Below are 115,343 nucleotides of genomic sequence, written 5' to 3'. Positions count from 1 at the left end.
TCCCTATTTAGTGGCAATTTTAGTGGCCATCGGGATGTTTCGGGCTTCAGGGGCTTTAGATTTATTTTTAAATGCGATCGAGCCTGTTTTAAATTTAATTGGTTTTCCTAAAGAAAATTTATTTTTAGGGATCATGAGATCCTTTTCAGGAAGCGGGTCTTTAGGCTTATTAACTGATATTATAAATGAACATGGGGCTGATTCTATTTTTGCAAAAATAGGAGCAACAATGTACGGCTCAAGCGAAACAACTTTTTATGTTTTAGCGGTTTATTTTGGCTCAGTTGGTATTAAAAAAGTGCGTCATTCTTTATTAGCCGGCCTGATAGCTGATGCTGTTAGTATTTTTAGTTCAGTTTATATTTGTAAACTATTTTTTGGGTGGTAATAAGTTAAGTAATAAGTAATAAGTAAGTTAAATTTAATTAAATATATGATTAATTATACCTAATATTGGGTTAATTAATCTCTGTGTCAAAAAAATTAAAATCTGTTCAAGAAATATAGTAATATTTTAATATTAATTTTAAGATAAAATGCAATCAAAAGAAAAATATAATTTATTAAAATTACCTTCAATTTTTAATCGTTTTTCTGTTAATATCTGGACAGGTTTAGTTATCATAATTGCTTTAATTATTTCTATTCCTGTTTTATTTGTTTTAAGTAGTGTTTTTTCTGATTCTGGTGATGCTTGGAGTCATCTTGCTTCTACAGTTTTACCTGATTATTTAATTAATTCTTTTTGGTTAATGATCGGGGTAGGAATAGGTACAACTATTTTAGGAGTTGGCACGGCTTGGGTTGTGACAATGTGTAAGTTTAAAGGTAGTGGAATTTTTGAATGGGCTTTATTATTACCCATGGCCGCCCCCGCCTATTTATTAGCATATACCTATACTGATTTATTTAACTATTATGGTTTTATTCAAACTACTTTAAGGAATACTTTTGGATGGCAAAGTATTAATGATTATTGGTTTCCTAATATTCGCTCGTTAGGTGGGGCGATCGCCATGTTTATCTTAGTATTATATCCTTATGTGTATCTATTAACAAGAGTTTCCTTTTTAGAACAGTCAGATAAAACTTTAGAAGCATCCAGAAGTCTTGGTAGTAGTGCTTTAAGAAGTTTTTTTACTATTGCTTTACCCCTAGCCAGACCAGCCATTATTTCAGGAGTTTCTTTAGCTTTAATGGAAACTTTAAGCGATTTTGGCACAGTAGAATATTTTAGTGTCAGAACATTTACAACGGGCATTTATCGCACATGGTTTGGACGGGATCAAAGGGTAGCCGCCGCACAGTTGGCCGCTGTCTTAATGTTATTTATTTTTATTTTAATTTTACTGGAAAAATGGTCAAGAAAACAATCAAAATATTATCAAAATACCAGCCGTTATCAACATCAATATCAATATAAATTAACTAGAATTAAAGAAATTTTAGCGATATTATTTTGTTTAATACCTGTTACCTTAGGATTTTTAATCCCAGCAGGTTTACTCTTAAATATGACGATTCAAAATGCTCAAACTACCCTCAATAATAACTTTTGGCAACTAGCAACTAATAGCCTAATTCTAGCCATTATCACCGGAGTTTTAGCGGTCATTTTAGCGGTTATTATTGCCTATGGACAACGCTTATTTCCCTCTTTATTAATGAGTTTAGGAGTGCGTATTTCAGCCATGGGTTACGCTATCCCAGGCTCCGTGATTGCCGTAGGCATTTTAATACCAATGGGATGGTTAGATAATACAATTGATACTTGGATGAAAACCCATTTTAATATTTCCACAGGTTTAATTTTTAGTGGTACAATTACTGCTTTAGTTTTTGCCTATTTGGTGCGATTTTTAGCGGTTTCTTTCGGAGCGATCGAGTCAAGTTTAAGTAAAATTAAACCCAGTTTAGACGATGCTTCCCGCAGTTTAGGCAATAGCCCCACTAACACCTTAATTAAAATTCATGCCCCCTTAATGTGGGGAGGAGTTTTAACCGCCGGAATGTTAGTATTCGTAGATGTGATGAAAGAATTACCCGCCACTTTAGTGATCCGCCCCTTTAACTTTGATACTTTAGCAGTAAGAGTGTATCAATATGCGTCAGATGAAAGATTAATTGAAGCCTCAGCCCCCGCCTTAGCCATTATTTTAGTGGGCATCATTCCGGTAATTTTCTTAAGTTTGAAAATTGCCCATTCTCGCCAACACAATTAAATCGGTTTAACTTAGAAGATGAGCTATTCTGACTAAGAAAAATGGGGGGGGGTTAAGTATTTGTGAAAAAATTTTCACAAATTGTGATTTTCAATTACTATAAAAATAGTTAAATTGTCAGATGACTAAATTTTAGTAAACTGGTAATTTAATCAACAAATCAACAGACCAAAGGCTATTTTTGAAAAATTCTTATGCAAAAAATCAAAACTTTTGTTAACATCTGTAGCTCTAGCTTAATGATTGGGGCTACCTTGGTGGGTTTAGAGTTAGTCGTACCCCTTCAAGCACAAGCTCAAATGTATAATCCAGTTGAGATTAATTCTAGTGAAGAAATTAAAGACTCTTTATCAAATCAAGATATTCCTACGGGAATGGGAGGCTTTGCTAGAGATTATAAAATTAATCTTCAGGCTGGGGATCAAGTGGCAATTGATTTAACTTCCGATGAATTTGATACAGTGATTACTTTAATTGGCGCTGATGGCATGACTGTGGCGGAAAACGATGATGCTCTTGATGGCTCAACTAACTCTTTATTATTTATGCGAATTAAAGAAGAACAAGCAGGAGATTATATTATCCGAGTTCACGCCTTTGGTGAAACTGGTAGTGGTAATTTTACCCTCAAAGTTTCTAAATTATGTGAATGTGGAGAGTAAATAATAAGTAATAAGTAATAAGTGACAAATAATAAGTAATAGGTAATAAGAAATAAGTTGATATTCTACAAAGAACAAATAACGAATAATTATGCAAAATGTTATCAGTTATTGTCTAAATCCTTCCTGTAATTCACCTCAAAATCAAAGTAATAATAATTATTGCCATAGTTGCGGTAAATCTTTAATTTTGGCTCAACGCTATCGCAGTATTAAACCTTTAGGTAAAGGGGGTTTTGGTAGAACTTTTTTAGGCATTGATTATCAACTTCCTTCCCATCCCTATTGTGTCATTAAACAGCTTTATTTTCAAGAGCAAAATCAAGCAATTCAACAAAAAATAATTCAACTTTTTGAACAGGAAGCACAACAATTAGAACAGTTAGGAAAACATCCTCAAATTCCTAGTTTTTTAGCTCATTTTGAACAGGAAAATCAACTTTATTTAGTACAAGAATATATTAAAGGTCAATCTTTAAGTGAAGAAAAATTTGGCAAAGGTAAAGAGCCAGAAACTAAAATTTGGCAACTTTTAAAAGAACTTTTACCCGTTTTACAATATATCCATGATCATCATATTATTCATCGGGATCTTAAACCTGATAATATTATGCGCCCTCAAGGTGATCAAAAATTATTTTTAATTGATTTTGGGGCATCTCGTTTGTTTACAGAAACAGCGATCAGGGGGGGGGCAACTATTATTGGCACACCTGAATTTATGTCTCCTGAAGCAACTAAAGGAAAGGTATTTCCGGCTAGTGATCTCTATAGTTTAGGGGTAACTTGTCTTAGTTTATTGACTCAAAAATCTACCACAGAATTATTTGATTTTATTGAGGAAAAATGGCATTGGCACGAGGCTATTCCTAGCGGAATTTATATTAGTTATCGTCTGGGTAAAATTATAGATAAATTAATTAATCCTTCTTTACGTTTACGTTATCAATCTGCTAATGAAGTATTGCAAGATATTGATCCCCTATTGCTCAAAACATCTACTCATATTTCTTCCGTTTCCCCTCCTCAAATCAACCCGACTCCTCAACAACAATTACAGCGACTTAGTTTAGAGTCTACCATATTAACTAATAATAATTCAGTTAATAATCAAGGTACTTTAGTTGAAGAAAAATCTGAAGTAAATTTATTAAATTTCGAGATTAATTTAGACAAGTTAACTAAATATTTAAAAAGTCATAATTGGAAAAAAGCTGATGAGGAAACGGCGGAATTATTAAGCCAATTAAAAGAAAAAAAAATTGGTAAATATTTATTTAATAGTGATATAGAAAAATTACCCTGTGAAACTTTAAAATTAATTGATCAATTATGGGTAAAATACAGTAATGGTCATTTTGGTTTTTCTGTTCAAAAACGTATTTATCAAGAAGTTAATGGAGATTATATTCAATTTTGTGAGCGTATTGGTTGGTTATCTTATCGCCCCCATTGTGATGGTTTAGATTTAAGTTTTAGTATTAAAGCCCCCAAGGGCAATTTACCGTCTCGGAGGTGGGTGGGGGGTTACGCTTGGTGGAAACACGCTGAAATTTTAGCAAACAAATTAACTCAATGTAATATTAATTAATTATTAATTGATAATTATTAATTAATAATTAATAATTTACGATAAGAAATAACAAATAACCAATTGACAATTGATCACAAACAAGAGATAATAAAACATTGAATCTTAAATCTTAAATAAAAATGGATGAAAAACATCACCATCGAGATATAAACCTTGATCTACAGGAATTACTAGAAATAACTCCCCTTTTTAAAGGCATTCCTGAAGATAGTTTAAAACAAGTCACAGCCCATACTGTAACTCGTGTTCACCCTGCTAACCAAGTAATTTTATTAGAAAATGATTGGGGCGGATCGGTTTATTTTATCCTTGATGGTTGGGTTAAAATTAGAACTTATAATGTGGATGGGAAAGAAGTAACATTAAATATTATTGGCAAAGGTGAAGTTTTTGGTGAAATGGCCGCTTTAGATGAAGTTCCACGCTCTACCGATGTAATTACCTTAACTCCTACTAAAATCAGCAGTATTCCCTCTCAAGATTTTGTTAATTTAATTCATCATGAACCATTGGCCGGAGTGCGTTTGGCTCAGTTAATGGCTACCCGTTTACGTCAAGTCAATCGCCGTTTAAGATTAAGAGAATCTGATAGTATTTCCAGAGTAGTAGATATAATTCTCTTTTTAGCTGAAAGTCAGGGTAAACAGGGCAAACACGGTTTAGAAATACCCAATTTACCCCATCGAGAGTTGAGTAGTTTAAGCGGTTTGGCAAGGGAAACTGTGACTAGGGTTTTAACCAAAATTGAGCAAAGGGGTTTAATTGAAAGGGATCAAAATATTATTTCTATTCCCGATCTTTCTGCTTTAGAAAAAATGATTAATTAATTATTTGTTATTAGTCAATTCTTAATTATCCATGATCAATTATCAATTATAAAAGTGTTAGATTTAATCTTATGTCATACAACAGCAGACTTTGATGCGGTGGGGGCGGCCGTTGGTTTAAGTCGCTTAAAAATAGGCTCAAAAATTGTTTTAACCGGAGGCGCACATCCCGCCGTTAAGGACTTTTTAGCCTTACATCGAGATGAATATAATTTTATTGAAAGAAGAAGTGTTGATCCTAAAAAAATTCGCTCTTTAATTATTGTTGATACCCAATACAGCGATCGCCTTGGAAAATGCAAAAGTTGGTTAGAATTACCTAATATTAAGATCGAATTATATGACCATCATTTAGATGCTAATAGCGATCTAAAAGTGAACTTTCAACAAATAGAAGAAGTGGGCGCAAGTACAACTATAATTGTTGAAAAATTACAGGCCGAAAATATTAAATTAACTACTTTTGAAGCCACCGTGATGGGCTTAGGTATCCATGTAGACACCGGATCCTTAACTTATGAACAAACTACCCCCAGAGATGCGAAAGCCTTGGCCTGGTTGATGGAACAGGGCGCAAACGTGAAAATTATGGGCGAATATGTAGAGCCTAGTTTATCCCCCCAACTGCAACAACTCTTTACCCAAGCCTTAAACCGCCTCAAAACCTTCAATTTATACGGTTATACCGTTGTTACCGTCTTATTGGATAGTGAAAATTTTATTCCGGGTTTATCCAATCTTACCGCTAGATTGATTGAATTGATTGAATGTGATGCCATGTTGATGGCTCATCGTTATTACCGCCATCGAGGTGAGGTATTAGAGGATAGTGAGGAACAAAAAAGATTAACTATTATTGGAAGAACTCGCATTGAAGGGACAAATTTACATTATTTATTTTCAGAATATGGAGGAGGAGGTCATTCTCAAGCCGCTTCTTTATCTTTAAAAAAGATAAATTCAGAGATAATTATTGAAGAATTACTCGAAAAATTAAAAAATCAAATTCCCCATCCTTTAACCGCAAGGGAATTAATGTCTTCCCCCGTACGCACGATCCGCCCCCATACCACCATCAAAGAAGCCGAAAGAATTTTATTCCGTTATGGCCATTCAGGGCTATCGGTAGTTAACGAAAATGATCAATTAGTAGGTATTATTGCGAGAAGGGACTTAGATCTGGCTTTACATCACGGTTTTAGCCATGCCCCCGTTAAAGGCTACATGAGTCAAAACCTCAAAACCATTACTCCTGATAGCCTTTTGCCTGAAATAGAGTCTCTGATGGTAACTTATGACGTGGGGCGTTTACCCGTACTCGAAAACGGCAAGTTAATTGGCATTGTGACCCGTACTGATGTACTAAGACAATTGCATCAAGATAAACAGGAGCGCCACCTTGATTATAACGAGAAAAACCCCCGCACATCGTGTCTTTTACCCTCCATCCGTGAGCGTCTCACCTCTAAAATTTGGCAAATTTTAAATTTAGCGGCGATCGAAGCCCATAGGAGGGGATGGCATTTATATTTGGTAGGAGGAGCAGTGCGTGATCTGTTATTAGAGCAGGATCATGAGAGTTTATTCCTCCAAGATATTGATTTAGTGGTTGATGGTTTTCATAATTCCGCCGATGTGGGGGCAGGGGTAGAATTAGCTCAAACTTTACAGAGTATTTATCCTAATGTGAGGTTATCGGTGCATGGTGATTTTCAGACGGCCGCCTTATTATGGCACAAGGATCCGGTTTTCGGCTCGTTATGGGTAGATATTGCCACCGCCAGAACTGAGTTTTATCCCTATCCGGCCGCTAATCCTCAAGTTGAGGCTAGTTCCATTCGTCAGGATCTTTACCGTAGAGATTTTACCATTAATGCTTTGGCCATTCGTTTAACTGAGCCAAGGGGAGGAGAATTATTAGATTTTTTCGGAGGTTTATTAGATTTAAAAGCGAAACAAATCAAAGTATTACATCCTAATAGTTTTATTGAAGACCCCACCCGCATCTTTAGGGCTGTAAGATTTGCAGTAAGATTAAGATTTAATTTAGAAATTCAAACAGAAAATTATATCCGTTATGCGATCGAAAGTGGAGTTTATGAGCGTTTAAGACTAGGGACAAATGTAGCTCCCGCCTTAACTACCAGACTTAGAGCAGAATTAAAATATATTTTAAATAGTGAATATTGGAAAAAAGCATTGCAATTTTTAGAAGAATTAAACGCTTTAAAATGTCTTGATTCTAGTTTAAAATTAACACCACAATTATGGTGGCAAGTGCGTTATCTCGATCGTTGGTTAAAAGTGCTTGATCCTGACAATACCTTACATCATTGGTTGATGCGTTTAGAAATTTTAATTTTAAGTTTAAAAGAAATTAACCGTAAAAATTTAGCAAATAGCTTTCATTTACCAAAGGAAAGTATAGAAAGATTAACGAATTTTCATCTTTTAGAAAACAAAATTTTAGAGCATATTTTAAAGTGTGAAAAAATCTCTGATCAAGTAATTTTATTAAGAAATTATAGTAAAGCATCTTTAATCTTATTAGGGGCGAGAAGTTTACCAAATATTCGTAAAATAATTTGGCAATATTTAACAGTGTGGTCAAAAATTAAAGCCCCATTAAATGGTAATGATTTAATCAAAATGGGATATAAACCTAGCCCAGAATTTCAAAATATTTTAGAACAATTATTAATGGCAACTTTAGATGGTTTAATTAACACAAAACAAGAAGCAATTAAATTTTTAAAATAGAATTTGGGATTTAGTATTTGAGAGATCGCTAATATTTTACCCCCAATCTTTTGGCTTATACCATTTACAAAAAGTAGCTACACAGATAAAGCATTCACAATATAATCCCAACCTGCTAAAGACAGGATAAAATCTTCTTGTAAATTATTTAAGATATTAGCTACTTTATTTTTGACATCATCTAAGTTCTTAAACCAGATATTTTTTAACTGTTGTTTGATATATAACCACAGTCTTTCAATCGGATTTACTTCTGAACAATAAGGTGGTTGAAATAACAAAATTATATTCTCAGGTACTTCTAACTTTTTTGCTCTATGACAAGGTGCATTATCTAACTGTATTATATGAATCTCATCGGGATATTCTTTACTAAATTCTTTTAAATATTTACCAAAGCATTCACTATTAAAATGAGATAGTTCATAGAAAAAACTTTTGCCATTTTGGACTTCGATTAATCCATAAAGATAATAATAGTCATAATGCCATTGTAATTCTTGTTCTGGTTTGACTCCTTTTAAAGTTATTTTCCTTCCTAATTCTGTTCTAAAACCTAATCTAGTTTCATCTTGACACCAGTAACAAATATTTTTAGTATCGCCCCATTTCTCTTTTATTTGAGCTATTATGCCTTTTAATCTTATGGGTAAATACTCTTTAAATACGGATATTACCCCTTCATTTTGATACTCATGATAAGGACGTGGTACTTTTAATTTTGCCCCTAATTCGTATCTCACTAATTGATGTATTGTGGTATAACTTATCTCAATATCTTGACAAGTAAATAACCATATTTTTATTTCTTGGTAACTGTTAAATCCTTGAGGCTCACTTAATTCTTTTTTGACTAGAGCAACTGTTTCTAGCTCTAGTTTTTTTGGTCTTCCTGTTTTATACCATTTACAAAAAGTAAGTTCAGGGTTAGTATAGGAATAAATTAACAGGAGCAATAGTATGTCAGGAATATCAAAAATAGAAGTAATTGAATCAGCAGATACACTAAAAAATCTCATGAAACAACAAAAAACAGCTTTGAATTTTGCCAAAGTTCAAGCTTTATATCTTTGGAAAATTCAAGTGGCTGAAACGATCAGATACTTAGCGGTAATGATGGGGCGTAGTGAGAGAACAATTTACGAATGGTTTCACTTATATAAGACGGAAGGATTAGACGCATTATTACAAGAACATAATAAAACAGGAAGACCAAAAAAACTAGAGCTAGAAACAGTGGCTCTGGTCAAAAAGAATTAAGTGAGCCTCAAGGATTTAACAGTTACCAAGAAATAAAAATATGGTTATTTACTTGTCAAGATATTGAGATAAGTTATACCACAATACATCAATTAGTGAGATACGAATTAGGGGCAAAATTAAAAGTACCACGTCCTTATCATGAGTATCAAAATGAAGGGGTAATATCCGTATTTAAAGAGTATTTACCCATAAGATTAAAAGGCATAATAGCTCAAATAAAAGAGAAATGGGGTGATACTAAAAATATTTGTTACTGGTGTCAAGATGAAACTAGATTAGGTTTTAGAACAGAATTAGGAAGGAAAATAACTTTAAAAGGAGTCAAACCAGAACAAGAATTACAATGGCATTATGACTATTATTATCTTTATGGATTAATCGAAGTAGAAAATGGCAAAAGTTTTTTCTATGAACTATCTCATTTTAATAGTGAATGCTTTGGTAAATATTTAACAGAATTTAGTAAAGAATATCCCGATGAGGTTCATATAATACAGTTAGATAATGCACCCTGTCATACTGCCAAAAAGTTAGAAGTACCTGAGAATATAATTTTGTTATTTCAACCACCTTATTGTCCAGAAGTAAATCCGATTGAAAGACTGTGGTTATATATCAAACAACAGTTAAAAAATATCTGGTTTAAGAACTTAGATGATGTCAAAAATAAAGTAGCTAATATCTTAAATAATTTACAAGAAGATTTTATCCTGTCTTTAGCAGGTTGGGATTATATTGTTAATGCTTTATCTGTGTAGCTACTTTTTGTAAATGGTATTATTATGTTCTTGTAATAATGCCTCTAATCCTTCCGTCTTATATAAGTGAAACCATTCGTAAATTGTTCTCTCACTACGTCCCATCATTACCGCTAAGTATCTGATCGTTTCAGCCACTTGAATTTTCCAAAGATATAAAGCTTGAACTTTGGCAAAATTCAAAGCTGTTTTTTGTTGTTTCATGAGATTTTTTAGTGTATCTGCTGATTCAATTACTTCTATTTTTGATATTCCTGACATACTATTGCTCCTGTTAATTTATTCCTATACTAACCCTGAACTTACTTTTTGTAAATGGTATTAATTCTGAGGAAAAATTAATTCTTTTTGTTGATCTTGATTGAGGCCTGCTCCTAGTTTTTCTAACGCAATGAAACAGGCATATTTTAAATCCCAAAGATTAGTTTCTAAGGCTTTTTTTAATTCAGGAATTGCTTTTTGATCGCCTATTTCTCCTAAAGAAATTGCTCCAGCTAGACGTGATTTTTGAAATTGTGGCTCTTTATTAAAGAGGGCTTCTTCTAATAAGATATTGTAAGCGGGAGCATATTTTAAGTAACCAAAAAGTTTAATAAAATGATAATGCGCTGTATAATTTTTCTTGGCTTTTTCTTGATAGGATTCTATTAATAATTTAGGGGCTTGTTTTTGATATAATTCAATTATATATTTTGTGGCTAAATAACATCTTTCAAAATCATTGTCATAAAGTTCATTAATTAAAAATTCTAAACTCGGTGTTTGATCATATTGATACAAAAATTTAAAATCTTGAACATGATCTTTTAAAACTGTTTCTAAATGAGGTTTTATACTTTTAAAAGTGATTTGATGATCATTTATTCCTGATTTGGCTAATAATCTGATTGCCCTTAAGCGAAAAACTATTGACACAGGACATTTAATAATTGCCTCTATACCCTCATAATATTCTGAGTCTATTAAGTCTTGAATACAGTCTCGGCGATCGTTACCCTTGGCATGGTAAAGAAAACTCAGAATTTTGGGCATTTGGGAGTAATCTCCCGTCAATCTGGCGAGGGAAGCAATGGCCATACTGGCAATATTTTCGTTAACTGAAGTGGTAAAAGCCTTAATTTTTCTGGCCGCTGGTTGATAATTTAATTCGGTTAAAGATTGAATTATTTTACGATAATTGTAATTTTTTTTCTCTAAAAGCTGAGTTATTTTGTCTAATATTTTTAAATCATTTGTTCCAATTTCAGTGATCGCAGAAACGGCATTTTCTACAATTGAGGGATCTTCATCTTCTAAACATTGAGTTAGTGATTCTAAGCTTTCAATGGCTCTTAATCTTCCTAAACTTTCGATGGCTTTGCGACGAGTCAGGCGATCGTAAAGATGATCACAAGAATTTTCCACTGTGGCGATCAAGGCTTGAATTGATGCTTCACTGGGGAAAAAAGCTAAATAGGAGGCGGCGAGATACTTGTCAGAGGGATCGGGCAGTTGATCTAAAGGGGTTTGTAAAATGGCGATCGCTTCTTCTTGGGTTAAATCAAAAAGAGGCGTAACATGATAATTCATAGTTAAGAAGGTATTTTTATCAATTATAAATATTATAAATTAATTATCATAATTAAAATATAGCAGTCATTTTTATCTGTTGACAATTGACAATTGATTAATGAGGGTTAAAAGTTGTCAATTGTTGATAGCAATACTCAAATTATGTTAAAATTTAAGCAAATAAATTATTATAAAATTGATCATAAAAAACTAATTGTGATGATGTTTAATCTTTATCTTATTTGCTTTATTATTGGGGGAATTTTTGTTAGCTTATCGGCTTTAGGGGGGCTAGATGGAGCAGATTTTGAACTAGAAATTGATCATGATTTTGAGTCTGATGTAGAAATTGTACCTTATGAAGATGAAGATCAAGAAAAAAAATCATTTATTTTATGGCAAAAATTTTTAACAATTTTGCCTATTACTAGCTTAAAATTTTGGACTTTTGGCCTTTGTTTTTTTGGGTTAACTGGCTTGGTTTTTTCTTTCTTAAAAATAGTTAATTCTCAATTAATTATTTTTATTTTATCTCTTTTTGTGGGTTTAACTTGTGGCATTTCGATGGTAACTGTTTTAAGAAATTTGCGAAAAAATCAAGCTAATAGTTTATTAAAAAGTGATGATTTAGCGGGTTTATTCGGAGTTGTGGAAGTTCCTTTTAATCAAGAAAGTAAGGGTAAAATTAGCATTAATATTCAAGGATCAATGCTTGATTGTGTAGCGGTAACTCAAGAGGCTAAAGAATTTCAAAAAGGAGATAAAGTTTTAATTGTGGGGAGAGAAAATAATAAAGTTTGGGTAGTTTCTCAAACTTTACTTGAAGATGAATAAAATATTAATTAATAGTTAGTTAATTAGGTTTTAAATATGATCAAGACTAAACAAAACAAATTTTATTTTTTTTAGTAAAAGGTTACGTCAAATTTTATTATTAGTTTGTTGAATATTAGAAGTATTATCAATATTTAAAGCCTCAAAACCATTACCTGTTAAATCACAATTTGTAATCGTTCCTTGTGCTTGTTGATGGGCAAAAATAGCGTGTTGTTTATTTTGAGTAATTTGACAATTTTTAAGGGTTAAATTGCCATTTTCTCTTATTTCTACCCCTGAAAAAGTATTAGTATAAATTTGGGAATTTTCCACCGTACCAATACCATTTTGATAACAAAGAATGCCCACTTCAGAATTATCATGAATTTTACATTGATTAACATAAGGTGATCCATTATTTTCCATAATAATGCCATGATAACGATTATTATAAATGTCACAATTTTCTATTGAGCCACTACCATAATTATGCACATAAATTCCACTATAACTACCGTCAAAAATTTGACAATTTCTAATATAAGGATTTCCTCTTAATTTGATTTCAATTCCTGATGCTAAAGTTGTTTTTGTAATGGTACAATTTTCAATCGTACCTTTGCCATCTTCATCAATAAAAATTCCCCCCTCAGAAATGGTACATTGATTAATAGAAGGATCGGAAAATTTATAAATACCAATTCCTGAAGATTTATTACCATAAATTAAACAATTTTCTATATAACCGTTGCCATTTTCGTAGGAATAGATCCCATTACCTTGACATTGATAAATTTTACAATTTTTAATCTGAGGATCGGCCCCGCTAGTAATAGCAATTCCCGATAAAGTATTATCATAAATATCGCAATTTGTAACTAAACCTTTAGCATTTTCATAGAAATAAAGACCACTTCCTTTTGTGCTTTGATGAATCCAACAATTTTTAATTTCTGGGCTAGTATTTATGCCATAAATACCAATACAAGCGAGGGAATCTGACACAATATCACAATTTTCTAAAATCAAATTACCCTGACTAATATCAATAGTATAACCATCTTTTTTTTCATCTCCTGCTAATCTTTTAAATGTCATATTTTTGACTTCAGCATAATCAGTGTTCATCCCTAAACAAAAGGAATCTTGACATTGAATAATGATGTTTTCTTTTGTCCCTTCTCCAATAATTTGTAAGGGTTTATTAATTATAAAATAATCTTCATATAATCCGGGTTTAACCATAATAATATTATTAGCTGAGGCGTTAGTAATAGCACTACTAATATTTGTATAATTTCCACTGCCATCTTGTGCGACTGTGATTGTTTCTGCATTGGTAAAATCGGGAGGATTATTATTGTTATTATTGGTGTTGTTCTTATTTTTAAATTTAATATATTTGTTAATTCCAACTGCTAAAAATAAACCTCCTGTCATTAAACCGATTGTGGTTAAAAGCTTTCGGCGATTAATATTAGGATTAAATTGTTGATTTTTGATCACAAAAGTTGGTAAAACACTAGAGGTATTTTGTTCTGTGGGCAGTAAAGAAGGGGGTTTAATTTTAGTTTCAATGGCCTTTAATTGTTGTAAAATAAGTTGAGTAGATTGGGGGCGATTAATAACTTTATCGGCCATTAAATAATCAATAAAATCTGCTAATTCTGGAATAATTTGAGGGGCATGAGAGCGCCAATTTAATGTGTCATTATAACGATCATAAATATCAGGATGAATGGGTGATTTTCCTGTTAATAAATAAACAAAAGTCCGCCCTAAAGCATAAAAATCAGATTGGGGAACAGCATAACCTTTTTCTTGTTCAGGTGGTGCAAAACCGGGGGTAAAAATTCCTGTATTTTGACCGCCTCCTAAGATTGTAGCAGTAACTTGACGTACTGCTCCAAAATCAATTAAAGCTAATTGACCATCGGGGCGTAAAATAATATTAGAAGGTTTAAGATCTCGATGGAAAAAATTATGACTATGGACTTCATTTAAAATATCAATTAATTGTAATAACCATTCTAAAGTTAAGTCTTGATCGATGGGGCGAAATTGTCTTTGTTTTTGATATTCTTCTAAGTCCATACCCTCGATTTTTTCCATGACTAAACAATATAAAGGGGTTTGACTATTGCGGGGAAAATAATTAAAAATACCTTCACCTTTTGGGATACCAGGATGGTTTAAATGGGATAAAACTTCCGCTTCTTTTTGGAATAATTCAAGGGCTTTAGGATGATTATTTGTTAAAAGTTTTAATACTTTTAATTGATGATTATGGATCACTTCATAAGTATTACCAAAACCGCCTTTATCACTTAATAAACCCATGACTTTATAACGTCCATTTAATAATAATTCTGAGCCACAGGAATTACAAAATAATTGTTGATCTTGATTTTCGGGGTTAGTACAATTAGGATTAATACAAAGAGACATAATAATTAGTTATTTGTTATTGGTTATTTGTTATTGATTATTTGTAATAATATTTTAGCATTAGATTCCAAAAAGTCGGTGATTTTGTTAATATTTAAGTGTTATCCTTTATCTGTATAAAAACTCCCCGACTGTTAAAGTAAAGGGTTTTCAAAATCGAATTGTCTGATCTTGATAAACTTTTTTCGATCAGCTTTTGAGGTTATTTTTAATCTTAAGAAACTAAAAAATATAAAAAAATAAATAATTTCTAATAGTAATTAAGTTCAATTTATTGAATGAATTATATTAGAATCGTCAATTTATTGCGAGGCGGTTTAATGCTTTAAGGGATACCTATTAATAATTAAACCTCTTTGAAATTAATTTCAAAGCTAACAGTGATCGTTCAATAAATTGAACTAATATTTGTATTTTATTTATCAATGCCTGTGCTAAAAGAAATAACCAATAACTCAACTATTTTTGAATAACTAAACTATCAGAAAGTAAGTCATGTAAAGCTCTTTTTTTCTCTGTCCAACCTGCACAAAAATAACCGAAATAAAAAATAAGTGAAGAAAGAATTTTTGTCCAATATCTAATATTAGCTTGTCCAAAAGACATCTGATTTCCATGAATATTGGTAACTTTTAAACCCATGATCATTTTACCAATTGTTCCCCCTATTTCTGTTGATTCAAAGAATACATAATAGAGCCATTTTAAAATAATTCCTATTAATAATCCCATCGTTACTATTTTTGATTCACTGTCAAGATCAGAGGGATTAAATAAGATAACTAAACTCATAATAATTCCGGCTATTTGTCCAAAAAAATTTGTGCCTACAATTGTAGCGCCAAGAAATGCGTCACTATCTCCACTTAATAAAAAAAGTGAACTAAAAAATCCACCGATAAAACTAACCCCAATGCCAATTAAAATATTATCTATAATAGCCGCCGTAAAGCGTTTCCAAAAGTTAGCATAAATAACAATTGCTCCCTGATTTTGGGCAGATTTATTAACAATGGTAGCAGGTATTTCTGCCTGTTTTTGATAGCGATTTTCATAGCGATAGGGTGAATTAAATTGTTGATTTATTTGGGTTACTTCTCTTAATAAAGTTGTGGCATCACTAGGCCTTTTGGTTGCTTTTTCGGCCATTAAATAATTAATAAAATTAACTAAACTTGGGGTTAAATTTGTAGCGTATTTTTCCCAATTTAATTCATTATTATAATGATCATAAATTTCTGGATCCGTGGGATTTTTTCCTGTTAATAAAAAAATAAAAGTTCTGCCCAAAGCAAAAAAATCTGATTGTTGTACAGCATAACCTTTTTCTTGTTCAGGGGGGGCATAGCCGGGGGTAAAAATGCCTGTATTTTGCCCTCCTCCCAAAATTGTAGCTGTAACTTGACGTACTGCCCCAAAATCAATTAAAGCTAATTGACCATCGGCGCGTAAAATAATATTAGAAGGTTTAATATCTCGATGAAAAAAGTTATGGCTATGAACTTCATTTAAAATATTAGCTAATTGTAATAACCATTCTAAAGCTAAACTTTGATCTATTGGTTGATTATTGCGTTGTTTTTGATATTCTTCTAAGTCCATTCCCTCAATTTTTTCCATCACTAAACAGTGTAAAGGGGGTTGACTATCTCTGGGAAAATAAGTTATTTCTCCTTCACCTTTAGGTATTCCGGGGTGATTTAATTGGGTTAAAACTTCCGCTTCTTTTTTAAATAATTCTAATGCTTTGGGATGATTATTTGTTAATATTTTAACAACTTTGGGGTGATGATGAGAGTCAATGGCTTCGTAAGTATTGCCAAAACCGCCCTTATCACTTAATAATTTAATAATACGATAACGTCCACTAATCAGAAGTTCTGAGCCACAAGATTGACAAAATAAATTCTGATCTGAATTATTGGGTTGTTTACAATTGGGATTAATACATAAGCTCATGATTATTTGTTATTTGTTATTCGTTATTGGTTAGAATAAATTAACTTATTCAACAATTATCAATTGTCAATTAATAAAATATAGCAGTTCTAAATAGAAAGTGACAAATAATTAGTTTTAAAAAGAAAGCTAAAGCTTTGTTACCAATAACTAATAACAAATAACTAATAACGATTTAAGAATTTTGCTCAATAAATTTTTGCATAACATTTAATGCTTCTTGGGGTATTTCATGCCCCATCAAAGGAAATTCATGATAATTAATTTTCATCCCAATTTCCTTTAATTCATCTCTGGCTTGATGGGAGGCGCTCAAGGGTACTACCTGATCTATTTTTCCATGTACCATTAAAACGGGGGGAAAGGTATGATTTTCAATTATTTCGGGTTGATAATGTAAATAACCGCTAATACTACAAACTCCCGCTAAAGGTAATTGGATCCCCACATCTAAGCACATCGCCCCCCCTTGGGAAAATCCCACCATAAAGGTGCGATCGAGGGGTATGTGTGTTTTTTCCTCTAAAGTTTGTAACCAGTCAAATAAAATGGCTCTACTTTCGGCTAAACCCTGATAATGACTGGTTTCTAGGGCATACCATGCCCTCCCCCCCTGTACTTGAGGATGGGGAAAAGGGGCATTAGGGAATAAAAATTGATAACTGGGTAAATTAAACATCGGCACTAAGCCCACTAGATCATGATAGTTTGCTCCCCAACCATGTAAGGCCACAATTAAATATTCAGGGGATTTTCCATTGGCGGGAGGAAGGGTAATAGTTTCTAAACCTGAGAAAGATGACAAAATAACCTCCTTAAAAAGGGTTAATCAGTTGACAGTTGACGGTGGACAATTGACAATTATCTTGTAAGGGGCTAGAAGCCCATCCCACAAATGACCAATGACTAATGACAAAATCATAACTTATTATTTGTTTAAAAAATAAATGATTAAAATTCTCCATTTATCAGATATTCACATGGGTAGCGGGTTGGCTTACGGTAAAATTAACCCCCAAACGGGGCGTAATACCCGCCTAGAAGACTTTATTAAAGCCCTTGAATTTTGTATTGATCGCGCGATCGAGCTTCCGGTAGATTTAGTTTTATTTGGGGGGGATGCCTTTCCTGATGCTACCCCTGCCCCTTACATCCATGAGGCTTTTGCCGCTCAATTTCGCCGTTTAGCCGATGCCGAGATCCCCACAGTTTTATTAGTGGGCAACCATGATCAACATTCCCAAGGCCATGGGGGGGCAAGTCTCTCTATTTATCGTACTTTAGCCGTTCCGGGGTTTATCGTGGGCGATCGCCTTGCTACCCATTGCATTAACACTAAAAACGGAGAAATACAGGTGATTACCCTTCCTTGGCTTTTAAAAAATACCTTATTAACTCGCCCTGAAACTGAGGGTTTTTCCCTTGAAGAAATTAATCAATTATTAATCAAAAAGCTTGAACCAGCTTTAGAAGCTCAGATTAGAAGACTTAATCCTCAGTTACCCACCGTATTATTAGGACATTTAATGGCTGATCGAGCTAGTTTAGGGGCGGAAAGATTTTTGGCTGTAGGAAAGGGTTTTACTTTGCCCCTATCTTTATTAATACGCTCAGAATTAGATTATGTGGCCTTAGGCCATATTCATAAACATCAAAATCTTAATCCTGACAATAATCCTCCTATTGTTTACGCCGGAAGCATTGAAAGGGTGGATTTTAGTGAAGAAAAAGAAGCAAAAGGTTATGTTTTAATTGAGATGGAAAAAGGCCAAACTCAATGGCAATTTTGCCCCTTACCCGCTCGTAATTTTTGTACGATAGAGATAGATGTATCCGAAAAAGAAGATCCACAAAAAGCAATTTTAAAAGCAATTTTTGCCCACAATATTAAAGATTCATTAGTGCGTTTAATTTATAAATTACGTTGCGATCAAATAGAATTAATTAATCAAACAATCATTCAAGAAGCCTTGCAAGAAGCCCATAATTCAACCATTCGCCCCCAATTAATCAGTCAATTAGCAAGGCCACGCCTCCCCCAATTTAACACAGAAAATACCATTTCTCCCCTCTCAGCATTAAAAACCTATCTTGAACATCGAGAAGATTTAAAAGATATTATGCCAGAAATTTTAGAAGCCGCTCAAGAATTATTATCTACTAATAGTGTAATTTAATCAAATTAAGGGTATTTTGTAACTCTTGACGATGAAGCCACCCCACAAAACCAGCATATAAACAATGATCATTTTGATCTGCTAAAAAAACATGATCAACTTGAGCGGGATTTTTCCATATTTTCAATTTTAAACCACTAGATAAAGTATGATAAATTTGCGCAGATTTAAAATCACGATAATGGGCATCAGTCATGCCCTTAACTTGACGTAAAATAGTAATAAGTTTTTCCCTTTCATCATTAATATTTGTCTTAATTTCTGATAGATTTAATTGCCCTTGCCAAAATTTTTTAATCGTTTCAATCACTAAACAATGATTACGCAAATCTCGATGATTTAAGCCAGATAAACTAATAAATTTTGCCCCTTTAATTAAAGTTGCCCCTTCAATAACCGTGCCATCACTACCATTATCTTTATTACCTGTAATAACTAAAATAGAGACTTTTTGAGCAATTTTTTCCGCTAAATGACGGCGATTTTTGGCCAAATCTTTGGCAATAGTTGGTAACACCCCAAAAGGGTCAACTATTCTGGCTAGATCAGCCCCTCCAATGGGCGATCCTAACAGAATTAAACTATCAATTTTCGGTAATAATTCTTGATATAAATTTAATAATTCAACCCAAATACAACCCCCCAAAGAATGGGCAATAATTCTAATTTTATGATTAGGATATTTAGTTAAAGTTTCTAATAGTTCATTTTCTATTTGTTTAATTAAATTATCAATATTAAGCCAAGTATTAACATACCCTAAATTGGGCATAATAATTTTAGTTTTCGAGTTAGCAAGACTATTAGCCAAAAGTTGAAAACTTTTACTTTCATCATGCCAACCATGTTGAATAAAAAGGACAAATTCTGATTCATTACTACTTATCATTTTAATTTTACCTTCTTTAAAATCAAAAGAGATGATTTAACCGTGATTTTTGGTCAATCTTTCATCTTTATTGTAAAATATAATTTAAGGCTTCAAGCTATTTTTAATACCCTATTTTTGCCGTTGCTTTAAAAGTTTAGTTCCCATGACCTCAAATCGAACTATGATTAAGCCATTCCCTCAATATCTTGCTTTGCTGACTTTAGTGTTAGGTTTTACTACTACCCCTCATGGCTTGACTTTGGCTCAAACTGAAGATAATAATACTACCCCCACCTACATTGATCAAGGGGATTTTGTCCCCGCTTACCCTTATGATAATAACGCTTTACCCCCCGTTAATAATCAAGATTATGCCACAAGAGATTTTCGAGTAACGGCTTTACAAAAGGATCCTACTGGTGATCTCTGGGTGGGATCATGGCTCGGTTTAACTCGCATTAACCCTCATACCGGAGCGATCGTAGCCCGTGTGAGTTTACCTAACTATCGCATTGAAACCATGACGATGGATCGAATGAATCGTTTATGGGTAGGCACTGAACAGGGTTTATATCGAGTTGATCCCCGTTCTAATCAGGTAACAGCCCAAAATATCATTTTACCATCCACTCGCATTTTATCCTTATTGGTGGATCATCGTGGTTATTTATGGGTAGGTACGGATCGGGGTTTAGCCTTACTCAGCCCCGATCAGGGCTTATTAATGACCACTTTACAGGATTTACCCGGAGTCAGCGCCAATAGTTTAACTTTAGATAATGATCGTAATTTATGGGTAGGAACTTTAGAGGGTTTAGTGAGGGTAAATACGGCTAATGCGTTTATTACGGGAAGACAAGCCAATATTCAAGGTAGTGTGGTGCAAACTTTAGCCACCGCACCCGATGGTAAAATTTGGGCCGGTACTATAAATAGTTTATTAGTCATTGCTCCTAATACCCGTGAAGTGTTGCGATCGGTCACACCTTTCAGGGGGCAAAATGTTCAATCTTTGAGTTTTGATCAAGATGGCACCTTGTGGGTAGGCACAGAAAACGGCTTATTAAGAATTAATCCTGATACGGGGGCAGTGATCGCTAGACTGGCCAACCTTCCTTCCAATCGAATTTTATCATTATCTCCTGACACGGGTAATAAATTATGGATTGGTACTTCTGAAGGTTTAGTTTGGTTGAGTGGATCGGGGATCTTACGTCCCCATTTAGCTTTTGTGAGGGAAGCGCCGGAGAATTTTTAAGAAAATTTGATTAGTCAACCCCCCTTCGCCTCCCCTTGAAAAGCAGAGCATTTTTTAAAGGGCATTTTCAAAGTCCGGGACAGGGGGGTTAGAATATAAGCTTAAATCCTCTTTATTTAAACAGTTTGTAATTGTTTTTTAGCATCTTCTTGAGCTAAGAATTTTTCTAATTCCGTTAATGCGTCTGCATCCATTTTAGTCTGCATCGGACAGAATTTAGGCCCACACATGGAGCAAAATTCCGCTTCTTTATAAATATCCGCAGGTAAAGTCTCGTCATGATATTCCCTTGCTCTGTCTGGGTCTAAGGATAACTCAAATTGACGATTCCAGTCAAAATTATAACGGGCTTTGGATAATTCATCATCTCGATCGCGCGCACCTTGACGATGACGGGCAATATCGGCCGCATGAGCCGCTATTTTATAGGCAATTAAACCATTGCGCACATCTTCGGCGTTAGGTAAGCCTAAATGCTCTTTCGGAGTAACATAACATAACATGGCCGTACCATACCATCCCGCCATGGCCGCACCGATCGCGCTGGTGATATGATCATAACCGGGGGCAATATCAGTTACTAAGGGGCCTAAAACATAGAAAGGAGCTTCAGAGCATTCTTCCATCTGTTTACGCACATTAAACTCAATTTGATCCATCGGTACATGGCCAGGCCCTTCCACCATTACCTGTACATCATGTTCCCATGCACGGCGGGTTAATTGACCTAAAGTTTTAAGTTCAGAAAGTTGAGCCTCATCGGAAGCGTCATGGGTACATCCGGGGCGTAAAGAATCCCCTAAACTGAAGGAAACATCATACTTTTTGAAGATTTGGATAATATCATCAAAGTGAGTATACAGAGGATTCTGCTTGTGATGATGTAACATCCAACGGGCAATAATACCGCCACCACGAGACACAATACCAGTGATCCGACTACGCACAAGGGGTAAATATTCAATTAATAAACCCGCATGGATGGTCATATAGTCAACCCCTTGTTGGGCGTGTTTCTCAATAATATGGAGAAAGTCGTCAGGGGTTAAATTTTCGATGCGTCCATGAACAGACTCTAAAGCCTGATAAATGGGAACAGTACCAATGGGTACGGGAGACGCTTTAATAATAGCGGTGCGGATCTCATCTAAGTTACCGCCTCCGGTGGATAGATCCATCACCGTATCAGCACCATATTTAACCGCTAGGTTTAATTTATCCACTTCTTCCTGTAAATTAGAGGAGTTAGGAGAAGCGCCAATATTAGCATTAACCTTACATTTAGAAGCGATCCCGATGGCCATTGGCTCTAAATTAGTATGATTAATATTAGCGGGAATAATCATGCGGCCTCTAGCCACTTCTTCCCGAATTAACTCAGGAGGGAGATTTTCCCGTTTTGCCACATAGTGCATTTCTTCAGTGATCAAACCTTGACGGGCGTAGTGCATTTGGGACACATTTTCCTGACCACGCCGTTTCGCAACCCATTCAGTTCTCATATTAAAAGTTCCTTAAATAAACAGCTTCCCTCCGCTGGTCTGAACCAGACTCAGGTTCTAAGGGTATTTCTCAGCCTGATCTTACTCAGACACCCCTAGCTTTAATGGAAAATTATATCACAATTCACAATTGATCGCACAAAGAAATTATTAATAACAGCAATTCTCATTTTAAACAATAAGGTTATATGATTTAGAAATCAAAAAGAAATAATGATTAATTGTTGAGAAATAAGTAATAATCTAGTAGTTAATGTTAATGATACTTGTGATATTATTTGCATTGATATTGATTATACTTAATCAAATGTTACCATTAATCAATTAGAAAAACTAGCTTAAGTGTTATAATAGGTTAATGTTGACGATTATTACATTTTAAGTGATAAAATTAGATATAATAATTAAGGAGAGTCAATTATGAGTAAATCTAATACTACATGGTCTGCTGATGGTAAAACTATTCTCACAATAGAACCTCATACTAAAACTAAACATTTATTAACGGAACAATATGTTATTGATTATATTTATACTCTTTATGGACAACCTTTTCCTCGTGGAATCAATACTTTTACATTTATTGATGGCTTTTGTGGTGGAGGTATTTATCACGATCCAGAATCAAATGATAAATGGTATGGCTCACCAATTCGTTTAATTAATGCAGTTAAAGAAGGCTATTTAAAATCTCAACCACGACATCATTCTTTAGATGTAAAATTTATTTTTATTGATAGCAAAAAAGCTCATTTGAATTGTCTAAAAAATTTTGTTTTTCCAGAAGCAGGTTTTGGACAATTGTTAGATGAAGAAAAACATATTATTGAGAGATTTCAAGAAGAAAATTTAACAGTTGAGTGCGAATTTATTTGTGATGAATTTGAAAATAGAGTTGATTATTGTTGTTCAGTTGCCAAAAATAGAAAAGGAAATTCATTATTTTTTCTTGATCCTTTTGGTTGGTCTGATGTTTCTATGAATAGTTTTAGAAAAATAAATAGTCTTAAAAATTCAGAAATTATTTATACATTTATGATTGATTATATCTACAGATTTATTGATGGGATAAGCTGGACAGGTAGAGAAGCCTTTAACAAAATACTTGAAGCAGATGGATATTTTGATATTAATGAACTTAGAAATTTAGATAAATTTGGAGAACAAGCATTTTATCGAAATGAGTTAATGAGATTATTAAGAGATCGAGGAAATGCAAAAAAAATAATTACATTTGCAATGATGTCTAAATATGAACACAGAGTTGAATATTATTTAGTTCATATTTGTCATCATTTAAGAGCATTAGAAGTCATGAAAGATGGTAGTTGGAAATTTAATAATTTAGACTATCAATATAATTATGAAGTTTATGGTTATGGATTTAATACAGCATCTTATTATCAAGAAAATCAACTAGATTTGAAATTTGATATTAGTCAAGATGGTGATCAACTTTGTATTAATAAACTAAATAATAATATTTTTAATATGATTAATCATAATCCAGAAGCTTTTAGTTTTAAACAACTTTGTGAGAGAACAATGGAGCTTAATCCTGCCATTAGAAAACATTATTATGAATCTCTAAAAATTTTAAGAGAAGACAAAGTAATTAAAGTTAAAAGAAATGGGAAAATAACGAATAGTTTGAAATTAGAAAATAATGATATAATTGAAAGAGTTGAACAAAAACTAATATTTCCAACTTTTAATTTTAGAAAAAATTTTTAAAAGTAAAATATCAAAAATAATGAAAACTAATTATGATTACTGGAACAGAAAAAATTGTTAATCCACTTCAAAAGAGTGCATTAAATAAAAAAAGTTTATGTGATTATGTTGTTAATATAGCTTCTGGATGTCTTCATGGCTGTACATTTTGCTATGTACCTTCGACTCCGAGTATTAGAACACAACAAAAAAAATTACATCAAAAAGGAGTAGAAAATCCTCAATTAGATTGGGGAAAATATCTATTTGTTAGAGAAGGAATACCTGAAAAATTAGATCAAATTTTAAGTAGAAAAAGAACATGGGAAAAAACCCCTTCAGGGAAAGGCGTTGTTTTACTTTGTTCGGGAACTGATCCTTATCAAAATAAACAAATAGCTAAAATTACTCGTCAAACGATTGAAGTTTTGCTTAAACATAATAAAAAAATTAGAATTTTAACTCGTGGTTTATTATGGCAAAATGATTTAGATATTTTAGTTAATCCTAATATTACATTAGGCATGAGTATTCCTTGTATTAATGATGAATTATTAAAAAAAATTGAAATTAATGCTCCCTTATCATCTGATAGATATAAAGCATTAGAAAAAGGATATAAAGCCAATTGTCGTTTATACATTGCTATGGCTCCGACTCCTCCTTTAATGACATTAGATGACTTTAAATTTAATTTAGAAAAATTTATGAAAATTAATCCAGAAGTAATATTTTGGGAGCCAATTAATGCCAGAGGAAGTAATGGAAATAGAATGTTAGCCGCAGGTTTAGATTTTGCTAAATTAGTTATGACTAGACAATCATGGGCTGAGACTTTTATTAAACAATGGGAATTTCTTGAAATAGCGGGAAAAGAATTAGGATGTTTAGAAAAAATACACTTCTGGCCAGACCCTTCTTTAAAAGGATTTGTTGATCAAGAAAAAATTAATCAATGGCTTTATAGGCCAACAGTAGAAAAATGGTAAACTAAAAAAATTAATAATAATCTAAATAAAAAAATGGCTATTCCTGATTTTCAAACTATTATGCTTCCCTTACTTAAATATTATGCAGAAGTTCATGATGAAATAACGATGAATGATGCTACCGAATATTTAAGTACAATTTTTAACTTAACAGAAGATGAAATTAAAGAAATTTTATCTAGTGGAGTTCAAACTCGTTTTTTAAATCGGGTTTGTTGGGCTTCCATCTATTTAAAAAAAGCTGAATTAGTTGAATCAACTAGACGAGGTTATAGTAAAATCACTCAATCAGGATTAGATTTATTAAAAACTAATCCTATTAAAATTGACATAAAATTTTTAGAACAATATCCAAGCTTTCAAGAGTTTAGAAAATTAAAAGGTACTCGTAAAAAGAAAAATAATTCTGATGAAGAAAATTTAGATTCAAATGATAATAATTCGATTACTCCGGCCGAAGCTTTAGAGGAAGCTTATCAAACTTTAAGAGATGAATTAGCAGATGAAATTTTAGAGAAAGTTAAATCAATAAATCCTTATTTTTTTGAAAAATTAGTAGTTGAATTATTAGTTAAAATGGGCTATGGAGGCTCTAAAATTGATGCAGGAAAAGCGATCGGTAAATCAGGAGATGGTGGTATAGATGGCTTTATTAAAGAAGATAAATTAGGTTTAGATGTCATCTATATTCAGGCAAAAAGATGGACAGAAAATGCAGTTTCTCGTCCTCAAGTTCAACAGTTTGCAGGTGCGTTAGCAGGGAAAAAAGCGAATAAAGGAATTTTTATTACTACCTCAAGATTTACCCAAGAAGCTATAGATTATGTTAAGCAAATTACCAGTAAAATTGTGTTAATTGATGGTGAACAATTAGCTCAATTAATGATAGATTATGATGTGGGAGTTGCTTCTGCTTCTATTTATTGTGTAAAAAAAATAGATTCGGATTATTTTGAGGAGGGAATTTAATTTTTGAATATAAATAAGTTAGAATTAATTAAAAATAATTAATTTAATTGTTAATAATTATTGGCCTTGATTGGTAAAACATAAAAATATGATTACTTTTGAAAAAAAATTTTAATATTAATCAAATATAAAATATAATAATAATTTAATATCCAAAGTTCTGTACTTATTACTTAAATTATGCTTTCACATCCTCAAAATAATAATGTAAATTGGCAATGGCAAGAGTGGGAAGGTTTATCCTATCTCACCTGTGAATTATTAGAGCCTTGGTCTCATGGTTTTTTTACTCAACAATTTTCGCCCCGTTTACCTGAAGATTTAATTCCTATTTTAGACCCTTTTGCTAATAGTTATCGGGTTAAACAAGTTCATGGAAATCAAATTTTAATGCCCGATCAAATTCATGAACATTTACAACTTAATCATCCTGAAATTCTTTTACCATCGGCTGATGGAGTCATTTCAACTAAAGAAAAACAAGGGGTCTGGGTGGCCACGGCTGACTGTACTCCTGTTTTAATCGCCGATCGCTCCACTGGTCAAGTAGCGGCCATTCATGCGGGGTGGCGTGGTACGGCTCAAAGAATTGTACCAGAGGGAATTAGTAAATTTTTAAATTTTGGTAGTAATTTAAAGGATTTAGTGATTGTGATGGGTCCCGCTATTTCAGGTAAAGTTTATCAGGTTTCTGAGGATGTTGCCGTAGAAGTGGGTTTAAGTTTTTTAAATAATACTAATATTAGTAATAAAAAAGATATTTTAGACGCATTACATAATCTTAATAATTCTCCCTTATTACCCGATGAAAATGAGGGTAAAGTACGTTTAGATGTGAGGACAATCAACTGGTTACAGTTAAAAGAAATGGGTTTGAAAGATGAACAGATAGCGATCGCGCCCTATTGTACCTATCAACAACCGGAACATTTCTTTTCCTATCGTCGCACCCAACAAAAAAAGGTACAATGGTCAGGAATTGTTAGTAATATGGTTTAATCTTGTCCCCTTTTTTTTTGATTAATTAATATTAAAAATAAGTGAAAAATCTAATCAGAAAAAAGTTATAATGATTGTCATAGACAAAAGCTGTAATTGATATTATCTATTTATTTAATATTTATTATTAATAACTTAACTAATGGCTGTTACCGTACAAAAATTATTACAATGGAAACAAAAAAGTCGTTCAATCAGTTGTTTAACGGCTTGGGATTATGCGATCGCTTCGTTATTGGATCAGGCCGGAGTTGATATTATTTTAGTGGGTGATTCCTTGGCTAACGTGGCTTTAGGCTATTCCACTACTTTACCCGTCACTTTAGAACAAATGATCTATCATACTCAGGCCGTTTGTCGTGGAGTCAAAAGGGCTTTAGTTGTCTGCGATCTGCCGTTTTTAAGTTATCAGGAAAGCATACCCCAAGCCCTTCGCTCGGCCGGGCGAGTCTTAAAAGAAACTAACGCCCAAGCGGTTAAGTTAGAAGGCGGTCATCCTGCCATGATTGAAACGGTTGAAAAGCTTACCCAGATAGGGATTCCCGTCATGGCACATCTTGGTTTAACCCCCCAGTCAATCCATCTTTTAGGCTTAAAAAAACAGGGGACAACCCCTGAAAGTTCGGCCTTACTAATGGATCAGGCGATCGCCTTGCAACAGGCCGGAGCTTTTTCTCTGGTTTTAGAGCATATCTCAGACTCATTAGCCTCTGAAATAACTCAAAAATTAACCATTCCTACGATCGGCATCGGAGCGGGGCAATGTTGTGATGGGCAAGTGTTAGTAACGGCTGATCTCCTTGGTTTAACGGAAACTCAGCCTCCTTTTGCCCAACCTTATCTTAATCTGCGATCGCTGATTATTGAAACAGTAGAAAAATATATTGAAAATGTGCGAAAAATCAATTGACAATTGACAATGGACAATTGACAATGATTTAAGATTTAAAATAAAAAATTAATTGCAATTAATGAATTAAATATGACTGATTCTAATGTATCTTTTAATCAAAATTTATTGAATTTTCCTCAACAAATTTTCAAAAAAACAATTAAAATTATCGCTGATTTAAGATTAGCAATTATTCTTTTATTATTATTAGCAATTTTTAGTATTACCGGAACAATTATTGAACAGGGAGAAAGTTTAGCATTTTATCAAGCTAATTATCCAGAAAGTCCCGCTTTATTTGGCTTTTTAACATGGAAAGTTATTAATTTTGTTGGTTTAGATCATGTTTATTCAACCAGTTGGTTTTTGGGGTTAATGGTGTTATTTGGTAGTAGCTTAACTGCCTGTACTTTTACTCGTCAAGTCCCCGCTTTAAAGGCCGCTAAAAATTGGCAATTTTATCATAAACCCCGTCAATTTGAAAAACTAGCTTTTTCTACGGAATTAGAAAAAGGTTCTCTCAATTCTTTGACTCTTATTTTACAAAAAAAAGGCTATAAAATCTTTCAAGAAAATGATAGTTTATATGCCAGAAAAGGTATTATTGGCAAGATCGGGCCGATTATTGTTCACTTAGGAATGATTGTAATTTTATTAGGTGCAATTTGGGGATTGTTTACGGGTTTTAAAGCTCAAGAAATGATTGAAAGTGGCCAAACTTTTCGAGTTAAAAATATTATTGAAGCTGGTCTTTTGGCCGATTCAAATATTCCTAAAGATTGGCAAGTTAAAGTTAATCGTTTTTGGATTGATTATACTCCAGATGGGGTAATTGATCAATTTTATTCTGATTTATCAGTGATTGATTTAGAGGGTAAAGAATTAGACAGAAAAACTATTTTTGTTAATCAACCTTTACGCTATGATGGTGTTACTTTGTATCAAACAAGTTGGGGTATTTCATCGGTAAAAGTTCAATTAAATAATAGCCCTATTTTTAAATTACCAATGGCTTTATTACCAACGGAAAATGGTGCTAAAATTTGGGGTACTTTTATCCCCACAAAACCTGATTTAAGTGAGGGTGTTTCCCTCATTACTAAAGACTTACAAGGTACTTTATTTATTTATAATCAAACAGGGGATTTAATCAGTGCGGTGCGCCCAGGTATGACAAAAGAAATTAATGGAGTTAAGGTTAAAATTCATGAATTATTAGGAAGTACGGGTTTACAAATTAAAGCGGATCCGGGCGTTCCAATTGTTTATACTGGTTTTGCTTTATTAATGTTAGGAGTTGTCATGAGTTATGTTTCCCATTCTCAAATTTGGGCTTTACAACAGGGTGATCGCTTTTATTTTGGGGGGAAAACTAACCGCGCTCAAGTGGTTTTTGAACAGGAATTAATGGAGGTAATTGCACAAATTTAAGTTTTAATTTTTTATCTCCAAATTGAAAGATTAATTTTAGTTTTAAAAGTCGGAAATTTTTTAAATCTCCGACTTTTTTATGGTAAATTACTCAAGTAATTGTTACATTTTAACCCTTAACAATTGCTCCAAAATCACCTAAAACAAGGGCATGATTTCTTAATAATCCTAATAGATTTAAACGATTTTTTTGAATGTTAGGATCCTCATCCATCACTAATACACTATTTTCCCCATCAAAAAATTCCGCTACGGTGGGAGCAATGGTTTTTAAACCATCTACTAATTTTTGATAATTTCGCTCTTTTTGTGCATTTTTAGTAATGGAAACTAATTTAACTAAACCTTCATAAAAATTGTTTTCTGAAGACTTTTGAAATAAATTAGTTTTAATAATATTAAGAGGCTCTAAAGTTTGACGATCGAGATCACCTTTAAGTGCCAAACGAGCGGATCTATTAACTGTCTCATAAATGGCTTTTAACTGGCCATCTTGACGAATTTTTTGTAAAAAGATCGCCCGATTTTTTAAGTCTAAAATATCAATTAAAGCCCGATCTAAGGCCTGTTGATCTGTTTCTGCTAACACCGCATTTACCAGATCATAATCAATTTTTAAATCATCTTTTAAGAGGGTGCGTAACCTTTCTCCAAAAAAGTTTTTAACTAAATTTAAAGGTGATTGTTGATCCGGATTGGCAATGGCAAAATCTTTGGCAGTTGCTTCTAAAATCTCTAATAAATTAATCTTTAAATTGCTGTGCCAAATAATATTAATTACCCCATTACTAGCTCGGCGCAATGCAAAAGGATCCGCCGATCCGGTGGGAATTAAACCTAAACCGAAAATATTAACCACCGTATCAAGGCGATCGCTAAGGCCAACTACTTGCCCTGTCAGGCTTTGAGGCATTTTATCCCCTGCCCCCCTTGGTAAATAATGCTCAAAAATTCCTTTCGCTACCTCCGGCGACTCCCCACTCACAAGAGCGTATTTTTCACCCATCACCCCCTGTAACTCAGGAAACTCATAAACCATCTGAGTCACTAGATCGGCTTTACATAGCATGGCTGTACTTTCGATGGCCGTGCGTTGTTTTTGGCTTAATTTGAGTTGATCGCAAATTTGTTGAGCTATTTCCATAATGCGATCTACTTTATCGCGCATTGAGCCTAACTGCTCTTGAAAAGTCACATTTTCTAATTGGGGTAAATAACTGTCTAAATGTTCGTCACAGTCAGCTTTATAGAAAAATTGAGCATCTGCTAATCTGGCTCTGATTACTCTACTATTTCCCTGCGCAATAATTTCTGCTTTTTCGGGATTTCCATTGGCAATAGTGATAAAATAGGGTAAAATTTTACCATTATTTTGATTGTCTTTAATCGGAAAATAACGCTGATGTTTAACCATCACGGTGGTAATAACTTCATCGGGTAAATTCAGAAAATCATCATCAAATTTACCTAAAACTGCGGTTGGATATTCTACTAAGTTAATAACTTCTGCTAATAATTCAGAGGGAATAATTGCTTGACCATTGACATTTTTAGCTAAAGTTTCAATTTGTTCTCTAATTTTTTTCTCTCTGATTTGGGGATCAACCTCAATTTTAGCCCCTCTTAAGGTGTTAACATAATCTTGAGCCTGTGGGATGCTCACTAACTGGGGGTGTAAGACTCGATGGCCACAGGAAAGGCGATCGCTGTTAACGGTGCTTGAGCCATTAACTAAAGTGAGGGGTAAAATTTGATCATCTAAAAGAGCAACTAGCCATCGGATCGGGCGAGGAAAACGCAGATCACCGTCACCCCAACGCATAAAACGTCTGCCCTCTAAACTGGTGATCCAGTGAGGGCTTAATTTTTGTAAAATGGCTGAGGTTAATTGGCCTTTTATTTTTTTCTGAACAAAAATAAATTCGCCTTTACCTGTGTTTCTAAGTTCTATATCCTCTAAATTAATTCCTTGTTTTTTTGCAAACCCTTCTAAAGCAGGAGTAGGTTTTCCATCTTTATAAGCCAAGTTAGCTGGAGGCCCTTTAATTTCTTCTTCCCTGTCGGCCTGTTTTTCCGGTAATCCACTGATAACAAGTGCTAATCTTCGGGGTGTAGCATAAACCTCTATTTTTTCTGAGCTTAAAAAATGCTCCTCTAAACTCCGAGGAATCAGAGTTTTCCACTGAGCGATCGCATCGGCCACAAAATCAGCAGGTAGTTCTTCTGTACCAATTTCTAATAAAAAAGTAGTCATAAGATGATAATTTTAGATAAAGTTTATTGACCAAATTTTAATCATATCAAGAAATGAGCTATTAGTCATTAATCATTGCATATTTGTTATTATTTTTAATTTATTAGTTTTAATTTTTTACTGCTTAGTTATTACTAAATTATAATATGTCTGAAACCCAAAATTAAAAGTTTATGATCTTTCTTGATTTAATTATTATTAAGTCAGTATTTGTAATTAAATCAAAGGTGGGCAATACCCACTAAATTTATTTGATCTTTAAAGAAATTAATCTCCATCATGATAATTCAAAGTTTTTTAAGTTAAAATAGTCAAGATTAAGGTAATTTATCCTTGATTTACTAATGGAATTAATGGGGAAAATTTATAATCGTAATTACCATTAATTTTAAATTAGTTTCTTGATTTTTTTAGTTAATTTTCTTAGTTAAATTTATGAATCAAAATCTTTTTACTAAAAATATTAAGAAATTCTGGCAAAATTGGATTTATCCCTTACTTCCTCCTAGAGTTGGGCAAAAAAAAATTGATTTACTCTATAAAGCTTTAGATGAGGATGCCAGTTGGAATCTTAATTTTATTTTTTTCATTATTTCTTCCTGTTTGATCGCCACTTTTGGCTTAATTGGCAATAGTGCCGCCGTCATTATTGGTGCGATGATCATTGCCCCCTTAATGTTACCTTTAAGAGCTATGGCTTTCGGAGCTTTAGAGGGTGATTATCATCTGTTTAAAAAATCCCTCTTATCCATTACCGGAGGCACTTTTTTAGCTTTAACTTTATCTTTTATCATCGGTAAAATTGCAGGAATACCGAGTTTTGGCTCAGAAGTATTAGCGAGAACTCAACCCAATTTAGTAGATTTGGGAATTGCCGTAACGGCTGGAGGGGTGAGCGGTTTTGCTAAGGTGAGAAGAAAAGTCAACGATGTGTTAGCGGGAACAGCCATCGCAGTGGCCTTAATGCCTCCTTTATGTGTGGTGGGCTTAACCTTCTCTCAAGGGGATTTTGGCTATAGTATGGGGGCATTGTTGCTCTATCTGACCAATTTATTAGGGATTGTCCTTGCCTGTATGTTAATCTTTATTGTGGCGGGATATACCGAGCCAAGTCACGCCTTAGGCTGGGCTTTAGGCTTAACGGGGTTATTATTGATTCCTTTAGGGATCAGTTTTTTCCAATTGGTAAGACAAGCCCAAATCAAAGAAACCATTAGACAAACTTTACTTAATAAAACAGTTACATTAGGACAAAGAAATATTATTTTAAATGAATTAAAAATTAATTGGACAAAAAATCCTCCTCAAATCACTTTAAATGTGAAAACAGAAGAAGAAATTACTCCTAAACAAGTTTTATTAGTAGAAAATTTTGTTTCTCAAGAAATGAATCAAAAATTTAAAATTGTGTTTATGGTTGAAGAAATTAAATTTATTGATTCAGAATATGTTGAAGCCTCAAATAAGGAAACGATTAAAGATTGATTGAGTTAATTTTGTGATCAAATAAAATTTATATAATTGACGATCAAGAAAAATTAATCATAAATTAGCAACAATTTATCAATTATGGTTTATAATTGATAAACTTATCTTTTTCTTATTTTAAAATTAAAGTCAAATCAAAAAAAATCTTTTAAAATAATCTTAATCATAATATTTTTTCAAGCATTAATCCTATGACAGATACTCAAGAAAAAAAATCAACCCCAACTACAACTCAACCCGTTAAAGATCAACAAGTTACTTCTAATCAGGTTCAACCACAGGAAATATTAACCGATTTTACTACAAAAATTAATGGTTTTTTTAGTAGTTGGAAAGTTCGATTAACTTTAATTATTTCCCTTGTTATTAGTATTGTGATCATTGCCTTTTTCTGGCAACATTTAGTTGCTGTTTGGGGCATGAAACAATGGTCGGCTCGATCAGGTGCAACACCTATTGAATGTATGATTAAAGACACTGATAATAATCAATATATCAGTTGTACGGCCATGAAAAATGATCAATTTATTCCCCTTGAATGTGGGACTAATCTTTTAAATTTTGGTTGTCGAGTTAATTATGGTGTTAAAATTTCCGGTAATGGCAATAGATAGTTAATTATTAATTGATAATTGATAATTAATAGTTAATAGTTAATTATAGCAATTCTAAATAGCACCTGACGAATAACAAAAATGTTAATTTTTCTTGTCACGACTAATTTAGGATTGCTATAATTTAATTTATTGAATTTCTATGATTAACTTTGAACTCAAATTTAAAGTTAGTTATTTACTCAAAAGTTCTCTCTTAAAATATTAATCCCACCGTGAAATCTTGCACTGAGCTTGTCGAAGTGTAATTTCACGGCTAATCAAAATAGTTCAATTTATTGAACTAAATTTATTTTTTTACAATCCTAGATCATGCCATCATAGGAAAGATGGCTATTATACTGATCAATTATTATTTATTACTTAAATTATTATGTTGGATCAAAATACCTTAAATACCTCATCAAGTCGTCTAGTTTATCATCAAGTAGCATCTTTATTATTATTTCAATCAGTTTTAAATAATGAAATAGGAAAAAATTTTATTACCCTACTACAAACTTTAAATAATAAAGATGGAAAAGATTATGCCCAACAAACAGCAGTTGTTAATTGTTTAGAAGCTTATGGTAACTTATTTCAAGCCTTAGCAAAAGAAAATAAAAGTTGGCAAGATTATTTAATTAGTCAAATTTTAATCAGTGATAATCCCTTTAGTCAACAAGTACAAATTAATCCAATTTCTCAATTGTCACCTGCTTTAATTAATGCCACAAAACAGGATTTAACTATTTTACAAAAACTCTATTATTGTACTTCTCAACAATTAAGTCAATGGGTAGAAATTGCCGCCCAATTACCCTATTCTTTAGTCACATGGGAACAGGAAAATAAAATTAAAAGTTTCTTTGAAAATTATGAAAATTGGGCTGATGCTATTGAAGAATTAGCTAATTATTATCAACAAAAAGGCACAGGAATTTTTGCAAAATTTCAGGCCTTTACATGGCAAGATCAACAATTTATTGGCATTAAACAACCCGATCGCATAACTTTAGATGAAATTATTGGTTATGAAGATCAAAAACAAACTTTAATTAAAAATACTCAATTTTTATTAAAAGGTTATAAAGCTTTAAATATTTTACTTTATGGTAGTAGGGGATCGGGTAAATCTTCTTTAATTAAAGGATTATTAAATGCTTATTATCAGGAAGGTTTAAGAGTAATAGAAGTTAATAAATTTCAATTAAAAGAGTTACCTTTAATCATGGAAAAATTGCGCCATCAACCGCAAAAATTTATTATTTTTGTTGATGATTTATCCTTTGAAGAAGATGATGAAATTTTTAAATCCCTCAAAGTATATTTAGAAGGGAATTTAACAGCAAAAGCTGACAATGTTGTGATCTATGCCACATCCAATAGACGACATTTAGTGAGAGAATTTTTTGCAGATCGTCCTCGTCCGATCGATCAAGACGAAATTCACGCTTGGGATACTTTACAAGAGAAATTATCTTTCAGCGATCGCTTTGGTTTAACTTTAACATTTGAACCTGCTAATCAAGATCTTTATTTAACCATAATTAACCATCTAGCCCAACTAGAAAATATTAATTTAGATCAACAAGAATTAGAATTTAAAGCCAAACAATGGGCTACTAGAAATAATGGTAGATCCGGACGAACAGCCAGACAATTTATAGACTTTTTAAAATCAGAATTAAACTTAAATTATTAATCATGAAATTGGACAAAGTTCCTCATCAAGTGATCTTTTTAATTACTGCTTTTCTAGTAAGTTTTATCTTAGGTTTAAGCTTTTATAAAGATAATTTGTTTGCTTTTTATGCAGGTTTAATTAATCTGTTTACTATTGCCATAGCTACGGTTATTACTAATATTTACCGTCATGCTCAAAATGATCTTGTTTATGATCAATTAGAACAAGAATTAATTAATTTAGAAGAACAAGAAGAAGAAATGTATAATTATCTGATCCAAGCTAATTCAATTCGGGAAGAAATCGAAACTAGAATTAATAATTTAGAGCAAGAAAAAGTCTATTTATTAGATTATATTGGGCAATTAAATTTAGAAAGAAGAAAATTAGCTGATGATCTTCATTCTTTAAAAATTAAAGAAAAATATCATAGTAAAATTTACGCTAATAAATATCAAGAAATTGCCCAATTAGAATCTCAATATGATCAATTATCTTTTAAATTAGAATTATTAGAAATTACCCTAGAAAAAAAGCAACAAGAATTTAATAATATTGAAGATAATTTACAAAGTTTTGAACGGGATCAACAAGGTTTATTACAGCAAAAAAATCAATTAATTCAAGAAGTTCAAGAAATTCAAACCTATTATCAAGAAATGGTCAAAAAAGTTGATGAAATTCAACAAAATCGTCAAAATTTAGAAAGGGAATTTATTAATGAAAAAAGAGAAATTAATAATTTTAAAAATGTAGTGGCTGAACAAACCCAACAACAAGAAAAATATAATCAAATTTTAAAAAGTTTAGAAAAAAGAAAACAAGAATTAGACTTAAATTTAAGAGAATTAGAATTAAAAAGTAAACAATATAGTCAAATTATTGAACATCAACAAGAGGAAATTAATAATTATACAAAACCTTATATTCGGTTTAAATTTTTTCCTGAAGAATGGCATCAATGGATTAATTTTTATGAACAATTAAACAACGATGAACAAAGAATTTTTAAAGCAATTTTAGAAGAAAATGTAGAATTAATTAAATCCATTGCTTCCCATAGTAATACATCGGATCAAGTATTAATTGAAAACTTAAATCAAAAAGCATTTAATATTATCGGTGATCGGCCTTTTGTGCAAAGTGAATATCATTTAATTCCCAAAATTAATGACAAATATTTATCAATTTTTGAGGAATTATTAGTAATTAAATTTATTGATACTTTAAGTAATAAAAATTAACAATAAATCAATAGAAGATTAACAAAAATCTTAGTTCAATTTATTGAACCCTATCTATTAGTTGGACTTTGGACAAAAAATTAGATTTAATGAAGCTCACATCAGACCGAAAAAATTAAAATAAGATATTTATATTAAGAGAAATTGAATATTGTCTAATAGCATAATGTCAAATAATAAACTTTCTTTCTCAACAAGTTTGTTCTATAGATTAGAATAAATAGATAGTTTATTATTCAAAATAATATGAAAATCAAAAATAAAAATTACCAAGAAGTTGAACAATTTATTCAAGGTCGTCAACGATTATATCAAAGTCTTGGTTTAAGAAAAGATGCCTTGATGAATTTACTCGATGCTCTTAGTAGTAATCAAGATGCTAAAACAGTCGTGGAATTAAGTTTAAATCCTCTATTTAAACATAAATACCAAAGTATTTATCGAGCAATTGCTGATTTTAATAAAGCGGGAAAAAAGAAATCACAAATCACAAATAAAGCCGAAATATCTAAGATTATTTTAGAGAGTATTCCTCAAAATAATCAGCGAAAGTTTCATCTATTTGGCATTGATGTAACCCCTAATTCACGCCAGTTTTCTCCTACTGTATCTGATAAAACGTTTATTCATCAACCTAACAGTATTAAAGGCAATAAACCCATCAATATTGGTCATGCTTATTCTTGGCTTTTTACTTACCTGAAAAAATATCTAATTGTGATGCTTCTTGGACAATTCCTTTATCAGTTCAACGAGTAAAAAGCGATGAAAAAGATGTTTCTGTTGCTCATAAACAGATTAATAAAGTTTTGACAGATTCATTATTATTTAAGATAATTCTATCAGTTATTGTCGTAGATTGTCTTTATAGTCAAAAAGATTTTATTGGCAAACAAGTTCTTAATCAAGATCGACTTGTTGTCACCAGAGTTAAAAGTAATCGTGTTTTTTTTCGTCCTTTTGTCAAAGATTCTTCTGAGTTAAAAAGTGGACATCCACGTTGGTATGGTGATAAATTTGATTTAAAAGATTCAACTTCTTGGCATCCCCCTGATGATTTAATTCAAACTAATTTTACTACGAAACGTGGTAAATTATTAAATGTCAAAATTAAGGGTTGGAATAATATGTTAATGAAGGGAACAAAGGAACATAAATTGCATGATTATCCCTTTACATTATTGGAAATTACTGTTACTGATCAAGAAGGTAATTCTATTTGGAAACCAATGTGGTTAATTGCCATTGGTAAACGCCGTAACGAATTAACTTTGCTTGAAATTTATCAATCTTATCGTCAACGTTTTGACTTGGAACACTTTTTTCGATTTGGCAAACAAAGATTATTAATGAACGACTATTTAACCTCTCATACAAGTTATGAAGAAAACTGGATGAACCTAATTTTAATTGCTTATATTCAATTGTGGAATGCAAGGAATTTAGCTGTTTGCTTACCCTGCCCTTGGGAGAAATATTTGCCTAATTTTCGTGAGAGTAAGATTACCCCCAGTGCTGTTCAGAGAGACTTTTATAGAATTATTAGCACCATTGAGATCAATTCTAATTTTCCCAAACCCCGTGGTTATTCTTCTGGACGGAAAAAAGGTGAAATACAAGTGAAAAGACCACGTTATCAGGTTATAAAAAAGAATCAAAAATGTCAACAAAATAGCTAAATTGCTGTTAGAAACGACTGTTAATTAATCTTTTTTCCCCTAAAATTATTTTAGGTTAGTTTTACTTTGTCTATTTTTTTATCTTCTATTTTAACCTCTACCAATTTCTTTTTGTCCAAAGTCCAATATTAGCTTTGAAATAAATTTCAAAGTGAGTTAACGACTCTGGAGTTATCTCTTAAAGTATTAAGATCGCCAACAAATAACAAATAATCTGTTAAACTAGCAAAAGTTATTAACCATTAAAATTAATCAAATTAAAATTATGTCTGAATGGATCGCCGACAAAGTAGTAGAAATTATGACCTCATTAGGTTATATTGGGATCGCTTTATTAATGTTTTTAGAAAATCTTTTTCCCCCCATTCCATCGGAATTAATTATGCCCTTTGCAGGGTTTACTGTACGTCAAGGAAATGGTGAAATGTTATTTATTCCGGCGGTTTTAGCAGGTATTATTGGGACAATTTTAGGGGCTTTTCCTTGGTATTATTTAGGGAAATTTGTCAGCGAAGAAAGATTAGAACATTTAGCTGATAAATACGGAAAATGGATCAGTATTAGCTCTAAAGATATTAAAAAAGCTAATAATTGGTTTACCAAACATGGTGTTAAAGCTGTGTTATTATGTCGCCTCGTCCCCGGAGTTAGAACTTTAATTTCCTTACCTGCTGGTATTAATAATATGGCCTTAATTCCCTTTATTTTATATTCAACAATTGGCACAACAATTTGGGTTTTATTTTTAACAACAATTGGTTATATGTTAGGGGATAATTATAAATTAGTAGATCAATATTTAGGCCCAGTTTCTAAAATTGTTTTAGTTAGTTTAATTATTTGGTTTATTCTTTGGGTTATTAGAAAAAGATCAAAAAATTATTAATAGTTATCGGTTATTTGTTATTGGTTATTTGTTATTAATTAGGCAAAATCACCGACTTTTGGTAAGATGATTGAGTCAATTTAATTTATTTATAAAAAAGATTATTTATTATGACATCTCGCACAATTCGCATTGCTTCTCGTAAAAGTCAATTGGCTTTAGTACAAACCTACTGGGTTAAAGCTGAATTAGAAAAAGCCTTCCCCGATCTTACTTTTGAAGTAGTGACAATGGAAACCCAAGGTGATAAAGTTTTAGATGTATCTTTGTCAAAAATTGGTGATAAGGGTTTATTTACCCAAGAATTAGAGGATGGAATGTTAAAGGGTGATACTGACTTTGCAGTCCATTCTCTCAAAGATTTACCCACGAATTTACCCCAAGGTTTAATGTTGGGCTGTGTGACGGAGCGTGAGGATCCCGCCGATGCTTTAGTTGTCCATGAAAAACACAAGGATAAACAGTTAGACACCTTACCAGAGGGATCAATTATTGGCACGTCTTCCTTGCGCCGTTTGGCACAGTTACGCCACCATTTCCCCCATTTTAATTTTAAGGATATTCGGGGCAATGTCAACACTCGCTTGGCGAAGTTAGACAGTGGCGACTATGATGCTATTATTTTGGCTGTGGCAGGTTTACAGCGTTTAGATATGGGCGATCGCATCCATCAAATTATACCCAATGAAATATCCTTACACGCCGTTGGGCAGGGGGCTTTAGGGATCGAATGTCGAGAGGGGGATCAGGAAATTTTAAATATTATTAAAGTTTTAGAAAATGCCCCCACCAGAGATCGTTGTTATGCAGAAAGGGCATTTTTAAGAACTTTAGAAGGGGGCTGTCAAGTACCCATCGGCGTTAATACTAAAATTGATGCAGATAGCTTAAGTTTAACCGGAATGGTAGCCAGTTTAGACGGTCAAAAATTAATTAAAGATACTGTAACAGGTAAAGCGGAAAATGCTGATCAAATAGGCATAGAATTAGCTAAATTATTAATCGAAAAAGGTGCGGATCAAATATTAGCAGAAATTGAAAGATAATTAATAATTAAAAACGTGGGGATTTTTATTAACTTATTTTGGAAAAATTAAGCTATTGAACATCCCCAATTTTTTTTAATTTTTCTAACTGAATTAAATAGGATTTAATTAAAGATTGTAAATTAGTTTTTTCTTCTAAAGTTAAACCTTGGGGATCAAAACGATAACGATAATATAATTCAATAATTAATTGAAGTTGATTAAATAAATCAGTTTCTAAATGTTTTTGTAACTCAATTAACCATTGTTTTAAAGATTCAGATTCATTTCTAGTTAAACCTAATTGATTAAAAGATTGTTCAATTAAATAAAAATCAGAATCTAAACCCATTTTAGTTAATTCAATTATCCCTGATCGAGCTAATTTATTTTCTTTTAAAAGTGGTTTTAAATTACGAAGATTTAAACGCCAAATTAAAAATAAAATTAAAGGTGAGATCCACAACCACCAATATTTTCTAAAGGAATCACTTTGTTGTAAATTAGTAAAAATTACAGCAATTTGATTGATTAAAAAAGATAAAAAATCAGTGATCAAAGTAAGTTTATTTATCTGAGAATCTTCTATACTTGTCCAAATAGCAGGAGTAGTATCTAAAAACTGCCAACTACCGTTTAAAAATACCACCGTCCACGCATGGGCATGGCGGCCACGCACAAGATATAATTGTTCTAAATTGCTATATTCATGGACAGAATAACCCACCGCATAACGGGCAGGAATACCCATTTTTCTTAATAATAAAGTAGTGGCTGTGGCAAAATATTCACAATGGCCTGATCTAGTGTTTAAGAGAAAAGTAGAAAGGGCAGTTTGACCTTCTTTTTGACCTAATAATTCTAAAGTATAATTGAAATTTTTTTGAAAATAATTATTAATTAAATTGACTATTTCTTGATCATTTTTCCCCACTAAATTTAATTCTTTGATAACTTTTTCAAGGGCGAATAATTCTTTTTTTGGGATTAATAAATCAAATTGATTAGGAGGGCTATCAAAATTAAATTTTTCATCATATTTAATCTGATAATTAAGTTTTTTAAGACTACTTTCAATTACCACAGTTCCATATTGATTTTTTTCTAATTTATTAATCATTAAATTATTAATATTTAATGAACCATTTGGTAATTTTAATAAAGTTTTATTAGAATCTAATTTTTCAGTAATTGTTATACTTTCAAGATCAGATTTATTTTGATTATTATTAGTAAGTAAATAATTTTGATTAACTTGAGGGGGGATAGTTTGAAATTGTACCTGAGAAGCAAACCACATCCCATCTTTATATTGATTAAATGTGCTTTCTCTTAACAATTCGGGTATAATTTGATTAGTATTTTGTTTAACTCTCAATCTAATATTATTATCTTGTTTTAACTTGCCAATTTCACCTAATGAAGTAATATTATTAAAGGCATTTACTCCTGTTTGATTAAACTTGACTAATTGTTCAATTACTAATTGTTCAACAATTTGATGTAATTGATGTAAACCAATATGGAAAAAATAACCAAAAGTTGAACCAATCAAAATAAAACTTAACCAAATAGCTAAAGAAAAACGAGGATTTTTAACAGAAAATAAAGTTAAACTAACTAAAATTATCACTCCTATATAAAAAATTGATCCCTCATTTTTAACACTTCCAGCCGCTACAATAGATAAAAATAAATATAAATATCTTAAATCAAGATTAAAAACATTGGCGGTATTTTTTACCTCAATAAATGTAAATAAAAGGGAGAGATTAATAATATTACGAGTCGAATATAATTGGGCTAAAAATAAAGGTAAAATAACAATCGGCAACCAGCGAAAAAATGTATAAACAAAATAGATTGAACGATCATTAAACAGAATATAACTAATTAAAATAATTAAAAAAATTACACAAATATTAGCAATTGTTTTAAAATTTTCGTCTGTTAATTCTAATTTTTGTTTAATGAATTGATTAATTAAAATAATCACAGCGATGGGGATAGCAAAAATTAAGGTATTAGTTTGCCATCCCCAAAATAAACTACTTAATGCTAAAATTATTGATAATTGATTCATTTTTTGCTTAAATTCTGGCTAATTCTTCTTTAATTCTATTGATATTTATTACTTTAATTTTAATTAAATCTGAATAAAATTGATTGATTATTAATTCATCTTCGGTCATAATTAATACTAACACAGCTATATTAATTTGGGCTAAAAATTTAATTAATTTTTCCCTTTCTTGATCCCATTTAATTAATACTAAGATACAACCACTTAATAAGTCAATTTTTTGATTAATAATTGGCATTAAATCATCAAAAGTTTTATCGTGACAAGCCCTAACTCCTGCTAAAATTTCTAACATTTTTTCCGTATGACTTAACGCCCTTCCAAATGTAAAACAATAGGCTTCTAAGCCTACAAACATTAAATCTAATAATGATTCTTGGGTTTGTACTTCACAGGCAAATGATCCGGCCACGGCGATCGCTTCTTCTAAAATGTTACTATATTGAGCCTCTGTAAAAGTATCTAAAATGAGAGCATGACGCACAAAAAACTCATTTTCTTCTTCCCTCACAATTGGTTGACCAATTTTAGCCCAACTTTTCCAGTGGATTTTTTTGAGGGGATCGCCTGGCCGGTATTCCCTCAAAGATTGAAATTCCTCTGAGTCTCCTACGGAGGAAGTTAGGGCAACTCCTCCAGAATGATATTTACGCTCTCCGAGTAATTGAATGGGAGGTAAAGAATAAAGTTTAGGCAAAACTAATAATGATTGGGGTAAATTAATAATTTTACAAGCATTAAAAATATTTAAAGGATCACTGCGTAAAAGAGAAAATCCACTTAAATTAATCAACCCTCGATCAGTGGGTAAAATTTCTAAGGTTATTCTAGTTTGACGATAGGGGGGAAGGGGCGGTAAATTAATGGTTTTAACCTTAGCTTTTTCATTTCTTTTGATTAACCATGACCAACGATAATAACCCAATTTTTGATCAATTTTATTGCGTTTTTTTTCTAAAGGTTCGGGGGTATTTTTGAATTGTAAAAAAGTCGGGCGAGGCTCTTTAAATAATTCTCTAATTTGTAAACCAATTTGAGTTTTATTCGTTTGATTATTAATTAAAATATAATATTTTAATGGCATATTAACGGTACTAAAACGAGGTAAGATTCTAGTAATTTTTAGTTTAACTGGAAAGTAAAAACTCCATGCGATCGCTAATAGAAAAAAAGCAATTAATAAACTAAAAATTTGATAGATCATATTTTCATTAGTATTACCTCCTAAAATGGCTGAAATAATGAAAATAAATAATAGAATTAAACCAACTTTAGTAAATCTTTGATTTAACCAAACTTGCCAAGTATGAATTGAATAATAAATGCGATAAAAATTGCGATTCATAGAGTGATTATTTTTGAAGTTTTAACCTAATTACTATTAATAATGTAGGGTATTTATTACCCACCTTATCAGGTTTTGATACTATCTTTTAAGGGTATTTTCAAAATCAGGGTTAAAATGCAATTCTGAGTTCAATTTATTGAACGATCACTGTTAACAATGAAATTCATTTCATTGTGGGTTAATTACTCGCCGTGATCTCTTAAAGTATTGATACTGCCTTGAAATGAATTTCAAGGCTAATATAAATCGTTCAATAAATTGAACTAATTTTTGTCAAAAAATATCCCTTTTTTAATATTTTTTATTAATTACCATCAAAAATTATACCATTTACAAAAAGTAGCTACACAGATAAAGCATTCACAATATAATCCCAACCTGCTAAAGACAGGATAAAATCTTCTTGTAAATTATTTAAGATATTAGCTACTTTATTTTTGACATCATCTAAGTTCTTAAACCAGATATTTTTTAACTGTTGTTTGATATATAACCACAGTCTTTCAATCGGATTTACTTCTGGACAATAAGGTGGTTGAAATAACAAAATTATATTCTCAGGTACTTCTAACTTTTTGGCAGTATGACAGGGTGCATTATCTAACTGTATTATATGAACCTCATCGGGATATTCTTTACTAAATTCTGTTAAATATTTACCAAAGCATTCACTATTAAAATGAGATAGTTCATAGAAAAAACTTTTGCCATTTTCTACTTCGATTAATCCATAAAGATAATAATAGTCATAATGCCATTGTAATTCTTGTTCTGGTTTGACTCCTTTTAAAGTTATTTTCCTTCCTAATTCTGTTCTAAAACCTAATCTAGTTTCATCTTGACACCAGTAACAAATATTTTTAGTATCACCCCATTTCTCTTTTATTTGAGCTATTATGCCTTTTAATCTTATGGGTAAATACTCTTTAAATACGGATATTACCCCTTCATTTTGATACTCATGATAAGGACGTGGTACTTTTAATTTTGCCCCTAATTCGTATCTCACTAATTGATGTATTGTGGTATAACTTATCTCAATATCTTGACAAGTAAATAACCATATTTTTATTTCTTGGTAACTGTTAAATCCTTGAGGCTCACTTAATTCTTTTTTGACCAGAGCCACTGTTTCTAGCTCTAGTTTTTTTGGTCTTCCTGTTTTATTATGTTCTTGTAATAATGCGTCTAATCCTTCCGTCTTATATAAGTGAAACCATTCGTAAATTGTTCTCTCACTACGCCCCATCATTACCGCTAAGTATCTGATCGTTTCAGCCACTTGAATTTTCCAAAGATATAAAGCTTGAACTTTGGCAAAATTCAAAGCTGTTTTTTGTTGTTTCATGAGATTTTTTAGTGTATCTGCTGATTCAATTACTTCTATTTTTGATATTCCTGACATACTATTGCTCCTGTTAATTTATTCCTATACTAACCCTGAACTTACTTTTTGTAAATGGTATTATTAATTAATTCCCCTTTGCCCCTTGGGAGAGAGGTTTAGGGTGTGAGAAAAAAGATTAAAAAGTGTTAAAATTATTAACAAAATCAACTAGGAATAGGTAAAGAATTTAAAATTTCTTGTATAATTGTAACGGGAGTTTGACCAGAAAAACGGGCTTGAGATTCCATTACTAAACGATGGGAAATAACATCAATTGCTAATTCTTGAATATGATCGGGTGTAACATATTCATAACCATCAAATAAAGCTAAAGCTTGAGCAATTTTCATTAATGCTAAAGATGCCCTTGGACTTGCCCCCAAATGTACACCAGTAGCCGTGCGCGTGGCATTAATAAGGTCTACTAAATAACGCTTTAATTCTTCACTAATTCTAATATTTTTTACCTTTTCTTTAAAATTAACGATTTCCTCTAAAGAAACACAGGGAGTTAATAACTCAATGGGATGGTTTTTGATCTGTTCAGAAAGTAATTTTACTTCATCTTCTGGGGTAATATATCCTAAAGAAAATTGTAGGGCAAAACGATCCATTTGCGCTTCAGGTAAAGGATATGTTCCCCTTGATTCAATGGGGTTTTGAGTCGCAATTACGAAAAAAGGATCGGGTAACTTTTTTAAATTTCCTTCAATTGTAACTTGAGATTCGGCCATTGCTTCTAATAATGCAGATTGGGTGCGCGGAGAAGCTCTATTAATTTCATCGGCCAGAATTATATTAGCAAAAATAGGGCCGGGATGAAAATTAAATTTACCCTGATTTTGTTCAAAAATAGATACACCTAAAATATCAGAAGGAAGTAAATCAGGAGTAAATTGGATTCTTTTAAATTCTAAATCAATTGATAAAGCTAAAGCCTTCGCTAAAGTAGTTTTGCCCGTTCCGGGGACATCTTCTAATAAGACATGACCACTACTAAAAAAGGCCGCTAATAATTTTCTGATGGCAAAAGTTTGTCCCTTAATTACTGTTTCGATATTAGTAACAATTTTTTGGTAAATTTCAGGGGTATCTAAACTTATTTTTTGATTCATAATTGTTGTATTTTGTTCACCGATTAATGTTTAATTATTTCAAAGGTTGAATGGGAACTAAACCAGTTTTAAATAACATTTCTTGGGACTCTTTTGTAATTAAAATTTCCGCAAATTTTTCACCCATTGGCTCTTGATTATTGTCTTTTAAATAAACTACACTGACAGGATAAGCAAAGGGATATTTTTTGGTAATAAAGTCATTTACATTGGGCTGATAACTTCCTTTTTGACAAAGATCTGTTTGAGGTGAAATTGATTTTTGATTATTAGTTTGTACCAAAGGCGAAACACTTTGAAAAGAATTTTCTTCAATACTTAAAGGATAGACTGAACACTGGCCAAAAACCTTACTTAATGCGTCAAAACCAACAGAGCCAAATCGCTCTTTAGGTTCTTTTTCAAAATCTTTAATCATATTAGTTAAATTTAAAAAAGAACTGGGGTATCTTACTATTTTTGGTGAATTATTAAGGACTTGATTATTATTATTAATCTCTATTAATTTACGGAATTTATCAATATAAACTTTCTCTTTTAAAACTTTTTCTTCAAATAAAGTAATTGCCTCATCATTGGGGGGTAAATATAATTTCACTGGTAAATCTGGCCCTCCTAATTGATTCCAATTATTAATTTCTCCTGTAAATAATTTTCTGATTTGTTGTAAAGAAATTTTACCATTTAAAGCTTTTGGTAAACCGTCATCTCTTTGGGCATAACTAAAGGGAACAATTATTACTAAACCATCATAAGCAAAAATTTGTGATTCATAAATATCTTCTAAATTTTGAACTTGGCTAGTAATTGCAAAACTAACATTTCTATTTTTGACTTGTTCTAACATTTCTTGAGGGTTATTTTCAGGAATTGGCCTAATTTTTAAAGTAGGTTGTTTTTCTTTAATTTCATCCTCAAAACTTTTATCTTTAGTAATTAAACTTTTTTGATTATAAATATAATTCCATGTGCCATTTGTTTCCGTTGTAAATTGAAAATCACCTTGGGGAATACCTGCCACTTCAGCAATACAACATTTTAAAGTCTGAATATTAATTTGATTTTGTTGACGATTACGAACCCCAAAAAACCAGATTAAAAATGCTAAACCTAACACCCCTAATCCCCCGATTAACCACCACCATAAACGGGTTAAATTTCTTTTTTTCTTTGGTTTTTTTTCTTCGGGCGGTACTTCTGAAAATTCAACTTCAGGTAACATTTTTTTAGCTAAATTTAATTTTAATAAAGCTTGACGCGCTTGGATTGCATTTTGATAAGATTGAAGACCTAAACCCATTAAATTTAAAATATATCTTTTTAATTCAAGATCTATATTTTTATCCCAATTAAGATCATCTTGTGGATCTAAAAGTTCATAGGTTTGGGCATCAACTTGTCTTCCAGCTAATAGATAAAAAGCCACATGGCCTAAATCATTAAGATCCTGTTTTAAATCATAATTAAGTTGAACTTCATCGGGCAAATAAAAGCGATTTTCCCACACCGCTAAATCAGATAAATAAATAAAAAAGCCCTGAAAAGTAAAGGTAATTAATAAACTTTCTAAGGTAATATTTCCGTGGGGAATACCTTTTAAAATAGGGGTATCATCGGGATGTCTAAATTTTTGGCCATGCAAAAATTCTAAACTTTGTAAAACTTGATTTAAAATGCGATAAACTTCATAATTATTCATTGCTCCCGTTTGATCTAAATAACTAGCTAAAGTGGGAGATTGATATAATTCTGTCACATTAGGAGCTTGATCTGTTTTCTGTTTAATAATCACATAACAACGCTCCTCCCTTGCATCAGAAATTGCCTCATAAGGGGTAATTAAACGAAAGTCTTGAATTTCTCGGCCATCAAATAATTTCAACCCTGCTAAACGTTCAAATAAATTTTTTCTTTGATCAATTTCTTCATCATTAAAATAACCACCTTGATCAAATTTTGGTAAAATATATTCTTTAATTAAAACAGGTTTTGCACTGGGAATTTCTAGGCCTTGATAAAGTCTACCTTGATTGCGATGACCAATAAAAGATTGAACTTCATAGCGCCCTTTATAACCTTGAATTTTTCTTTGCGGCGCTAAAATTGCAGGGAAACCACATTGAAAACAATAACGATTTGTTTTATCTTCTTCAACACTTTTTTGTGTTAATTTACAATTAAAAGGATTATCTAATAAACAACTATATTTACGATATTTTTGAGGTAAAAATAAACAAGTTTTTTTCTTAGCTAAAATTGTCGCTTCTTCAACTTCAATCGGTATTTCTTCTTCCTCTTCTTCCTCTTTAAATTTCTTAATTATTTCGTCAAAAGTTGGAACTTCTAAACCTAATTCTTCTTGTAAAAAAGGAATAATCCAACGAAAATAAGCAGGGACATACATAGATAAACGAGCATAAACCATACTTCGTAAAAAATCTAATTTTGCAATTAAAGTCCCCACCGCCCTTGCTTTTAATTGTTGATTTAGATTTGCCCCTGCTTCCCTAATATTTTTTTTAGCCATAATCCAATTAAAAAATAAAAATGATACTATTCATGAAAAGTAATTTACACTTACTTAATACTCAAAGTATACACTTCTATTTTCTTAACAATTAAATATTTAATAAATATTTAAAAATACTTAACAATTTTGAACTTAAAGGGGAAAATTCTCCTCAAATTGAGAGCGGGTTAATGGTTGATCTATCATTAAACCTTCTCCTCCTAATACGGTCAAATCCTCACCTTCTACTTTAAAATAAATCTGAGCATTCTGATTAAGGCTAGTAGCCGTGTAAAGTACCTGAGCTAAACGTCCCATCATGGACTGAGAACCTCCGCCACTGGTAAATTCTTTTGATAAATCTATATAAACATTATCCCCTAACACTCTTAAATCTAGTAATTTTGTCCCTTTAGGAATAGCACTAGAATATTGGGAATTATTAGATCCTACTAATAATCTTTCAAAAGCACTTCTTAAAATGTCTTGAGGACTGGCTGATTGATCAATTGTAATAGATTGGGGGAATAATTTAATCGTATTTTGATTATTTTCTAACCAGAAAATTTGAACTTGTAAATTTTGATTTTCAATAATAGGATTAGAGGTAGGAGGACTATTTGATTCTTGAACATTAATCGGATTTAAGTCTCCTTTTTGGATATTTTTTAAAGAATTTAAGGCAAAGGAGGCAACGATTACTCCACTTAAAATAATAAATACGGGAATCAAAACTTCACTTTTTAAACCTTTTAAATAACTTAAATATGATTCATATTTTGTTAAAAAAGATGGAAATAATTTTAAGTCTTTTAATTCTTTTGATCCCTCATTTTGGACAATCAAAGATTCATTTTCCGCAACAGGATCAAGGGGAATTTCTGTTGATTGTATTTCCTGTTCTAAAATATTAGGAAATGGTAAATTAGGTAATTCAGGTATATTGTTTTGATTTTGATCAGTGTTTGACAAATCTTCAGAAAAATCTTCAGTTTGACTGGGGGCTTCATCGTGTGTCAAATCTTCAATTTCAGAAGAAGAATCCGGCTTATTTTCATCAACAAAAGCTTGATTTTCATTAGCTTCTAATGATTCATTAAAATTATCTGTTTGATTGTGATTCTCTGTCATAAAATTATCCTCAGCAAAATTATTTATATTAAAATTTATTTAGTTTATTTTATAAAAAAGTATTAAATTGTTTTAGTAAAAACCTTAATCATTGACGATTGATCAAATTTGAAATTTCTACTTTTATTTTAAAGAAAATTACCGACTTTTGAAAGTTTAAAGACTTGTATTTTCAGGAGCTTCTCCATCAGATTCTAAACGCACAAATCCGGCTAGATTAAGATTATCTTGATCAATTTTTAATTGTAAAAGTCGACTGATTAATCCTTTTGCCTCCAGTTTACTCAAATCTAATTCTTCAGTAATACCCTCTGCAAAACCATTTAATAATCTTTGAGATAATTGACGATCATTGAGTGTGCCAGTTAAATTAACAATCTGAATATTTTTGCCGTTTAATGTCTCTAAACCCAATTCTAATTCAATTTTTAAAGGCTCTGGATTACTCCCTCTTAAACGCTGAAATTCTATGTTAATTTTAAGGCGATTATTGTCTAAAAAGTCTATTTCTGGATTTAATAATTGATAAGTTGGAGCTTCATCTCCTTCCCCTCTGGCTTTATTAATCATTTCCGGTAATTTTTCTAAAACTTCAGGCGATCGCAATAAATTATTAAGATCAGCCTCCGTCATCACTACCCGAAAAGCCCCTTGTAATGGTTGATTTAAAGATTGAGTTAAGCCCGATCGCCCCCCTTCCCCTTGTCGTAACTGAGAAAGATTAAGATCTATAGGATCGGTTTCTAGTTCAAGGGTATCAATGCGCAAATCAGAATTGAGAAACACCCCCCGACTAGCCAGACGCACCCTTTGGGCTTGTCCTTGAATAATGCCATAATTAGGCACATTATCAATTCTAACCTCCACCTGTTCTACCTGATCAAATTGTTCTTTAAATTTAGATTCAACAATCGTATCTAAAACAATACCCACAGGTGAACCTAATGTTAATAAACTAGATAAAAAGATTGTAAAAAATTCCATTTTAAAAGTTAATTTTTAGTTTAATTGTATTCAAGATTCAAGTATTGGTGAAACAGGAAAGATACCTGTTTCACATCAATAAATTGAACTAAGAAATTTATTTTAAAGCTTAAATTAATTATCAATTATCCATTATCAATTAAGCTAAATTTTGTTCAACCACACGGGAAATTTTAGCAGTCCAATAATTAACTAAATCATTATTAATTGCTTCTACCATCACTCTGATTAAGGGTTCAGTGCCAGAAGCTCTAACTAAAATTCTGCCCTCATTTCCTAATGCTTTTTGAGCCTGATCAATGGCATTTTGTAAGGGATCACAGTTTTGCCAATTTAAACGATTTTCCCGATCTTCTACCCTCACATTTTGTAATTTTTGGGGATAGGGTTGAAAACTTTGGGTTAATAATTCCGTCAAAGATAAACCGGATTTTTGCACTAATGCGGTTAAATGTAAAGCCGTTTGCACTCCATCGCCAGAATAACCATGATGATGGCATAAAATATGCCCTGACTGTTCACCCCCTAACATCGCGCCCGTTTTCCACATTTCCGACTGCACATATTGATCGCCCACTGAGGTGCGAATTAATTTTCCGCCCATTTTTTCCCATGCCCTCTCAAAACCGAGGTTGGCCATCACCGTGCCAACAATTAAATTATCTGGTAATTTTCCTTGTTCTTTCAAGGTTTTACCCCAAAGATATAAAATATAATCTCCATCTACGATCGCGCCTTGACTGTCTACGGCCATAACTCGATCGGCATCTCCATCAAAAGCAAAACCGAGATCCGCCTGATGTTCTTTGATAGCTTGTTGTAAGGCTTTTAAATGGGTTGAGCCACAGTTAACATTGATGCGATCGCCATCGGCGCGATCGTGAAGGGTAATAACTTGCGCCCCTAAAGCCTTAAATAATTCGGGGGCTGTATTCACACAAGCCCCCCAAGCTAAGTCTAAAACAATTTTTAAACCGGAAAAATTAAGATCACAAGGTAAAGTTTGCTGTAAAAATTCTAAATAATGATTGACCAAACCTGTGCGATGGAGGTATTTACCATAATTATTTTGATGCTTAATTTCTAAAGATTCATGTAAAGCTAATTCGATTTGTTTAGTAGCATCTTTATTTAATTTTAAACCTTGGGCGTTAAATAATTTAATGCCATTATCCTCTGGGGGGTTGTGACTAGCGGAGATCATCACCCCACCGATCGCATCGGTTGTACGGGTTAAATAAGCCACACAGGGGGTAGGGCATAAACCCACATTCCACACTTCCAAACCGGCCGATAATAGCCCTGAAGATAAGGCCATGGCCAACATATCACTAGAATTACGGGAATCTTGACCAATGATAACCGTTTTGTGATTGGGGGTAAACTCCTGTAAAACTTTGCCCCCCCAATAACCCACTTGTAAACCTAATGTACTATTAAGTAAATCTCCAGCTTTACCTCGAATACCATCAGTGCCGAATAAAGGAGTTTTTGGCACAGGGTTTAAATTATGTCCAATTTCTGATTTAGTTAACATTTTTAACATAAGCTTTTTTAATAGATCTATTCAATTTTAAGTAAGAATGCTTAAACCTTTTCAGTATAGCAGTAGTTGAGGTATTTGGTTATTGGTTATTGTGATTGGTTATTTGTTAGCTATCAACTGTCAATTAATTTAAGCAATGTTGCCAGAATTGTTAAGCTTAAACATCTAAAGTATAACCATCTTGTGTAGTTTCCTCCTCAGTTGAGTGACACTAACCCCTTCTGTCATACTAATTTTATAAGTATTTCTCACAAAACGACTTTCCACATGATTAACCCTTACTTCAGGATAAAATTGTAAAACTGAAAAGATTTAGACTGATGGCATAAGTCAAGTTTTGAACAATTATCAATTGTTAAATGATTATTAACATGAAAAAATTATTAAGTCAACATTATTTAATTTTAATTTTAATTATTTTCTTAGGAGCAATTTTAAGATTTTCCTATCTTGATTTTAAACCTTTTGGAATTGATGAGGTCATTACTACTATTTTTAGTTTAGGTTTAAGTTATGATGTGATCCCTCAAAATCAACCTATTTCTTTAACAGAATTAGCCCAGATTTTTCAATTAAATCCTCATCAAAGTTGTGCTATAATTGCCCAAAATTTAATTAATCAATCTACCCATCCTCCTCTGTTTTTCTGTGGGATGCACTACTGGTTAAATTTAATTGATCAATTATCCGTTTCTTTATTAACAAAAGTTCGATCTTTTCCTGCTTTAATTGGGGTTTTATCTATTGCTTTAATGTATGTTTTTAATCGAGTAGCTTTTTCAAAAAAAGCAGGTTTGATCGGGGCTTTAATGATGGCTATTTCCCCTTTTCATTTATATTTATCCCAAGAGGCGAGACATTATACTTTACCCATTTTTATTATTCTTATTTCCTTAACACTTTGGCTCAAACTTATTCAAAATATTAAGCTAAAAAAATTAAATTATCTGATCTGGATTTCTTGGATTTTAATTAATAGTTTAAGTTTATATATTCATTATTTTTCAGCTATAGCTTTAGTCGCTGAATATTTAAGTTTATTGATTATTTTAACTCAACATAAATTGAGACAAATTTGGCTATATTTAGCTAGTAGTATTTTAACTTTAAGCTTATTTTTACCTTGGTTATCTATTATTTTAAATCATGCAAATAATGATAAAACTAATTGGTTATCAGCCCCAGAAGGTCTATCACCTCTTTTTCAAAGTATAATCGCATGGATATTAATGATTATTGCTTTACCCATTGAAGAACAATCTTTAACTATTCAAATTTTAATGGGAATTTTAACTTTAATTTTAACGGGAAGTTTTCTGTATTATTTAATCCCTAAATTTAAAATTTTATGGAAAAATTATCCCTCTACTTTCCCTTTAATTTTATTTATTGGAATTGTCTTATCAGAATTTATTGTTATTGTTTACTTTTTAAAAAAAGACATCACAATCGCACCCCGTTACCATTTTATTTATTATCCGGCTGTTTGTGCAATTTTAGGAGCAAGTTTAAGTATTTCCCCCCCAGAAACACTACTTAAAAAATTAAAAAAAATTAAGCTTAATGATCAATTAACTTTAATTACTATTTTGATTGTAAGTTTAATCAGTTGTTATTTTGTCTTAATTAATTTGGCTTTAAATAAACCCTATCGCCCTGAATTTGTCAGTAAACTTTTCAATCAATCTTCTGAAAATTTAATGATAGTAATGGCCTATGAACATTCAACGGAAATGGCCTTAGGTTTAGGTTATGCTTTAACATTAGAACAGATTAGCAAAGCCCCAAAAACAACCAATTTATTATTATTAGATACTTCAAAAAGCCATCAAATTATCTGGGAAAAAATACCCTTAATTTCTACCACTGAAGATCAACTTTGGATTATTGCACCTGGGTTGTTAGAAAGTAGTTTTCCTGATATGATCTTAAGAGTAAAAGGTAGACACTGCGATCGAAATCAAAAACAATATTATCGAATTGGCTTTCCTTTTCAGGGTTATATCTGTTCAAAAGATTAACCTCAAGAGTTAAAATACTAAATATTAAAATTTTTGGATGGGAAAAACTGTGCAAAAAAAGAAAAAACCAAAATTATTAGTAGTAGACGATGAGCCTGATAATTTAGATCTACTTTATCGCACTTTTCGTAAGGATTTCACCGTCTTTAAGGCGGAAAGTGGGGCGCAAGCCCTCAAAATTTTAACAGAAGAAGGGGAAGTTTCTGTGATTATTTCCGATCAGAGAATGCCGGAAATGAAGGGAACAGAGTTTCTGCGCCGTACTGTGTCAGATTTTCCTGACACAGTAAGAATTATTCTCACAGGTTTTACCGATGTGGAGGATCTCGTTGAGGCCATTAACTCAGGTCAAGTTTATAAATATATCACTAAACCTTGGGATCCTAACGAGTTAAAAGAAGTAGTTAAACAAGCCAGTGACGGCTATGAACAGATCAAACATCGCACTGAGGAGCTACAACAAGCCCAGATCCAAGCCCAACTGATGGCCAAAATTGTGCAAGTTGCCTTAAAATCTCAAAATATTAAGGATTGTTTAGATTCCATTGCGGTGGCTTTTGGGGAAAGTTTTACGGCGAATACTTGTATTGTGGAAATTTTACAAGATGGCGCGTTAACTTCAATTTATGGCCATTATCCCAAGGCGGAAAGTATTGAATATTGGCTAGGGGATGATCCTTTGATTAAAAATGCCATTCTTACGGGTGAAAGTCAGTTGTGGGATCTTGATAGTATTTCTCCTCCCTTAGAGGAAATTTCCCATTATCAAACAGCTAATTTAAAAACCCATCTGGTAACACCTATTTTATATAAAGAAAAAACTCTAGCAATTATTTCTTTACAATGGCAAAATTTACATAAAATAGATGAACGAGAAATGTTCAGAATCCATGTAATTAGTCAACAAGTGGCCTTAGCAATTAATAGTAGTTTATCTGATAACTAATGACTAGATTATTGATTACTGATTAATGTAATGGCTGATTCTAATTTATTATTAATTATTCCACCTATAGCGGGGGCAATTATTGGTTATTTTACCAATGATATAGCCATCAAAATGCTTTTTCGCCCCTATCAAGCGGTTTATGTGGGGAAATTTCGTCTCCCTTTTACCCCCGGCTTAATTCCCCATAATCAAGAGCGATTAGCTCAACGAGTTTCTGATACAATTATGGGGTCATTATTAACCCCTACAGAAATTCAAAAATTAACCCGCCGTTTACTCAATCCTGAGCGAATGCAACGGGCTATTTTATGGTTATTAAATTTAGCTTTTAATCAAATTAAATCAGATCAGGAACAAAAAACTGCTCGAATTTTAGCGGATATTTTAAGGGATTTATTTGGGGAATCTTTACCCCGTTTATTAAAGGTTTTTGCCCGAAAAGAAGACTTTTTACAGGCACAACTTGATCAAATTTTTAATCGGGTTTTATTAGATTTTAAATTATCTCCTATTCAAGCGATCAAATTAGCTGATTGGTTGTTAGAAATTGCTTTTTCTCCTGATATTTTAAGATTGGCTTTAATTGATTTTTTATCCGATCGCAATATTCAAGTAATTGATGATGGTTTTCGACAAAAAACCACCGGAACTTATTGGCTATTTGCTAATATTATTGGCATGAAAAATAGTTTATTAAATTTACGTCATTTCTGTTTAGAAGAAAAGGAAATGGCCAATGCTAGATTAAAGGAATTATTATTATCTTTAGAAGCCAGAAATAAATTAAAAATTTGGCTTCAAAATCTATCTTTAAAAAATTTACCCCAATCAACTATTGATCAATTACGAAAAACAACGGGTGATACTGTTAGAAGTTATATTAGGGAAAAAGGAGTAGATTTTATTCAAGGTTTAGGTGAATCTATTGATTGGGAAAAAGTGGCTATTGTGTTAATTAATCGCTTACAATCTTCTGAAGTGGCCTTTGATTCTTTAGAGTTAGTAAGTCAAGAATTAACCATTATTTTAGATCGTTATTTAGAGGAAGATTTAGAAAAATTAGTAGGTCAAATTATCCCGATTTTAGCCATTGATCAAGTTATTATTGAAAGGGTAACATCCACTTCTCCCCAACATTTAGAAGAAGCGATCGAGGCCATTGTTAAAAGTGAATTACAAGCGATCGTTAATTTAGGGGGAATTTTAGGTTTTTTAGTCGGAATTTTACAAACTATTTTTATTTTAGTTAATCCTTAATTATCTAATTTTAAGCAATTTTTGCATTAGGAAATATTAAAAAAATTAAAGTTGTACGGAGGTAGCCTTGCTATTTCCGTACCATCTCAATTATTTCTAATAATCAACCACATTAAAGCCATCGGGACAAGATAATTCATCATTATTTAAAGTAGGAATTACACTGGAATCTAGTTGAGAATTTTCTGTTTCACAAATAATATATTTACTTTTAAATCCCGCCGTAGGAACGGCAAAAACTCCCCCTAAATAACTATTTAAACCTTCAATTTTAGGAATAGCTAAAATTTGCAAGATTTCTGGATTAATTAATTTTATTTTAAATTGATAAAATTCAGTTTCAGTTTTAAATCCCGCCGCAAATTGCTCTAAATTATCCGTAAATTCATTCATTTGAGCATAATAAACTTGTTCCCCTCTAGCTAATTGGCCAACGGAAGATCGAGCTTCAAATTCTGCTATTTTTTCGGGATTCATATGATCTAAAGTTAATTCTAAATCAAATGAAAATAAATTTTTTAAATCATTTAATTCCCCTTCACTTAACTCCAGATCTTCTAAATTAACTTCAGTTAATTTAACTTCTAAAATTAAAGTATGGGGATCGGGTGATGTTATATTAATATTAATTGGCATGGGTTGATTATTATGAAAATTAAAACTAATCATTTGCCCATTCCATTCATTTTGCTCGTTTAAATTTAATTGTAATAAAGTAGTTTCATCTAAAATTCCAACTAAATTATCCCCAATTTTGGCAAAATAAACATCTTCTTGTGATGGTTGTTCTCCATTATCTCCATGACGAATTTTTTTGATTTGCCAATAACCTGTATAATGATCTAAATTGTTGTTTTCCTGTGCTTGAACAATGGTTGAATTAACTTGATTAACAAAAAGATTTGGCAAACTATTTGTTAATATTCCTACACCAAATCCTAAGCCTAAGAGGGAAAGATAAAATTTTTTCATATTGATTTTTACTCTTATTTTAATCACTATTGGGCTATTATAAAACATTTTACAAATTTATTGATCAACTTCAATAATTGACAGTGGAGCCTGGGCAATTGACAATTACCTCTAGTTAAAAGTATCAGGAAAAATTAATTTTAAATAGTTGTTACAAAATAAACTATTTTCTAAAACAATCAGTTATTGTAGACAAAAGAAGCTTAAAGCAAATATTTTTATTGTCTTATCAGGAGTAATCATTCATGAAAGTAAATTTACAAGCCTTGTTAAATGATGCTAATGTTGACGCTAATACCAATAATAGTCAACGTCAACTTTCTTTATCTATTTCGGCTTTATCTGATTACAATGATCAAAATTTACCTCTTAATCTTTGTTTAATTTTAGATCATAGCGGTTCAATGCACGGAAAAGCTTTAGAAACAGTCAAAGAAGCCGCCTTAACTCTGGTAGAAAGACTTACCCCTAACGATCGTCTTTGTGTTGTGGCTTTTGATCACCGTGCCAAAGTTATTGTGGAAAATCAATGTGTGAATGACACCTCTGGAATTAAACGCAAAATTATGGATCTTCAAGCCGATGGTGGCACCGCCATTGATGAGGGGATGAAACTGGGGATCGAAGAAGTTTATAAGGGCAGAAATGACACTGTTTCTCAAATCTTTTTATTGACTGATGGTGAAAATGAGCATGGCGATAATAAAAAATGTTTGAAATTGGCTCAAACTGCCTCTGAATATAATATTACCTTTAGTACCCTTGGTTTTGGTGAACATTGGAATCAAGACGTTTTAGAAAAAATTGCAGATTCGGCCGCCGGAAAGTTAGATTATATTCAGTCTCCCGATGATGCAAACTTAGTTTTTCATCGTTTATTTAACCGTGCTAAATCTGTTGGTTTAACTAATGCTCATATTAATTTTGATTTTATGCCTCAGATTCAATTGGCAAAATTAAAACCGATCGCCCAAGTTGCACCTGATACAATTGAATTACCCTATCAAGAGGAAAATGGTAAAATTTTAGTCAGAATAGGAGATTTAATGACAGAAGACTCAAAAGTAATTTTAGCTAATCTTTATTTAGGTCAACTCAATGTAGGTAAACAGGCGATCGCCAATATTCAAGTGCGTTATGAGGATCCAGCCCTTGGTTTAAAAGATTGCTTTTCCGAACTGGTGACAGTTTACGCCAATGTACAACAAGTTTATCAGGCTCAACCCAATCCACAAGTGCAAAAATCAATTTTAGCTTTAGCGAAATACCGTCAAACTCAGATCGCTGAACAAAAATTACAACAGGGAGATAAACTTGGTGCGGCCACGATGTTACAAACGGCGGCGAAAACGGCTTTACAGATGGGCGATCAAGGTGCGGCCACTGTGTTACAAACCAGCGCCACCCGTTTACAAGATGGACAAACTCTTTCTGAAAGCGATCGTAAGAAAACTCGCATTGTTTCTAAAACGATTTTACAAGATTAAAAAAAATATTTATGATCAGGTATCAGCTATCAGCTATTAGCGATCAATTGTCAACTTTTAACTGTCAAATGTCAACTAATTAAATATGTTAAATCAACAGGGTTTACCTTCAGAAAGTAAAATTTTAGTGGTGGCTAATCAAGATGTTAATTATCAGAAAATTTGTCAATTTTTAACGGATTCTGATTATAAAATTCAATGTTTATCTGATAAGTATTTAACGGAAAATACTATTTTAAATCTGATAGAAAATCAAGATATTTCTTTAGTATTTATTGCTGATGATTTTAAAAATATTGATGTTTATGAATTATGTCAAAAAATAAATTTTAACCGTAATCAAATCAAAATACCCCTAATTTTTTTAGGAGAATTGGCTGATAGTAAAGAAAAAATTAAAGCTTTTAAGTTTGGGGCATTAGATTATATTTCTCCCCCCTATTATGAGGAAGAAATTTTAACTAAAGTTAAAACTTTTTTAAGTTTAATTAATTGCCAACAACAACTGTTAAAAATTAACGCAGAACTAGCACAACAAAAAGATGTTGATTGTTTAACTAATTTAGCAAATAAAAATCATTTTCTTGAATATTTAGAACAGGAATGGAATAGATGTGCGAGGGAAAGGGTATCATTAGGAGATGGAGATTATACGATGTTATCTTTAATTTTGATTGGGATTGATCCAATGGAAAATAATAGAATAAGCTCACTTGATCAAGTATTAATTGAAATTGGGATAATTCTCAAAGAAAGATTAAAACGTCCCACTGATTTATTAGCAAGATATGAGGAAAAAATTTTGGGGATTGTGTTACCAAATACGGATTCTAAAGGTTTATTAAAAGTAAGTGAAGTGTTATTTGAGCTACTTAAAAGTATGCAAGAATCAAATTTAATTAAGTTAAGTTTTGGAGGTGTTACCCGTATTCCTTCAAAGGTTTTAGCTTCAGATTTTTTAATTGAGATCGCTTTAGATGCTTTAGAAAAAGCCAAACAAAATCAGAATTATCCCATTTTTATCAACTGTTAAAATTAAGTAAATATCTTAATTGAATGACAAAATTAACTATTTTCTCTAAAATAGGGAACATTAACATAAATTTGAGGTAAATCCGATGGAATTAACAATTAAGAATGTAGAAACCGTTTTAGATGAACTACGTCCCTATTTAATGAATGATGGGGGTAATGTGGAGTTAGTAGGACTTGATGGGCCTATTGTTAAATTAAAATTACAAGGGGCTTGTAACTCTTGCCCAAGTTCAACTGTGACTTTAAAAATGGGTATTGAAAGACGTTTAAAAGAAATGATCCCTGAGATCTACGAAGTTCAACAGGTTATATAGAGTTACCCACAAGTAATAAGTAATAAGTAAGGGCGAAAAGATTTTGATGATTTTAACAACTTATTTAACTAACCTTAAGCTTTTGATAATCATTAAATGATAGTTTTATGAGACAATTTGATTATTGTCTAAATGACAAAAATTCTGTATCAAAGTATACTAATATTAAAAATTGATTTATTTTGATCACTCAAAGACAGTCAGACTTCCGAAATTTTGAGAATTTCGGAAGTTTGTAATTAATATTAAATCTTTGATCTGATTATGTTTAATTGTATTTATTGAATTATTTTTTCTAATGAATCCTAATTTGCCAACTGATCAAGTTTCTTTATGGCAACCTAATCGTCAGAAAAGTAAACTAATTGAATTGATTGTTAAAATAATTTTTGGTTTATTTGCTTTTGTTTCTGTTGCCACAACCATTGGAATTGTTTTAACTTTAATTTTCAATACGATTGATTTTTTTAAAGTTGTTCCTGTGTGGAATTATCTTACTGATCTTAAGTGGACTCCCCTTTTTAGTAGCGCTCAATTTGGCATTTTTGTCTTAATTAGTGCCACTGTTTTATCATCAGTTATTGCCATCATGGTAGCCTTACCTTTAGGACTTTTATCGGCTATTTGTTTAAGTGAATATGCTTCTACTAGAACTCGTAAAATTTTAAAACCAATTTTAGAAATTTTAGCCGGAGTTCCCACAGTTGTTTATGGTTATTTTGCTTTATTATTTGTTACTCCTTTATTAAGAACATCCACACCCGAATGGTTACAAAATATTTTCCCTTGGTGGGATCAATTAATTCCGAGTTTACAGGGTTTTAACTCTTTAAGTGCGGGTATTGTTTTAGGTATTATGATTATGCCTTTAATTGCGTCTTTAAGTGAAGATGCCATCTATGCCGTACCCCAAAGTTTAAGAGATGGTGCTTATGCTTTAGGGGCAACCAAAAGGGAGGTTATTATCTCGGTAGTTTTACCTGCGGCCTTGTCAGGGATCGTTTCTTCTGTGATTTTAGCCGTTTCAAGGGCGATCGGTGAAACCATGATTGTGGCTTTAGCGGCCGGGCAAAATCCCCGTTTAGGGCTTAATCCATTTGTACCAGTCATGACCATGACGGCCTTTATTGTACAGGTAAGTTTAGGGGATACCCCGGCCGGATCGATCGCCTATAAAACTATTTATGCCGTAGGAATGACCTTATTTTTAATAACTTTAATTTTAAATATTTTTAGTTTTTGGTTTGTACGCCGTTTCCGTGAAAAATATGATTAAGTTGTTATTCGTTATTGATTATTTGTTATTCGCCAAAATCTAAAATCAATCAATTAACTAATAACAAATCATCAATAACCCGTAATAAATAACCAATAACAAATAACTTATTTTATGATAGAAAAAAAAGAGCAAAATTCTAATCAAAATCGCTCAAATTTATACGAAGCAGATCTAAAAAAACGCTATAACATCGATCATCTTTTTGCCTTTGCAACTTGGGGGGCGATCCTTATTTCCGTAGCAGTTTTAGCCGTTTTATTAATAGATGTTTGTATAGATGGCGTTCCCAAATTAAATTGGAATTTTTTAACTAGCTTTCCCTCCCGCCGTGCCTCTCAATCTGGCTTATTATCGGCTTTAGTTGGCACAGTTTGGATGATGATCACCGTGGCCGTAGTTGCCTTTCCCATCGGAGTTGGCGCAGGTATTTATTTAGAAGAATTTGCCCAAGATAATTGGTTTAATCGTCTGGTAGAAATTAATATTAATAATTTAGCGGGAGTTCCCTCTATTATTTATGGTTTATTAGGTTTACAAGTATTTGTCAGATTATTAGAACCAATCACTGGTGGTAGAAGTATTTTATCCGGTTCTTTAACAATTGCTTTATTAATTTTACCCGTAATTATTGTGGCCACAAGGGAAGCTTTAAGGGCAATTCCTGATAGTTTAAGATTAGCAGGATACGCTTTAGGCGCAACTAAATGGCAAGTTATTTGGGAACATATTTTACCCCTTGCTTTCCCCGGAATTTTAACAGGAACGATCTTATCTTTATCTCGTGGAATCGGGGAAACCGCCCCTTTAATAACCATTGGGGCTTTAACTTTTATTTCTTTTTTACCTGAAAATTTACACAGTCCTTTTACGGTTTTACCCATTCAAATTTTTAACTGGGTATCCCGTCCCCAACCTGAATTTCATAATATAGCGGCCGCTGGAATTATTGTTTTAATGGCCGTTTTATTAGTGATGAATGCCTGTGCTATTTTCTTAAGAAATAAATTTCAGAAAAAGTTTTAATTTGTTATTAGTTATTAGTTATTTGTTAACTATCCACTTCCCACTTCCCACTTCCCACTATCAATTATCCATTATTACTTATTACTTATTACTTAAATTTATGGTTACAAATACAACTACTGAACAAGATTTATTAATTGATACCCAAAGACCTGTTTTAAGGGCGAAAAGAGTTAATGTTTATTATGGCTCAAACCTTGCAGTTAGGGAGGTATCCCTTGATATTCCCCAAAATAAAGTTATTGCTTTTATTGGGCCTTCTGGTTGTGGTAAAAGTACAATTTTAAGGTGTTTTAACCGCATGAATGATCTCGTTCCTTCTGCTAAAGTTAAAGGTGAAATTACTTTTAAAGGTAAGGATATTTATGCCCCTAAAGTTGATGCGGTTGAGTTAAGAAGTCGCATCGGCATGGTTTTCCAAAAACCTAATCCTTTCCCTAAATCTATTTATGAAAATATTGCTTTTGGTGCAAGAATTAACGGTTATAGGGGAGATTTAGATCAATTAGTCGAAGAATCTTTGAAAAAAGCCGCTTTATGGGATGAGGTGAAGGATAAACTTAAGCAAAGCGGTTTAGCTTTATCCGGTGGTCAACAACAACGCTTATGTATCGCTAGGGCGATCGCCATTGCTCCTGAAGTAATTTTAATGGATGAACCCTGTTCAGCCCTTGATCCCATTTCTACCTTAAAAATTGAAGAATTAATCCAAGAATTAAAATTACAATACACAATTATTATTGTCACCCACAATATGCAACAGGCTTCAAGGGTTTCTGATTATACCGCCTTTTTTAATGCTCAAGCCACCGATGACGGCGATAAAGTGGGCTATTTAGTTGAATATGACGATACAGAAACGATTTTTCAGTCTCCCCATCAACAAGCTACTCAAGAATATGTCAGCGGCCGTTTTGGTTAAGGATCTTCACTAAAAATTGTCAAGGGATCAAAATGTAACTAATTATTAAATTGTGATGGAAATCACAATTTTTTTTTGTATTTTGTTTATGATAAAGGTAAAGAACAGGTTAAGAACAAGTTAATAAACCAAAATTAAAAAAACAAACTATAAAAAATTAGATTTTAAGGAGATTAATTATGATTGCTTTAATTACAGCCAAAAATCCAAAATCAGTAGCAAAAGTACCCCAAAAGTTTGAGATTAGCGCACCAAATTTAGATACAAAAAAAAGCCGTTTAGTGGCTCAATGGTTATCAGATGATCAAGGTCATCGTTATTGTCAATGGGTTACCATTGAGTAATTAATTACACACATCTACTTAATAAGTAATAAATAACAATAACAAAAGGGGTGAACGGCCGTTCACCCCTACAAAGTTTGTTTTTTTAACTGTTAATTGATTACTGTTAATCCTTAAATTACTGGTTGCATCATTAAGGCGATCACAATGCCCAACATCAAGCCGACAAAAACTTGTATCGGTGTATGGCCTAATAATTCTTTGAGGCGATCTTCATTAAATTCTTTTCCTTCTTCAAATAATTCATCTAATAATTGATTTAAAATTCTCGCTTGTTTACCGGCCGCTTGTCTGACTCCGGCCGCATCATACATGACGATCACCGCAAATAAACAAGCGATCGCAAAGTCGGGACTTGACCAGCCCATAGTTTGACCTACGGCGGTGGCTAAACCCGCCACTAAAGCCGAATGGGCGCTAGGCATTCCCCCCGAACTAACAAAAGTACGCACATTGATTTTTTTTTGTTTAATTAATTCAACAATAATTTTAAAGCCCTGTGCCGTAAAACAAGCCACCAGAGAAACCAATAAAACATGATTTTCAGCAATTTGGTCAAAGATATTCATAGTCAGGAATCAAAAAACAGTAATCTGTGAAAAATAATTAGACATCTCCATTAATTAAGATTTTTTGCTAGTAGTTCAGGCAAAAGAGCCTAATTGTTGGGGATGCCTACGAGTTAGGGCTTAATCAGATTAAGCCCTACAATTGAAAAGTGAACAGTAAATTTAATTATTAAGTATAATCGTTTACAGTAATTTTGAGATCAATCAGATATGTTTGTTTTGATTGATTAAGATTTACGATTAACAATAAATTGGGCGATCTCCTGTAAAGGAAAAGCTTTTTCTCCATAACAATTTAAAGTATTAATCGCCTGATCAATCAAATTTTGAGCTTGTTTTTTCGATTCTTCTAAGCCCCAAATACTAGGATAAGTGGCTTTTTGAGCTTTTAAATCTTTTCCGGCGGTTTTCCCTAATTCCTCTTGAGTGGCCGTAATATCTAAAATATCATCTATAATCTGAAAAGCTAAACCAATATTTTGAGCATAAAGGGTTAATTTTTCTAAATCTTCAGGTTTTGCACCTGCTAAAATTGCACCGGATAAAACCGATGTTTCTAGTAAAGCTCCGGTTTTTCGGGTGTGGATAAAAGTTAAAGTTTCGGCGGAAATATCCGGCTTACCCTCACATTCTAAGTCTACCACTTGACCACCGACTAAACCCCTTGCGCCCACAGCTTTCCCTAAACGGAAAATTACCTTTAAAATTTCAGTGGGAGGAACATTTTTGGTTTTGTCTACCACATATTCAAAAGCGTAGGCCAATAAACCATCTCCGGCTAAAATGGCTATATCTTCACCATATATTTTATGATTGGTTAATTTTCCGCGCCGATAGTCGTCATTATCCATAGCGGGAAGATCATCATGTATTAAAGACATGGTGTGGATCATCTCTAAAGCACAGGCCGTTGGTAAAGACATTTCTTGAGTGCCTCCGAATAACTCACAAGCGGACAAACAGAGGATCGGACGTAATCTTTTACCCCCTGCTAAGAGGGAATAACGCATGGCTTCATAGATTTTTTCTGGCTTAATAATGGGTAAAGAATCATCTAAAGCTTGATCAACGATCACTTTTTTCTCTTTTAAATAGGTTTCGAGATCGAAATTAATCAAAGTTTGACCTGTGACGATTTTATTTTCAGTTGTCATCATAATTTTAGTTACCAATAAATCGTTATCATTGTTTTTCTCATTGTACAAGCAATAATCCCACAAATTGGATCGGGATTTGTGTTAAAAATTGTTGACTTAATTTCTCAAGTCTCAACCTTCTTATGTGATAATAGGGATAATGATAAACACACCTCAAATCAATGATTGATACCCATGAAAATTGCTCATAACATTACTGAATTAATTGGTGGCACTCCTTTAGTCCAATTAAACCGCATTCCTCAAGCTGAGGGCTGTTTGGCTCAAATTGTGGTTAAATTAGAGGGAATGAATCCGGCCGCCTCGGTTAAAGATCGCATCGGTGCGAATATGATTAAAGTTGCGGAAAAAGAAGGTTTAATTACCCCTGGTAAAACGGTTTTAGTTGAGCCGACTTCCGGCAATACGGGTATTGCTTTAGCGATGGTAGCGGCCGCTAGGGGTTACGAATTAATTTTAACTATGCCTGAAACCATGAGTCAGGAAAGACGGGCAATGTTAAAGGCTTACGGTGCAAAATTAGAGTTAACTCCGGGTAGTCTGGGGATGACTGGTGCGATCGCCAAAGCTCAAGAAATAGTGGATCAAATTCCTGATGCTTATATGTTACAACAGTTTCAAAATGAGGCCAATCCGGCTATTCATCGCTTAACTACGGCTGAAGAAATTTGGCAAGATACGGACGGAAAAGTTGATATTTTAATTTCTGGCGTGGGTACGGGTGGTACAATTACCGGAGTAGCGGAAGCTCTGAAAGCTCGAAAACCTGATTTTAAAGCGATCGCTGTTGAACCTACTAATAGTCCGGTTTTATCTGGCGGGAAGCCCGGCCCCCATAAAATTCAGGGCATCGGAGCGGGTTTTGTCCCCGATGTGTTAAAAAGAGAGGTAATTGATGAAATTATCACGGTTTCCGATGAAGAAGCGATCGCTTTTAGTCGGCGTTTAGCAAGGGAAGAAGGGGTTTTATCTGGTATATCTTCAGGTGCGGCCTTATCGGCGGCCATTCAAGTGGCTAAACGTCCAGAAAATAAAGATAAATTGATTGTGATGATTCAACCTAGTTTTGGTGAGCGTTATCTGAGTACGGTTTTATTTCAAGATTTATAAATTAATCATTGGTCATTAGTCATTAGTCATCAGTTTTTTTTATATTAATTATCAATTACTAATTATTAAGTATTAATTATTAGAAATGAATATTTTAAGAGTGGGAATAGCCGGCCCAGTGGGTTCTGGAAAAACGGCTTTAGTTGATGCTTTATGTAAAGAAATGGGCAAAAAATGGCAAATAGGGGTAGTTACAAATGATATTTATACCCAAGAAGATGCCCAATTTTTAATCATATCTCAAGCGCTTAATGCTGATCGAATTATAGGAGTAGAAACGGGAGGTTGTCCCCATACGGCGATTAGGGAAGATGCCTCGATTAATTTAACAGCAATTGAAGAATTAGAAGTTAAATTTACTAACTTAAATTTAATTTTTGTAGAAAGCGGAGGAGATAATTTAGCGGCAACTTTTAGCCCTGAATTAGTTGATTTAACTATTTATGTAATTGATGTGGCCGCAGGGGATAAAATACCCCGTAAAGGGGGGCCGGGCATCACTAAATCTGATTTATTAGTCATCAATAAAATTGATTTAGCGCCTTTTGTGGGTGCAAGTTTAGATGTGATGAAAAGAGATAGTGAAAAAATGCGAGGTCATAAACCTTTTTTATTTACTAATCTTAAAACTAAAGAAGGTTTAATAGATATTATTAATTTTATTGAAAAATATTTAACAATTGACAATTGACAATTATCAAAGGATCATTTTTAGTTTCAATAGTTAATAACTTATTACTTATTATTTGTTATTTTTTGTTATTATTTATTATTTTTTATTACTAATAAGTAATTAGTTATTACTTATTACTTAATCCTCAACTCCTGCTAATTCTAAAGCCATTTCCATTAAAATATTGTGGGCGCATTGTTGCCGATCTTCACTAGGGGCTTTTCTTTGAGTATAACTGCCATTGGCACTAAGATCCCATGCTTGACGATTATCAGCTAATAGTATGCCTAGAATTTCCTGTAAATCACTCATTAATTCAGGAGATTCTACGGGGGTAATTGCTTCCACACGGCGGTTTAAATTACGACTCATCCAGTCAGCACTTCCGATATAAATTTCCTCTTTCCCGCCATTTTGAAAGTAAAAAATGCGCGAATGTTCAAGAAATCTGCCGATAATACTAATCACTTTAATATTATCACTAACCCCTTCAACTCCCGGCCGTAAACAACAAACTCCCCTGATAATTAAATCAATTTTAACACCCGCACAAGAGGCTTTATATAATTCTAAAATCATTTTTTGATCCACTAAAGCGTTCATTTTTGCCACAATTCTTCCCGTTCCTCCATTTTTAGCAATTTCCGTTTCACGGCGGATCAATTCAGTCATTTTTTCCCGTAAATTAACGGGTGCTACTAATAATTTACGGTAGGATTTTTGACGGGAATAACCTGTTAAAAAATTAAATAAATCTGTTAAATCTGCTCCCAATTCTTCCCGACAACTTAAGAGGCCTAAATCCGTATATAAACGGGCTGTTTTATGGTTATAATTTCCTGTCCCAATATGAACATAACGCCGGATTTTATCGTCTTCTTGACGTACTACTAAAACCACTTTAGTGTGTGTTTTTAATCCTACCAAACCATAGACTACATGAACGCCTTTTTGTTCTAATTTTCTTGCCCAATTAATGTTATTTTCTTCATCGAAACGTGCTTTTAATTCAACTAATACAGCCACTTGTTTTCCATTTTCGGCGGCCGCAATTAAAGCATTAACAATTGGGGAATCGCCAGAGGTACGATAAAGGGTCATTTTAATGGCTTGAACTTTCGGATCGTAGGCGGCTTGATTGATTAATTGTTGTACGGTATCACTAAAGGAATGATAGGGATGATGTACTAATAAATCCCCCTTACGAATTAAGCTAAAAATATCATCTTCTTGAGAGTTTTTACTACTATCTTCAAGGGTGGTTATTTCTTTTAAATTTTGAAATTCTTTAGGGATAACTGGAGTCCAAGGAGTATCTTTTAAGTCGGGTAAATCTAAGGCAATTAATGACATTAAATCCCCTAAACCAAGTAAGCCTTCCACATCATAAACATCATTTTCTTCTAAGTCTAATTCTTGAATTAATTTACTTCTTAAATGTTTAGGAATACTATCATTAATTTCTAATCTAACAGAAGAACCGCCAAATTTACGGCGATATAAACCTTCTTCGATCGCCAATAATAGGTCTTCTGCTTCATCTTCTTCTACGGCCAGATCGGCATTTCTCGTAACACGAAAAGGATAACATTCCTGTATATTCATTCCGGGGAATAAGGATTCTAAATTATGGGCAATAACCTGTTCTAAGGTTACACCAAGCCAAATTCCAGTTTTTCCAGTAGTACCTTGTCTTAAATGTTTGGGTAATTGAACAAAGCGAGGTAAGACATCAGGAACTTTAATTCTAGCGAATAATTCTTCTTGAGTTTCGGGATCTTGAATAATCACCGCTAAATTCATACTTAAATTAGAAATATAGGGGAAAGGATGACTAGGATCGATCGCTAAAGGGGTTAAAACTGGGAAGATATTTTCTTCAAAAAATTGATGTAAATAAGCCCTTTGTTCTTGGGTTAAATCAACATAATTTAATAAAAAAATACCCTTTTCAATTAATAAAGGGCGCAAAGTTTCTTCAAAGTGTTGAACTTGTTTTTTTATGAAGGGATAAAGTCTTTCTCTAATGGCTAATAATTGTTCATTAGGGGTGCGGCCATCGGGTGTTAATTTGGTCACTCCAGCCAAAGCTTGTTGTTTTAAACCTGCCACTCTAACCATGAAAAATTCATCTAAATTGGAGCTAAAAATAGCCATAAATTTAAGACGTTCTAATAAAGGAGTACGGGGATCAAAAGCTTCATTTAAAACTCGATAATTAAATTCTAACCAACTTAATTCTCGGTTAAAATAATATTGAGGATCTTTAAGATTTATGGTATTATTTGTAATCGTTGCGTTAGTCATATTATTTACAAGAGATAAATTTAATAATTAACAGAATAACTAGAGGATTGAAAATATTAATTAATCAAGATTATATATCATGTCCGTATAATTGTATTTTATTTCTTTTTGGTTTTTTTGTTAAGTCGCCCTATTTTGATTTTGCTCTATCTTTTCAGTTGAATTTTGCTCAAAAATTTGCTCACGCCATTGCTTTATTTGTTGAGGATTGATTAACCATTGAATTACAATAATAATTAAACCCATTAACAATAATAAACCAATAGAACCTAAACTCACAAAAATTATTTTTGATCCCATCTTTAACCACTTTTTTGACTCAGAAGATGCTTTAATTTTTTCCTCTGAAATAATCTCCGCATTGATGGTATGATCTGCTAAAATTTCTCCTTTTTCTACCGGAGAAAATAAAACTAAACCCTGAGATTTTTCCCGTAATTGTGAAGTAAATTCAGCAGAAGATGGAACAAAAATTTTATTGATTTCTGGTCTAAATTCTTCTAAATTAACTAAAATAGGAGGTTGATTATGGACACGATAAACAGCCACAACTACCGATAAATTATCATGGCCATTATAAGCAGTTCCTTCTACTAATAAAGATTCAACAATATCCTCTAATGGCCTCTTTTCTAATAACATCTCATTGGCAAATTTCTGCCAATTTTTTTCCAGAAAATTATAATCACTTAAACCATCAGAACATAACAATAAAATTCCATCTTCTTCTATAATAAATCTTTGAATTGTTGGTTTAATCTGATCTCCTTCTTTAGTACCTAAAGCTTGAGTTAAAGCACTACCATTAGGATTTTTTAAGGCTAATTGATAAGTAGAATGGCCTAATTTTACTTCCCTTGTGGTTAAATCATGATCGATCGTGAGTTTTTCACACTTTTGTGAGGTTAACCAATAGGCTCGACTATCCCCCACATGGGCAATATATAACTCATGACTATTCCCCCCAACGGACTCAGCTTTACCAATTAGTTGAGGTAGTTGTAAAGCCATCACCAAGGTAGTTCCCATCCTTTTGCGCCCTTCTCTCCCTTGCTGATCATTTCTGGCCGCAATCATATTATTAGCAATGCGAATAATCGCCCCTAAATGCTCTTTGACTAGATCCGGAGTCATAATTTCCGGTTCTTGAGCAATCTCCCTTAATAATGCTTGTATTTGGAGTTTAATCGTACTAATTGCTAATTGAGAAGCCACTTCTCCCCCTTCATGCCCCTCAATACCATCGCAAACGATCATTAATTGAGAAGCAATTACACTCACAATTTCATTATATTGACTGGGTAAATCCTCACTACGGGGGTAATAACTATCTTCATTATGAGTCGGTTGAGTGCCTAAAGCCGTGCCACTGGCTATTTTTACCTGTAAAGGCTGAATTGAAGCAACCTCTAATAGTAAATCATTCAGATTTTTACCGATTTGCTGATAGTTAATATCCTCTGTTTGTAAAGTTTTAATTAAGTCTGATAAGGGTAAAGTAAAAGATGATTTTGTAAACCCTAACAATTTCTCCCAATTATGAGCTAACTGAGTAATCAGACTTTCTTCTGAGGATTCATCTTGATATAATTGAGTTAAACGAACTCGCCACCCTTGTACCCTAATATTTTCAGGGATCAATAAACTTTTAACTAAATTAAAATCTTTTAAAATTGACCATAGTTCCCAAATTTGCCATAACCAGTATAATTGACGTACTTCCGTGGCCTGTGACCAAGCTTCTTCTAAACTAGGATAAAGTTCTCCATTAGGGGTAATAGGCGCATTTTCTAATAAAATATAATCTTTTTCTTGAAAATTTAAAATAGTATAAAGGTAAGGCAAATGTAAACTATGAGGAAATAATTTAAAATAAGGAATTAAATCATCACTAAAATTTTCTGGTAACAATAGTTCAACTTGAGGCTGGGTATCTAACCAAATATTTGGAGTTATTACCTCATATCGTCCTGCAATTAATTCTGAATTAGGTAAGTTAATTTGATCGCCTACTACCCACAAATAAACTTGCGTTGAAGTTTGAGAATTATCCATAAATTTAATTAATAATAGATTGATCTTTTTTTTAGAATCTTGATTTGCCTAATTAATTGTCAATTGTTCATTGTTAAATGTCAACTAATAATTGCTATAATTGTATATTCATTTTATTAATATTGATCTTGACACTTGCGTTAAAAAAATTGTTAAAAATCCTTCAATTTTTAATTCCTTTGATCGATCCAGAAGTCAAAGACTGGGGAATGGAAGCTAGAATTATCCGTTGGTTAACCTTGATCTGGTTATTAATTGGTTTAATTGTAATGTTTTCGGCTTCCTATCCCGTGGCCGATGCCGAACAAGGTGACGGCTTATATTATTTTAAACGCCAATTGATCTGGGTGTGGTTAGGTTTAATTATTTTAAATTTAATTGTCCGAATACCTCTTAAATATATCCTCAATAGTGCTAAATGGGGCATATTATTAGTTTTATTTTTAATTATTTTAACCCTAATTCCGGGCTTAGGTACAACCGTAAACGGTGCAACCCGTTGGATCAGTATAGGGCCTATTCCCATTCAACCTTCAGAGTTAATGAAACCCTTTTTAGTTTTACAAGGGGCTAATATATTTGGCCGGTGGTATCGTTATAGTTGGACAACTAGGGGCATTTGGCTCGGAATTTTTATGATCACCCTTGGCTGTATCTTATTACAACCAAACCTTAGTACAACGGCCTTATGTGGGCTGAGTTTATGGTTAATTGCCTTAGCCGGAAATTTGCCCATGATCTATCTTTCAGTTTCAGCCTTACTAGGGGCGGTAACAGGGGTGATCAGTATTAGTTTACAAGATTATCAACGCCGCAGGGTCATGTCATTTATGGATCCTTGGTCAGATCCGTGGGGTGACGGTTATCAATTAGTACAAAGTCTTTTAGCAGTAGGATCGGGGGGAACTTCCGGCACAGGTTTTGGCCTATCTCAACAAAAATTATTTTATTTACCAATTCAATATACGGACTTTATTTTTGCAGTTTTTGCCGAAGAATTTGGCTTTATTGGAGGTATTATTCTACTAATTTTATTGATTAGTTATGCTAGTTTAGCTCTCTATGTTTCCTTTAAAACTCGTCATCCCGTTAAGCGTTTAGTCGCCATCGGCGTGATGGTATTTATGGTAGGACAATCTTTATTAAATATTGGAGTAGCCACTGGGGCTTTACCCACCACTGGCTTACCTTTACCTTTATTTAGTTATGGGGGAAGTTCCGTTATTTCCAGTTTAGTTTTAGCCGCTTTGTTGATTAGAGTAGCCAGAGAATCTAATGAAGCTGAAATTGTATCAATTAATAATTAAAAATTATGTGAAGTTAAATTAAAAAATTAAACTAATCTCATCTAAATTAGAACCTTAGAAAAAGATGTAATGAGAAAAATTTTAAAATTAATTCAAAAATTATTTAAGTTTTTTTTCCCCAGAAAAAAGAAGCGATTTGATTATTCTAAGCGCTATTCTTCTCGCTGGTCATTAATTAGTAAACAGGCAAAACTAGCCACAAAATATCATTGTTGTCTATGCCATAAAAAAAGTAAATATTTAGAAGTTCACCATGCAATGTATAGTAATTGGTTAGGATTTTCCATCGCCGGAAAAGAAGAATTAGGAACTAATATTTTTCCACTGTGTTTACCCTGTCATCATCAAGCCCATTTGAATTGTAATTATATTAAAGATAAAAAAAATCCAGTTTTAAGGAATAGAAATACACCTCAATTTCATCGAACCTTAATTAATAGTTATTCTTCCCTAAAAAGAAAATTAAAAAAGTAAATTTGTCAGCCTCATTGTCAAGTTTAATTTCAAGACTTGACCCCGCCAATATTGTCCTTTGATCTCACAACAAGTAAAAATTATCAGATAAAAGTCCGTATGATTAAAAAATTAAGCTAAACTAAAACAAAGTTAATCAGTTTGAGTTAAATTTTTCTAACATCTAACTTTCAATCCCCTTTTTTAGACTTCTCATATTACAATTAGAGTCGTACAGGAACTAAAAGATTATGGTATTTAATAGATTAAAAAGTATGATTGGGTTCAATGAACCCGAAGAATACGAAGAATACTATGACGAGGATGAAGTTCAAGAGCAAGAAGTTCAACCGATCGCCGTTGAACCCCCCGTCCCCGTTGTAGAAGAAGATCGTCCGAGTCGTCGTCGGATGAGAGAACGTTCAAATGTTAATCCCTCAGAAATTGGAATGAATCAAAATTCAAGAAATAATGTTATTGGAATGCCAGGAGTCGGCAGTCCGATGGCTGAAGTCGTGGTAGTTGAACCACGTTCTTTTGAAGAAATGCCTCAAGTGATCCAAGCCTTAAGAGAGCGCCGCTCGATCGTCTTAAATTTAACCATGATGGACACAGATGAGGCACAAAGAGCAGTTGATTTTGTGGCCGGTGGCACTTATGCCATTGACGGACATCAAGAACGCATTGGAGAAAGTATTTTTCTGTTTACCCCCAGTTGTGTTCAAGTTAGCACCCAGTCGGGAGTTGTACATGAAGTTCCTTCCACTCACAAAATGGCGGCTCGTCCAACTGCCCCAACTCCGGCTTGGGCTACCGAACCTGAACGAATGGCACAATAGTTTGATTGGCCTGAAGTTCATGTTTGACAATTGACAGGGGACAGTTGACAATAAACAATAAGTTTTTTAATTGTCAATTGTCAACTGATAATCTAAACCCCATCTCATGGCAATTTGATCATTAATTTTTATTTTCCACCATCATTAAAACTATTTAATTTTATCTCTAATTTTTCGACAATTGATCCTATTTCTTCACCCAATATTTACTCAAAACTTTACAAATCTCAAGTTTTGGGCAAATGTTGATCACGCTGAAAAAAATATGTAAGATTATTATATAATATTAAATAAAGATTATTTTTTCTAATGCTCAATTATTGATTAACTAAATTATTATTCAATGTCTGATCGTGTCTAAAACCTTAAAATTCCGATTATTTCTCTGTATTTTTGTCCCTAGTAAAGAACTTACTCAGTCTTTAAATCTATTACTGAGCAGTGATCGCTATGAGCCTCAATGGATTAATAATTCAGAGCAATTTTTATCTTTTGTCGAAACAAATAAAGAACAAATAGATTGTTTAATTGTACTGAAAAAACCTTCAGTGATTACTTCACTTAATCAACTTTATTCTAAAGGGATTCTCTTACCTTTAATTATTATTGAAGAAAAACCCGAATTAGAAAATAGTGTTTTATATCATGCAGGAGAAATCTCCTTAGCTTTGACCAATTTAGAAACTATTCCCATCGCCATTGATCAAGCAATGGCACAATTTCTGCACTTAGGCCCTAGTTGTCCGCTCTCGGAACATTTAGCCTCATTAAATGGAGAAAATGGCGAAAATCCCCAAACTTTTCTATTATTACAACAAAGAAGATTAGCCGAAAAACTAAAAGAAAGATTGGGTTATTTAGGGGTATATTATAAACGTAATCCCCAATATTTTTATCGTAATCTAATAGAAATAGAACAAAAAGAATTAACCGCTCAACTTAATTTAGAATATCGTCAAATTATTTTAAATTATTTTATAGATGATATAGAAACAAATCAAGCCATTGATCAATTTGTCAATCGTGCCTTTTTCGCCGATATTTCCGTCTCACAAATTTTGGAGATGCACATGGAATTAATGGATGAATTTTCTCAACAATTAAAATTAGAGGGCAGAAGTGAAGAAATTTTACTAGATTATCGTTTAGCTTTAATTGATATGATCGCCCATCTTTGTGAAATGTATCGCCGCTCGATCCCTAGAGAAGATCTACCCTTCGATGTATTATTTCATGTAGATTAAAATTATTTAATCAATCTTTATTATCTTATAATATTTTTTGGTCAAATTTTCTTGTACAATAAATATTAATATAAAATTTGATCTTATCTTATATTTATTCTATCAATTTTTACTTTTATTTTTAAATTCTATGAGTCCTCTCAAAAAAACATACGTTCTTAAACTTTATGTGGCAGGAAATACTCCTAACTCAGTTAGGGCATTGAAAACCTTAAAAAATATCTTAGAACAGGAATTTCAAGGAGTTTATGCGTTAAAAGTGATTGATGTATTAAAAAATCCCCAGTTAGCTGAAGAAGATAAAATTTTAGCCACCCCTACTTTATCAAAGGTTTTACCTCCCCCCGTGCGCAAAATTATCGGCGATCTATCCGATCGAGAGAAAGTTTTGATTGGCTTAGATTTACTTTATGAAGAAATTAGGGAAAGGGAAAATAATCTCTAACTTCAATTGAGATTTGATGGTGATCTAGATTTTAAAATTTATTCTAATTACAAAAACTTTTATTATTAATTTATTAATTTGAGCAAAATTTAAGGAGTATTAAGATTACATCATGAGTCAAGAAAAACAACAAATAAAAGCCAAAGGTGTCCAAAAAATTCGCACGATGATCGAAGGTTTTGATGAAATTACTCATGGTGGTCTGCCGATGGGTAGAACAACTCTAGTTAGCGGTACATCAGGCACGGGAAAAACATTATTAGCAATTCAATTTCTTTATAATGGGATTAAATATTTTGATTATCCGGGGTTATTTGTTACTTTTGAAGAATCACCCACTGATATTATTGAAAATGCCTATAGTTTCGGTTGGGATTTAGAAGAATTAGTTAATCAAGGAAAATTATTTATTTTAGATGCTTCACCCGATCCAGAAGGTCAAGAAGTGGTAGGAAATTTTGATCTTTCGGCCTTGATTGAGCGTATTCAATATGCAGTCAGAAAATATAAAGCAAAATTAGTTTCGATCGACTCAGTAACAGCCGTTTTTCAGCAATATGATGCGGCCTCGGTAGTACGGCGAGAAATTTTCCGTTTAGTCGCCCGTTTAAAACAGTTAAAAATTACCTCCATTATGACCACTGAAAGAATTGAAGAATATGGGCCAGTGGCACGTTTTGGAGTGGAAGAATTTGTCTCTGATAATGTGGTAATTTTAAGAAATGTCTTAGAAGGTGAACGTCGTCGTCGTACTACGGAAATTTTAAAATTACGGGGGACTACCCACATGAAAGGGGAATATCCTTTTACCATCACCACAGACGGTATTAATATCTTTCCATTGGGGGCTATGCGCTTGACTCAAAGATCATCAAATGCTCGGATTTCTTCAGGTGTGGAAACATTAGATGAAATGTGCGGAGGAGGCTTCTTCAAAGACTCGATTATTTTGGCTACAGGGGCGACAGGAACGGGTAAAACCCTCTTAGTTAGTAAATTTTTAGAAGAAGGTTGTAGACAGGGAGAAAGGGCAATTTTATTCGCTTATGAAGAATCAAGGGCGCAACTTTCCCGTAATGCTTTTTCATGGGGCATTGATTTTGAAGAAATGGAAAGAAAGGGTTTATTAAAATTACTTTGTACCTATCCCGAATCTTCAGGTTTAGAGGATCATTTACAGATTATTAAATCAGAAATTAGTGAGTTTAAACCTTCTCGCATTGCGATCGATTCTTTATCGGCTTTAGCAAGGGGTGTTACGAATAATGCTTTTCGTCAGTTTGTCATCGGCGTGACGGGCTACGCCAAACAGGAAGAAATAACGGGCTTTTTCACCAATACCACCGATCAATTTATGGGCGCTCATTCGATCACAGAATCCCATATTTCTACGATTACCGATACTATTTTAATGTTGCAATATGTGGAGATCAAAGGGGAAATGTCAAGGGCAATTAATGTGTTTAAAATGCGTGGCTCATGGCATGATAAAGGCATCAGAGAATATACCATTAGTAAAGATGGGCCTTGTATTAAAGATTCTTTCCGTAATTATGAGAGAATTATTAGTGGTTCACCCTCTCGCATTGTGGTGGATGAAAAGAGTGAATTATCCCGCATTGTGCGTAATGTTAAAGATAAATTAAGTGAGCCTTAATACCATAAAAACAAAGTCTGCCTACGCAGACTTTGTGGAGATCGCCCTACCCTTGAGGGTTTAGGCTTAAATTAACCTTAATTTAACCTTTAACGGATATATTCTTTTAAAATGCTATTACGATTAGGATGGCGTAATTTTCTTAAAGCTTTAGCCTCAATTTGACGGATTCTTTCACGGGTAACATTAAAAATCTGTCCAATTTCCTCTAAAGTCTTCATGCGGCCATCATCCAAACCATAACGTAATCGCAACACATCACGCTCACGAGTGCTGAGGGTATCTAAGACGTTTTCTAAATCTTCTCTTAATAAACTCTTAGAAACCTCATCTTCGGGCGTTTCGCCATCAGCTTCAATAAAATCACCTAAACGGGAATCTTCCTCTTTACCAATGGGAGTTTCTAAAGAAATGGGTAATTGAGCAGATTTAGCAATAAATCTTAATTTCTCAATGGTCATCTCCATGTGAGTAGCAATTTCTTCCTCCGTGGGTTTACGTCCCTTCTCTTGGGATAAAATCTTAGTGGTTTTCTTAATGCGAGAAATAGTCTCATAAAGATGCACAGGTAAACGGATCGTGCGAGATTGATCGGCGATCGCGCGAGTAATCGCTTGACGGATCCACCAAGTAGCATAAGTAGAGAACTTATAACCCTTTTCATGGTCAAATTTTTCGGCGGCACGAATTAAACCAAGGGATCCCTCCTGAATTAAATCTTGGAAAGATAAGCCCCGATTCATATATTTTTTAGCAATAGAAACAACCAGACGTAAGTTAGACTGTACCATTTTATCCTTCGCCCGTCTGCCATGATAGAGACGACGACGAAAAGCACCCAAAGGCATTTCCATTTCGTTAGCCCACTCCTGTTGGGTTGGGTAACGATCCAAAGTCAGATAGAGATCCTCGCGCACCCTTTCCAATTCTAAAAGATCAGCAATTTTACGAGCTAATTCAATTTCTTCTTCAGCCCGTAAGAGACGAATGCGACCAATTTCTTGTAAATAAATGCGAATAGAATCTTCCGTATAGGTTTTCTTTTTGCCGGGATCTTTACGACGGGCGGCCGAAGTTTTCCTTGCTTTACGACCAGAAGTTGGAACATCATCTATCTCTATTTCTGTTTCTAATTCTGCTTCTAATTCTGCAAAAAGGCTAGGATCACCATCTATATCATCTATATCAAGGTCTATATCCAGATCTATATCGAAATCTATGGTTGGAAAATCCAAATTATTAGGTTTAGATGGAGTCTTAAGTGCCTGATTCATGCCGTTTTCCTCTTATTTTTCTAATTCACAAAAATTCTTGATAATTTGATGGATTGATTGGCCATGAGAAATTGATTTTTTCTCATGAAAAAATTGATTTTTTCAGCGGGGAAAATTAACAGTTTAATTTTAGGGAAAAAATCTAATTTAATTTGGTCTTTAATTTGAAAGACATCTATTTTTATAGTTGATCTTTTTAGTGCTAACAACTGTTAACAACTACTGTAAATATAACTTAAATTTTGCGATAAGCAAAACTCTTTTATTTTATTCTAAACTAACTTTTTGAAAATTAGTTAAGAGAAAAGTCTTTTTTACAGTTTGGGTGAACAACTATTATTTTTTGGCTTCAATTTAAACCATGAAAAATTAAGGTTTAAGCCCTTAAGATTTTCCATCGTTCAAATTAAAGGTATGCTAAACCAGTTATAATCATTGTTTTAGCTTTTAAAGACTGAAGATTTGTTTACTCACAAGTCGATCAGCTTAAGACTTTTGACTTAAACTAAGTTTTAATAGTTTTGAGATCAATCAAAATTATTAAAACTGCTAAACAGCCTTAATAAACTTGATCCCCTGTGATCGTTTCTTTAAATCTGTAGCTATTCTAATTAATTTCTGCCAAAATGACAGCCCTTTTTTTTAAAAAGATTGACTTTTTTTGATGATTTTCTGAAATATTATTTAGTGCGAATGTTCTAAATAACCTTTAAATCTCTTGTCAATCAAGGGTTTTTCTAAATCTGTCTGGTTAAAAAAATTTTTAAAATTGGCAAAAATATAGATCAAAATTGACAGTATTTTTTGATAAAGTGACTCAAAGCAATTGGTGATATATACTTATTCAAAAATTAACTCTTAGACAGGCTCAGTGCGTCACCGTTGACAGTGAATTTTTTTGATTGTCAATTGTCCACTGTTCACTCTTAACTGATAATGATTACTTTAGAAATTTATTGAAATGATAATTTCAGTATTATAATAATTAGTCTATCAATATTTTATTAATTATAAATAATTGTCTATATTTGTTATGAACAGATTTAATTTAAAAGCAGAAATGGAAAAACAACGGGGGGAAAATTATCAACTTCACCGTCAATATTTGAATGCCCAATTAGTTAGAGTTTTAAATACAATTGGTTACGATCGCTTTTATGAAAAGGGAGAAGGGGCTTATTTAATTGACCGCAACGGCGATCGCTATTTAGATTTTTTATCAGGTTTTGGGGTGTTTGCTTTAGGGCGATCGCATCCGGTGGTTAAACAGGCTTTACATGATGTGTTAGAAGGGGATCTAGCCGGATTAGTACAATTAGATTGTGCCTTATTACCCGGAATGTTAGGTAAGGCCTTATTAGAAAAAGTGCCAAGTTCGATCAACCGTTGTTTTTTTGCCAATAGTGGTACGGAGGCGGTGGAAGCGACTTTAAAATTTGCCCGTTATGCCACCGGCCGCCCCCGCATTTTATACTGTGATCATAGTTATCATGGTTTAACCTACGGTTCGTTATCTATTACCGGAGCTACGGAATTTCAGGAAGGCTTTGATCCCCTCTTACCCCAATGTGATTTTATCCCCTTTGGCGATCTGGATGCTTTAGAAAGGGAACTAAAAAAGAAAGATGTGGCAGGGTTTATTTTTGAGCCGATCCAAGGTAAGGGCGTTAACCTTCCCCCCGATGATTTTTTAATCAATGCTCAAACCATCTGTAGACAATATGGTACTTTAATCATAGCCGATGAAGTCCAGACGGGTTTAGGGCGCACGGGTAAATTTTTCGCCTTTGAACATTATGGCTTAGAACCCGATTTAATTGCGATCGCCAAAGCCTTATCAGGGGGTTATATACCAGTGGGGGCTGTGTTGGCAAAAGAAGAAATTTTCGCCAAAGTTTTTCACCGTATGGATCGGGCTTTAGTACACGGTTCAACTTTTGGGAAAAATCCCATGGCCATGGCGGCCGGTTTGGCTACCTTGCACGTTTTAGCCGAAGAAAATTTAGTCGAAAATTCTGCTAAAATGGGTGAATTATTTATGAAAGGATTAAAACCATTAGTAGAAAAATATGAAATTTTTGCGCAAGTTAGGGGAAAAGGATTAATGATCGGGTTAGAATTTAGTTGTCCTCAGTCTTTAACCTTAAAAATAGGTTGGACAATGCTAGAAGCGGCGCAAAAAGGATTATTTAGTCAATTAATAACTGTGCCACTATTTCAAAGACATAAAATTTTAACTCAAGTAGCAGGAAATAATATGAATGTGATTAAATTATTGCCTCCTTTAATGATTACAGAAAAAGAAGTTAATTACTTTTTAGAAAGTTTTGAAGATGTATTAGCTGACTGTCACCGTTATCCTGGTACATTATGGGATTTTGGGGCAACTTTAGCTAAACAAGCATTAAAAAAATAATCAGATTTTTAGGGGATGACATCAAAGTTATTGATGTATAATTGGTATTGGCCAGTTGTTTAAGTCTTATTTGATCAATCAAAATCAAAAATAAATTCTAATCTAGTTTAATGTTTAATTTTTATGACTTGATTTGTTCTATTTTTTCCTTAATTCATATTATTTTTAATTAAATTAATATGATCTAACATTGATTGATTAAGTTAAATTTTTTGCTCAAAATTTTGGTGATAAATTATTAGTTTAGCCAATAGCAAAACCTCATTATTCTTAAATTAAGAATTAAATGAATTTATGGTTTTTTGAGTCAATTATTATCACCATTCCCTGTTGTAAGGAGTCTATTCCTAACATAATTTAATCAGATCATCCCCCATAAAAATTTAATTTTTGAGATTGATAAGACCTCTTACAAAAGCCATAAATATTAGCCAATCAAATCAATTTTCATCAAGTTGTTATCAATTCTTATACTTATTACTTCTTATTCATTACTTATTACTTGACTTTTGCAAAAAGTCTATAGTAGTTTTGTTTTATTTTGATCACAAACAACCATTAGCTATAAGTTAAGCTTATCTAATATATGATTATGAATTTAATATTCAAATTAAATTTTTCGCTTAACATTTCTTAATGTATGAGAATCATTCTCAATTCAAAACGAATTTGCTTTATTGTAGCTTTTGATCTATAATAAACATCCAAAGGGTTTGTTATATCTTGGAATAAATTTTTATCATTTTAAGAGCGATCTAACAAGGCTTTTCAGCTTTTTAACTGATCTTTTTTAAAAAATACACTTTCTCAAAAAAACTTTATTGTTACTGATTGTAAAGAACAATTGTAAATGTTTGTAACAAAGACTTGACAAATAAGCAAGAATAACAGTCAGACAATTAAATCTTTAGTAATTGTCATTTTAGCTCATAATGTTAAATTATTCTTCGAGACTGATCATGGTAAAATCAACAGAAGAATTAATTAAAGTCTATTATAACTGATTTTTGATCAATTGTTAATTTTAAATTTATGGCGGTTGTTTCTTCAAATTTAGAGCAAAATAAAAATCTTTGGTATTTAGCAATTGATTTTGGCACGGCCGAACTTTCAGCGTTACTTTTTAATCAAAATTTAGGGGAACAATACCCAATTTATTGGTCTGATTTAGAAACGAATGAAACCCTATCTACTTTGAAAATAGCGGCTTTTTACCATTTCACCAAAAAAAAAGAAAGTAAAACATCTTATCAGAAACAATCTTCTTTTTTAATAGGACAAAAAGCCATCATTGATAGTCAAAATCATAAAGGAATTTTTTTGGAATCGTTAAAACCGTATCTTAATATTTCACTGTCTTACTATAGTTCTGAAGAAAAACAATGGCAACCAAAATTACAACAATCCCCTGAAAGAGTTTTGCCTATTTATTGGATTGAAAAAGCCACTCAAGCGATTTTTACGGCTTTAACGCCCCAGAGTCAGAAAATGGGCGTAGAAGTGAAAGCCCTCGGCTTATCTTCCCAAGGGTTGGTTGAGGCTTTAATCAATCTACAAGGGGTGATTTTGAGCTATCCCCATGGTTTTGGGGAAACTTATCGCTTTAACTTGAGGGAGGCGATTTTAGGGGCAAAATTGGTAAAAAAACCCCAACAGATTATTTTTATTGAGGAGGCGATCGCTTCTTTATTAGGGCATTTATCCTTGATCGAACATTCATCGAAAGAGGCTAAACCTACCTTAATGATTGAGTTAGGGGCAAGTAGCACTAATTTGGCACTGGTGGATCTGCCTGATAATTTAGATTATTTAACTCATCAAGATTTTAAATTAGAAAGTTTTTTATATGGAGGTTTAAGTATAGATTTAGATATTTTATATCAATTTATTTATCCTCAATGGGTAAAAAATCCCCAACAACCAGTGATGAGTTTAGGAATGGATTTTCCCCAACCGGGCATGGCAGATCCTCTGAAACGGGATACGGTTTTTTTGAGATTACAAAGTAGCACGGTGGGACGATCGCTTTTAGAAGCCTCTCAATTGGTTAAATTAGTATTACAAAAAAGAAGTAAATTTAATTCACAATTAGATCAACAAAAATGGGGAGTTAATAGACAGGAGTTAACGGAAAAAATTATTAATCCTTATCTCAATCAAATTAACTATTATCTTAATCAATTATTAGTAAAAAAGGGTCAATCTAATCATGAGATTGAACAAATTGTTTGTAGTGGTGGCACTTATAGTTTAGTGAAAGAAAGTTTAGGAAAATTATTAGAACAAAAGTTTTGTAATGCCAAGATTATTGATGGTGATGCCATTGAAAATAAAGATAAAATTAAGGTTAGTCGGGTGGCTGTGGGTTTAGCTTCTTTAATATTATTCCCGAAAATTATAGATAAGGTTAATCAACAATATAATGACTATTTTCTTTTTATTGAATTATTAAAAATTTTACCAAAATATATGTTTGTTTTTGAAGATATTAAAAAACAATTAATAGAGAGAGGAATTAACCTTAAAGTCTGTGAGAAAAAGATTTTAGAATTTCTCCAAGGGAAAATACCTCAAGGTTTAATTCCCTCTGAAGAAAATTGTTTATGTTTGGCCGAATATAGTCAAAATAATTGTGAATATCAAGATTTATTATCTATTCCTTTTTGTACTTTAGATAATGAGGGATATTACCATCCTGAAGTGGAACAATGTCAAAAAATACGTCAATATTTAGGTAAGGTATTAGCTAGTCATAAACAACAATTATCAGACCCTTTAACATTAGAGCTATTGGAAAAATCCAACTAAGAATTAACCCCCCTAACTGATGGATTGTGCTGATCATAGTAAAATCTACAGAAAGTCTTTTTTCCATAAAATTAAGAAAAATAACATTTTTTCGTCAAAATGCCTTGGTTTGACATACATTAAAACTAAGAGAATTAATAATTAAGAAAAATGCTAGAAGATCAATCGGTACTCATTGGTAAAGGGATTGCTTTTCCATTCAAAATCAATCTTCAATCCAATCTTAGTTTGAGTAAAAACATTGCTAACCTAGAGGAGTCTATGAGAATCATCTTAGGCACAAAACTAGGCGAAAGGGTTTATCGTCCTGAGTTTGGCTCTCGTTTGGATGAAGTGGTTTTCGCTCCTATGAATACGGAAACGCTCTTACTGATCAGACTTTATGTTAAAGAAGCGATCGAAAAATGGGAACCAAGGGTAATTTTAGAAAGTGTTTATGTTGAAGTAGCTTCATCTCCCGTCACCCTTGCCCCTGCTCCCGAATTAGGGAAATTGAACATTATTATCCAATACCGTCCTAAAGATTATCACGAAATTTATAGTATGGTTTATCCTTTTTATCTTCAATCTCCCGCAGGATAAAACAGTGACCAGTGACCAATGACCAGTGACCAGTGACCAGTGACCAGTGACCAATGACCAATGACCAATGACCAGTGACCAATGACCAGTGACCAGTGACCAGTGACCAATGACCAGTGACCAATGACCAGTGACCAATGACCAGTGACCAATGACCAATGACCAATGACCAATGACCAGTGACCAATAAGCAATAACGAATTATGGCAGAAAGAGAATTTGATTTTTTACCCGAACTTCCTAAAGCAAATCTTGACGATCGCACCTTTAACGAGTTAGTCAATGAATGTTTATTACGCATTCCCCGTTATTGTCCCGAATGGACAAATTATAATCCTAGCGATCCGGGAGTGACCTTGATTGAATTGTTTGCATGGTTAACCGATCAAATGTTATTACGGTTTAATCAAGTTCCCCGCCGTCAATATGTGGCCTTTTTAGAATTATTAGGCATTAGATTACAGCCCCCAACCCCCGCTACTTCTGAAGTCACATTTTATTTAAGTACCTCTAGTGAACAAATTCCTGAGCAAAACTGCACTATTGCCAGTGGCACGGAAGTAGCCACCGAAAGAGAAGAAAATCAAGAGGAAATAATTTTTACCACTGATTATCCCTTAGTTATCGGAAAACCTCGCATTACCCATCTTTTTAGAACGGAAACCATTGAAACTAAACCCCAAAATTTAAGCGATAACTTCTTATCGAGTAGTTCATGGCGTTTTGAAAATTCAGAATGGCGTAGTACTGCGGAGTTAAACATTTTTCAAATTAACCCCCAACCCGGCAATTGTTTTTATATTGTCTTAAACCATCAAGATCCCATTGATGGCAATGTGATCGCCATTAACTTTAAAGGTGAAGCCGGAACATCCACAGGGATCGATCCTCGCAATGCTCCTTTACGCTGGGAAGCATGGACTGGTAATCACTGGCAAGAAATTTTACTCAAAAAAACCGATGATGGGACTGAGGGTTTTAGTTTTAGTAAATTACAAAGGGAAAAAGGCTCACCCATTGAGGATGGGGCTGATGTTGAACTCCATTTACCCTTAAATTTTCCGGCGGAAACTTTTGTTAATTATTATGGCCGATGGATTAGATGTGTTTATGTTACCCCTAACCCTAATCAATCGGGTTATAGTCAATCCCCTCGCATTATTAAACTTTCAGTGAGGGCTTTAGGCGGTTCAGTTCCTGTTACTCAAGCCCTAGAAATTAAAGATGAAATTATTGGGGAAAGTAACGGTGATCCTGGGCAAGTTTTTTATTTACAAAGACCTCCCGTTTTGCCCCGTCAGATTACGGGTAATGAATATCTTGAGGTGATTACCCTCAATGGTACGGTTCAAAGATGGACAGAAGTTCCCGATTTTGGCCAATCGAAAGAAACGGATTTACATTATACCCTTGATTCCCAGTCAGGAAAAATTCAGTTTGGGCCTTTAATCCGAGAGGCCGGACAATTAAAGGAATTAACGGAGTTTCGGTCTCAAATTCAAAGTCTTCCTAATCAAATCATAAATCCTCAAAATTCCCTTGAGGAAATAAAATTTAATACCCGTCAATTGGGGGCGATCCCGCCGAAAGGGGCAACTCTTAAAATGTCTAGTTATCGCACCGGAGGGGGTATTAAAGGTAATGTTCAAATTGATAGTATTACCATTGTTAAATCCGCTATTCCTTATATCTCGCGCATTACGAACCATTTACCGGGTAAAAATGGTGCGCAAGCCCAATCTTTAGATCATGCGGTTTTACAAGTTCCGAAAATGTTACGCACTCAAAATCGAGCCGTTACGGTTGAAGATTTTGAAACTTTGGCTCTTGAAGGTGGTCAAAGGGCGATCGCTAAAGTTAAATGTTGTCCTCCCTCTTCTAAAATGGAAGATGCGGGAAAAATCAAAATTCTATTGATTCCCCAACTACCCCTGACTAATTTAATTAATGGATTACCACCATCGGCCTTTGATCTTAATCCCATTTTAGTGGAACAGGTCAGTAAATATTTAGATGAGCGCAAATTATTAGGAATTACCGTAAAATATGAACAACCCGAATATGTGGGGGTTTCCATTCAAACCGAAATCTCTTTAGAGCAGGATTATCGTAGCGATCAATTACAACAGGAAATTAAACAAAAATTAGAACTGAGTTTATATCAATTTCTCAATCCTATTAGTGGAGGGGAAGATGGCAACGGTTGGGATTTTGGTAGACCCGTTTATACTTCCGATATAGTTAAACGATTTCAACAAATTAAAGGAGTTCGCTATGTGGGAACAATTCAACTATTTGCTTTATTCAAACAAAATGGTCATTGGGAAAGACAATCAACTCCTTTAAGCGTAGTTGAACCGGGAGAATTTGGCTTAATTTGTTCATGGCGTGACTCGGCTCTTGGTTCTAGTCATTTAATTAATTTTATTTAGATTATTTATTAGTCATTGGTCATTAATCATTATCAATTATCCATTATCAATTATTAATTATTAATTATCAATTATTGTCAGATGAATCAAGTCAAAGAAACCGAAGATTTGAAACTGAAATTAACGCCAATGGGTGTACCATTATCACTGATTGAGCCAATTAATAAAGCGAAAAATAAACAGGACATTTCTTTTCAACAAGCGATTAATCCTCAAGCCGCTTTTAGTTCAGAGATCGGTAACAAATCAATTGTTGTTTATCCGGCCGAGGCTAATGAATTATTAATTCAATTAGTTAATGATGGGGATAAAATCTATTATTTTGATAACTTACAAATTGAAGGAGATTTTCCCAGTGATTGGTATACTACCCATTTAGAAGGTCAAATTCTCCAACCAAAAAAACAAATTGAAGGGGTAATTAGATTTGAAATACCAGTGGATTTTTTTGAATCTAATCAAGGTTGGTATCAAGATAAAACTTTACAATTAGATTATTGGGGAATTATTAATCTTCATTTTAATATTTTAGAAAATACCGATCCTCCATTACCTGATAGTTTTCCTCAATTAAAATCCAGTTCTTTTGATCTTTATATTCGCCCTCGTAGCGTTTATTTAAACTTTTTACCTACCCTTTATCAAGAAGTAGATTTAATTGGACGTTTTCTTAAAATTTTTGAAACTACATTTAATCCCAGTATTGAACAATTAAATGCACTTTGGGCTTATCTAGATCCTATTACAGCCCCAGAGGGGATGTTAGATTTTTTGGCCTATTGGGTAGGTTGGGAAATTAGCCCCCATATTAGTATTGAAAGACAGAGAAATTTAATCCGTCAAGCCATTACCCTTTACCGATGGCGTGGGACAAAACGAGGCTTAAGATATTTTATTCATTTATATACGGGTCTACCTTTAGATGAGGATAAAGAAAATGAAGAAGATAAACACATTATGATTAAAGATACATTTGGACGAGGTTTAATCACAGGAAAAACCCTTTTAGGGAATGATTCTCTTTTAGGAGGGGGTAGACCTTATTATTTTATCGTGCGTCTGCGCTCTCAATTTCGTGATCAAATCAATGAAGATTTAATTAGAAATATTATTGATTTGGAAAAACCTGCTTTTTGTACTTATGATCTTTATATTGAGTAGTGATTGATTATTTATTATTAGGTTTTTTAACCATCCCAAACTGATTCAATAAGTTAATGATCATTAACACATAAGCAATCACAAATAACCAGTAAAAAATAACATTTTTTAATTTTTGAAAATTTAATCTTAATTTTATGAAAAATTCTTGGCTACCTCCTGAAACAAGTGCTTTTGAACGCTTAAATGTTCGAGATGGATTATTAATTGATGCCCATAAATGGCAACTAGAACAGCGTTATGTTAGAAAGCGTCAAAATTATCATTTTCAATCTTTAAATCAAGCCGGAATTGTGAGTGGCCTTGAAGTTAATATTACCACTCCTCCGGCCGATGTTCGCCCCGAACATCGCACAGGGCGCTGGATCGAATTAAGTCAAGGGGTAGCCCTTGATCATCAAGGTAATATTATTGTTGTTCCTAATCCTACCAAATATTATGTCAATGCCATAGTTTCATCTCAAAAAAAATCTGAAACTGTCTATTTAGTTTTACGGTATCGGGATCCCGATGATCTCCAAACAAACGATTATAAGGAAATCGTGACAGAGCAATTTCGATTGGATGAAAAAGTTAGTCCCCCTAACATTGGCGATGTGGAAATTTGTCGCATCGAATTATCATCTTCAGAGGTTGAATTAAAACCGGCCAGTGACGTTTTTGCCCCCGATCTCAATACCATTGATTTACGTTATCGTCAATTTGCTCACTGGAGGGCGCAAGGTGTAGTTAAAACCGCAATTTATAATTCTTCTGAGTCTCAAGAAAATGGTTTATTTTTTCTCCTGAAATCTTTAAGAGCTTTATATCCTTTATTGGAAGGTGATAATTATATTGATGATTGTTTTTTAATTCCAGAAGAAGAAACGGAAATCTTAAGTTATGATCTTTTATATTTAACGGAATCTCAATTTTGTAGCCTTGAACTGTTACAAATTAAGCAAATTCAAAAATTTGTCAGCGCTGGAGGTACGATTTTAATTGATGCTACCGTTAAAGATAGTCAACTGGCTCAGTTAGAACAGTCTAAACAAGAGTTATTACAAGCGATCGCCAAAATTTCCCAGATCTCAGCCTTTGCCAATCGTCAACAGGAATTAGAAAATGAATTAAGTCAAATCAATCAAAATTTTACAGATAAATTTCAAAATATTCAAGATAAACTTAGTAAAATTGGCTTTAATCTTCAAAAGTGGGACGATTTACCCTCTGAACATCCTCTAAAATTAGAACCATTTTTCTTTATTCAACCCCCAATTATTAACCAATATCAAAATCAAATTTGGGCTTGTGACGGTGTAATTTTACTATTGGGAAATCTCTCCCACGCTTGGGCTTTATCCCCTCAACTGGATTTAACTAGGGAAATTTTGCGTAATGCTCAGGAAATGGGCGTAAATCTCCTTCATTACGCTTGGCGCAGAAAATTACTTCATTCTTGGCAAAAATCCCAACCAATTAGCAGTTTAGCCCCCACCGCCCCAACTAAAGGCCAATCCTCTGAAATAACGTCACAATCACCTCAAAAAGTTTCTGAGCCTATGGCGGAAACTGAAGTAGCCTTAGAGCCTTCCTCTGAAGACTCCCAAAAACGAAAACGACCTAAACCCTCTGATCTTTTGTAATCTGAATTAAACTTTTTTCTTTTATTAACTTTTAAGTTGAAATCTTCAATTATTTATTATGGCCGAAAATCTAATTTATACCACTATTTCCCCTAACAAAATTAAATTAAAACCGGGGGCGAATACCACTCAATTTGAGGTTGATGTGCGTAATGATAGCGACAATTATGCTAGTTTTCAATTAACAATTGAAGCTGACTATGATAAGGGGAAACAACAGCAAAATTGGTATCGAATTTCCCCTGAAATAGCTACTTTTAATCCCCCCGGAGATCAAACTAAATTTCAAGTAGAATTGATTGATTCTCCTGTGCCGGGTTTCGTGGGTTTAATGCAGTTGAGAGTCTCCGTTTCTTCGGTTGAATTGCCCGATAAAGATACTTTATTACTTCCCGTTGAAATTGAACAGGGTACGGTTAAATTACCTCTGGAATTAACTTTACCCGTTAATCAATTTCAAAAATCTCCAGGGAGTATTATGGATATTCCCGTGATCGTGCGTAACCTAGGCCAAATTCCTACCAATGCTCGTTTGACTTTTGTGGGGATCGATCCGGAATGGATCATAGACGGATGCGATCGCAATTTTAAATTAGAAGGTGGGCAGGACAAAACCCTTAACTTTACCTGTGAATTACCTAATAAACTCGAAACAATTGCTAAAGTTTATTCTTTTAAAATTGAGGCCGAACATAGTCAAGGCCCATCATCCCAAATTGAAGGTCAGATCGAAGTTTTAACGATGGGTTATCTTGATTTTGGTTGTCAACCCAAAGAATTAAGCATTCCTTCCCGTTTTTCTTTTGCTTTTTGGCGAAATGATCCCGTTACCTATATTTTACGCGCTGAAAATGCCAGTAATATGCCACAGGAATTAGTCATTGATATTACTAAACAGGGAAAAGAAGATGATGGCGGGATTTTTGAAGTAGTGGAAATTGAAACAAAGGAAGATGATGAAAATATCAAGGGTATTATTGATAATATTGTGTTAGAACCAAAGGAAATTGAACCGATCGCCCTGAGAGCTTACGCAAAAAGGCCTTTTGTGGGCAGAACCAAAAAACTGATCAGAGAAGTTAATGCGGTTTGGTCAGGAAGCGATCGCATTGATACAAGAAATGAAAATCAAACTATCATCTTAAATATTAAACCAATTTTTGCTACATCATTTTTAGTTCAAAGCGGAATATTTATACTTTTATTACTGTATTTTTTCATTTTCCTTAATCCTAGCAGTCATCGTCATGACAATGCAGTTAACTCGATCGAGTTTAATGGAGTTGCGGATAATATGATTTCCTCATCAAACGATCAAACCATTATTCGATGGAACACTGATGGTTTTGCCATTAACCCCACCCCTCCCAAACTAGGCGTTATTGATCAAATTGGAAAAGCGGTGAGGGTAGCACGTTATAAACCCGTAGACAATAACGTCATTGCGGCAGGTTTAGAAAATGGCGAAATACAACTTTGGGATCTGCTGTCTTCAGGGAAAAAACCTTTAGCCTCTTTTAATCAAAAAGAAGCCGATGATCGAGTCTTTGATCTAACTTTTAGCACTGATTCCCGTTATTTATTAAGCGGACATGGGAGTGGAAATGTATTATTATGGGATATTACTAGAGAATTAAGAGGTATTAGCAATCCCAATAAAACCCCAGTTGCTAGTAATAAATTTAATTTTAGTATTAATAGTATGAAATTAATTGGTAATGAGCAAAATTCATTAGGAGTAGTGGGGAGATATAATCAATTTATGATCTGGAATAATTTTGTAAATAATAGTAATATTCGCTCAGTTAACTATGGTATTGAAGGGAGTCAAGATAATTATATTGAATCTTTAGATGTAGCCCCTTTAAAACCCTATTTAGCGGCCACAGGAGACAATCAAGGTAATATCACCATTTGGGATTTAACCGATTGTACCACCTTAGCACAAGGAGATTGTGGCAAAATGATAGATCGTTGGGATGACGGCCATCAGAAAAAAGCAGTTAGATCAGTCGCCCTTAGTGCCAATGGTTGTTATTTAGCCACAGGGGGGGATGATGGTACAACTAGATTATGGTATTTAACAGATCAGGGTAATAAAGCCGTAGTCAGTCAACAAGGGGAAATTATACAGCATTCAAAAAAAGATAAAAAAATAATTACCGTTGATATTATCACAGGTGAAAATTTGATTGAAGTAGCCAGTGGGGGGGAGGATTATGAGGTAAGGTACACGGAGAAAGAACGTAATTATAATTTAGGTTGTGATAATCTTCCTTAACAATAGACAATTCACAGTTGACAATAACTTTTTTAAAAGTTGATAATCCATTGTCAACTGTGAATTGGGGATTGATGTATAATTTTAATAAGTGTCACTCAGTTGCTCAATAAGTTTCCTCACAATATTTAATTTAGAAATAGAGAATCTATCAACACTTAATCTATTTTAAATCTAACAAAGACAATCATTGAGGGTATAAAATTATGGCTAAAAGAGTTATCAATCAAGATCATAGCCCCGCTTGGGTTATTCAAACATGGCTATCCTTTTTCCTTTCCATAGGAGGCACAGCCATTGGCATTTGTTATTTACCCGCTGATCCTTGGATCAAAGGCTATATGGCCATGGGATTAACCTTTACAGTGGGTTCAACCGTCAGTTTAACCAAAACCCAAAGAGATCTTTATGAAAGTAGCAAATTAACATCTAAACTCGAAGAAGCAAAAGTCGAGAAAATTTTAGCTGAACATAACACATTGTAATTAAGATATTTTCTCAAAATAATAAGTAAAAATACTTATTGTGATTAATATTAATTAAATTGAGCAAAAAAAATTGATCTAGTTTAAATATTTTGCTACATTAAATCTCTAAGACATCAATCTTTAACAGAATCTAGCACTGATTGAGATTAAGTTTCGATTTGTGCTAACTTAATAAATGTTTAGAAATCTTGCCATTAATCAATTAAGCAAGAGGGTTTAATTATATGACCATTGCAGTAGGACGCGCCCCTGCTCAAAGAGGTGTCTTTGATGTCCTCGATGACTGGCTCAAGCGCGATCGCTTTGTTTTCGTAGGCTGGTCTGGAATTTTATTATTCCCCACTGCCTATTTAGCTTTAGGGGGCTGGTTAACCGGAACAACCTTTGTCACATCTTGGTATACTCACGGTTTAGCTAGTTCCTATCTCGAAGGCTGTAACTTCATTACCGCCGCCGTTTCTTCCCCTGCCGATAGCATGGGTCATTCCTTGTTATTTTTATGGGGGCCTGAAGCTCAATGGGATTTCACCCGTTGGTGTCAGATTGGCGGTATCTGGTCGTTTGTAGCTTTACATGGTGCTTTCGCCCTAATTGGCTTTATGCTCCGTCAATTTGAAATCGCTCGTCTTGTGGGGATTCGTCCTTATAATGCGATCGCTTTTAGCGCACCTATTGCTATTTTCGTGAGTGTATTTTTAATGTACCCTCTCGGACAGGCTAGTTGGTTTTTTGCTCCTTCTTTCGGTGTAGCAGGAATTTTCCGTTTCATCTTATTCTTACAAGGTTTCCACAACTGGACTCTTAACCCCTTCCACATGATGGGTGTAGCGGGAGTTTTAGGTGGTGCTTTACTTTGTGCTATTCACGGTGCAACGGTAGAAAATACCTTATTTGAAGATAGCGATGAAGCTAATACTTTCCGTGCATTTGAACCGACTCAAGCGGAAGAAACCTATTCGATGGTGACTGCTAACCGTTTCTGGTCTCAGATCTTCGGGATTGCTTTCTCTAACAAGCGTTGGTTACACTTTTTCATGTTATTTGTACCCGTAACGGGTTTATGGATGAGTGCGATCGGCATTGTGGGGTTAGCTTTAAACCTCCGTGCTTATGACTTTGTATCTCAAGAGTTAAGAGCCGCAGAAGATCCTGAATTTGAAACATTCTACACCAAAAATATATTATTAAATGAGGGGATGAGAGCTTGGATGGCTCCCCAAGATCAACCCCATGAACGCTTTATATTCCCTGAGGAGGTACTCCCCCGTGGTAACGCTCTCTAGTTCCCCTGTTACAAGTGGTCGTGATATAGACTCAACAGGATTCGCTTGGTGGGCAGGTAATGCCCGTTTAATCAACCTTTCCGGTAAACTACTGGGCGCTCACGTTGCTCATGCTGGTTTAATCGTCTTCTGGACTGGTGCAATGACTTTATTTGAAGTGGCGCACTATGTACCCGAAAAGCCCATGTATGAACAGGGTATGATCTTACTTCCTCACCTTGCCACTTTAGGTTGGGGCGTTGGCCCTGGTGGTGAAGTAACTGATTTATTTCCTTACTTTGTAGTGGGTGTACTTCACTTAATTTCCTCGGCTGTGCTTGGTTTAGGTGGACTTTACCATGCTTTAAGAGGCCCTGAAACCTTAGAAGAATATTCTGATTTCTTTGGTTACGACTGGAAAGACAAAAACCAAATGACCAATATTATTGGTTATCACTTAATCCTGTTAGGATGTGGTGCATTGTTATTAGTATTTAAAGCAATGTTCTTTGGTGGAGTCTATGATACTTGGGCGCCAGGCGGTGGCGATGTGCGTATTATCACCAATCCTACCCTTAACCCTGCGGTTATTTTCGGTTATTTAGTTAAAGCTCCTTTTGGTGGCGAAGGCTGGATCATCGGTGTTAACAACATGGAAGATATTATTGGTGGTCACATCTGGATCGGTTTAACCTGTATCTTTGGTGGTATTTGGCACATTTTAACTAAGCCTTTTGGTTGGGCAAGACGTGCTTTAATCTGGAACGGTGAAGCTTACCTTTCTTATAGTTTAGGTGCTTTATCCTTAATGGGCTTTATTGCGGCTTCCTTTGTGTGGTTCAACAATACGGCTTATCCTAGTGAATTTTACGGGCCTACCAATGCTGAAGCTTCTCAAGCTCAAGCTTTCATTTTCTTATCCCGTGACCAAAAACTTGGTGCAAACATTGGTTCTGCCCAAGGCCCTACTGGTTTAGGTAAATATTTAATGCGTTCCCCCACAGGTGAAATCATCCTTGGTGGTGAAACCATGCGTTTCTGGGATTTCCGTGGCCCTTGGTTAGAACCCATGCGCGGCCCCAACGGTTTAGACCTTGATAAATTAAGAAATGATATTCAACCTTGGCAGATCCGCCGTGCGTCTGAATACATGACCCATGCTCCTAATGCTTCCCTTAACTCTGTTGGTGGTATCATTACCGAGCCTAACTCTTTTAACTTCGTTAACTTACGTCAGTGGTTAGCGGCTTCTCACTGGGTTTTAGCTTTCTTCTTCTTAATTGGTCACTTATGGCACGCAGGACGCGCCAGAGCGGCCGCAGGTGGTTTTGAGAAAGGTATCGATCGTGAGTCAGAACCAGTATTATTCATGCCTGATCTTGACTAAGATTAAGGTGATTAATTAATACTTTTTCTAAAGTTAAATAGATAGAAAAACTCTCGTTGTGATCAACGGGAGTTTTTCTTTTTAGACAATCAAGAGTTAAAATAGATCTAAGAATCTAGTCAAAAAAATTCAATGAAAAGACTTTCTTCTGTTCCTATGTCAACTCGTCCGATTAAACATCATTATCCTGATAGTGCTTTAGGTTTGGTTTCAACTCAAAGTTTCCCTGCGATCGTGGGAACGGCTGATATGATGTTAAAATCGGCGGATGTGACCCTGATTGGTTATGAAAAGATAGGTAGTGGTTATTGTACGGCGATCGTGCGGGGTAAAATTGCTGATGTGCGTTTGGCGGTGGAGGAAGGGGCAAAAACGGCTGAACAGTTTGGTCAATTAATCTCTAAATTGGTCATTCCTCGCCCTTTAGCTAATTTGGAGGCCGTTTTCCCTATTGGCAGTCATTTAGTGGAAATTGCCCGTCAACAAAGGGGTTATAGTAAGTTAAGTAATAGATCGATCGGACTATTGGAAACAAGGGGCTTTCCTGCCATGGTGGGGGCGGCCGATGCGATGTTAAAGTCGGCGGATGTGGAGTTAACTTCCTATGAGGCCACTGGGGGCGGTTTATGTACGGCCATTATTCGGGGGACGGTTTCCAATGTGGCGATCGCCATTGAAGCGGGGATGCAGGAGGCCGAAAGAATCGGCGAATTAAATGCGGTGATGGTGATTCCTCGTTTATTAGAAGAATTAGAGCATACTTTACCCGTGGCCAGTCATTGGTTGGAAAAAGGCGAACCTTTACCCATTTTAATGCCTAAAACCGTTAAGGAAAGGGAAAAAGAAGTGATTGCTTTACCTGAGTTGAAAAAAACACCGTTAAAGTTAGATGCCCAGATCATCCCCCAAGAGGAAATATTGGAACTGGAAACGCCTTCTACTCCCCAAATTAAAAAACTTTCGATCGAAGAACTTTAAGGTGGATCAAGTTTAAAGTAAAATTCTAATCATTAAAAATAAAAATCAGATCTCATTTTAAGAGAGAAGATTTAAACTAAGATAATTTAGTATTAATTATTATTTATATTGATAGACTTCATTCATTGAGAACTAAACGTGAGTAATTTCGCCTTTAACGACAAAACTTTTATTTTCGAGTTACAAGTTAAGCAACCGTCTTCACTGTTAACTCAATATCCCAATGCCACTGTCTTAGAAGATGGTAGAATTATATTACCAGTCCGTGATTATCAGATTAAATCCCAAATCCAAAGACTACAAAGGCTAGGAGCAAAAATTTTAGATATTTATTCAATTAATGATTTAAAATATCAAAAACTCATGACAAGTTCAGAGGTTATTTCTGATCTAACAGAAAATGAAGTAGAAAATCAACCAACTGTTGAGAACTTTTTAACAGAGAAATCTTTATCTTCAGAATCTATTATTTCATCATCGGCGATCGATCCAAATATTCCTTGGTGGGTAGAAATTTTCACAGAATTTCCTAGATGTCTTTATTATTTTGGGCCTTTTGATAATGAAAATGAAGCTTATGAATATCAATCGGGCTATCAGGAAGATTTAGAACAAGAGGGGGCTAAAGGGATCGTGGTAACAATTAAACAATGTTCACCACAAATTTTAACTCAAGAATTATAAAAAACCGATAGTTCTTGAAAAATAAAATAGTTATGATTAAGATACTGTATTTTTTATTTTTCTTGAAGCTTAATAATTATGACCCATAAAATTTTAGTAGTAGACGATGAAAAATTGATCCAAACTTTATTTAAACTGCGTTTTAAATTGGAAATTGAACAACAAATTTATCAATTTATTTTTGCTTTAAATGGAGTTGAGGCCTTAGATAAAATTGCACAAAATCCTCATATTAATTTAATGTTAACTGATATTAATATGCCGAAAATGGACGGCTTAACTTTAATGGGTCAACTTCAAGAAAAATTAATTAATATTCCAACTATTGTAGTTTCTGCTTATAGCGATCCTAGCAATCAAAAAATAGCCAAGGATTTAGGGGCGATCAATTTTATTGTTAAACCAATTAATTTTAAAAATTTAGATAAAATGATTCAAGATTATTTATCTATTGAAAATCAATAACAAACTTCTTGCCAAAATCAGTGAAAAGTTATCAAAATTTATCAAAATAATTAAACAATTGATTAAATTTTGTTGTTTTTACTACTTTCTGATAATAATTGATCTGCTACAAGCTATTTTAAGACTGCTATATATTGAATTAACTGTTTCGGTAAAATTGTGAGATGAACCTTAAAATAAAGCCAAACCAAAAAAGTTTTTTTTCTCAAATTAAGGGAAAAATTTTGAAAATTAATCATCTAATTTTCCCTAAAAAATTATTTACTTGGTTTTCCTTAACCATCATTATACTTGGTTTATGGCATAATTTTGCCTATGGTCAAACTCCTGAAATAGAAACAATTAAACCCCTTAATTCTGATTTATCCCCAACGGATTTTCAACAATTAATTAACGGTGGTTGGGTCTTAATTTGCTCCATTTTAGTAATAATGATGAATGGCGGTTTTGCCATGTTAGAAGCGGGGCTTTGTCGTCAAAAAAATGTGGTTAATGTTCTGAGTAAAAATTTAATTGTTTTTAGTATTACAACTATTGTCTATTGGGCTTGTGGTTTTGCCCTAATGTTTGGCCAAGGTAATATGCTCACAGGGATCAGTGGTTTTTTCTTCAATTATCAAGATTCCAGTTCTTTTGCATTAGAATCATTACAATTGCCCTTAACAGTGTTTTTCTTATTTCAGGTAGCCTTTGCCGGAACATCGGCCACGATCGTTTCTGGGGCAGTAGCAGAAAGAATCACCTTTAAAGCCTTTTTAATTTTTAGCGTTTTTAAGGTAATTTCCTATTCAATTATCGGTCACTGGGCTTGGGGTGAAAGTTGGTTAAAAGAGTTAGGATTTATTGATTTTGCCGGATCAACGGTAGTTCATTCCGCCGGAGGTTGGGCGGCCTTAGTGGGGACATTCTTTTTAAAACCTCGTTTGGGGAAATATCAAGGCAACCAAATTTTACCTTTACCCGGACATAATTTAAGTATGGCAACTTTAGGTTGTTTTATGTTATGGATTGGTTGGTTTGGCTTTAATGGCGGCTCTGAACTAGCTTTTAATTCTACAGTTTTTAATATTATCATTAATACTAATTTAGCCGCCGCCGCCGGAAGTTTGACGGCCACTTTCACTTCTTGGCTACAATATGGTAAACCTGATCTATCTTTGATTATTAATGGCACTTTAGCCGGAATGGTGGCAGTAACAGCCAGTTGTAATGATCTTTCTCCCGTAGCGGCCTTATTGATTGGTGGAACTGGGGGTATTGTAGTGGTATTTGCGATCGCCTTTTTTGATCTGATTAAAATTGATGATCCCGTAGGGGCGATTTCCGTTCATTTAGTGGGTGGCATCTGGGGAACTTTAGCAGTAGCCCTTTTTACCTCTCAAGCAGGTTTCAATCAATTAATCATTCAACTGATCGGCATCGGGGCGGTGGGTTTATTTACGGTTATTTTTAGCGCGATTGTTTGGTGGATCTTACAATCAACCATTGGCATTCGTGTTAACCCACAAGCAGAAATTGAAGGTTTAGATATTAATGAACACGCTATGGAAGCCTATAGTTTTACGGCTAAATCAGATAAAACCAACAGTAGTCAAAACAGGTTTTAAGCAAAAATGATTAATAGATCATGGTTAAAAATATTGTTTTGATCAATTCTCCTACTTATTACTTATTACTTAAGACTGAATTTAAACCGCTCTTTTATAAGCTTCGTCTAAAACTTCTGATAAAGTGGGATGGGCATGAATATTAAAAGCCAACTCCTGCACCTTTTTACCCTCAGCGATCGCATTGGCCGCCTCTTGAATCAAGTCTGACGCATGGATGCCAATAATATGCGCCCCTAACAATTCTCCCGTATCTTTACGGTAAATAACTTTAGCGATCCCGTCCGTTTCTCCTTCAGCCAAAGCCTTAGAATTGCCCTTAAAGAAGGTTTTAGCCGTTGCTACCTCAAAACCTTCATTTTGACCTAATTCAACGGCTTGAGGCTCATTTAAGCCCACATAACTAATTTCAGGATGGGTGAAAGCGGCCGCAGGAATACAACGATAATCAATAGTTTTACCACGTCCGCAGATATTTTCCACCGCAACCACACCTTGACCGGAGGCGGCGTGTGCTAACATCATTTTACCCGTAGCATCGCCCACCGCCCATAAATGGGGGACGGGTTGACCATCTTTGATCACGGCCATGGTATCATCAACCTCAATAAAGCCACGTTGATTGACTTGTACCCCCACTTTCTCTAAGCCGAGGTTTTTGGTGGCGGGGATCCGCCCTGTGGCCACTAAACAAGCATCAACTTCTAAGGTTTCGAGTTTTTCCTTGGTTTTAGCGTCTGTTAACTCGATCACCACAGGAGATCCGGGAATAACTTTTGTCGCAAAAACCCCTTTATAGGTTTCAATATCTCGATCGTCAATTAAAACTTTTTTGGCAATTTTGGCAATATCAGGATCAAACCCCGGCATTAACTCAGGTAAAGCTTCGATCATGGTGATCTCACAACCTAAAGCGGTATAAACATCGGAAAATTCTAAACCAATGTAACCACTGCCAATAATAGCGATCCAATTGGGCAGACTTTCTAATTTTACCGCCTCATCGCTCGTAAAAACGGTTTTATGATCAATTTGGATCCCAGGGGGAACAAAGGGAACGGATCCCGGACAGAGTAAAATATCCTTAGCGGTGAAGAATTTTTCTCCAGACTCCGTAATAACCGAAACTTTTTGAGTTGCGGCGACTTTACCCCAACCGTGAATAATATCAACTTTAAGGCGCTTTAAACTATTGGTTAAATCTCCTTTGATCTTACTAACTAAATTATTAGCATGATTGGCGATCGATTCCCGTTCAAAATTTACCCCTCCTACCTGTACACCCATACTATTAAGGTGTTTAGTATCAGATAATTCTCGCACCTTACCAGAGGCTGATAATAAAGCCTTAGAAGGGATACAACCTCGGTTAACACAAGTGCCACCCATGTCAAGGGCTTCCACAATGGCCGTGCGTAAACCACATTTAACAGCGTGTAAAGCCGCACCATGTCCACCTACACCTGCACCAATAATAATTAAATCATAATCAAAAGTTTGAGTCATGAAAATTCCTCTTGTTTAAATATTCATCAAAAAATAGAAGATTTAAAACCCTATCTTTTAGGGCGTAACAGTGCTATTTTAAAATATTACTGTTACAAAAAACACGAATTAAAGAAAAAATTTTTTTGAGATCAACTTTTTGGGGGGAGTATTAAACTTGTGGCACAAGTTAAGTAAGAAGTAATAATTAATAAGTAATAAGTGGAAAAATTGACGAAAAACCGATGATAAGTAATTATGATTTAGACTTTCATCAAGAGAGTATCAGCTAAAAAAATATTATTATAATTTAATGATTAAAGTATTATGTTTGACTCAACCCGCCGCCGTTTAGCTATTTGGTATACAACTATTACTGCTGTAGTTTTATTATTCTTTTCTACTGTAGTTTATTGTTATGTTTATCAGACTTTAGTTGATCGAATTGATGACACTTTAAAACATATTATTGAAGTAGTAGAACATTCTTTAGTTATCGATCCAATTGAACCAAAACAAGGTATTTTTCAGGTAAATGTTGAGGCTACCTTTAGACGTAATTCTAATCAGGTTGAAGATGATCATATTGATTTAGAATGGTTTAATGCTAAAGGTGTTTTATTATGGTCAACTTTTGGCGAATCTTTACATATTCCCCTTGATCCAAATAAGTATGGTAAAACTGTTTATTTAACCAATGATCATCTATTAAGACAAGTTACAAAAAGGGTAGAATTTGATCATTATATTTTAGGATATTTAAGGGTAAGTCATCCTTGGTTTGAAGTTACAAAACCGACTCGTCAATTAATGATAGATTTAATTTTTGGGGTGAGTTTTATGTTAATTTGTGTGGCAGGAATTGGTTGGTTTCTATCAGGAATTGCGATTAAACCTGTGATAGAATCTTATCAAAGTTTAAAACAATTTACCGCCGATGCTTCCCATGAATTAAGAAATCCCATTGCTATGATTCAAACTAATATTTCGATGGCATTAAATTATACTGATCAAGAATCAAATTTATCACAAAAACAGTTACAAGTGATTGAAAGATTAACTAAAAGATTAGGTAATTTAGTTAATGATTTATTATTTTTAGCAAGATCTGATAGTGGGATGTTAAAAAATGATTTTGAAATAGTACCTTTAGATGCTTTATTAATAGAAGTAATTGAAGAACAAAAAATTTTAGCTTTACAAAAAGAAATTAATTTAACTTTAAATTTAATTGAAGATGATCAAGATAATTTAGAAGAAATTTTTAATTTAAAAGGTGACTGGAATCAACTGGCAAGATTATTTACTAATTTAATTAGTAATTCCTTAAATCATAGTGATCAAAATGATCAAGTTTTGATTGAGTTAAAACCGATAAAAAAAGGTAACAAAAATCATAGTAATCGGGATAAAAATAAATTTTTACAAGTAATAATTAAAGATACGGGATCGGGTATTCCTGAAGCTTCTTTACCTTATATTTTTGATCGTTTTTATCGTTTAGATCCGGCGCGTAGTAACAGTCAAAAACAAACTAATTCTACGGGTTTAGGCTTGGCGATCGCTAAAGCTATTGTGGAAAATCATCAAGGTAATATAACAGTAGAAAGTGAATTAAATCAGGGAACAATTTTTACAGTTATTTTACCAGTTTAAAATAATCTTAGTTTTTAAAAGTCGGGGATTTATAAATCCCCGACTTTTGTTGTTCTAATATTAGATAAATAATGACTTTTAAAATTATTAAATAATAATATTTAACTAACAGCAAATTCAGTAAAATGTCTAACATTGGGAGGATGAAAAGCTAACACAATTTCACTTTTAGGTATACCTGCCCTAACTAAATCATCAGCAATACCATCTTCTAAACCATCTCGATGAATCCAAATTTTATCATTAATTATTTCTAAATGAACGACACAACCGTGAATTTTAACATCATTTCTCCAGCCAATAGTCATTAATAAATAATCTTTTTTATCATCACTAATAATTAATTTATGTTTAAGATTGGGATCATAATAAGGTAAATCGGCATATTCCTTAAGAATAGGGTAAATCAATTGATAATAATTAGTTAACTTATCCATTGTAAAATAACCTCCTTGTTTTCATCAAAAATTATTAAATTAATTAATTTTCTTTTTAATAAAATTTTGCCTATGGGTTCTTCAAAAATTTCTTCATAAGCAGATTTTTTACTTGATTATGGTAAATATCTTTGACAGGCATAGTTAATCTTTAGTTAAATAAGAAAAGATAAATTACATAAATTTTCTATCTCTTAGACTAGCATAAAAACTTATTTTATGTTAAAATAATCAACAAATATTTTTCTAATTTATACAAATTTATACTAAAAATGTCTAACTTAATTTTATTTTGGCATCGTAAAGATCTAAGAATTAATGATAATATTGCCTTAGATTTGGCCTATTTAACCAGTAAAAAGATTATTGGTTGTTACTGTATTGATCCTGTGATCTTTCACCCCGATCAAATAGCACCAGCTAAAGTTAAATATTTACTAGAAAGTTTACAGGAATTACAGGAAAATTATCGTCAACTTAATAGTGAATTATATATTTTACAGGGTCAACCGGAACAACAAATTCCCCAATTTGCCCAGACTTTAAATGTTAAATCAGTCTATTATAATTTAGATGTTGAACCCTATAGTAATCAGCGAGATCAAAATGTTAATCAAGCTTTAAAAGAAAGGGGTATTGAAACTAATTTTTATTGGGATCAGTTATTACATAATCCTACAGAAATTTTAAGTAAAACTAACACTCCCTATACCGTTTATACTCCTTTTTGGAAAAATTGGGAACAACAAATTAAACCTATTCCAGTTAATAATATTCAACAATTTGAGCCTTTAGCACCAACAGAAAAAGAGTTAATTAATCAGACTGAAATTATTAATTTACCAACGGCTAAAGAATTGGGTTTTGTGTGGGATAACCCCTTATTTTTACAAGCAGGAGAAAAAGCCGCTAATCAACATTTAGAATATTTTTGTAATAACTTAATTGAACAATATCAACAACAAAGAGATTTTCCTGGGATTGAAGGTACATCAAGATTAAGTAGTGCCATTAATTTAGGGGTAATTAGTATTAGAAAAATCTGGGAATCTAGTGTTAAAATGATGGAATATTGTCGCAGTGATGAAGCGAGAAATAATATTTTAACATGGCAAAAAGAATTAGCATGGCGCGAATTTTATCAACACGCTTTATATCATTTTCCTCAACTATTAGAAGGCGCATTTAGAGAGGTTTTTAAAAACTTTCCTTGGGATAATAATAGGGAATTATTTGAGGCTTGGTGTGCCGGAAAAACAGGTTATCCCATCGTTGATGCGGCTATGAGAGAATTAAATGAAACTGGTTGGATGCACAATAGATGTAGAATGATTGTAGCTAGTTTTTTAACTAAAGATTTAATGATTGATTGGCGTTGGGGTGAACAATATTTTATGAAAACTTTAATTGATGGAGATTTATCTGCTAATAATGGAGGGTGGCAATGGAGCGCTTCTAGTGGGATGGATCCTAAACCTTTAAGAATATTTAATCCGGCTTCTCAAGCTCAAAAATTTGATCCTGAAGCTGAATATATTAGAACTTGGGTTCGGGAAATTTCCTCTTTAGAAACGGGGGAATTAGTAACAGGAAATATTCCTGAATTACTATGTTATAATTGTGGCTATCCTACACCAATTGTAGACCATAAAATTCAACAACAAAAATTTAAAGATAGATATAATTTACAAAAATTAGAGGTGTGAAAAGTTAAGCCACTGACTACCAAATATTAAGATTTATAGAAAAAAATTAATATTCCGTTACCAAAATTTGGACAAAAACAAGCAAAAATATACTTTTGACGCTGATCACCTCAAGGAGAATATGGGAGCAAAAAAACGAATTGGAATTTTAACCAGTGGTGGCGACTGTGCCGGCCTCAATGCTGTGATTCGAGCCGTTACTCACTGTGCTATTACTAAATATGGTTGGGAAGTCATTGGTATTTGTCAAGCGACTATTGGTTTAATGACTCGCCCCCCAAAAGTGATGCCTTTAAATATTAAACAGGTCGATCGCATTATTACGATGGGGGGGACAATTTTAGGTACAACGAATAAGGGTGATCCCTTTGCCTATCCCATGCCAGACGGTTCAAAAATCGATCGCTCGGCCGAGATCATTGACGGCTATCATCAATTAGGTTTAGATGCTTTAATTGGCATTGGTGGCGATGGTAGTTTAGCTATTTTACGCAAACTGGCTCAACAAGGCAAGATGAATTTAATTGGCATCCCCAAAACCATTGATAATGATGTGGGGATCACGGAAAGATCCATCGGCTTTGATACGGCCGTTAATATTGCCACAGAAGCCATTGATCGCCTTCATTTTACGGCCGCTAGTCATAATCGAGTGATGATCGTGGAAGTGATGGGGCGAGATGCGGGTCATATTGCCTTAAATGCCGGGATATCTGGGGGAGCGCATATTATTTTAATTCCTGAAATTCCTTATCAATTAGAAAATATTTGTCAATTTATTCAGAAAAGACAAGAGGAAGAACAAGAGGATTATACCATTGTGGTGGTTTCCGAGGCGGTTTGTACGGAAGACGGACGCACGATCCAACAAATGGAGGCTTTAGGGGAAACTCGCTTAGGTGGCATTGGGCAATATTTAGCCCAAAAAATCACCCATTGTACTGGTGCCGAAACGAGGGTAACGGTGTTAGGCCATACCCAAAGGGGCGGTATTTCTTCCCCTTTAGATCGGATCCTTGCTTCCGCTTTTGGGGTGGCGGCCGTGGATTTAATTGCACAAGAACAATATGATCAAATGGTAACATGGCAAAATCGTCAAGTTGTCAGTGTGCCGATCGCCGAGGCTATTAAACATTATTGTACCGTTGATCTCAATGGGCCTTTAGTTAAAACCGCCAAAGGTTTAGGTATTTGTTTTGGAGATTAATTTTTAAGTAATAAGTAATAAGTAATAAAAAATATTTATATTTTGATTTATTGAAAGCAATGAAATTAATTTCATTTCGTTTTAATTACTTTAAAATAATACCTTTAAATCTTGATAACCTCATTCACAAATAACCAATAACTAATAAACAATAACAAAAACTATATGAAATCCTATTCTTTACTTGCTCCAGCTAAAATTAATTTAGATTTAGAAATTATCGGCGATCGCCCTGACGGTTATCATGAACTGGTGATGATCTTACAAAGTGTCACCTTAGCCGATCGCTTAGAAATAAAGCCTCAGAAAACTCAGGAAATTACCGTTCATTGTGGCCATAGTCAAGTACCCCTTGATCAAACTAATTTAGCCTATCGTGCGGCCAAATTAATGCAGGGGCGATTTCCTGAGCATTCTGCCGAATACGGAGGCTTAGATATTATGATTGAAAAAAATATCCCAGTAGCGGCCGGTTTGGCAGGAGGCTCAACGGATGCGGCGGCCGTCTTAGTGGGAATTAACCAAATGTGGGAATTAGGTTTAACTCAACCGGAGTTATGCTCATTAGCCTCACAATTAGGCTCTGATATTCCCTTTTGTATTGCAGGGGGAACGGCGATCGCCACAGGTAGAGGAGAGGAACTAGAACCAATTTTAGATTTAGATCATTTATATGTGGTTTTAGCTAAATATGAGAGTTTAGCCGTGTCTACCCCTTGGGCTTATCAAAGTTATCGTCAACAATTTTCCCATCAATATTTATCGGATCAAGACAGTATTAAAAAGCGAATTTCTGACACCTATTCTAGCCCTTTAGTTAAAGGAATTACCGAAAAAAATAGCCAGAAAATCGGTCAATTTTTACATAATGATTTAGAAAAAGTGGTATTACCTGAATATGCCCAAGTAGCCCAATTAAAAGATATAATGAAAAAGGCCGGAGGGCTAGGTACATTAATGTCAGGATCAGGCCCTACTGTCTTCACTTTATGCGAATCTAAAAGTGAAGCAGAAACCATCAAAAATCAAGTCAGATCACAAATTTCCGATCCCGATCTTGGTTTATGGATAGCACAATTATCAAGCACGGGTATTACAATTGATAATTAATAATTGATAATTAATAATTGATAATTAATAATCACAAAAAATTAAAACTTTAATTAAATATATTGATCACTTAATCTAAATATGACTGAATTAAAATCTAAAAATCAAGAAAATCAAAAAAACTCAGAAACTATTAAAACAGAAGCTACCCCGATCCGGTGTTTAGTTGGTGCTATTATTTCGGGAATTTTAGGGTTTGGTCTTTATTTTTTAACCTCGGCGATCGCTACGGCCTTTGCGAGAACACCAGTATCAACTACTAATATGTTTGCCATGAAAATAGGGATCGCCGTTAGAACCTTAGTAATCGGCATCAGCGCTTTAGGTACGGGAATTTTTGCCATTGTCACATTAGGTTTAATTGCTTTAGCAATTCAATTAAGTTTTAAAAAAGCAAATTCACCTGAGTTATAAAATCAGAATTTATGATCCAATTTTAAGATTTAAAAACCTAATTTAATTAAGAATTTAATTCATCACAAATTTTCTGCCATGCTAACTGAGGATCCTCTGCCTGAGTAATAGGTCTACCAATGACTAAATAATTCGCCCCCTGCTTGATTGCCTCTTTGGGAGTCATTACCCTTTGTTGATCCTGTTTTTCAGCCCATGAGGGGCGCACTCCCGGACAGACTAAAATAAAATCATCTGTGCAAATTTCTCTCATTTTTGCCACTTCCAAGGGTGAACACACCGCCCCATCAATTCCTGATTCTTGAGCCATTAAAGCCATGTTTAAAGCGTATTCTGGTAACTCTAGGGGAATTTTGAGGTCAAAGGCTAATTCTCTGGGGTTAATGCTTGTTAAAAGGCTAATAGCCAGAAGTTTTGGGCGTGGCTGTAACCCTTCTAAAGCTTTAACTGCACTTTCTAAAGCTTTTCTTCCGGCACTGGAGTGGAGGGTGAGCAGATCAACTTGATATTTTTGGGCGCTCACACAGGCTTGGGCTACGGTGTTGGGTATATCATGAAATTTGAGATCTAAAAAGATTTTTTTATTTCTTTCTTTGAGAATTTTGAGAATAGACGCTCCTTCACTGACAAATAGTTGTAAGCCTACTTTCCAAAAAGAAACTTCTGGCAATTGATCTAATAGGGCGATGGCCTGTTCTTGATTGGGTACATCTAAGGGTACAATAATTTGATCTGACATAATATTATATTTTTTAATAACTTAGGATTCAATAAACAGCAAATTGTAAGTAATCAGTTTATAAGTTTATGAAAAACATTACAATATTTAAAAGTTAGGTTTTTTGATCCTAACCTTAATTTTAACTTTCATTTAATGACTATATGTTAGATACAAAAGCAATTTTAGAGGTTTTACGTCCAGTTCAAGATCCTGAACTACAAAAAAGTTTAGTTGAACTTAATATGATTCGTAATGTAAAGGTAGATGGCTCAAATGTTAGTTTTACCTTAGTTTTAACTACTCCGGCCTGCCCTTTACGGGAATTTATTGTAGATGATTGTAAAAAAGCAGTAAAACAGTTAGTAGGGGTGGAAAATGTAGAGGTAGAAGTGACTGCCGAAACGCCCCAACAAAAGGCACTACCTGATAAACAGGGCATTGATCATGTTAAGAATATTGTCGCTATTTCTAGTGGAAAAGGTGGCGTTGGTAAAAGTTCAGTCGCTGTTAATGTGGCGGTAGCTTTAGCTCAAACGGGCGCAAAAGTTGGCCTATTAGATGCGGATATTTATGGGCCTAATACCCCTAATATGTTAGGTGTTCATAATATAGAATTAGATGTAGAAAGAACAGATAAAGGTGATATTTTAGAACCTGCTTTTAACTATGGTGTTAAGTTAGTTTCAATGGCATTTCTTATTGATCCTGATCAACCTGTGATCTGGCGTGGCCCTATGTTAAACGGCATTATTCGCCAATTTTTATATCAAGTAAACTGGGGAGAATTAGATTATTTAATAGTAGATATGCCCCCCGGCACGGGTGATGCTCAGTTAACAATGGCTCAAGCTGTGCCAATGGCAGGTGCGGTTATTGTAACTACTCCTCAAACTGTGTCTTTATTAGACTCTCGACGTGGTTTAAAAATGTTTCAACATTTGGGAGTCAATGTGTTAGGAATTGTGGAAAATATGAGTTATTTTATCCCTCCTGATCAGAGCGATCGCACCTACGATATTTTTGGATCGGGTGGCGGTGAAAAGACTTCCCGTGAGTTGGGTATTCCCCTTTTAGGCTGTATTCCTTTGGAAATAGGGGTGAGAGAAGGGGGCGATCGGGGTTTACCCATTGTCATGAGTGATCCTGACTGTGCTAGTGCTAAGGCTTTCACGGCGATCGCTCAACAAATAGCGGCTAAAGTTTCCGTAGCGGCCTTAAGTTAATTAAGTAATAAGTAATAAGTAATAAGTTAAAATAAAAAAGATCAATCAAAAAATCTTTAGTTAATTAAGATAAATTTAAAACTATGACTAATACCATTTACAAAAAGTAAGTTCAGGGTTAGTATAGGAATAGATTAACAGGAGCAATAGTATGTCAGGAATATCAAAAATAGAAGTAATTGAATTAGCAGATACACTAAAAAATCTCATGAAACAACAAAAAACAGCTTTGAATTTTTCCAAAGTTCAAGCTTTATATCTTTGGAAAATTCAAGTGGCTGAAACGATCAGATACTTAGCGGTAATGATGGGACGTAGTGAGAGAACAATTTACGAATGGTTTCACTTATATAAGACGGAAGGATTAGACGCAAAATCTTCTTAATCAATATCTCAATAGCAAAGATTAAATTTTATGCTCAATAATATGAGTCGAACTGATCCATTCTCCTTTATGATCATAACTTCTAACCAATCGTTGTCTTTCGTTGTCTCTCACTAGCCATCCTGCTTCCACAAAAAAGGCTTGATGACGCTCTATTTTTAAGGGAACATTACTTGAGCCACCATCGGGCAATAATAAAATTTGACGTTTATTTTCCCCCTCAAAAATTAATTTATTTTCTTCAATTTTCGCTTTTGATGTAATAGTTTGATCTTCAAAAGATAAGGTCTGTTCTAAATTATTTTCATCTAATTTTTTGATTTCTAAACAGGTTGAATAACTTTGAGGCTCTTTCCAGTCAGCAAAAGCAGTATAGGCTTCCCCTTTCCATGTGCCTATTAGTTGATCTACCGTTAAAGCCTTTCGCTCATAAGCATCTGTATTACTCCGAAATTCCCTAATTAAAGTTAAACTCTCAAAATTGGCATTTTGATCATATAATTGCACAAATCTTAAACGGCGATCTCTGTCAACAAAACCGTATTCCGCCGCAAATTGGGAAAAAGGAGCAAATAATAATGAGCCTTTAGAAAATGAGCCATTATCAAAAAAGATGATTTGTCGCCCTAAAGTGCGGTATTCTTGTTGATAATCAGTGGTAGGTTGACTATCATAATCACCATCGTTAAAACGTCTAATTCTGAAGATGACAGCGTGATCATCATCAAAACTATCTAAATTTAAAATACTAGGAGTTGAGCTTAAAATCTTACCCTCTGGGGAAATTTGAGTAAAAGAGCCTCGCCATTCTCCCATATTTTTCAGAAAATTTTGCCATTTTTGATCCATAATTTTTTATTTAATCTTAAGATTAATCCTTGTTAATTTTTCTTTTTTGGTTTATCTTCAACAAATTATAAACGATGAAAGGGTTTATTTTTTAAACAGAAACAGGCACTTTCCCTTAGGTTCCCACACATCCTCACAACTATCAAAAGAAGCAATATTTGATGATTACGCTTTTTCAATCCTCAAGATTAATAAAAATGTAATCAAATTCACTACAGAAAATCTGATTTAATGAAAATAACAAATTCAAATGAAGAATGTTATGAGTAACTATGTTTTAATTCTCAAAGATTGTGTCGAAACAATTTTCCCAAAACTTCGCACAGAATTGAATTTCCATCGCCAATTGGCAAAAGGTGGAGTTAATGCCCAAGGAATGCCTTTTGTGAATAAACGCACAGGTAAACCTTATCTGGCTACAACTCAGCTTAATCATGTTTTAGTCGGATTAAGTGGTTTAGTCAGACTTCTTAATTATTTAAGTCAACAAAGTCTTTTAACTAAGGAGGTGACAACTTCCGATTTTAAACGAGTTTGTGCTTTATTTTGTCTTCATGATCTTCATAAAGATGACCAAGTTAACCGAGAAGTACAAACTAGAGATACTTCAATTAAACCTGATTTAATGTTAGAAATTGCAACTAAGGTAGGGTTAACTGAATGGTTGGGCGATGATAATTTAACTGGTTATGAATATTATGAGGCCATGATTCATTTAAGCGATGCAACTCATGGTAATCGAAAATATTGTCGAGGAGAAATTAACTATGAAAAACTTTATAGTTTAGTTCGTTTGGCGGATAGTATCGCATCTGTACAAAGTTTAGAAGAAGGTACAAATGGTTTAAAAAATCGTTTAAAAGATTTTAGTCGCAGTCTTAAAACTTTAGAATTTTTCTATCATAAAATTAATGATTATCGGGGCTTAACTACTAATTTTTATCATCAGTCTATTGCTAAGGTTTTACAAGAAGAATATCAATTCTATCCTTTGTTATTTTTTGATAATGGTACGGTTTATCTTGGGAAACAACCGACATCTTTTAATAAAAAAGGGTTTCTTACGTTAGTTATTAATCACTTTAATCAAACTTTGCAAAATGTAGGAAATAAGTCAAGTGATGAGTTAGAATATAATGGTAAAACTCAGCGTTTTGAAAAGTACATTTTTGCTTTTTGTGGAGTAGATAAACAATTAGAATATTTAAAGAATAATTCCACTAGAAAGGCTCAAATTGGCTGGTTTCAGGGCAATCCTGATAAACCAGAGCAGGATTTCTTAAGTAAAAGATTTAACAATCAAAAGTTTCAGGAGACTTTTCGAGATCAAGATAATTTTTTACAAGTGTTTAACATTATGGGCAAAAGGGATCAAAATGAAGATTTTGCTCAAAAATGGGAGGCTGTTAGTCGTTATTTAGGGGGAGTTTTAAATTTATTAAATGATGTTTATTTAGCCCCTAGCAATTGGCAATCTACGATTAATTTTCTTGGAAATTTATTAAAAATTCACCCTGATATTCAAACGAATATTATAGATAATGTTTCGATCTTTAATCAATCGGGAACGCCAGAATTTAGTCATATTTTAGCTTATCATTATCTGAATAATTTACAATATGATAATCAATCAACTAATACTATTCCCATTGAGCAAATACTTGATATTCTACATCACACGTTATTATCAGAAATTGTTAAATTAGATAACATCGAAAAACGTAATAATTATGTAGAAGACGAATTAGCATTTAATTTTGATAGTTTGGATTTTCTGGATAAAAATTTAGTTTTAAGTTGGGAAAATAACCGTAATATTGAAGCGGATCCCCTCAAAATTATTGCCTCGAAAAAGAAAACTGGTTCACCGGCCAAATTATGTAGTTTATGTAATCGAGTTATTACAACTAAAATGAAATCAGCACCAATCAAAGCTGATATGATAGAGGATGGAATTAAAGAATTTTCTAATCGTTTAGTGCCTAAAAGTAGTGTTAGTTCTCGTGTTTGGTGTCCTCAATGTTATTTAGAATGGATGAGTCGAAAATTAGCAGGTTTAGGTTATGCCACAGGTGCAGATAAAAATAATTCAGCAAGATTATATTTCTTTATTTTACCTAATCCTATTTTAACCCCTGAATTTTTGGATGTTTTACGCAATCAATTAGAAGTTTTGCATCAAAAAACTTCTATTAATGTTAGAAAATATGGTAAAGATGGTAAAACTATTCCCAGAATTTGGTTAGAAACTAAAGATATTACTGCTGAAGAAGATGGAAAAAATTGGTTAAATCAAGTTTTAAATAGTCTAACTGAAGAATCAGAAAGACTGATAAAATTAACCCAAGAAAAGGGTAAGAGAATGGCGGGAGACTATTTAATGCTTTCTGATTCTGATTTTTTTGATGATTATAATTTAGATGAATTAAATTTTGACGAAGAAGATCAGGAAACATTTAATAATCGGTTAGCTAGTAACTTTTTAATTGTTACCTTAGAAGCCTCTAGTTTTTGAAATACTCACACAAATCAACGGGGGATGAAAATTCGACAAAAAAAACAAACATCCGCAGGATTCCACACAAAATAAAATCTTTGTGCTAAACTAAATCTTATGGTAATTAAATCTCCATAAAATCATGTTAGTCATAGAAGCTAAATTGTACGGCAACAAACCTCAATATCAAAAGTTAGATGAGATGATTCGCACTGCTAGTTTTGTGCGAAACTCTTGTCTTCGCTATTGGATGGATAATGAAGGGGTTGGGCAGTATGATTTATCTCGCCTTTGTAAAGAATTAGCTTCGGAGTTTGAATGGGCAAAGAAACTTAATTCTATGGCTCGTCAAGCTAGTGCTGAAAGAGCTTGGGCTTCGATTAAAAGGTTTTATGATAACTGTAAGAATCCTTCGATTAAGAAAAAAGGCTATCCTAAATTTAAAAAAGGTCGTTCTGTGGAGTATAAAACTTCAGGTTGGGAACTTTCAAAAGATAGGACAGCTATTAATTTTCGTGATGGATTTAAAGCCGGATGGTTTAAAATGCGTGGTGGAGTAGACTTAAATTTCTATCAACTTAATCAAATTAAACGAGTTAGAGTTATTCGCCGTGCTGATGGTTATTATGTGCAATTTTGCATTGATCAAGAAAGATGTTCCGATGTTAAACCTTCAAGTAATGCCATCGGTTTAGATGTGGGTTTATCTCATTTTTATACTGATAGTAATGGTCAAAAAATTGATAATCCTCGACATTTAAGAAAGTCCGAAAAGCAATTAAAAAGGCTTCAAAGACAACTTAGTAAGAAGAAAAAAGGTAGTAACTCTCGTTTAAAAGCGATTAATAAATTAGGTAGAAAACATTTAAAAGTATCAAGGCAACGTAAAGACTGGCTAGTTAAACTAGCACGGTGCGTAGTCACATCTAACGATGTGGTAGCTTATGAAAAATTAAGTGTTAAAAATATGGTCAAAAACCATTGTTTAGCTAAAAGTATTAATGATGCTTCTTGGAGAACATTTTTTGATTGGCTAGAATACTATGGCAAAGTTATGGGTAAAATTGTTTATGGTGTGAACCCACAATATACATCTTGTGAATGCCCAAATTGTAAAGCCATAGTTAAGAAAACTTTATCTCAAAGAACTCATGTTTGTGAGTGTGGCTGTGTGATGGATCGAGATCAGGCAGGAGCGATTAATATTTTAGCTAAAGCATTGAGAGAATTAAGTAGGGGTGGGCAATCCCAAACTAGCAGTTTAGAACTGCTGAACGCTAATGGACACATCAACCTCTGTCAGTTGAGCGAAAGTTTAGCTGATAAGTTGGGTGGTTGAAGTTAGAATCCCCCGACATAATCTTTGATTATGTCGGTGGGAGAATGTCAAGATGGTGGAAAATATCTGATTTAACTAGCTTTAAAGGGTTTTCTGTAATCTTTTTTACCTCGCAACTTCTCTATTATTGATCTATAAGGGTTTTCGGTTTTTGTGGTGATAAAATTTGTGATCATTTTGTCCCTTTTTATTTATAATTAATTTTATCTCGCAATGCCTATTAAGAAGATTCTCTCTGTCTGCTTTCTGGCGATCGCACTTTTTATTAATAATTATCTCCATAGGAGATTGAAACAAAATTATCTAAGATAAGATTAAGGAAGTAATCAGATTTCTTTTTATTAATAATTATCTCCATATAGCAATCCTAAATAGGTTGTGGCAAAATTCCATATTGATAAAGTTTGGGGAAATCAAATATTTGACCATGCGCAAAAAACTTAAATAGCCACTTTACTATTTTAAATGATTTACATAAATGATAGAATTGTCTAATAAAATTTTTCACTTGTAGCCAAATATCTTCTACCGGATTTTGTTCTGGAGCATTAGGGGCAAATTTATGACAAGTAATTAACCATTCTTCTTCCAATAAATCTTGATTTATTATAGTTAAATACTCCCTAAATTCTTTTGAGTCATGATAGGTTGCTCCATCCCAAAATATTGCTAATCTTTTTCCTTTTCTTTTTGATAGTAAATACTTGATAAATTTGATCGTATTTTCTGTATTTCCACTTTCATATTCTTTGACAATAAATTCTTTAGTTTGATAGTCTAATGCCCCATAATAAGTTTGTCGGCTTTTTTCATTTTTAATGGGAA

General features: G+C 33.4%; 90 protein-coding genes, 2 pseudogenes and 1 riboswitch (2 of these 93 cut by a window edge). Of the genes and pseudogenes, 64 read left to right on the top strand and 28 right to left on the bottom strand.

The window, feature by feature from the left end:
• From Anndu_RS16945 to Anndu_RS16920, 6 genes are all read left to right on the top strand, one after another.
• Positions 1 to 388 carry the 3' portion of a spore maturation protein gene (locus Anndu_RS16945; RefSeq protein ID WP_464102319.1) on the top strand. The gene continues 164 nt to the left of window position 1, outside the view, so 388 of the gene's 552 nt are visible here — the last part of the coding sequence; its start codon lies off the left edge, out of view; the stop codon is at positions 386 to 388.
• A gap of 148 nt (positions 389 to 536) precedes the next feature.
• Positions 537 to 2,222: an ABC transporter permease gene (locus Anndu_RS16940; protein ID WP_464102318.1), complete on the top strand. Its 1,686-nt coding sequence runs from the start codon at positions 537 to 539 to the stop codon at positions 2,220 to 2,222.
• 194 nt (positions 2,223 to 2,416) lie between these two features.
• Positions 2,417 to 2,884: a PPC domain-containing protein gene (locus Anndu_RS16935; protein WP_464102317.1), complete on the top strand. Its 468-nt coding sequence runs from the start codon at positions 2,417 to 2,419 to the stop codon at positions 2,882 to 2,884.
• Between the two features lie 91 nt (positions 2,885 to 2,975).
• Entirely contained in the window at positions 2,976 to 4,475 is a 1,500-nt protein-coding gene (locus Anndu_RS16930; RefSeq protein WP_464102316.1) for a protein kinase domain-containing protein, read from the top strand.
• A 122-nt stretch (positions 4,476 to 4,597) separates the two neighbouring features.
• Positions 4,598 to 5,305 (top strand): Crp/Fnr family transcriptional regulator, encoded by a 708-nt coding sequence (locus tag Anndu_RS16925; protein WP_464102315.1) that lies wholly within the window; start codon positions 4,598 to 4,600, stop codon positions 5,303 to 5,305.
• Positions 5,306 to 5,359: 54 nt separating this feature from the next.
• The gene (locus Anndu_RS16920) at positions 5,360 to 8,065 is read left to right on the top strand and encodes a CBS domain-containing protein (RefSeq protein WP_464102314.1); all 2,706 of its coding nucleotides are present in this window, start codon (positions 5,360 to 5,362) and stop codon (positions 8,063 to 8,065) included.
• 77 nt (positions 8,066 to 8,142) lie between these two features.
• Here the strand turns inward: Anndu_RS16920 and Anndu_RS16915 are convergent, their stop codons facing one another.
• On the bottom strand, positions 8,143 to 9,084 hold the full coding sequence (locus Anndu_RS16915; protein WP_464102313.1) for an IS630 family transposase: 942 nt from the start codon (positions 9,082 to 9,084) through the stop codon (positions 8,143 to 8,145).
• On the opposite strand from Anndu_RS16915, the pseudogene Anndu_RS16910 reads away from it, so the two are divergent.
• Positions 9,026 to 10,086 (top strand): annotated as a pseudogene (locus tag Anndu_RS16910) (IS630 family transposase). The gene Anndu_RS16915 and the pseudogene Anndu_RS16910 sit on opposite strands and share 59 nt — an antisense overlap.
• Here the strand turns inward: Anndu_RS16910 and Anndu_RS16905 are convergent.
• Positions 10,087 to 10,347: a helix-turn-helix domain-containing protein gene (locus tag Anndu_RS16905; RefSeq protein WP_464102312.1), complete on the bottom strand. Its 261-nt coding sequence runs from the start codon at positions 10,345 to 10,347 to the stop codon at positions 10,087 to 10,089. It abuts the pseudogene before it with no gap.
• A gap of 60 nt (positions 10,348 to 10,407) precedes the next feature.
• On the bottom strand, positions 10,408 to 11,655 hold the full coding sequence (locus Anndu_RS16900) for a HEAT repeat domain-containing protein (protein ID WP_464102311.1): 1,248 nt from the start codon (positions 11,653 to 11,655) through the stop codon (positions 10,408 to 10,410).
• Between the two features lie 144 nt (positions 11,656 to 11,799).
• Here Anndu_RS16900 and Anndu_RS16895 point away from each other — a divergent pair, with 144 nt between their 5' ends.
• Positions 11,800 to 12,471: an NfeD family protein gene (locus Anndu_RS16895; protein WP_464102310.1), complete on the top strand. Its 672-nt coding sequence runs from the start codon at positions 11,800 to 11,802 to the stop codon at positions 12,469 to 12,471.
• 87 nt (positions 12,472 to 12,558) lie between these two features.
• On the opposite strand, the gene Anndu_RS16890 is transcribed toward Anndu_RS16895, so the two are convergent.
• From Anndu_RS16890 to Anndu_RS16880, 3 genes are all read right to left on the bottom strand, one after another.
• Entirely contained in the window at positions 12,559 to 14,901 is a 2,343-nt protein-coding gene (locus Anndu_RS16890; RefSeq protein WP_464102309.1) for a pectinesterase family protein, read from the bottom strand.
• A 459-nt stretch (positions 14,902 to 15,360) separates the two neighbouring features.
• Complete coding sequence (locus Anndu_RS16885; protein WP_464102308.1) at positions 15,361 to 16,860, bottom strand: protein kinase domain-containing protein; 1,500 nt, start codon at positions 16,858 to 16,860, stop codon at positions 15,361 to 15,363.
• A 175-nt stretch (positions 16,861 to 17,035) separates the two neighbouring features.
• The gene (locus Anndu_RS16880) at positions 17,036 to 17,665 is read right to left on the bottom strand and encodes an alpha/beta hydrolase (protein ID WP_464102307.1); all 630 of its coding nucleotides are present in this window, start codon (positions 17,663 to 17,665) and stop codon (positions 17,036 to 17,038) included.
• A 142-nt stretch (positions 17,666 to 17,807) separates the two neighbouring features.
• On the opposite strand from Anndu_RS16880, the gene sbcD reads away from it, so the two are divergent.
• On the top strand, positions 17,808 to 19,037 hold the full coding sequence (sbcD, locus tag Anndu_RS16875) for an exonuclease subunit SbcD (RefSeq protein WP_464102306.1): 1,230 nt from the start codon (positions 17,808 to 17,810) through the stop codon (positions 19,035 to 19,037).
• On the opposite strand, the gene Anndu_RS16870 is transcribed toward sbcD, so the two are convergent.
• Positions 19,021 to 19,926 carry an esterase/lipase family protein gene (locus Anndu_RS16870; protein ID WP_464102305.1) on the bottom strand — a complete coding sequence of 302 codons (906 nt, stop codon included), beginning with the start codon at positions 19,924 to 19,926 and terminating at the stop codon, positions 19,021 to 19,023. The two genes, sbcD and Anndu_RS16870, sit on opposite strands and share 17 nt — an antisense overlap.
• Positions 19,927 to 20,089: 163 nt before the next feature.
• Between Anndu_RS16870 and Anndu_RS16865 the strand changes: the two genes are divergently transcribed.
• Positions 20,090 to 21,166, top strand: a complete 1,077-nt coding sequence (locus Anndu_RS16865) for a ligand-binding sensor domain-containing protein (RefSeq protein WP_464102304.1) — start codon at positions 20,090 to 20,092, stop codon at positions 21,164 to 21,166.
• A gap of 116 nt (positions 21,167 to 21,282) precedes the next feature.
• Here the strand turns inward: Anndu_RS16865 and thiC are convergent, their stop codons facing one another.
• On the bottom strand, positions 21,283 to 22,668 hold the full coding sequence (thiC, locus tag Anndu_RS16860) for a phosphomethylpyrimidine synthase (RefSeq protein WP_464102303.1): 1,386 nt from the start codon (positions 22,666 to 22,668) through the stop codon (positions 21,283 to 21,285).
• Between the two features lie 9 nt (positions 22,669 to 22,677).
• A riboswitch (TPP riboswitch) is annotated at positions 22,678 to 22,775 on the bottom strand.
• A gap of 313 nt (positions 22,776 to 23,088) precedes the next feature.
• On the opposite strand from thiC, the gene tcmP reads away from it, so the two are divergent.
• The 6 genes from tcmP (at position 23,089) to Anndu_RS16830 (ending at position 29,661) form a co-directional block, all read left to right on the top strand.
• Positions 23,089 to 24,402 carry a three-Cys-motif partner protein TcmP gene (tcmP, locus tag Anndu_RS16855; protein WP_464102302.1) on the top strand — a complete coding sequence of 438 codons (1,314 nt, stop codon included), beginning with the start codon at positions 23,089 to 23,091 and terminating at the stop codon, positions 24,400 to 24,402.
• A gap of 32 nt (positions 24,403 to 24,434) precedes the next feature.
• Positions 24,435 to 25,370, top strand: a complete 936-nt coding sequence (locus tag Anndu_RS16850; protein WP_464102301.1) for an SPL family radical SAM protein — start codon at positions 24,435 to 24,437, stop codon at positions 25,368 to 25,370.
• Positions 25,371 to 25,403: 33 nt separating this feature from the next.
• Positions 25,404 to 26,339 (top strand): restriction endonuclease, encoded by a 936-nt coding sequence (locus tag Anndu_RS16845; protein WP_464102300.1) that lies wholly within the window; start codon positions 25,404 to 25,406, stop codon positions 26,337 to 26,339.
• Between the two features lie 180 nt (positions 26,340 to 26,519).
• Positions 26,520 to 27,338, top strand: coding sequence for a peptidoglycan editing factor PgeF (gene pgeF / locus Anndu_RS16840; protein WP_464102299.1), 819 nt, complete (start codon positions 26,520 to 26,522; stop codon positions 27,336 to 27,338).
• Between the two features lie 142 nt (positions 27,339 to 27,480).
• Positions 27,481 to 28,248 carry a 3-methyl-2-oxobutanoate hydroxymethyltransferase gene (gene panB / locus Anndu_RS16835; protein ID WP_464102298.1) on the top strand — a complete coding sequence of 256 codons (768 nt, stop codon included), beginning with the start codon at positions 27,481 to 27,483 and terminating at the stop codon, positions 28,246 to 28,248.
• 72 nt (positions 28,249 to 28,320) lie between these two features.
• On the top strand, positions 28,321 to 29,661 hold the full coding sequence (locus tag Anndu_RS16830) for a cytochrome c biogenesis protein (protein WP_464102297.1): 1,341 nt from the start codon (positions 28,321 to 28,323) through the stop codon (positions 29,659 to 29,661).
• A 109-nt stretch (positions 29,662 to 29,770) separates the two neighbouring features.
• Here the strand turns inward: Anndu_RS16830 and glyS are convergent, their stop codons facing one another.
• Positions 29,771 to 31,915 (bottom strand): glycine--tRNA ligase subunit beta, encoded by a 2,145-nt coding sequence (glyS, locus tag Anndu_RS16825; RefSeq protein WP_464102296.1) that lies wholly within the window; start codon positions 31,913 to 31,915, stop codon positions 29,771 to 29,773.
• Between the two features lie 435 nt (positions 31,916 to 32,350).
• On the opposite strand from glyS, the gene Anndu_RS16820 reads away from it, so the two are divergent.
• From Anndu_RS16820 to hemC, 7 genes and pseudogenes are all read left to right on the top strand, one after another.
• Entirely contained in the window at positions 32,351 to 33,400 is a 1,050-nt protein-coding gene (locus Anndu_RS16820; RefSeq protein WP_464102295.1) for a TIGR00341 family protein, read from the top strand.
• A 194-nt stretch (positions 33,401 to 33,594) separates the two neighbouring features.
• The gene (locus Anndu_RS16815) at positions 33,595 to 34,017 is read left to right on the top strand and encodes a hypothetical protein (RefSeq protein WP_464102294.1); all 423 of its coding nucleotides are present in this window, start codon (positions 33,595 to 33,597) and stop codon (positions 34,015 to 34,017) included.
• Between the two features lie 373 nt (positions 34,018 to 34,390).
• Positions 34,391 to 35,701 carry an ATP-binding protein gene (locus Anndu_RS16810; protein WP_464102293.1) on the top strand — a complete coding sequence of 437 codons (1,311 nt, stop codon included), beginning with the start codon at positions 34,391 to 34,393 and terminating at the stop codon, positions 35,699 to 35,701.
• A gap of 8 nt (positions 35,702 to 35,709) precedes the next feature.
• Positions 35,710 to 36,927: a hypothetical protein gene (locus Anndu_RS16805; protein ID WP_464102292.1), complete on the top strand. Its 1,218-nt coding sequence runs from the start codon at positions 35,710 to 35,712 to the stop codon at positions 36,925 to 36,927.
• A 246-nt stretch (positions 36,928 to 37,173) separates the two neighbouring features.
• A pseudogene (locus Anndu_RS16800) lies at positions 37,174 to 38,606 on the top strand (NF041680 family putative transposase).
• 265 nt (positions 38,607 to 38,871) lie between these two features.
• Positions 38,872 to 39,492: a DedA family protein gene (locus Anndu_RS16795; protein WP_464102291.1), complete on the top strand. Its 621-nt coding sequence runs from the start codon at positions 38,872 to 38,874 to the stop codon at positions 39,490 to 39,492.
• A 110-nt stretch (positions 39,493 to 39,602) separates the two neighbouring features.
• Complete coding sequence (gene hemC / locus Anndu_RS16790; protein WP_464102290.1) at positions 39,603 to 40,538, top strand: hydroxymethylbilane synthase; 936 nt, start codon at positions 39,603 to 39,605, stop codon at positions 40,536 to 40,538.
• A gap of 52 nt (positions 40,539 to 40,590) precedes the next feature.
• On the opposite strand, the gene Anndu_RS16785 is transcribed toward hemC, so the two are convergent.
• The 8 genes from Anndu_RS16785 to glmM all read right to left on the bottom strand — a co-directional run bounded on the left by Anndu_RS16785 (position 40,591) and on the right by glmM (position 52,620).
• Positions 40,591 to 42,600 (bottom strand): transglutaminase-like domain-containing protein, encoded by a 2,010-nt coding sequence (locus tag Anndu_RS16785; RefSeq protein ID WP_464102289.1) that lies wholly within the window; start codon positions 42,598 to 42,600, stop codon positions 40,591 to 40,593.
• A gap of 7 nt (positions 42,601 to 42,607) precedes the next feature.
• The gene (locus Anndu_RS16780) at positions 42,608 to 43,945 is read right to left on the bottom strand and encodes a DUF58 domain-containing protein (RefSeq protein WP_464102288.1); all 1,338 of its coding nucleotides are present in this window, start codon (positions 43,943 to 43,945) and stop codon (positions 42,608 to 42,610) included.
• Positions 43,946 to 44,291: 346 nt separating this feature from the next.
• Positions 44,292 to 45,353, bottom strand: a complete 1,062-nt coding sequence (locus Anndu_RS16775; protein WP_464102232.1) for an IS630 family transposase — start codon at positions 45,351 to 45,353, stop codon at positions 44,292 to 44,294.
• A 146-nt stretch (positions 45,354 to 45,499) separates the two neighbouring features.
• Positions 45,500 to 46,450 (bottom strand): AAA family ATPase, encoded by a 951-nt coding sequence (locus Anndu_RS16770; protein WP_464102287.1) that lies wholly within the window; start codon positions 46,448 to 46,450, stop codon positions 45,500 to 45,502.
• Between the two features lie 34 nt (positions 46,451 to 46,484).
• The gene (locus Anndu_RS16765; RefSeq protein ID WP_464102286.1) at positions 46,485 to 48,977 is read right to left on the bottom strand and encodes a substrate-binding domain-containing protein; all 2,493 of its coding nucleotides are present in this window, start codon (positions 48,975 to 48,977) and stop codon (positions 46,485 to 46,487) included.
• A 135-nt stretch (positions 48,978 to 49,112) separates the two neighbouring features.
• A complete protein-coding gene (locus tag Anndu_RS16760; RefSeq protein ID WP_464102285.1) occupies positions 49,113 to 50,090 on the bottom strand; it encodes a GerMN domain-containing protein in 978 nt (325 codons plus the stop codon).
• A gap of 156 nt (positions 50,091 to 50,246) precedes the next feature.
• The gene (locus Anndu_RS16755; protein WP_464102284.1) at positions 50,247 to 51,074 is read right to left on the bottom strand and encodes an LmeA family phospholipid-binding protein; all 828 of its coding nucleotides are present in this window, start codon (positions 51,072 to 51,074) and stop codon (positions 50,247 to 50,249) included.
• Between the two features lie 139 nt (positions 51,075 to 51,213).
• Complete coding sequence (gene glmM / locus Anndu_RS16750; RefSeq protein ID WP_464102283.1) at positions 51,214 to 52,620, bottom strand: phosphoglucosamine mutase; 1,407 nt, start codon at positions 52,618 to 52,620, stop codon at positions 51,214 to 51,216.
• Between the two features lie 371 nt (positions 52,621 to 52,991).
• On the opposite strand from glmM, the gene Anndu_RS16745 reads away from it, so the two are divergent.
• Genes Anndu_RS16745 through Anndu_RS16735 form a run of 3 tightly spaced genes read left to right on the top strand, consistent with a single transcriptional unit; the run spans position 52,992 to position 56,847 of the window.
• Positions 52,992 to 54,641: a glycosyltransferase family 39 protein gene (locus Anndu_RS16745; protein ID WP_464102282.1), complete on the top strand. Its 1,650-nt coding sequence runs from the start codon at positions 52,992 to 52,994 to the stop codon at positions 54,639 to 54,641.
• Positions 54,642 to 54,678: 37 nt separating this feature from the next.
• Positions 54,679 to 55,587: a response regulator gene (locus tag Anndu_RS16740; protein WP_464102281.1), complete on the top strand. Its 909-nt coding sequence runs from the start codon at positions 54,679 to 54,681 to the stop codon at positions 55,585 to 55,587.
• A 30-nt stretch (positions 55,588 to 55,617) separates the two neighbouring features.
• The gene (locus Anndu_RS16735; protein ID WP_464102280.1) at positions 55,618 to 56,847 is read left to right on the top strand and encodes a DUF445 domain-containing protein; all 1,230 of its coding nucleotides are present in this window, start codon (positions 55,618 to 55,620) and stop codon (positions 56,845 to 56,847) included.
• Between the two features lie 96 nt (positions 56,848 to 56,943).
• Here the strand turns inward: Anndu_RS16735 and Anndu_RS16730 are convergent, their stop codons facing one another.
• A complete protein-coding gene (locus Anndu_RS16730; RefSeq protein ID WP_464102279.1) occupies positions 56,944 to 57,819 on the bottom strand; it encodes a type IV pilin-like G/H family protein in 876 nt (291 codons plus the stop codon).
• Between the two features lie 245 nt (positions 57,820 to 58,064).
• Between Anndu_RS16730 and Anndu_RS16725 the strand changes: the two genes are divergently transcribed.
• The 7 genes from Anndu_RS16725 (at position 58,065) to Anndu_RS16695 (ending at position 64,223) form a co-directional block, all read left to right on the top strand.
• On the top strand, positions 58,065 to 59,306 hold the full coding sequence (locus Anndu_RS16725; RefSeq protein ID WP_464102278.1) for a vWA domain-containing protein: 1,242 nt from the start codon (positions 58,065 to 58,067) through the stop codon (positions 59,304 to 59,306).
• Positions 59,307 to 59,391: 85 nt separating this feature from the next.
• Positions 59,392 to 60,339 (top strand): diguanylate cyclase domain-containing protein, encoded by a 948-nt coding sequence (locus Anndu_RS16720; RefSeq protein ID WP_464102277.1) that lies wholly within the window; start codon positions 59,392 to 59,394, stop codon positions 60,337 to 60,339.
• Positions 60,340 to 60,424: 85 nt separating this feature from the next.
• Positions 60,425 to 60,655 carry a NifU family protein gene (locus tag Anndu_RS16715; protein WP_464102276.1) on the top strand — a complete coding sequence of 77 codons (231 nt, stop codon included), beginning with the start codon at positions 60,425 to 60,427 and terminating at the stop codon, positions 60,653 to 60,655.
• Positions 60,656 to 60,953: 298 nt separating this feature from the next.
• Positions 60,954 to 61,931 carry a phosphate ABC transporter permease subunit PstC gene (gene pstC, locus Anndu_RS16710; protein ID WP_464102275.1) on the top strand — a complete coding sequence of 326 codons (978 nt, stop codon included), beginning with the start codon at positions 60,954 to 60,956 and terminating at the stop codon, positions 61,929 to 61,931.
• Between the two features lie 114 nt (positions 61,932 to 62,045).
• A complete protein-coding gene (pstA, locus tag Anndu_RS16705) occupies positions 62,046 to 62,957 on the top strand; it encodes a phosphate ABC transporter permease PstA (RefSeq protein ID WP_464102274.1) in 912 nt (303 codons plus the stop codon).
• 100 nt (positions 62,958 to 63,057) lie between these two features.
• Positions 63,058 to 63,879, top strand: a complete 822-nt coding sequence (pstB, locus tag Anndu_RS16700; protein WP_464102273.1) for a phosphate ABC transporter ATP-binding protein PstB — start codon at positions 63,058 to 63,060, stop codon at positions 63,877 to 63,879.
• A 179-nt stretch (positions 63,880 to 64,058) separates the two neighbouring features.
• Complete coding sequence (locus tag Anndu_RS16695; protein WP_464102272.1) at positions 64,059 to 64,223, top strand: hypothetical protein; 165 nt, start codon at positions 64,059 to 64,061, stop codon at positions 64,221 to 64,223.
• 113 nt (positions 64,224 to 64,336) lie between these two features.
• Here the strand turns inward: Anndu_RS16695 and Anndu_RS16690 are convergent, their stop codons facing one another.
• Entirely contained in the window at positions 64,337 to 64,792 is a 456-nt protein-coding gene (locus Anndu_RS16690) for a divergent PAP2 family protein (RefSeq protein ID WP_464102271.1), read from the bottom strand.
• Between the two features lie 227 nt (positions 64,793 to 65,019).
• The gene (crtE, locus tag Anndu_RS16685) at positions 65,020 to 65,949 is read right to left on the bottom strand and encodes a geranylgeranyl diphosphate synthase CrtE (protein WP_464102270.1); all 930 of its coding nucleotides are present in this window, start codon (positions 65,947 to 65,949) and stop codon (positions 65,020 to 65,022) included.
• A 174-nt stretch (positions 65,950 to 66,123) separates the two neighbouring features.
• On the opposite strand from crtE, the gene cysK reads away from it, so the two are divergent.
• Together cysK and ureG are read left to right on the top strand one after the other, a co-directional pair.
• Entirely contained in the window at positions 66,124 to 67,059 is a 936-nt protein-coding gene (cysK, locus tag Anndu_RS16680) for a cysteine synthase A (RefSeq protein ID WP_464102269.1), read from the top strand.
• Positions 67,060 to 67,144: 85 nt separating this feature from the next.
• On the top strand, positions 67,145 to 67,750 hold the full coding sequence (gene ureG / locus Anndu_RS16675; RefSeq protein ID WP_464102268.1) for an urease accessory protein UreG: 606 nt from the start codon (positions 67,145 to 67,147) through the stop codon (positions 67,748 to 67,750).
• Between the two features lie 120 nt (positions 67,751 to 67,870).
• Here the strand turns inward: ureG and ppk1 are convergent, their stop codons facing one another.
• Positions 67,871 to 70,039 (bottom strand): polyphosphate kinase 1, encoded by a 2,169-nt coding sequence (gene ppk1, locus Anndu_RS16670; protein ID WP_464102267.1) that lies wholly within the window; start codon positions 70,037 to 70,039, stop codon positions 67,871 to 67,873.
• 120 nt (positions 70,040 to 70,159) lie between these two features.
• Complete coding sequence (locus tag Anndu_RS16665; RefSeq protein WP_464102266.1) at positions 70,160 to 72,094, bottom strand: PP2C family protein-serine/threonine phosphatase; 1,935 nt, start codon at positions 72,092 to 72,094, stop codon at positions 70,160 to 70,162.
• Between the two features lie 158 nt (positions 72,095 to 72,252).
• On the opposite strand from Anndu_RS16665, the gene Anndu_RS16660 reads away from it, so the two are divergent.
• From Anndu_RS16660 to kaiC, 6 genes are all read left to right on the top strand, one after another.
• On the top strand, positions 72,253 to 73,401 hold the full coding sequence (locus Anndu_RS16660) for an FtsW/RodA/SpoVE family cell cycle protein (protein ID WP_464104136.1): 1,149 nt from the start codon (positions 72,253 to 72,255) through the stop codon (positions 73,399 to 73,401).
• Between the two features lie 69 nt (positions 73,402 to 73,470).
• Positions 73,471 to 73,875, top strand: coding sequence for a hypothetical protein (locus tag Anndu_RS16655; RefSeq protein WP_464102265.1), 405 nt, complete (start codon positions 73,471 to 73,473; stop codon positions 73,873 to 73,875).
• A gap of 230 nt (positions 73,876 to 74,105) precedes the next feature.
• Complete coding sequence (locus Anndu_RS16650) at positions 74,106 to 74,693, top strand: cell division protein SepF (RefSeq protein ID WP_464102264.1); 588 nt, start codon at positions 74,106 to 74,108, stop codon at positions 74,691 to 74,693.
• 353 nt (positions 74,694 to 75,046) lie between these two features.
• Entirely contained in the window at positions 75,047 to 75,937 is an 891-nt protein-coding gene (locus tag Anndu_RS16645) for a circadian clock protein KaiA (protein ID WP_464102263.1), read from the top strand.
• 130 nt (positions 75,938 to 76,067) lie between these two features.
• Positions 76,068 to 76,382, top strand: a complete 315-nt coding sequence (kaiB, locus tag Anndu_RS16640; RefSeq protein WP_464102262.1) for a circadian clock protein KaiB — start codon at positions 76,068 to 76,070, stop codon at positions 76,380 to 76,382.
• A gap of 112 nt (positions 76,383 to 76,494) precedes the next feature.
• Positions 76,495 to 78,039: a circadian clock protein KaiC gene (gene kaiC / locus Anndu_RS16635; RefSeq protein WP_464102261.1), complete on the top strand. Its 1,545-nt coding sequence runs from the start codon at positions 76,495 to 76,497 to the stop codon at positions 78,037 to 78,039.
• Positions 78,040 to 78,128: 89 nt separating this feature from the next.
• Here the strand turns inward: kaiC and rpoD are convergent, their stop codons facing one another.
• Complete coding sequence (gene rpoD, locus Anndu_RS16630) at positions 78,129 to 79,313, bottom strand: RNA polymerase sigma factor RpoD (RefSeq protein WP_464102260.1); 1,185 nt, start codon at positions 79,311 to 79,313, stop codon at positions 78,129 to 78,131.
• A 1,033-nt stretch (positions 79,314 to 80,346) separates the two neighbouring features.
• Here rpoD and Anndu_RS16625 point away from each other — a divergent pair.
• The 14 genes from Anndu_RS16625 to Anndu_RS16560 all read left to right on the top strand — a co-directional run bounded on the left by Anndu_RS16625 (position 80,347) and on the right by Anndu_RS16560 (position 99,489).
• Positions 80,347 to 81,729: an aspartate aminotransferase family protein gene (locus Anndu_RS16625; protein WP_464102259.1), complete on the top strand. Its 1,383-nt coding sequence runs from the start codon at positions 80,347 to 80,349 to the stop codon at positions 81,727 to 81,729.
• 1,032 nt (positions 81,730 to 82,761) lie between these two features.
• Positions 82,762 to 84,537, top strand: a complete 1,776-nt coding sequence (locus tag Anndu_RS16620) for a hypothetical protein (RefSeq protein ID WP_464102258.1) — start codon at positions 82,762 to 82,764, stop codon at positions 84,535 to 84,537.
• 150 nt (positions 84,538 to 84,687) lie between these two features.
• Positions 84,688 to 85,119 carry a GPW/gp25 family protein gene (locus Anndu_RS16615; RefSeq protein WP_464102257.1) on the top strand — a complete coding sequence of 144 codons (432 nt, stop codon included), beginning with the start codon at positions 84,688 to 84,690 and terminating at the stop codon, positions 85,117 to 85,119.
• 203 nt (positions 85,120 to 85,322) lie between these two features.
• Positions 85,323 to 87,551 (top strand): putative baseplate assembly protein, encoded by a 2,229-nt coding sequence (locus tag Anndu_RS16610; protein ID WP_464102256.1) that lies wholly within the window; start codon positions 85,323 to 85,325, stop codon positions 87,549 to 87,551.
• Between the two features lie 81 nt (positions 87,552 to 87,632).
• Positions 87,633 to 88,712 (top strand): phage tail protein, encoded by a 1,080-nt coding sequence (locus tag Anndu_RS16605; RefSeq protein ID WP_464102255.1) that lies wholly within the window; start codon positions 87,633 to 87,635, stop codon positions 88,710 to 88,712.
• Between the two features lie 137 nt (positions 88,713 to 88,849).
• The gene (locus Anndu_RS16600; RefSeq protein WP_464102254.1) at positions 88,850 to 90,337 is read left to right on the top strand and encodes a DUF4159 domain-containing protein; all 1,488 of its coding nucleotides are present in this window, start codon (positions 88,850 to 88,852) and stop codon (positions 90,335 to 90,337) included.
• Positions 90,338 to 90,395: 58 nt separating this feature from the next.
• Entirely contained in the window at positions 90,396 to 92,618 is a 2,223-nt protein-coding gene (locus Anndu_RS16595; protein WP_464102253.1) for a hypothetical protein, read from the top strand.
• Between the two features lie 206 nt (positions 92,619 to 92,824).
• The gene (locus Anndu_RS16590; protein WP_464102252.1) at positions 92,825 to 93,103 is read left to right on the top strand and encodes a YiaA/YiaB family inner membrane protein; all 279 of its coding nucleotides are present in this window, start codon (positions 92,825 to 92,827) and stop codon (positions 93,101 to 93,103) included.
• A gap of 227 nt (positions 93,104 to 93,330) precedes the next feature.
• Positions 93,331 to 94,389 carry a photosystem II D2 protein (photosystem q(a) protein) gene (psbD, locus tag Anndu_RS16585; protein WP_464101305.1) on the top strand — a complete coding sequence of 353 codons (1,059 nt, stop codon included), beginning with the start codon at positions 93,331 to 93,333 and terminating at the stop codon, positions 94,387 to 94,389.
• The gene (gene psbC / locus Anndu_RS16580) at positions 94,373 to 95,755 is read left to right on the top strand and encodes a photosystem II reaction center protein CP43 (RefSeq protein WP_464102251.1); all 1,383 of its coding nucleotides are present in this window, start codon (positions 94,373 to 94,375) and stop codon (positions 95,753 to 95,755) included. The genes psbD and psbC overlap by 17 nt, the downstream gene beginning before the upstream one ends.
• A gap of 132 nt (positions 95,756 to 95,887) precedes the next feature.
• On the top strand, positions 95,888 to 96,733 hold the full coding sequence (locus Anndu_RS16575) for a carbon dioxide-concentrating mechanism protein CcmK (protein WP_464102250.1): 846 nt from the start codon (positions 95,888 to 95,890) through the stop codon (positions 96,731 to 96,733).
• A 138-nt stretch (positions 96,734 to 96,871) separates the two neighbouring features.
• Positions 96,872 to 97,417 carry a DUF1816 domain-containing protein gene (locus tag Anndu_RS16570; protein WP_464102249.1) on the top strand — a complete coding sequence of 182 codons (546 nt, stop codon included), beginning with the start codon at positions 96,872 to 96,874 and terminating at the stop codon, positions 97,415 to 97,417.
• Positions 97,418 to 97,495: 78 nt separating this feature from the next.
• Positions 97,496 to 97,882 (top strand): response regulator, encoded by a 387-nt coding sequence (locus Anndu_RS16565; RefSeq protein ID WP_464102248.1) that lies wholly within the window; start codon positions 97,496 to 97,498, stop codon positions 97,880 to 97,882.
• Positions 97,883 to 98,106: 224 nt separating this feature from the next.
• The gene (locus Anndu_RS16560) at positions 98,107 to 99,489 is read left to right on the top strand and encodes an ammonium transporter (protein WP_464102247.1); all 1,383 of its coding nucleotides are present in this window, start codon (positions 98,107 to 98,109) and stop codon (positions 99,487 to 99,489) included.
• An 81-nt stretch (positions 99,490 to 99,570) separates the two neighbouring features.
• On the opposite strand, the gene lpdA is transcribed toward Anndu_RS16560, so the two are convergent.
• The gene (gene lpdA, locus Anndu_RS16555; RefSeq protein ID WP_464102246.1) at positions 99,571 to 100,995 is read right to left on the bottom strand and encodes a dihydrolipoyl dehydrogenase; all 1,425 of its coding nucleotides are present in this window, start codon (positions 100,993 to 100,995) and stop codon (positions 99,571 to 99,573) included.
• A gap of 306 nt (positions 100,996 to 101,301) precedes the next feature.
• On the opposite strand from lpdA, the gene Anndu_RS16550 reads away from it, so the two are divergent.
• Positions 101,302 to 102,630: a sensor histidine kinase gene (locus Anndu_RS16550; protein ID WP_464102245.1), complete on the top strand. Its 1,329-nt coding sequence runs from the start codon at positions 101,302 to 101,304 to the stop codon at positions 102,628 to 102,630.
• A 101-nt stretch (positions 102,631 to 102,731) separates the two neighbouring features.
• On the opposite strand, the gene Anndu_RS16545 is transcribed toward Anndu_RS16550, so the two are convergent.
• A complete protein-coding gene (locus Anndu_RS16545) occupies positions 102,732 to 103,067 on the bottom strand; it encodes an element excision factor XisI family protein (RefSeq protein ID WP_464102244.1) in 336 nt (111 codons plus the stop codon).
• A gap of 272 nt (positions 103,068 to 103,339) precedes the next feature.
• Here Anndu_RS16545 and Anndu_RS16540 point away from each other — a divergent pair, with 272 nt between their 5' ends.
• The 4 genes from Anndu_RS16540 to Anndu_RS16525 all read left to right on the top strand — a co-directional run bounded on the left by Anndu_RS16540 (position 103,340) and on the right by Anndu_RS16525 (position 107,504).
• Positions 103,340 to 104,773: an FAD-binding domain-containing protein gene (locus tag Anndu_RS16540; protein ID WP_464102243.1), complete on the top strand. Its 1,434-nt coding sequence runs from the start codon at positions 103,340 to 103,342 to the stop codon at positions 104,771 to 104,773.
• Between the two features lie 121 nt (positions 104,774 to 104,894).
• A complete protein-coding gene (locus Anndu_RS16535; RefSeq protein WP_464102242.1) occupies positions 104,895 to 105,980 on the top strand; it encodes an ATP-dependent 6-phosphofructokinase in 1,086 nt (361 codons plus the stop codon).
• A 165-nt stretch (positions 105,981 to 106,145) separates the two neighbouring features.
• A complete protein-coding gene (gene ispE / locus Anndu_RS16530; protein WP_464102241.1) occupies positions 106,146 to 107,090 on the top strand; it encodes a 4-(cytidine 5'-diphospho)-2-C-methyl-D-erythritol kinase in 945 nt (314 codons plus the stop codon).
• A gap of 81 nt (positions 107,091 to 107,171) precedes the next feature.
• Positions 107,172 to 107,504 (top strand): DUF3082 domain-containing protein, encoded by a 333-nt coding sequence (locus Anndu_RS16525; RefSeq protein WP_464102240.1) that lies wholly within the window; start codon positions 107,172 to 107,174, stop codon positions 107,502 to 107,504.
• A gap of 46 nt (positions 107,505 to 107,550) precedes the next feature.
• On the opposite strand, the gene pyrF is transcribed toward Anndu_RS16525, so the two are convergent.
• Complete coding sequence (gene pyrF, locus Anndu_RS16520) at positions 107,551 to 108,243, bottom strand: orotidine-5'-phosphate decarboxylase (RefSeq protein WP_464102239.1); 693 nt, start codon at positions 108,241 to 108,243, stop codon at positions 107,551 to 107,553.
• A 143-nt stretch (positions 108,244 to 108,386) separates the two neighbouring features.
• Between pyrF and Anndu_RS16515 the strand changes: the two genes are divergently transcribed.
• Both Anndu_RS16515 and Anndu_RS16510 read left to right on the top strand, forming a co-directional pair.
• Positions 108,387 to 109,448 (top strand): Mrp/NBP35 family ATP-binding protein, encoded by a 1,062-nt coding sequence (locus Anndu_RS16515; protein ID WP_464102238.1) that lies wholly within the window; start codon positions 108,387 to 108,389, stop codon positions 109,446 to 109,448.
• Between the two features lie 151 nt (positions 109,449 to 109,599).
• A complete protein-coding gene (locus Anndu_RS16510; protein WP_464102237.1) occupies positions 109,600 to 109,833 on the top strand; it encodes a helix-turn-helix domain-containing protein in 234 nt (77 codons plus the stop codon).
• A 21-nt stretch (positions 109,834 to 109,854) separates the two neighbouring features.
• Here the strand turns inward: Anndu_RS16510 and Anndu_RS16505 are convergent, their stop codons facing one another.
• Positions 109,855 to 110,682 carry a DUF3598 family protein gene (locus Anndu_RS16505; RefSeq protein WP_464102236.1) on the bottom strand — a complete coding sequence of 276 codons (828 nt, stop codon included), beginning with the start codon at positions 110,680 to 110,682 and terminating at the stop codon, positions 109,855 to 109,857.
• 262 nt (positions 110,683 to 110,944) lie between these two features.
• Between Anndu_RS16505 and cas10d the strand changes: the two genes are divergently transcribed.
• Entirely contained in the window at positions 110,945 to 113,197 is a 2,253-nt protein-coding gene (cas10d, locus tag Anndu_RS16500; protein WP_464102235.1) for a type I-D CRISPR-associated protein Cas10d/Csc3, read from the top strand.
• A gap of 124 nt (positions 113,198 to 113,321) precedes the next feature.
• The gene (locus Anndu_RS16495) at positions 113,322 to 114,518 is read left to right on the top strand and encodes an RNA-guided endonuclease InsQ/TnpB family protein (RefSeq protein ID WP_464102234.1); all 1,197 of its coding nucleotides are present in this window, start codon (positions 113,322 to 113,324) and stop codon (positions 114,516 to 114,518) included.
• Positions 114,519 to 114,885: 367 nt separating this feature from the next.
• Here Anndu_RS16495 and Anndu_RS16490 read toward each other — a convergent pair.
• Positions 114,886 to 115,343 (bottom strand): IS630 family transposase gene (locus Anndu_RS16490; RefSeq protein WP_464104135.1); it runs 569 nt beyond the window's last position. Within the gene, positions 114,886 to 115,343 belong to an annotated coding region that runs on past the window's edge; the region does not span the whole gene.

The organism is Annamia dubia NIES-4383 (assembly GCF_055394725.1).
This window is presented reverse-complemented; position numbering and strand designations above follow the sequence as displayed.

What these genes read in the sequence shown, in the direction of transcription:
- Anndu_RS16940 (WP_464102318.1), top strand. Translation starts at nt 537, where the DNA reads ATGCAATCAAAAGAAAAATATAATTTATTAAAATTACCTTCAATTTTT.
- Anndu_RS16935 (WP_464102317.1), top strand. Translation starts at nt 2,417, where the DNA reads ATGCAAAAAATCAAAACTTTTGTTAACATCTGTAGCTCTAGCTTAATG.
- Anndu_RS16930 (WP_464102316.1), top strand. Translation starts at nt 2,976, where the DNA reads ATGCAAAATGTTATCAGTTATTGTCTAAATCCTTCCTGTAATTCACCT.
- Anndu_RS16925 (WP_464102315.1), top strand. Translation starts at nt 4,598, where the DNA reads ATGGATGAAAAACATCACCATCGAGATATAAACCTTGATCTACAGGAA.
- Anndu_RS16915 (WP_464102313.1), bottom strand. Translation starts at nt 9,084, where the DNA reads ATGAGATTTTTTAGTGTATCTGCTGATTCAATTACTTCTATTTTTGAT.
- Anndu_RS16905 (WP_464102312.1), bottom strand. Translation starts at nt 10,347, where the DNA reads ATGTCAGGAATATCAAAAATAGAAGTAATTGAATCAGCAGATACACTA.
- Anndu_RS16900 (WP_464102311.1), bottom strand. Translation starts at nt 11,655, where the DNA reads ATGAATTATCATGTTACGCCTCTTTTTGATTTAACCCAAGAAGAAGCG.
- Anndu_RS16895 (WP_464102310.1), top strand. Translation starts at nt 11,800, where the DNA reads ATGTTAAAATTTAAGCAAATAAATTATTATAAAATTGATCATAAAAAA.
- Anndu_RS16890 (WP_464102309.1), bottom strand. Translation starts at nt 14,901, where the DNA reads ATGTCTCTTTGTATTAATCCTAATTGTACTAACCCCGAAAATCAAGAT.
- Anndu_RS16885 (WP_464102308.1), bottom strand. Translation starts at nt 16,860, where the DNA reads ATGAGCTTATGTATTAATCCCAATTGTAAACAACCCAATAATTCAGAT.
- sbcD (WP_464102306.1), top strand. Translation starts at nt 17,808, where the DNA reads ATGATTAAAATTCTCCATTTATCAGATATTCACATGGGTAGCGGGTTG.
- Anndu_RS16870 (WP_464102305.1), bottom strand. Translation starts at nt 19,926, where the DNA reads ATGATAAGTAGTAATGAATCAGAATTTGTCCTTTTTATTCAACATGGT.
- Anndu_RS16865 (WP_464102304.1), top strand. Translation starts at nt 20,090, where the DNA reads ATGATTAAGCCATTCCCTCAATATCTTGCTTTGCTGACTTTAGTGTTA.
- thiC (WP_464102303.1), bottom strand. Translation starts at nt 22,668, where the DNA reads ATGAGAACTGAATGGGTTGCGAAACGGCGTGGTCAGGAAAATGTGTCC.
- tcmP (WP_464102302.1), top strand. Translation starts at nt 23,089, where the DNA reads ATGAGTAAATCTAATACTACATGGTCTGCTGATGGTAAAACTATTCTC.
- Anndu_RS16850 (WP_464102301.1), top strand. Translation starts at nt 24,435, where the DNA reads ATGATTACTGGAACAGAAAAAATTGTTAATCCACTTCAAAAGAGTGCA.
- Anndu_RS16845 (WP_464102300.1), top strand. Translation starts at nt 25,404, where the DNA reads ATGGCTATTCCTGATTTTCAAACTATTATGCTTCCCTTACTTAAATAT.
- pgeF (WP_464102299.1), top strand. Translation starts at nt 26,520, where the DNA reads ATGCTTTCACATCCTCAAAATAATAATGTAAATTGGCAATGGCAAGAG.
- panB (WP_464102298.1), top strand. Translation starts at nt 27,481, where the DNA reads ATGGCTGTTACCGTACAAAAATTATTACAATGGAAACAAAAAAGTCGT.
- Anndu_RS16830 (WP_464102297.1), top strand. Translation starts at nt 28,321, where the DNA reads ATGACTGATTCTAATGTATCTTTTAATCAAAATTTATTGAATTTTCCT.
- glyS (WP_464102296.1), bottom strand. Translation starts at nt 31,915, where the DNA reads ATGACTACTTTTTTATTAGAAATTGGTACAGAAGAACTACCTGCTGAT.
- Anndu_RS16820 (WP_464102295.1), top strand. Translation starts at nt 32,351, where the DNA reads ATGAATCAAAATCTTTTTACTAAAAATATTAAGAAATTCTGGCAAAAT.
- Anndu_RS16815 (WP_464102294.1), top strand. Translation starts at nt 33,595, where the DNA reads ATGACAGATACTCAAGAAAAAAAATCAACCCCAACTACAACTCAACCC.
- Anndu_RS16810 (WP_464102293.1), top strand. Translation starts at nt 34,391, where the DNA reads ATGTTGGATCAAAATACCTTAAATACCTCATCAAGTCGTCTAGTTTAT.
- Anndu_RS16795 (WP_464102291.1), top strand. Translation starts at nt 38,872, where the DNA reads ATGTCTGAATGGATCGCCGACAAAGTAGTAGAAATTATGACCTCATTA.
- hemC (WP_464102290.1), top strand. Translation starts at nt 39,603, where the DNA reads ATGACATCTCGCACAATTCGCATTGCTTCTCGTAAAAGTCAATTGGCT.
- Anndu_RS16785 (WP_464102289.1), bottom strand. Translation starts at nt 42,600, where the DNA reads ATGAATCAATTATCAATAATTTTAGCATTAAGTAGTTTATTTTGGGGA.
- Anndu_RS16780 (WP_464102288.1), bottom strand. Translation starts at nt 43,945, where the DNA reads ATGAATCGCAATTTTTATCGCATTTATTATTCAATTCATACTTGGCAA.
- Anndu_RS16775 (WP_464102232.1), bottom strand. Translation starts at nt 45,353, where the DNA reads ATGTCAGGAATATCAAAAATAGAAGTAATTGAATCAGCAGATACACTA.
- Anndu_RS16770 (WP_464102287.1), bottom strand. Translation starts at nt 46,450, where the DNA reads ATGAATCAAAAAATAAGTTTAGATACCCCTGAAATTTACCAAAAAATT.
- Anndu_RS16765 (WP_464102286.1), bottom strand. Translation starts at nt 48,977, where the DNA reads ATGGCTAAAAAAAATATTAGGGAAGCAGGGGCAAATCTAAATCAACAA.
- Anndu_RS16760 (WP_464102285.1), bottom strand. Translation starts at nt 50,090, where the DNA reads ATGACAGAGAATCACAATCAAACAGATAATTTTAATGAATCATTAGAA.
- Anndu_RS16755 (WP_464102284.1), bottom strand. Translation starts at nt 51,074, where the DNA reads ATGGAATTTTTTACAATCTTTTTATCTAGTTTATTAACATTAGGTTCA.
- glmM (WP_464102283.1), bottom strand. Translation starts at nt 52,620, where the DNA reads ATGTTAAAAATGTTAACTAAATCAGAAATTGGACATAATTTAAACCCT.
- Anndu_RS16745 (WP_464102282.1), top strand. Translation starts at nt 52,992, where the DNA reads ATGAAAAAATTATTAAGTCAACATTATTTAATTTTAATTTTAATTATT.
- Anndu_RS16740 (WP_464102281.1), top strand. Translation starts at nt 54,679, where the DNA reads ATGGGAAAAACTGTGCAAAAAAAGAAAAAACCAAAATTATTAGTAGTA.
- Anndu_RS16735 (WP_464102280.1), top strand. Translation starts at nt 55,618, where the DNA reads ATGGCTGATTCTAATTTATTATTAATTATTCCACCTATAGCGGGGGCA.
- Anndu_RS16730 (WP_464102279.1), bottom strand. Translation starts at nt 57,819, where the DNA reads ATGAAAAAATTTTATCTTTCCCTCTTAGGCTTAGGATTTGGTGTAGGA.
- Anndu_RS16725 (WP_464102278.1), top strand. Translation starts at nt 58,065, where the DNA reads ATGAAAGTAAATTTACAAGCCTTGTTAAATGATGCTAATGTTGACGCT.
- Anndu_RS16720 (WP_464102277.1), top strand. Translation starts at nt 59,392, where the DNA reads ATGTTAAATCAACAGGGTTTACCTTCAGAAAGTAAAATTTTAGTGGTG.
- Anndu_RS16715 (WP_464102276.1), top strand. Translation starts at nt 60,425, where the DNA reads ATGGAATTAACAATTAAGAATGTAGAAACCGTTTTAGATGAACTACGT.
- pstC (WP_464102275.1), top strand. Translation starts at nt 60,954, where the DNA reads ATGAATCCTAATTTGCCAACTGATCAAGTTTCTTTATGGCAACCTAAT.
- pstA (WP_464102274.1), top strand. Translation starts at nt 62,046, where the DNA reads ATGATAGAAAAAAAAGAGCAAAATTCTAATCAAAATCGCTCAAATTTA.
- pstB (WP_464102273.1), top strand. Translation starts at nt 63,058, where the DNA reads ATGGTTACAAATACAACTACTGAACAAGATTTATTAATTGATACCCAA.
- Anndu_RS16695 (WP_464102272.1), top strand. Translation starts at nt 64,059, where the DNA reads ATGATTGCTTTAATTACAGCCAAAAATCCAAAATCAGTAGCAAAAGTA.
- Anndu_RS16690 (WP_464102271.1), bottom strand. Translation starts at nt 64,792, where the DNA reads ATGAATATCTTTGACCAAATTGCTGAAAATCATGTTTTATTGGTTTCT.
- crtE (WP_464102270.1), bottom strand. Translation starts at nt 65,949, where the DNA reads ATGATGACAACTGAAAATAAAATCGTCACAGGTCAAACTTTGATTAAT.
- cysK (WP_464102269.1), top strand. Translation starts at nt 66,124, where the DNA reads ATGAAAATTGCTCATAACATTACTGAATTAATTGGTGGCACTCCTTTA.
- ureG (WP_464102268.1), top strand. Translation starts at nt 67,145, where the DNA reads ATGAATATTTTAAGAGTGGGAATAGCCGGCCCAGTGGGTTCTGGAAAA.
- ppk1 (WP_464102267.1), bottom strand. Translation starts at nt 70,039, where the DNA reads ATGACTAACGCAACGATTACAAATAATACCATAAATCTTAAAGATCCT.
- Anndu_RS16665 (WP_464102266.1), bottom strand. Translation starts at nt 72,094, where the DNA reads ATGGATAATTCTCAAACTTCAACGCAAGTTTATTTGTGGGTAGTAGGC.
- Anndu_RS16655 (WP_464102265.1), top strand. Translation starts at nt 73,471, where the DNA reads ATGAGAAAAATTTTAAAATTAATTCAAAAATTATTTAAGTTTTTTTTC.
- Anndu_RS16650 (WP_464102264.1), top strand. Translation starts at nt 74,106, where the DNA reads ATGGTATTTAATAGATTAAAAAGTATGATTGGGTTCAATGAACCCGAA.
- kaiB (WP_464102262.1), top strand. Translation starts at nt 76,068, where the DNA reads ATGAGTCCTCTCAAAAAAACATACGTTCTTAAACTTTATGTGGCAGGA.
- kaiC (WP_464102261.1), top strand. Translation starts at nt 76,495, where the DNA reads ATGAGTCAAGAAAAACAACAAATAAAAGCCAAAGGTGTCCAAAAAATT.
- rpoD (WP_464102260.1), bottom strand. Translation starts at nt 79,313, where the DNA reads ATGAATCAGGCACTTAAGACTCCATCTAAACCTAATAATTTGGATTTT.
- Anndu_RS16625 (WP_464102259.1), top strand. Translation starts at nt 80,347, where the DNA reads ATGAACAGATTTAATTTAAAAGCAGAAATGGAAAAACAACGGGGGGAA.
- Anndu_RS16620 (WP_464102258.1), top strand. Translation starts at nt 82,762, where the DNA reads ATGGCGGTTGTTTCTTCAAATTTAGAGCAAAATAAAAATCTTTGGTAT.
- Anndu_RS16615 (WP_464102257.1), top strand. Translation starts at nt 84,688, where the DNA reads ATGCTAGAAGATCAATCGGTACTCATTGGTAAAGGGATTGCTTTTCCA.
- Anndu_RS16610 (WP_464102256.1), top strand. Translation starts at nt 85,323, where the DNA reads ATGGCAGAAAGAGAATTTGATTTTTTACCCGAACTTCCTAAAGCAAAT.
- Anndu_RS16605 (WP_464102255.1), top strand. Translation starts at nt 87,633, where the DNA reads ATGAATCAAGTCAAAGAAACCGAAGATTTGAAACTGAAATTAACGCCA.
- Anndu_RS16600 (WP_464102254.1), top strand. Translation starts at nt 88,850, where the DNA reads ATGAAAAATTCTTGGCTACCTCCTGAAACAAGTGCTTTTGAACGCTTA.
- Anndu_RS16595 (WP_464102253.1), top strand. Translation starts at nt 90,396, where the DNA reads ATGGCCGAAAATCTAATTTATACCACTATTTCCCCTAACAAAATTAAA.
- Anndu_RS16590 (WP_464102252.1), top strand. Translation starts at nt 92,825, where the DNA reads ATGGCTAAAAGAGTTATCAATCAAGATCATAGCCCCGCTTGGGTTATT.
- psbD (WP_464101305.1), top strand. Translation starts at nt 93,331, where the DNA reads ATGACCATTGCAGTAGGACGCGCCCCTGCTCAAAGAGGTGTCTTTGAT.
- Anndu_RS16575 (WP_464102250.1), top strand. Translation starts at nt 95,888, where the DNA reads ATGAAAAGACTTTCTTCTGTTCCTATGTCAACTCGTCCGATTAAACAT.
- Anndu_RS16565 (WP_464102248.1), top strand. Translation starts at nt 97,496, where the DNA reads ATGACCCATAAAATTTTAGTAGTAGACGATGAAAAATTGATCCAAACT.
- lpdA (WP_464102246.1), bottom strand. Translation starts at nt 100,995, where the DNA reads ATGACTCAAACTTTTGATTATGATTTAATTATTATTGGTGCAGGTGTA.
- Anndu_RS16550 (WP_464102245.1), top strand. Translation starts at nt 101,302, where the DNA reads ATGTTTGACTCAACCCGCCGCCGTTTAGCTATTTGGTATACAACTATT.
- Anndu_RS16545 (WP_464102244.1), bottom strand. Translation starts at nt 103,067, where the DNA reads ATGGATAAGTTAACTAATTATTATCAATTGATTTACCCTATTCTTAAG.
- Anndu_RS16540 (WP_464102243.1), top strand. Translation starts at nt 103,340, where the DNA reads ATGTCTAACTTAATTTTATTTTGGCATCGTAAAGATCTAAGAATTAAT.
- Anndu_RS16535 (WP_464102242.1), top strand. Translation starts at nt 104,895, where the DNA reads ATGGGAGCAAAAAAACGAATTGGAATTTTAACCAGTGGTGGCGACTGT.
- ispE (WP_464102241.1), top strand. Translation starts at nt 106,146, where the DNA reads ATGAAATCCTATTCTTTACTTGCTCCAGCTAAAATTAATTTAGATTTA.
- Anndu_RS16525 (WP_464102240.1), top strand. Translation starts at nt 107,172, where the DNA reads ATGACTGAATTAAAATCTAAAAATCAAGAAAATCAAAAAAACTCAGAA.
- pyrF (WP_464102239.1), bottom strand. Translation starts at nt 108,243, where the DNA reads ATGTCAGATCAAATTATTGTACCCTTAGATGTACCCAATCAAGAACAG.
- Anndu_RS16515 (WP_464102238.1), top strand. Translation starts at nt 108,387, where the DNA reads ATGTTAGATACAAAAGCAATTTTAGAGGTTTTACGTCCAGTTCAAGAT.
- Anndu_RS16510 (WP_464102237.1), top strand. Translation starts at nt 109,600, where the DNA reads ATGTCAGGAATATCAAAAATAGAAGTAATTGAATTAGCAGATACACTA.
- Anndu_RS16505 (WP_464102236.1), bottom strand. Translation starts at nt 110,682, where the DNA reads ATGGATCAAAAATGGCAAAATTTTCTGAAAAATATGGGAGAATGGCGA.
- cas10d (WP_464102235.1), top strand. Translation starts at nt 110,945, where the DNA reads ATGAGTAACTATGTTTTAATTCTCAAAGATTGTGTCGAAACAATTTTC.
- Anndu_RS16495 (WP_464102234.1), top strand. Translation starts at nt 113,322, where the DNA reads ATGTTAGTCATAGAAGCTAAATTGTACGGCAACAAACCTCAATATCAA.